The sequence below is a fragment of the Sediminibacterium sp. FW305-C-61 genome, assembly GCF_058231065.1.
In genome coordinates this window covers 923,362-1,038,704 of the sequence record NZ_JBIQXR010000001.1, presented here as the reverse complement: position 1 = coordinate 1,038,704, position 115,343 = coordinate 923,362, and the positions used below count along the sequence as shown (strand labels likewise).

The 115,343-nt window shown below is 40.3% G+C and carries 99 protein-coding genes and 1 tRNA gene; 50 read left to right on the top strand and 50 right to left on the bottom strand.

Going from position 1 to position 115,343, the window contains the following annotated elements; translation table 11 throughout:
* The first annotated feature begins 456 nt into the window (after positions 1-456).
* Together ACH30E_RS04450 and ricT are read left to right on the top strand one after the other, a co-directional pair.
* Positions 457-1,656, top strand: coding sequence for a DNA polymerase III subunit (locus ACH30E_RS04450; protein ID WP_490823830.1), 1,200 nt, complete (start codon positions 457-459; stop codon positions 1,654-1,656).
* Positions 1,657-1,909: 253 nt separating this feature from the next.
* Positions 1,910-3,271, top strand: a complete 1,362-nt coding sequence (gene ricT, locus ACH30E_RS04445) for a regulatory iron-sulfur-containing complex subunit RicT (protein ID WP_490847327.1) — start codon at positions 1,910-1,912, stop codon at positions 3,269-3,271.
* Between the two features lie 58 nt (positions 3,272-3,329).
* On the opposite strand, the gene ACH30E_RS04440 is transcribed toward ricT, so the two are convergent.
* Positions 3,330-5,051: a M3 family oligoendopeptidase gene (locus tag ACH30E_RS04440; protein ID WP_294990985.1), complete on the bottom strand. Its 1,722-nt coding sequence runs from the start codon at positions 5,049-5,051 to the stop codon at positions 3,330-3,332.
* A 58-nt stretch (positions 5,052-5,109) separates the two neighbouring features.
* Here ACH30E_RS04440 and mutL point away from each other — a divergent pair, with 58 nt between their 5' ends.
* Positions 5,110-7,005: a DNA mismatch repair endonuclease MutL gene (mutL, locus tag ACH30E_RS04435; protein WP_490823827.1), complete on the top strand. Its 1,896-nt coding sequence runs from the start codon at positions 5,110-5,112 to the stop codon at positions 7,003-7,005.
* Here mutL and ACH30E_RS04430 read toward each other — a convergent pair whose 3' ends face one another.
* The 10 genes from ACH30E_RS04430 to ACH30E_RS04385 all read right to left on the bottom strand — a co-directional run bounded on the left by ACH30E_RS04430 (position 7,006) and on the right by ACH30E_RS04385 (position 16,978).
* Positions 7,006-8,487: a PH domain-containing protein gene (locus tag ACH30E_RS04430; protein ID WP_490823826.1), complete on the bottom strand. Its 1,482-nt coding sequence runs from the start codon at positions 8,485-8,487 to the stop codon at positions 7,006-7,008.
* Positions 8,468-9,007, bottom strand: coding sequence for a PH domain-containing protein (locus tag ACH30E_RS04425; protein ID WP_490823825.1), 540 nt, complete (start codon positions 9,005-9,007; stop codon positions 8,468-8,470). The genes ACH30E_RS04430 and ACH30E_RS04425 overlap by 20 nt, the downstream gene beginning before the upstream one ends.
* A gap of 77 nt (positions 9,008-9,084) precedes the next feature.
* Entirely contained in the window at positions 9,085-10,431 is a 1,347-nt protein-coding gene (gene dacB / locus ACH30E_RS04420) for a D-alanyl-D-alanine carboxypeptidase/D-alanyl-D-alanine endopeptidase (RefSeq protein WP_490823824.1), read from the bottom strand.
* 51 nt (positions 10,432-10,482) lie between these two features.
* Positions 10,483-11,616: a formimidoylglutamase gene (locus ACH30E_RS04415; protein ID WP_490823823.1), complete on the bottom strand. Its 1,134-nt coding sequence runs from the start codon at positions 11,614-11,616 to the stop codon at positions 10,483-10,485.
* 114 nt (positions 11,617-11,730) lie between these two features.
* Positions 11,731-12,435, bottom strand: coding sequence for a response regulator transcription factor (locus ACH30E_RS04410; protein WP_294990969.1), 705 nt, complete (start codon positions 12,433-12,435; stop codon positions 11,731-11,733).
* On the bottom strand, positions 12,432-13,409 hold the full coding sequence (locus tag ACH30E_RS04405; RefSeq protein WP_490823821.1) for a sensor histidine kinase: 978 nt from the start codon (positions 13,407-13,409) through the stop codon (positions 12,432-12,434). The genes ACH30E_RS04410 and ACH30E_RS04405 overlap by 4 nt, the downstream gene beginning before the upstream one ends.
* A complete protein-coding gene (locus ACH30E_RS04400) occupies positions 13,406-13,873 on the bottom strand; it encodes a gliding motility lipoprotein GldH (protein WP_490823819.1) in 468 nt (155 codons plus the stop codon). Before ACH30E_RS04400 ends, ACH30E_RS04405 begins: the two co-directional genes overlap by 4 nt.
* A gap of 41 nt (positions 13,874-13,914) precedes the next feature.
* Entirely contained in the window at positions 13,915-14,790 is an 876-nt protein-coding gene (locus ACH30E_RS04395; RefSeq protein WP_294990961.1) for a YicC/YloC family endoribonuclease, read from the bottom strand.
* Between the two features lie 80 nt (positions 14,791-14,870).
* Complete coding sequence (locus ACH30E_RS04390; RefSeq protein WP_490823817.1) at positions 14,871-15,968, bottom strand: SusE domain-containing protein; 1,098 nt, start codon at positions 15,966-15,968, stop codon at positions 14,871-14,873.
* Between the two features lie 272 nt (positions 15,969-16,240).
* The gene (locus ACH30E_RS04385; RefSeq protein WP_294990955.1) at positions 16,241-16,978 is read right to left on the bottom strand and encodes an NUDIX hydrolase; all 738 of its coding nucleotides are present in this window, start codon (positions 16,976-16,978) and stop codon (positions 16,241-16,243) included.
* Positions 16,979-17,378: 400 nt separating this feature from the next.
* Between ACH30E_RS04385 and ligA the strand changes: the two genes are divergently transcribed.
* Complete coding sequence (gene ligA, locus ACH30E_RS04380) at positions 17,379-19,487, top strand: NAD-dependent DNA ligase LigA (protein WP_294990951.1); 2,109 nt, start codon at positions 17,379-17,381, stop codon at positions 19,485-19,487.
* 4 nt (positions 19,488-19,491) lie between these two features.
* Positions 19,492-20,163, top strand: coding sequence for a DUF2461 domain-containing protein (locus ACH30E_RS04375; RefSeq protein ID WP_490823815.1), 672 nt, complete (start codon positions 19,492-19,494; stop codon positions 20,161-20,163).
* 59 nt (positions 20,164-20,222) lie between these two features.
* On the opposite strand, the gene ACH30E_RS04370 is transcribed toward ACH30E_RS04375, so the two are convergent.
* On the bottom strand, positions 20,223-21,212 hold the full coding sequence (locus ACH30E_RS04370) for an aspartate-semialdehyde dehydrogenase (protein WP_490823813.1): 990 nt from the start codon (positions 21,210-21,212) through the stop codon (positions 20,223-20,225).
* A 239-nt stretch (positions 21,213-21,451) separates the two neighbouring features.
* Complete coding sequence (locus ACH30E_RS04365) at positions 21,452-22,375, bottom strand: PfkB family carbohydrate kinase (protein ID WP_294990942.1); 924 nt, start codon at positions 22,373-22,375, stop codon at positions 21,452-21,454.
* A gap of 177 nt (positions 22,376-22,552) precedes the next feature.
* Between ACH30E_RS04365 and ACH30E_RS04360 the strand changes: the two genes are divergently transcribed.
* The gene (locus tag ACH30E_RS04360) at positions 22,553-23,143 is read left to right on the top strand and encodes a TetR/AcrR family transcriptional regulator (RefSeq protein ID WP_294990940.1); all 591 of its coding nucleotides are present in this window, start codon (positions 22,553-22,555) and stop codon (positions 23,141-23,143) included.
* Between the two features lie 6 nt (positions 23,144-23,149).
* Complete coding sequence (gene paaE / locus ACH30E_RS04355) at positions 23,150-24,229, top strand: 1,2-phenylacetyl-CoA epoxidase subunit PaaE (RefSeq protein ID WP_490823811.1); 1,080 nt, start codon at positions 23,150-23,152, stop codon at positions 24,227-24,229.
* 57 nt (positions 24,230-24,286) lie between these two features.
* Here the strand turns inward: paaE and ACH30E_RS04350 are convergent, their stop codons facing one another.
* Positions 24,287-24,952, bottom strand: a complete 666-nt coding sequence (locus ACH30E_RS04350) for a GDSL-type esterase/lipase family protein (RefSeq protein WP_490823809.1) — start codon at positions 24,950-24,952, stop codon at positions 24,287-24,289.
* A 154-nt stretch (positions 24,953-25,106) separates the two neighbouring features.
* Between ACH30E_RS04350 and paaA the strand changes: the two genes are divergently transcribed.
* From paaA to paaD, 4 genes are read left to right on the top strand one after another with little or no spacing between them, the layout of a single operon-like run.
* The gene (gene paaA, locus ACH30E_RS04345; RefSeq protein WP_490823808.1) at positions 25,107-26,051 is read left to right on the top strand and encodes a 1,2-phenylacetyl-CoA epoxidase subunit PaaA; all 945 of its coding nucleotides are present in this window, start codon (positions 25,107-25,109) and stop codon (positions 26,049-26,051) included.
* 59 nt (positions 26,052-26,110) lie between these two features.
* Positions 26,111-26,479 carry a 1,2-phenylacetyl-CoA epoxidase subunit PaaB gene (gene paaB / locus ACH30E_RS04340; RefSeq protein ID WP_366517218.1) on the top strand — a complete coding sequence of 123 codons (369 nt, stop codon included), beginning with the start codon at positions 26,111-26,113 and terminating at the stop codon, positions 26,477-26,479.
* Positions 26,480-26,496: 17 nt separating this feature from the next.
* Entirely contained in the window at positions 26,497-27,249 is a 753-nt protein-coding gene (paaC, locus tag ACH30E_RS04335) for a 1,2-phenylacetyl-CoA epoxidase subunit PaaC (protein WP_294990928.1), read from the top strand.
* 6 nt (positions 27,250-27,255) lie between these two features.
* Positions 27,256-27,783 carry a 1,2-phenylacetyl-CoA epoxidase subunit PaaD gene (gene paaD, locus ACH30E_RS04330; RefSeq protein WP_490823805.1) on the top strand — a complete coding sequence of 176 codons (528 nt, stop codon included), beginning with the start codon at positions 27,256-27,258 and terminating at the stop codon, positions 27,781-27,783.
* Here the strand turns inward: paaD and ACH30E_RS04325 are convergent.
* A complete protein-coding gene (locus ACH30E_RS04325; protein WP_490823804.1) occupies positions 27,780-28,787 on the bottom strand; it encodes a DUF4421 family protein in 1,008 nt (335 codons plus the stop codon). The genes paaD and ACH30E_RS04325 overlap by 4 nt on opposite strands.
* 55 nt (positions 28,788-28,842) lie before the next feature.
* Here ACH30E_RS04325 and ACH30E_RS04320 point away from each other — a divergent pair, with 55 nt between their 5' ends.
* The 8 genes from ACH30E_RS04320 to ACH30E_RS04285 all read left to right on the top strand — a co-directional run bounded on the left by ACH30E_RS04320 (position 28,843) and on the right by ACH30E_RS04285 (position 34,074).
* A complete protein-coding gene (locus ACH30E_RS04320) occupies positions 28,843-29,619 on the top strand; it encodes an enoyl-CoA hydratase-related protein (RefSeq protein ID WP_490823802.1) in 777 nt (258 codons plus the stop codon).
* Positions 29,620-30,042: a hydroxyphenylacetyl-CoA thioesterase PaaI gene (paaI, locus tag ACH30E_RS04315; protein WP_490847326.1), complete on the top strand. Its 423-nt coding sequence runs from the start codon at positions 29,620-29,622 to the stop codon at positions 30,040-30,042. It abuts the gene before it with no gap.
* Positions 30,039-30,647: an acyltransferase gene (locus ACH30E_RS04310; RefSeq protein WP_490823800.1), complete on the top strand. Its 609-nt coding sequence runs from the start codon at positions 30,039-30,041 to the stop codon at positions 30,645-30,647. The genes paaI and ACH30E_RS04310 overlap by 4 nt, the downstream gene beginning before the upstream one ends.
* Positions 30,648-31,055: 408 nt before the next feature.
* Entirely contained in the window at positions 31,056-32,075 is a 1,020-nt protein-coding gene (gene obgE, locus ACH30E_RS04305) for a GTPase ObgE (protein WP_490823799.1), read from the top strand.
* 248 nt (positions 32,076-32,323) lie between these two features.
* Entirely contained in the window at positions 32,324-32,734 is a 411-nt protein-coding gene (locus ACH30E_RS04300; RefSeq protein WP_490823797.1) for a hypothetical protein, read from the top strand.
* A 169-nt stretch (positions 32,735-32,903) separates the two neighbouring features.
* Complete coding sequence (locus ACH30E_RS04295) at positions 32,904-33,290, top strand: hypothetical protein (RefSeq protein WP_294990905.1); 387 nt, start codon at positions 32,904-32,906, stop codon at positions 33,288-33,290.
* A gap of 54 nt (positions 33,291-33,344) precedes the next feature.
* Entirely contained in the window at positions 33,345-33,626 is a 282-nt protein-coding gene (locus ACH30E_RS04290; RefSeq protein WP_490847325.1) for a hypothetical protein, read from the top strand.
* Positions 33,619-34,074 (top strand): GNAT family N-acetyltransferase, encoded by a 456-nt coding sequence (locus ACH30E_RS04285; RefSeq protein ID WP_490823795.1) that lies wholly within the window; start codon positions 33,619-33,621, stop codon positions 34,072-34,074. Before ACH30E_RS04290 ends, ACH30E_RS04285 begins: the two co-directional genes overlap by 8 nt.
* 54 nt (positions 34,075-34,128) lie before the next feature.
* On the opposite strand, the gene typA is transcribed toward ACH30E_RS04285, so the two are convergent.
* On the bottom strand, positions 34,129-35,943 hold the full coding sequence (typA, locus tag ACH30E_RS04280) for a translational GTPase TypA (protein WP_490823794.1): 1,815 nt from the start codon (positions 35,941-35,943) through the stop codon (positions 34,129-34,131).
* A 200-nt stretch (positions 35,944-36,143) separates the two neighbouring features.
* Here typA and ACH30E_RS04275 point away from each other — a divergent pair, with 200 nt between their 5' ends.
* The 3 genes from ACH30E_RS04275 (at position 36,144) to ACH30E_RS04265 (ending at position 40,025) form a co-directional block, all read left to right on the top strand.
* Positions 36,144-37,148, top strand: a complete 1,005-nt coding sequence (locus ACH30E_RS04275; protein WP_490823793.1) for an alpha/beta hydrolase — start codon at positions 36,144-36,146, stop codon at positions 37,146-37,148.
* Between the two features lie 827 nt (positions 37,149-37,975).
* On the top strand, positions 37,976-39,025 hold the full coding sequence (locus ACH30E_RS04270; RefSeq protein ID WP_490823792.1) for a 3-oxoacyl-ACP synthase III family protein: 1,050 nt from the start codon (positions 37,976-37,978) through the stop codon (positions 39,023-39,025).
* 94 nt (positions 39,026-39,119) lie between these two features.
* A complete protein-coding gene (locus ACH30E_RS04265) occupies positions 39,120-40,025 on the top strand; it encodes a diacylglycerol/lipid kinase family protein (RefSeq protein WP_294990886.1) in 906 nt (301 codons plus the stop codon).
* Here ACH30E_RS04265 and ACH30E_RS04260 read toward each other — a convergent pair whose 3' ends face one another.
* Positions 40,026-42,257 carry a patatin-like phospholipase family protein gene (locus ACH30E_RS04260; protein WP_490823791.1) on the bottom strand — a complete coding sequence of 744 codons (2,232 nt, stop codon included), beginning with the start codon at positions 42,255-42,257 and terminating at the stop codon, positions 40,026-40,028.
* Positions 42,258-42,312: 55 nt separating this feature from the next.
* A complete protein-coding gene (locus ACH30E_RS04255; protein ID WP_294990879.1) occupies positions 42,313-43,383 on the bottom strand; it encodes a COX15/CtaA family protein in 1,071 nt (356 codons plus the stop codon).
* Positions 43,384-43,601: 218 nt separating this feature from the next.
* On the opposite strand from ACH30E_RS04255, the gene rnhB reads away from it, so the two are divergent.
* Positions 43,602-44,201 (top strand): ribonuclease HII, encoded by a 600-nt coding sequence (rnhB, locus tag ACH30E_RS04250; RefSeq protein WP_490823790.1) that lies wholly within the window; start codon positions 43,602-43,604, stop codon positions 44,199-44,201.
* 389 nt (positions 44,202-44,590) lie between these two features.
* On the opposite strand, the gene ACH30E_RS04245 is transcribed toward rnhB, so the two are convergent.
* Entirely contained in the window at positions 44,591-45,199 is a 609-nt protein-coding gene (locus tag ACH30E_RS04245) for an L-threonylcarbamoyladenylate synthase (RefSeq protein WP_294990873.1), read from the bottom strand.
* A gap of 223 nt (positions 45,200-45,422) precedes the next feature.
* Between ACH30E_RS04245 and ACH30E_RS04240 the strand changes: the two genes are divergently transcribed.
* Both ACH30E_RS04240 and ACH30E_RS04235 read left to right on the top strand, forming a co-directional pair.
* Positions 45,423-46,310, top strand: coding sequence for a cupin-like domain-containing protein (locus ACH30E_RS04240; protein ID WP_294990870.1), 888 nt, complete (start codon positions 45,423-45,425; stop codon positions 46,308-46,310).
* 327 nt (positions 46,311-46,637) lie between these two features.
* Complete coding sequence (locus ACH30E_RS04235; RefSeq protein ID WP_294990867.1) at positions 46,638-47,288, top strand: response regulator transcription factor; 651 nt, start codon at positions 46,638-46,640, stop codon at positions 47,286-47,288.
* A gap of 129 nt (positions 47,289-47,417) precedes the next feature.
* On the opposite strand, the gene ACH30E_RS04230 is transcribed toward ACH30E_RS04235, so the two are convergent.
* Both ACH30E_RS04230 and ACH30E_RS04225 read right to left on the bottom strand, forming a co-directional pair.
* Entirely contained in the window at positions 47,418-48,458 is a 1,041-nt protein-coding gene (locus tag ACH30E_RS04230) for a 2-oxoacid:ferredoxin oxidoreductase subunit beta (protein WP_294990864.1), read from the bottom strand.
* A gap of 64 nt (positions 48,459-48,522) precedes the next feature.
* Positions 48,523-48,873 carry a carboxymuconolactone decarboxylase family protein gene (locus tag ACH30E_RS04225; RefSeq protein ID WP_490823787.1) on the bottom strand — a complete coding sequence of 117 codons (351 nt, stop codon included), beginning with the start codon at positions 48,871-48,873 and terminating at the stop codon, positions 48,523-48,525.
* A gap of 85 nt (positions 48,874-48,958) precedes the next feature.
* Between ACH30E_RS04225 and ACH30E_RS04220 the strand changes: the two genes are divergently transcribed.
* Positions 48,959-51,112, top strand: a complete 2,154-nt coding sequence (locus tag ACH30E_RS04220; RefSeq protein WP_490823786.1) for a S9 family peptidase — start codon at positions 48,959-48,961, stop codon at positions 51,110-51,112.
* 387 nt (positions 51,113-51,499) lie between these two features.
* Here ACH30E_RS04220 and ACH30E_RS04215 read toward each other — a convergent pair whose 3' ends face one another.
* The 3 genes from ACH30E_RS04215 to ACH30E_RS04205 all read right to left on the bottom strand — a co-directional run bounded on the left by ACH30E_RS04215 (position 51,500) and on the right by ACH30E_RS04205 (position 55,170).
* Positions 51,500-52,675: an N-acetylmuramoyl-L-alanine amidase gene (locus ACH30E_RS04215; protein WP_490823784.1), complete on the bottom strand. Its 1,176-nt coding sequence runs from the start codon at positions 52,673-52,675 to the stop codon at positions 51,500-51,502.
* Positions 52,676-52,816: 141 nt separating this feature from the next.
* A complete protein-coding gene (locus ACH30E_RS04210; protein WP_294994513.1) occupies positions 52,817-54,607 on the bottom strand; it encodes an acyl-CoA dehydrogenase FadE in 1,791 nt (596 codons plus the stop codon).
* Between the two features lie 122 nt (positions 54,608-54,729).
* Positions 54,730-55,170 (bottom strand): MarR family winged helix-turn-helix transcriptional regulator, encoded by a 441-nt coding sequence (locus ACH30E_RS04205; RefSeq protein WP_294994516.1) that lies wholly within the window; start codon positions 55,168-55,170, stop codon positions 54,730-54,732.
* A 74-nt stretch (positions 55,171-55,244) separates the two neighbouring features.
* Between ACH30E_RS04205 and ACH30E_RS04200 the strand changes: the two genes are divergently transcribed.
* The 3 genes from ACH30E_RS04200 to ACH30E_RS04190 all read left to right on the top strand — a co-directional run bounded on the left by ACH30E_RS04200 (position 55,245) and on the right by ACH30E_RS04190 (position 58,550).
* Positions 55,245-56,051, top strand: coding sequence for an alpha/beta fold hydrolase (locus tag ACH30E_RS04200; RefSeq protein ID WP_490823783.1), 807 nt, complete (start codon positions 55,245-55,247; stop codon positions 56,049-56,051).
* A gap of 49 nt (positions 56,052-56,100) precedes the next feature.
* A complete protein-coding gene (locus ACH30E_RS04195; RefSeq protein ID WP_490823782.1) occupies positions 56,101-57,249 on the top strand; it encodes a glycosyltransferase in 1,149 nt (382 codons plus the stop codon).
* A gap of 215 nt (positions 57,250-57,464) precedes the next feature.
* Positions 57,465-58,550 carry an ABC transporter permease gene (locus ACH30E_RS04190; protein WP_490823780.1) on the top strand — a complete coding sequence of 362 codons (1,086 nt, stop codon included), beginning with the start codon at positions 57,465-57,467 and terminating at the stop codon, positions 58,548-58,550.
* Positions 58,551-58,709: 159 nt separating this feature from the next.
* On the opposite strand, the gene ACH30E_RS04185 is transcribed toward ACH30E_RS04190, so the two are convergent.
* Genes ACH30E_RS04185 through ACH30E_RS04175 form a run of 3 tightly spaced genes read right to left on the bottom strand, consistent with a single transcriptional unit; the run spans position 58,710 to position 61,525 of the window.
* The gene (locus ACH30E_RS04185) at positions 58,710-60,152 is read right to left on the bottom strand and encodes an O-antigen ligase family protein (protein ID WP_490823779.1); all 1,443 of its coding nucleotides are present in this window, start codon (positions 60,150-60,152) and stop codon (positions 58,710-58,712) included.
* Positions 60,153-60,154: 2 nt separating this feature from the next.
* Entirely contained in the window at positions 60,155-61,015 is an 861-nt protein-coding gene (locus tag ACH30E_RS04180; RefSeq protein ID WP_490847324.1) for a Wzz/FepE/Etk N-terminal domain-containing protein, read from the bottom strand.
* Between the two features lie 33 nt (positions 61,016-61,048).
* Positions 61,049-61,525, bottom strand: coding sequence for an Lrp/AsnC ligand binding domain-containing protein (locus ACH30E_RS04175; RefSeq protein WP_294994533.1), 477 nt, complete (start codon positions 61,523-61,525; stop codon positions 61,049-61,051).
* Positions 61,526-62,190: 665 nt separating this feature from the next.
* Between ACH30E_RS04175 and ACH30E_RS04170 the strand changes: the two genes are divergently transcribed.
* From ACH30E_RS04170 to ACH30E_RS04140, 7 genes are all read left to right on the top strand, one after another.
* The gene (locus ACH30E_RS04170) at positions 62,191-62,676 is read left to right on the top strand and encodes a helix-turn-helix transcriptional regulator (RefSeq protein WP_490823776.1); all 486 of its coding nucleotides are present in this window, start codon (positions 62,191-62,193) and stop codon (positions 62,674-62,676) included.
* On the top strand, positions 62,657-63,331 hold the full coding sequence (locus tag ACH30E_RS04165; RefSeq protein ID WP_490823774.1) for a nucleotidyl transferase AbiEii/AbiGii toxin family protein: 675 nt from the start codon (positions 62,657-62,659) through the stop codon (positions 63,329-63,331). Before ACH30E_RS04170 ends, ACH30E_RS04165 begins: the two co-directional genes overlap by 20 nt.
* A 338-nt stretch (positions 63,332-63,669) precedes the next feature.
* Positions 63,670-64,269: a TetR/AcrR family transcriptional regulator gene (locus ACH30E_RS04160; RefSeq protein WP_294994553.1), complete on the top strand. Its 600-nt coding sequence runs from the start codon at positions 63,670-63,672 to the stop codon at positions 64,267-64,269.
* A gap of 199 nt (positions 64,270-64,468) precedes the next feature.
* The gene (locus ACH30E_RS04155) at positions 64,469-65,614 is read left to right on the top strand and encodes an efflux RND transporter periplasmic adaptor subunit (protein ID WP_490823772.1); all 1,146 of its coding nucleotides are present in this window, start codon (positions 64,469-64,471) and stop codon (positions 65,612-65,614) included.
* Positions 65,615-65,717: 103 nt separating this feature from the next.
* Positions 65,718-68,882, top strand: coding sequence for an efflux RND transporter permease subunit (locus ACH30E_RS04150; RefSeq protein WP_490823770.1), 3,165 nt, complete (start codon positions 65,718-65,720; stop codon positions 68,880-68,882).
* A 10-nt stretch (positions 68,883-68,892) separates the two neighbouring features.
* Entirely contained in the window at positions 68,893-70,311 is a 1,419-nt protein-coding gene (locus ACH30E_RS04145; RefSeq protein WP_490823769.1) for a TolC family protein, read from the top strand.
* A gap of 121 nt (positions 70,312-70,432) precedes the next feature.
* Positions 70,433-71,299, top strand: a complete 867-nt coding sequence (locus ACH30E_RS04140) for a hypothetical protein (protein ID WP_490823767.1) — start codon at positions 70,433-70,435, stop codon at positions 71,297-71,299.
* A 48-nt stretch (positions 71,300-71,347) separates the two neighbouring features.
* Here the strand turns inward: ACH30E_RS04140 and ACH30E_RS04135 are convergent, their stop codons facing one another.
* The 4 genes from ACH30E_RS04135 to ACH30E_RS04120 form a co-directional block, all read right to left on the bottom strand.
* Complete coding sequence (locus ACH30E_RS04135) at positions 71,348-72,568, bottom strand: hypothetical protein (protein ID WP_490823766.1); 1,221 nt, start codon at positions 72,566-72,568, stop codon at positions 71,348-71,350.
* A 110-nt stretch (positions 72,569-72,678) separates the two neighbouring features.
* Positions 72,679-73,008: a DUF6686 family protein gene (locus ACH30E_RS04130; protein ID WP_490823764.1), complete on the bottom strand. Its 330-nt coding sequence runs from the start codon at positions 73,006-73,008 to the stop codon at positions 72,679-72,681.
* 121 nt (positions 73,009-73,129) lie between these two features.
* The gene (locus tag ACH30E_RS04125) at positions 73,130-74,242 is read right to left on the bottom strand and encodes a PepSY-associated TM helix domain-containing protein (protein ID WP_490823762.1); all 1,113 of its coding nucleotides are present in this window, start codon (positions 74,240-74,242) and stop codon (positions 73,130-73,132) included.
* A 15-nt stretch (positions 74,243-74,257) separates the two neighbouring features.
* Positions 74,258-76,654, bottom strand: a complete 2,397-nt coding sequence (locus ACH30E_RS04120) for a TonB-dependent siderophore receptor (protein ID WP_490823760.1) — start codon at positions 76,652-76,654, stop codon at positions 74,258-74,260.
* A 397-nt stretch (positions 76,655-77,051) separates the two neighbouring features.
* Between ACH30E_RS04120 and ACH30E_RS04115 the strand changes: the two genes are divergently transcribed.
* From ACH30E_RS04115 to ACH30E_RS04080, 8 genes are all read left to right on the top strand, one after another.
* Entirely contained in the window at positions 77,052-77,384 is a 333-nt protein-coding gene (locus tag ACH30E_RS04115) for a hypothetical protein (RefSeq protein ID WP_294994585.1), read from the top strand.
* A gap of 675 nt (positions 77,385-78,059) precedes the next feature.
* Entirely contained in the window at positions 78,060-78,776 is a 717-nt protein-coding gene (locus tag ACH30E_RS04110) for a sensor histidine kinase (protein WP_490823759.1), read from the top strand.
* On the top strand, positions 78,769-79,434 hold the full coding sequence (locus ACH30E_RS04105; protein WP_294994591.1) for a response regulator transcription factor: 666 nt from the start codon (positions 78,769-78,771) through the stop codon (positions 79,432-79,434). Before ACH30E_RS04110 ends, ACH30E_RS04105 begins: the two co-directional genes overlap by 8 nt.
* Positions 79,435-79,572: 138 nt before the next feature.
* Positions 79,573-82,041 (top strand): TonB-dependent receptor domain-containing protein, encoded by a 2,469-nt coding sequence (locus ACH30E_RS04100; RefSeq protein WP_490823757.1) that lies wholly within the window; start codon positions 79,573-79,575, stop codon positions 82,039-82,041.
* 346 nt (positions 82,042-82,387) lie between these two features.
* Entirely contained in the window at positions 82,388-82,696 is a 309-nt protein-coding gene (locus tag ACH30E_RS04095) for a putative quinol monooxygenase (protein WP_294994596.1), read from the top strand.
* Positions 82,697-82,802: 106 nt separating this feature from the next.
* On the top strand, positions 82,803-83,507 hold the full coding sequence (trmB, locus tag ACH30E_RS04090) for a tRNA (guanosine(46)-N7)-methyltransferase TrmB (RefSeq protein ID WP_294994600.1): 705 nt from the start codon (positions 82,803-82,805) through the stop codon (positions 83,505-83,507).
* Entirely contained in the window at positions 83,488-83,691 is a 204-nt protein-coding gene (locus ACH30E_RS04085; protein WP_490823755.1) for a C1orf53 family protein, read from the top strand. The genes trmB and ACH30E_RS04085 overlap by 20 nt, the downstream gene beginning before the upstream one ends.
* 24 nt (positions 83,692-83,715) lie before the next feature.
* Complete coding sequence (locus ACH30E_RS04080) at positions 83,716-84,102, top strand: MGMT family protein (RefSeq protein ID WP_490823753.1); 387 nt, start codon at positions 83,716-83,718, stop codon at positions 84,100-84,102.
* Positions 84,103-84,168: 66 nt separating this feature from the next.
* Here ACH30E_RS04080 and ACH30E_RS04075 read toward each other — a convergent pair whose 3' ends face one another.
* From ACH30E_RS04075 to ACH30E_RS04010, 14 genes are all read right to left on the bottom strand, one after another.
* Positions 84,169-84,753, bottom strand: coding sequence for a DUF420 domain-containing protein (locus tag ACH30E_RS04075; RefSeq protein ID WP_490823751.1), 585 nt, complete (start codon positions 84,751-84,753; stop codon positions 84,169-84,171).
* 55 nt (positions 84,754-84,808) lie between these two features.
* On the bottom strand, positions 84,809-85,621 hold the full coding sequence (locus ACH30E_RS04070; protein ID WP_294994617.1) for an SCO family protein: 813 nt from the start codon (positions 85,619-85,621) through the stop codon (positions 84,809-84,811).
* Positions 85,622-85,695: 74 nt separating this feature from the next.
* Positions 85,696-86,166 (bottom strand): cytochrome C oxidase subunit IV family protein, encoded by a 471-nt coding sequence (locus ACH30E_RS04065; RefSeq protein WP_490823749.1) that lies wholly within the window; start codon positions 86,164-86,166, stop codon positions 85,696-85,698.
* Positions 86,167-86,197: 31 nt separating this feature from the next.
* Positions 86,198-86,878 (bottom strand): cytochrome c oxidase subunit 3, encoded by a 681-nt coding sequence (locus tag ACH30E_RS04060; RefSeq protein WP_490823748.1) that lies wholly within the window; start codon positions 86,876-86,878, stop codon positions 86,198-86,200.
* A 77-nt stretch (positions 86,879-86,955) separates the two neighbouring features.
* Positions 86,956-87,531, bottom strand: a complete 576-nt coding sequence (locus ACH30E_RS04055; RefSeq protein ID WP_490823746.1) for a cytochrome c oxidase subunit 3 — start codon at positions 87,529-87,531, stop codon at positions 86,956-86,958.
* 89 nt (positions 87,532-87,620) lie between these two features.
* Positions 87,621-88,523 carry a heme o synthase gene (gene cyoE, locus ACH30E_RS04050; RefSeq protein ID WP_490823744.1) on the bottom strand — a complete coding sequence of 301 codons (903 nt, stop codon included), beginning with the start codon at positions 88,521-88,523 and terminating at the stop codon, positions 87,621-87,623.
* A 168-nt stretch (positions 88,524-88,691) separates the two neighbouring features.
* The gene (locus ACH30E_RS04045) at positions 88,692-90,512 is read right to left on the bottom strand and encodes a cytochrome c oxidase subunit I (protein WP_490823742.1); all 1,821 of its coding nucleotides are present in this window, start codon (positions 90,510-90,512) and stop codon (positions 88,692-88,694) included.
* 62 nt (positions 90,513-90,574) lie between these two features.
* Positions 90,575-91,654 carry a cytochrome c oxidase subunit II gene (locus ACH30E_RS04040; protein ID WP_490823741.1) on the bottom strand — a complete coding sequence of 360 codons (1,080 nt, stop codon included), beginning with the start codon at positions 91,652-91,654 and terminating at the stop codon, positions 90,575-90,577.
* Between the two features lie 137 nt (positions 91,655-91,791).
* Positions 91,792-93,021, bottom strand: coding sequence for a quinol:cytochrome C oxidoreductase (locus ACH30E_RS04035; protein ID WP_490823739.1), 1,230 nt, complete (start codon positions 93,019-93,021; stop codon positions 91,792-91,794).
* Positions 93,022-93,077: 56 nt separating this feature from the next.
* Positions 93,078-93,698, bottom strand: coding sequence for a c-type cytochrome (locus ACH30E_RS04030; RefSeq protein WP_490823737.1), 621 nt, complete (start codon positions 93,696-93,698; stop codon positions 93,078-93,080).
* A gap of 19 nt (positions 93,699-93,717) precedes the next feature.
* On the bottom strand, positions 93,718-94,308 hold the full coding sequence (locus ACH30E_RS04025; protein WP_133474385.1) for a DUF3341 domain-containing protein: 591 nt from the start codon (positions 94,306-94,308) through the stop codon (positions 93,718-93,720).
* Between the two features lie 126 nt (positions 94,309-94,434).
* Complete coding sequence (nrfD, locus tag ACH30E_RS04020; protein ID WP_490823736.1) at positions 94,435-95,877, bottom strand: NrfD/PsrC family molybdoenzyme membrane anchor subunit; 1,443 nt, start codon at positions 95,875-95,877, stop codon at positions 94,435-94,437.
* 129 nt (positions 95,878-96,006) lie between these two features.
* Complete coding sequence (locus ACH30E_RS04015) at positions 96,007-99,117, bottom strand: TAT-variant-translocated molybdopterin oxidoreductase (protein ID WP_490823735.1); 3,111 nt, start codon at positions 99,115-99,117, stop codon at positions 96,007-96,009.
* A 244-nt stretch (positions 99,118-99,361) separates the two neighbouring features.
* Positions 99,362-100,621, bottom strand: coding sequence for a c-type cytochrome (locus tag ACH30E_RS04010; RefSeq protein ID WP_490823734.1), 1,260 nt, complete (start codon positions 100,619-100,621; stop codon positions 99,362-99,364).
* 321 nt (positions 100,622-100,942) lie between these two features.
* Between ACH30E_RS04010 and purN the strand changes: the two genes are divergently transcribed.
* Positions 100,943-101,983, top strand: coding sequence for a phosphoribosylglycinamide formyltransferase (gene purN / locus ACH30E_RS04005; RefSeq protein ID WP_490823733.1), 1,041 nt, complete (start codon positions 100,943-100,945; stop codon positions 101,981-101,983).
* A gap of 214 nt (positions 101,984-102,197) precedes the next feature.
* Entirely contained in the window at positions 102,198-102,635 is a 438-nt protein-coding gene (locus ACH30E_RS04000) for a hypothetical protein (protein ID WP_294994655.1), read from the top strand.
* Positions 102,636-102,712: 77 nt separating this feature from the next.
* Here ACH30E_RS04000 and ACH30E_RS03995 read toward each other — a convergent pair whose 3' ends face one another.
* Together ACH30E_RS03995 and ACH30E_RS03990 are read right to left on the bottom strand one after the other, a co-directional pair.
* Complete coding sequence (locus tag ACH30E_RS03995; RefSeq protein ID WP_490823732.1) at positions 102,713-105,121, bottom strand: TonB-dependent receptor; 2,409 nt, start codon at positions 105,119-105,121, stop codon at positions 102,713-102,715.
* Between the two features lie 216 nt (positions 105,122-105,337).
* The gene (locus ACH30E_RS03990; RefSeq protein WP_294994659.1) at positions 105,338-105,544 is read right to left on the bottom strand and encodes a YgaP family membrane protein; all 207 of its coding nucleotides are present in this window, start codon (positions 105,542-105,544) and stop codon (positions 105,338-105,340) included.
* A gap of 317 nt (positions 105,545-105,861) precedes the next feature.
* Between ACH30E_RS03990 and ACH30E_RS03985 the strand changes: the two genes are divergently transcribed.
* The 3 genes from ACH30E_RS03985 to ACH30E_RS03975 all read left to right on the top strand — a co-directional run bounded on the left by ACH30E_RS03985 (position 105,862) and on the right by ACH30E_RS03975 (position 113,133).
* Entirely contained in the window at positions 105,862-110,424 is a 4,563-nt protein-coding gene (locus ACH30E_RS03985; protein WP_490823731.1) for an FG-GAP-like repeat-containing protein, read from the top strand.
* 21 nt (positions 110,425-110,445) lie between these two features.
* Positions 110,446-111,318, top strand: a complete 873-nt coding sequence (locus tag ACH30E_RS03980) for a hypothetical protein (protein WP_490823730.1) — start codon at positions 110,446-110,448, stop codon at positions 111,316-111,318.
* Positions 111,319-111,576: 258 nt separating this feature from the next.
* The gene (locus tag ACH30E_RS03975; RefSeq protein ID WP_490823729.1) at positions 111,577-113,133 is read left to right on the top strand and encodes a S10 family peptidase; all 1,557 of its coding nucleotides are present in this window, start codon (positions 111,577-111,579) and stop codon (positions 113,131-113,133) included.
* 142 nt (positions 113,134-113,275) lie between these two features.
* Here the strand turns inward: ACH30E_RS03975 and ACH30E_RS03970 are convergent, their stop codons facing one another.
* The 3 genes from ACH30E_RS03970 to ACH30E_RS03960 form a co-directional block, all read right to left on the bottom strand.
* On the bottom strand, positions 113,276-113,764 hold the full coding sequence (locus ACH30E_RS03970; protein WP_490823728.1) for a GNAT family N-acetyltransferase: 489 nt from the start codon (positions 113,762-113,764) through the stop codon (positions 113,276-113,278).
* A 116-nt stretch (positions 113,765-113,880) separates the two neighbouring features.
* Entirely contained in the window at positions 113,881-114,534 is a 654-nt protein-coding gene (locus ACH30E_RS03965) for a tetratricopeptide repeat protein (RefSeq protein WP_294994668.1), read from the bottom strand.
* Positions 114,535-114,642: 108 nt separating this feature from the next.
* Positions 114,643-115,095 carry a VOC family protein gene (locus ACH30E_RS03960; protein WP_490823727.1) on the bottom strand — a complete coding sequence of 151 codons (453 nt, stop codon included), beginning with the start codon at positions 115,093-115,095 and terminating at the stop codon, positions 114,643-114,645.
* 137 nt (positions 115,096-115,232) lie between these two features.
* On the opposite strand from ACH30E_RS03960, the gene ACH30E_RS03955 reads away from it, so the two are divergent.
* Positions 115,233-115,304: transfer RNA gene (locus tag ACH30E_RS03955), tRNA-Arg, on the top strand.
* The last annotated feature ends 39 nt before the right edge of the window (positions 115,305-115,343 follow it).

Here is a 115,343-nt window from a genome sequence, read left to right as displayed (position 1 = left end):
TTTAGGGGAGATAAAAAAGAATAAACACAATCAGTACCTGTGGACAGACCTTCATTGGCATTGGTGTCGAGCGTAGCGAAGACAGACTAAATCATGCGCAGCAGATTTAGTCAGAGGCCAATGTAGTCTGGGAACAGGTACGGGGCCATTCGGCCCAGGAGTAACATTCAATTTCGAACAGCAACCTGATCGGTCTTATTCATTGCTAAAATGTAACAAAGATTGCTTTAACCTTAGTTTCAGCCAATTAAAAAAAGTAAGGGTTCTGTTTCCAACTTATGAAAAAATGATTGCTGTAGAAGCATTTCAAAGTAGTGTGTTATTTTTTACCGGACAGTAATGGCTTGCAGCTTCAAGCTTGAAGCCAATTTTTACCCGAAAAAATTAGCTAAAAGCCCCAACCTACTTACCCACACCCCCTTCCATAATCAGCCACTTAGCTTACTTTCGTTTTTCATGCAATTCAAGGATATTATAGGGCAGGCTTCGGTAAAACAACATCTTACCGAAATGGTACAACAAAACCGGTTGAGCCATGCTTTGCTATTTCTTGGAAAAGAAGGAAGTGGTGCTTTACCCCTCGCACTAGCTTTTGCACAACTGGTGGTTTGTCAGCCTTCCGTTTCTGCACCCGTTGCTGATCTTTTTGGTGGTTTTACACCCATGCAATCAGGCCCCAGTTTTATTGGACCCGAAGCAATTGCCACTGAACCTGCTTTCGGAAGGGCTGAACAATTGATTCATCCTGATCTTCATTTTTCTTACCCTGTAATTCCGAGAAAACCGGGCGATAAACCCATTAGTACCGATTATATAAGTGAGTGGCGCGAATTCATCCAGCAGTACCCTTATGGTAATGTTTACGACTGGTTACAATTTATAGGCGCTGAAAACAAACAGGGTAATATAACTGCGCATGAGTGTAATGATATCATTCATAAACTAAGCCTTAAAAGCTTTGAAAGTGAGTATAAAGTGCTTGTTTTATGGATGCCGGAATACCTGGGAAAAGAAGGGAATAAACTCTTAAAATTAATAGAAGAACCTCCTCCCAATACCCTGTTTATCCTCGTTGCCGAAAACGATGAACAGATACTTCCAACCATATTAAGTCGTTGTCAACTGGTTAAGATTCCTGCCCCTGATGACAAAGAAATAGAACAGGCCCTCATTACCAGGGCAAATGCCCCAGAGGAAACAGCTCGTCAGATCGCCGCTATTGCAGAGGGTAACTACCGGGAAGCATTACAATTATTACAACATGCTGAGGAAGACTGGCAGAGCTTGCTCCGCGACTGGCTGAATGCCACTTTAAGGGGTGGACCTCTGGCCCAGATAAAATTTACGGCTGAAATAAGCGATTTGGGGAGGGAAAAACAAAAACAGTTTCTGCGGTATTTTAATCATTTGCTCGAAACCAGCATCCGGATCCGGGTAATGGGTACTGAAAAAGTGCATACTGGCGATCAGGAGCGTGATTTTGCTGTTAGACTCAATAAAATTGCATCAGTAAGCCAGCAACAGGCCATTATTGAGGAATTAGACCGGGCATCCTACTATATTGAACGGAACGCCAATGCCAAAATGCTGTTCCAGGCCCTTACTTTGAAACTCTACCACATCATTCAGAACAAAACCCTAATTTTGAACGGATAGTTCCGCCAGTGGCGGTCTATCGGTGAGTTAAGATTGTGAAGTAATGGGTTTATCTGTATTTGCTAAGTGTTATTCTTTATAATTATGGTAAAGCGCCTTTCTGTTTACAGGAATACATCATCGTAACAAGCTGATCTTACCAGATCGGAACGTTGAAATGAGTGACACAACCATAGCCACCTAGCAATACTACAGCCCACACACAATATTATCTCCCCTATTCAGTTATTAACCTGATCAATGTATTAATGATATGGGATGTGGATCTTGTGGAACCGGTAAACCGAACGGATGTAAAAGTAATGGAGGCTGCAGCACAGGTGGTTGCAATAGGCTCAATGTGCACGACTGGCTCCTTAACCTGCCTTTCAGCGACCCGGAAAGCTCCTGCAAAGTTGTGGAAGTGAGCTTTAAACAAGGCAGCCGTAAAGAATTCTTCAGGAATACTACCTTACAATTTTTCGAAAAAGGGGAATATGTTACGGTTGAAGGCGTAAGTGGATTCGATGTGGGTGAAGTAAGTCTTACAGGCGAACTAGTACGTATGCAGATGAAGAAAAAAGGGGTGGATGAAGCCAACCCTGAAATGAAGAAAATATTACGCAGAAGTTCCGAAAGAGACATTGAAAGCTACCAGATCAGCAAATCACGTGAAAAAGAAATGCTGGCCCGCAGCCGCGCCATGGCACGTACCCTTAACCTTCAAATGAAACTGAGTGAGGTTGAAGTACAGGCCGATGGTAAAAAAGCTACCTTCTTCTATACAGCCGACGACCGCGTTGACTTTCGCGAACTCATCAAACAATATGCATCAGACTTTAAGGTTAAGGTGGAAATGCGCCAGATCGGCATTCGCCAGGAAGCCGCCAAAGTAGGGGGCATTGGAAGCTGTGGACGTGAACTATGCTGCAGCACCTGGCTTAACGATTTCAAGAGTGTGAATACTACTGCCGCCAGATACCAGAACTTATCGATCAACCAAACTAAATTAAGTGGTCAGTGCGGACGCTTAAAATGTTGTTTGAATTATGAACTCGATACTTACTTAGATGCTTTACAGCATTTCCCTGATTATGCCGACCAACTGGATACGGTAATGGGTACGGCACACCTCATCAAAAAAGATATTTTCAAAAACCTGATGTGGTATGTGCTTCCTAACAATACCAAACATTACCCGCTTACCATTCAAAGGGTAAAAGAAATTAAGCGCTTAAACCAGCAAGGACAAAAGGTTGACGAACTACAACCAGTTGAAGTAACCAGTAGTAAGCCTAAAGAAGTAGAACCTGCTTTTGTTGATGTAGTAGGACAAATCAGCTTGCGCAGCCTCGAACGTAATGATAAGCGTAGAAAAGATCAACAACGCAATGATCGCAGACCTCAGCAAGGACAAAGACCTCAAGGCAATCGCGATCAGCAGCAGCGTCCTCAAGGAAATAGAGAGCAGGGGCCGAGAAACCAGCAAGGAGGACCAAGGCCTCAGGGTAACCGTGATCAGCAACAGCGTCCTCAAGGCAATAGAGAGCAGGGTGGAAGACCACATAATCCCAGAAACCAACAAGGTCCAAGACCTCCACAGGGCAACAGAGACCAGGGTCCAAAACCAGAATAAACCGACATAAAAAAAGGTATCATAAAACATGATACCTTTTTCTTTATCCGAATTTTTATTAAGCAAGCTTTTCCATTTCTGCAGCGGTAAACTCCATCAAAGTTTTAATATGAGCAGGTGAGAGATCAAATTTTAATCCTGCCGCTGCATATAATTCAGGTAATGTTCTTGTACCTCCTAAGGAAAGCGCATGTACATAATTTTCTAATGCTTGTTTTGGGTTTTGCTGGTATTGCATCCACAATCCAATTGCACCTAATTGTGCAATTCCGTATTCGATATAATAGAAAGGAACTTCAAATAAATGCAATTGTCTTTGCCATCCAATTTCACGGAACATTTCAAGGCCTGTATAATCGATCGCGTTGGTTGAAAATTCTTGCAGAATCTCCATCCATTTAGCCGTTCTTTCGTTTACCGTATGGGTAGGATTTTCATATACCCAATGTTGAAACTTATCAATAATGGCAATCCAAGGGAATATCGTGATAGTTCTTTCTAACTGATGCTGTTTGGCCCGTTTAAGATCTTCTTCATTTTGGAAGAATGCCTGCCAATGGTTCATGCTGAATAATTCCATAGCCATGCTTGCTACTTCTGCAATTTCCATCGGATACTCTTTGAAGGCACTTAATTCAAGTTCATGGGCCAAAAAAGAATGTATTGCATGTCCACCTTCATGAACCATGGTAGTAACATCGCTCATTTGTCCGGCTGCATTCATAAAAATAAAGGGGGCACCACTTTCTGTTAGTGGGCAATTATAACCTCCGGGAGCTTTTCCTTTTCTGCTTTCAAGGTCGAAATGGCCAAGCTCATTCATTTTTCGCAGGCAATTACCAAAGAAAGAATTCATTTCATCAAAACAACGAACTGATTTTTCGTAAAGGTCTTTACCATCAGTAAATGGTTTCAGTGGTTCGATACCAGCCGGCTCAGCTTCAGTATCCCATGGACGAAGAGTGTCGAGATTCAGTTTTTGCTTTTTCTGTGCATAAATTTTATCGATCAATGGTAGTACATGCAGCTTTACCGCTTCATGAAACTGATAACAATCGTTCTTGCTGTAATCAAAACGACCGAGTTCTACAAATTTATAATCACGGTAATTTTCAAATCCTGCGTTCTGTGCAACCTGGTGACGTTTTTCAATCAGCTTGCTATATAAATCGTGCATGGCATCTTTATCCTGTAATCTACGTTCCTGTATTTTACGATAAACCTGTTCTCTGAGCGATCTGTCATGGCTTTCCAGGAATTTAGCCGCCTGTTGCAAAGTGTATTCTTGTCCATCAACCTCAACAGTCATTTTACCGGCGATTGCCCCATACTGCTGTTGCATTACACTTAATTCAGCCTGAACAGGAATATTTGCTTCCCTGAATAAATCGATGCTTTTCTTTACCCCACGGATATAAGTGAAATATTTAGTTTGGTCTAGTTCTGCTGTAAATGGACTATTAATCAATTTTCTGTTCAACTGATCGGCATAGGGCTGTAGTTTGGGTTGAATTTCCATGCAGAAATAAGTGAAGGCTTCTTCCAGTTTAGGGTCTGTGGTGTCGCAGGTCATGCGAATCTGTCGCCAGCAGGCATCTTCACTAACCACAGCCTCCATTTCACTCATATCTTTCAGCCATTCTTCCAGTTGGGCTTTGCTTGTAATGGGTCTGTCTAACAGGTCTTTAAAAAAGGGTTCTAATGATTCCCAGGTAGTAACTACAAAATCGCCAGGTACAAATCGGCGTTCCAGTTTCTTAATATCCGCACTTAAAGTCATATACATTGATTTTACAACACAAAAGTACCTGTAAAACTTGCTAAAAGTTCGATCGGCCATGCATTTATCTTATTTTTGCAGACTGAACGAAAGAAGCCTTTTTGTGAGCGATATCATACAATTATTACCCGACAATATTGCCAACCAGATAGCAGCCGGCGAAGTTATTCAACGACCCGCCAGTGCTGTAAAGGAATTACTGGAAAATGCCGTAGATGCAGGAGCAACCGAAATAAAACTCATTATAGCTGATGCAGGCAAAGCCCTGATACAAGTAATTGACAATGGAAAAGGCATGAGTGATACTGATGCCCGTATGTCGTTTGAAAGACATGCTACCAGCAAAATCAGGCAAATTGAAGATTTGTTTCGCATTAAAACCATGGGATTCCGCGGCGAAGCACTTGCTTCAATAGCTGCTGTGGCACAGGTTGAGATGAAAACAAAAAGAAAAGAAGATGAACTCGGCACATTTATAGAAATAGAAAACAGCAAGGTAATTAAACAGGAACCATGTGCTTGTCCAGAAGGCACAAGCATCAGCATGAAAAATCTTTTCTTCAATGTTCCTGCAAGAAGAAATTTCTTAAAAAGTAATGCGGCCGAACTCCGACATATCATGGATGAATTTATCCGTGTATCGATGGCTTTTCCGGACCTGTTTTTTTCACTCACCAGTAATGGACAGGAAGTCTTTCACCTGGAACCTGGCACCATCAAACAACGTATCATTCAAATACTTGGAAATAATTACAATGCCAAGCTGGTACAGGTTACAGAGAAAACAGATTACATGAATATTTATGGTTTTGTAGGCAAACCAGAAACTGCCCGCAAAACCAGGGGTGATCAGTATTTTTTTGTAAACAACCGATTTATCAAAAGTGCTTACCTGAATCACGCAGTGAATACTGCTTTTGATGAAATGATTCCGAAAGACAGTTTTCCTGGTTATGTACTTTTTATTGATCTTGATCCATCACAGGTAGACATCAATGTACACCCTACCAAACAGGAGATCAAGTTTGAAGACGAGAAAATTATTTACGCATTTGTACAAGCTGCTGTAAAACACGCATTGGCTCAATTCAGTATTGCACCTTCACTCGACTTCACCTTAAATGCCGATATACAAGGACTCGATGCTGTTGCAAAACCTTTTACCAGCGATAAGCAAAATGCTGTTGCATCTTCCAATCTTTACCAGGGTTTTACCAAAAAAAACCAGGCCCATTTTATTGAACGGGAGAATAGCAATGAATTAAAGCACTGGAAAAGTTTTTTTGAAAGTCCTGCTGAGGAAAGAACATCAGAAAATAAACAAGCGCCTTATTCCGGTTCTTTATTAAATACCACACCAGCCAGAACACAAGCAATTCAGGTATTACCAGACAGTACACTATTACAACTTCATTTAACCTATATCATAGCTCCTACCAACAGTGGTTTTATACTTGTGCACCAGCAACTGGCTCATGAAAGAATTCTCTACGATAAATACAGCGTAGCTGCACACGGTCAACAAATGGCCACTCAGAAAAGTCTTTTCCCGGTTACACTAGAACTCCCTGCTGCCGACGCAGCCATGCTTGCTGATTTATTACCTGATCTTGCCAGTATCGGATACCAGGTAGAACCCTTTGGCAATAATAGTTTTGTAATACAAGGTATACCAGCAGATATTGTTGCGGGTAATGAGAAACACGCAATTGAATTATTAATTGAACAATTCAAGCATTTTAGTTCAGATATTAAATTCAGTAAAAGAGAAAAACTGGTTCGGTGTATGGCTCGTCAACAAGCCATTAAATCCGGTCAGGCACTTTCTCAAAAAGAAATGCTCATACTTGTAGAAGAATTATTTGCATGCAGCAGCCCGAATGTAACACCTACCGGTTCACCTACTTATCTTGAATTTAAAGAAGATTATCTCGACCGGATGTTTGGAAAATAATTACATCCAGTTTTGCTGGGTAGATTCAGTACAAAACAAGGCATAGTTGCTAATCCTTAAGCCATCTGTATATTGGATGTAAGGAAGGGTAAACTTTCCTCCGGCCGTATGAAGAAATAAAGTCGCCAGACCTTTTCGCTTTTGATAAAGGGTTTGCCTTAATTGCACATATTGAACATGCTTCCAGTTCAGCAGTTCCTGATCCATACCAAAAGTGCTGGCATATCTCTGCACACCAGATTCAGATACCCAGAATCTGAAATTTCTCCAAAACCACCAGTTTCTTAACAAGCTCCACGGCCACCATAATAGCACCCATGTGGCGTCCCAGCCGAATTTAAAAGCGAGCAAGCCGCATAATACAAGTAATACGGGTAATGTTACAAAGAATGCCCTTCTTGTTATATAGGATATATGCATTTTATTACCTTCCGGATTCAAGATGGATGGCAATATGGGCTGGTAGGCATGAATAATAGATGTTACCTGCTCAGGTGAACTGGTGGGTATTTCAATACGCATTTTTGCTTTCTCTTCCTTATCACCTGCTACTTTCAGGTTCAATAATCCTAACCCTATCAATCGCCGGAGAAAATTACTGCGCCATTTTACGATTTGAACTTTTGAAAAAGGAATCATTTTTTGTTTGATCTGCAATAGCCCCCACTGAATATGAAACCCTTTTTTATCCATTCGTACGGTATACCCATAAAATTTAAGAAAGGTTCTTAAAACAGAAATCAGCAGGGTAATTAACAGCACTGTGATAATAAGTGTTGAAATGACCGTCCAGGTAAATTGCAGGGTATCTCCATATTCCTGTAAATGCTTCAGAAATGATACCCTGGTGAAAAGAGGTTTTATATCTTCATATCTGCCAACAATAAAAACACCAATCACACCCATTGTTTCCAGGTGATTGGCGGAGAGACTAAGTTTTAGAAGATCAACAGTTCCCAGTTTACTGATTTGTTTGGCACTAACCTGAGAAACCTGCTGTTCAACTCCTTCTTTTTCAGGCAGGTTGATTGACTCTCGAAGTACAATTTCCCGGAAAGAAATTGCCGCTACATTAGATAATGCATAAATTTTCACTTCTTCCTTTTCTGTCCCTGCTGTATCAATCAAAACCTTATAGGTACGAGTTAAAGTATGTAATATGCTTTGTTCGAGATGAACAGCCTGGATTCGTTCTAATGGAATGGAAATATTCTTCTTCGTAAAAAACCCTTTCCGCACAATCAGTTGGCCTCCTGTTATATGAAAAGTAAAATACAGGTAATCCAATACAGTTCTGATCAATACAAACAAAACAATGCCCCCTCCGATAAGTATCCACATAATGGCATTGTTGTTTTTACCTTTAAAAAGTAATGGAATCAATATCGGCCATACCTGACTGATGACTACCCTAAAAATGCGGAAGAACATAATCACCAGGGCGAATGGCGATTGCCGCTGTTTATGATCCAGTGTTTGCATGTGGATGCAGCGGTTGTATTTGTTGCATAATAAGGTCCTTCAAATGCTCGGCTTCAGGAAGTTTCAAACCATGTATAGTTATATCTTTTCCTTCTGAAGCTGCTGTATAAAGACTAACCGAAGCCAGCCCAAATCGCCTGTCTATGGGCCCCATATTCACCACACAATGTTGTAACCGGTTAAAGGGAACCATATGAAGATTCTGAAAAAGCCAGCCGGTACTATATAAAATATCTCTTTCACGAACCGCATATTTTTTTCTTTTAAAAGATCTGGTTCCAATCATTACAGTGCTCGTTAATAACAATAAATAGCTGCTAATACCTATTGAAACAGCCAGCATTGTTTGAAGTTCATCTACAAGTATAAAAAGGGTTACTGCGCCGGCAAGGATAATAAAGAATATAATCAGCCAGGTAATTCTCAGTGCCTTTAAGTAATCGGGGTGAATTGGTTTAAGAGGCACAGATTGCACCTGGGGTAGCTCATCTTCCTTTATTGGTAAGTTTGTGAAAGGCATACATGAATATACTGTATTATAATATATGTCGCACAGTTAGGCAAAACCTTACAGTAAGAAATATTGATACCTTAGCACTAATACTTATTATAAAGATTTACCAAAAAGCCTTCTACTGCCCTTCGTACAGCTACCGCAGAAGTTTGGTGATTATTCACCAAAACAGAGAATATCAGTTTTCGGTTCTTTTTGGTAATGAGGAAACCGCTTAATGCTACCTGCCCACTAAGTGTCCCTGTTTTTGCGAAAATCTTCTGTTGAAGTGGTTTATAAAAATTGCCAAGTGTTCCGGTGCCTCCCGTAGGTAGAATGGTAGTAATTCTATTCCAGCTAAAATCCTGTTGCATCTTTTGAAGAAGTTGTACAAAATTCATGGGTGTAAAAAGATTATAACGGCTGAGTCCACTACCATCTACCCAATTGGGTTTTTGAACAAGATCGGTAAAGTTCATTTTGAGTAGGGTATCAATTGCTTTTCTTTCATTCATTACCTCCAATAGTTCATCACTAACCATAAGGAGCGATTGTTCTGCAAAGAAATTATCACTTTGGTGCATCATGGGTTTCAACAGAGAATCGATATGTCTGGAGTAAATGATTTTTGCACCCGAAACCGTAGGTAAAGATTTCAATTGGCTGGCATATGAATTCGTCCATTTAAGTCCTTGAATCTCTGTTTTCAAAACATCAGCCACTAATTTACCAGAACTGATAAAAGGAATTTGTTGTTGCCTGAATGCGGTAGCACTATTGCTATAGAGCAAAGTATTTTCATATTGTGCCCTTCTAAAACTATAGAGGGCAGACTGTTTGTTTAATCCTTCTGTATAGTCGCCCTTTGTTCCATCAGCAGCTTTAATAAAAGATGGCTTCCATTGCATGGTTCCATTTTTATAGTTTATCCAGATCAGGTTTCCATATACAGGGAACGCGCTTCGTTCAGACATATAATTCTGCTGGTAATCGCCCCATGACCATCCGCTTCCCAATGCGGTTGTTTGAAAAGGAAGATCTACAGTTGCGTAAACCCGGCTTGTATCTTCTTTCAGAAAGTCGATAACGGGCTGCGAAACAAAATCCGGGTGTAACAAGGTTGGGTCGCCAGTGGGTCGAACCCAAACAGTTTTAGCAGAAGGATCAATATAGTATCGAAGTCCTTTTACGCTGTCGCCAAGGTACTTCATGGCAACATAACAGGTGAATAGTTTGGTATTACTGGCGGGAAGAAAATATTTATCGGCCTGATAGTTATAGAGGTATTGCCTTTTATCCGCATCAAAAATACTGATGCCGATATGGGCAGTGCTAAGATCAGTTTGTTGAAAAATGGCATGATTAGCATGCTTTTGAATCGCTTTTTGAACGGAGCAGGCAGAAAAAGTTGCGAATAAAATAAGCAGTAGCATTAACCGGATCAACGACATAAGGAATTGATTTTAGCAATGCTAATGTACACACTCAAATGGTTAGGCTAATCAGATTCTTTCAGCAGCCCTTAGCCATCTTTCAGGAATATCATTGTGAGAAGCTATCTGGTAATCGCGGTAGCTACAGGCTACATATTTCCCGTCGTGTAATTGCATCCACCAGCGACCCGTCTTTTTACTTTGAAGGAAAACTGTTTCTACCTCTGCAAAAGCCATCGTAAACTCATTGAATGCATTTCTTTCTTCGAGTGATGCTTCCTGTTTTCCTTTCTGAATACCATCCATGATATACCAGATCATGTGAGAAATTTGTTTGGCAGTAAGTGCATGTACATCTTGTTTGGGAATGTATCCATATATGCCAATTGTAGTGCAGGTGTTACTCATGCCGGCATATTGCATTAATGTACAAGCTTCTTCACCATTGAAACCATTGGGCGTAACATGATTTGCTGGTGCATGTGCATGTTGTATGGCGGCAATATCAAAACTGAATAATTCACTATTACGAATGGCAGGTTCCATTTCACTGACATCTTCCTTCACTTTTCCTACCCTATAACAATCGAACCTGAGTTTATCAATTGTTTCCAGCATTTGCGGATGCATGAAATAGCTTTGGAAACCGATATGATTATAATGTCGCAGATGGTTGGGCATACTTGTAAACATATCAACCAGAAAACTATCTGCAGGTAAAACGCTATCCATATCCATATCGATTCTCGCATCAACACAAACAGCGTCAATGATTTTACCATCAATGGTATGGGCCTGGTATTGAGCAGTGGTGATATCATGAGAGCCGCCGAGTATCAATACTTTCTTACCCATTAACAGTAATTCATGTACTACCATTCTCAATGCAGCATAGCTATCCTGCATAGTAGCACCACATTTAATATTACCCAAATCTGCGATGGCAACATCGGTATGCCAATGGTATAATTTATAAAATTCGGCCCTGATGGCATCCGGGCCGTCTGTATGCACAAACTGGATACCAGCCCCACGCATTTCGCCACAACCTACCAATACCAGGTCTGCATGATCAACTTCCGGAAAAGCTTCATCATAAACAGCTATATGCCTGCCCAGTTGGGTATCTTTAAATCCTTCATCGTTGGAAATCTGGGCAATATTAACCGGATCCAAAAAGTCTATAACAGTGTGTAGCGACATGCGTAGTTTTTACAAAGCAATAACGCTGGTTACAGCTAAAAATTGTGTCTTTGCAAGTCCGAAAGTCGGGAAGACGGAAAGTCCGAAGATTTAGAGCCAGCCCTTTCAGGATTATTAGTCAGTGTATTTGTATCCTACCCCTCTTACAGAATGGAAATAGCGTGGATTACGACTATCCTGTTCAAAATATTTTCGGAAACTAAGGATAAAATTATCGATGGTTCTCGTGGTGGGGTATACATTGTATCCCCAAACTACCTGAAGAATTTTTTCGCGTGTTACAACATCGCCCTTATTTTCTATCAATAATTTCAGCAGCATTGCTTCTTTTTTACTGAGTTCAATATGCTGACCATTCCAACTAATGGCATCCTGTGCTTTAAAATCTATTTTATTGTCGCCGAATTCATAATTATCCCCTATTGTTTCTTTTTCCTGCATCTTCTTATTTTTTTCAATCAATTTTTCTACACGCAGTAAAAGTTCTTCCAGGTTAAAAGGTTTGGTGAGGTAATCGTCTGCTCCTTTTTTAAGTCCTAACACACGGTCAGATCCACTATTTTTTGCACTCAATATCAAAATAGGCACTTCATTATTATTTACCCGTATACTTTCTGTAACGGCAATGCCATCTACTTCTGGTAACATGATATCCAAAACGATCAGATCGAAATACTCATTCGACACTTTTTTGAGGGCTTCAGTACCATTAAAAGCCGAGCTTACCTCATACCCTTCCATTTCGAGATTCAATTTCAATGCCTCGTGCAGGTTCTCCTCGTCTTCAACCAATAAAATATTCGCCTTGGAATTTATCATACCTGTTGTAATATGACCACAAAATTACTACCCTTGGGCTGATTATCTGTCACAGAAATGTATCCATTATGACTTTTTACGATTCTGCTGCATAGGAATAGTCCTAAACCAGTGCCTTTGGTAGTGCGGGTATTTTCATTTCCGACCCGATAGAATTTATCAAAAATCTTTAATTTCTCTTCAGTGGCTATCCCTATGCCTTCATCAGACACAGTCATTTGCAATTCATTACCATTAGCTGAGAGGCTTACTTTTATGAGGCTTTCTTTTGGAGAATATTTCATTGCATTCTCCAATAAATTATTGACAAGCATTTGCAATAACAGTGGTTCTCCATTTAAATACAATGATGGTGCTATTTGCTCAATTACTTCTCTCTGGGGAAAGCGGTTCCTGAAATCATCGATACAGCCTTCAACAAGGTCTGAGAAATTAATTTCCTCTTTTGATGCGGTATATGCACCTGCTTCCAACTGTGCTGCCAGCAAAATATTATTACAAAGCATATTCAACCGGTTGGCTTCCTGTAGTGTGTTGGTGATTAATTTTTGCTGTTTTTCCTCATCCAGTCTTCTTTTCTGGAGTGTTTCGAGGTTTAATCTGGTTACAGCAATTGGTGTTTTTAATTCATGTGTAACAGCCATCATAAAATTCTGCTGTTGCTGAGATAAAAGCAGTTGTCTTCTTGTAGCCCTGAATACAAATAGAGCGCCTACAAATATGAGGGCCAGAAAAGTGCTACCCTCTCCTATATACTGTGCTGTTTTACGTTTTTTAGCTGCTTCAATCTGGCTTGCTTTTTCGAAGTATTGGGGATCATCTTTTACCAGTTCCAATAAACGTACATTGGTTATTTCGCGGTTTTGTTTTTCAAGTGCAATAAACCACCAGATCAGTGCCGCAATGATATACGACAATAATATCCAGTATACTACTGTGACTACAGTAAGTCGTTTACTGCTTTTTAAAGTCATTGTTTTACTTTTTCTACCCTTACACCGGCACTCAATATATAAGCCAGCGGATCTTCGCGCATAGCTTGTTTAAGTTTGAATGTATAAATCCCCTTTTTCAACTTTATAGGCTGTTGGGTAACACGGGCCCTTCTGTCGAAAATATCATCCATACCGGTTCCGAGCCACCCTTTGGTATTGTCTGCTAAACTGATATCCAGTAGCTGAGTGCGCGGACTATCTCCGGGCGACTTAGTCTCTATGTTTACCCAAATATTATTATAACGATAAGCGTCTGTGTGTCTGATTACCACATAAATATTATAGAAGGCATTGGTATCAGTTACTTCAAATGCAACCGAAGGTTCACTCTTTGTAGACCATTCCTGATCCGGGAAGCGTTGTGACTTTTCAAAAACACCATTGGTGCCACATGCAAAAAGAAAACAAGTAAAAAAGAAGCCTATATAAAAAACCCGTTTCACTGATCTATAATTATGGGTGAATAATACCGGTTAGCATATTATTATAACACATTCAATATTTGTTCTTTTGCTTTTTCAAGCTCATCTTTCATCAAAATTACCGTTTGCTGAATTTGCGAGTCATAAGCTTTTGAGCCCATAGTATTGATTTCACGGCCAAATTCCTGTAAAATAAAGGAAAGCTTTTTCCCCTTGCCGGCTTCTTTATCTGCCAATATAGCGCGGAAATAATCGCAATGGTTTTTTAGACGAACCTGCTCTTCACTGATATCAATTTTCTCGATATAATAGATTAGTTCCTGCTCCATTCTGTTTGGATCGTAATTCTCTTTGCCTACATTGTCTTCAAGTACTTTTACGATACCTTCTTTTATTTTCGTTCTGCGAAGGGGTTCAAGTTCTGTAATGGTTTTCTGATGTGCTTCAATATTATTCAGACGCAACAGCAAATCTGCTTCTAAAGAAATTCCTTCATCTTTACGATGTGCATTTAATGCGGCTATTGCTTGTTTTAGAACCTGTTCAAATCCTTTCCATTCCTCATCACTTAACATTTCTGTGGAAGGGGTAATTACATCTGGCAATTTCAGGATTGTACTCAGGATATCTCCTTTTTGTAACTGCAATTCGTCTGCAAGTTCTGCTACTGGTTGGTAATAAGCTTTTGCCAGATCCTTGTTAATAGAAACCGGTTTATTGGCTCCGTTTTGTTTGATGGTGATGATACATTCAACACTTCCACGTTGAAGACCTTCATTCAATAAGTTGCGGATATCAAATTCAAATGGTTTTAAAAGTGCGGGCACATTTAAACGTAAATCGAATTGTTTTCCATTGAGTGAACGAACTTCTACCAAATAGGTTTTATCACCAATGGTTTGCTCTGATCGTCCATAACCTGTCATTGAATATAGCATAGCGGTTCTGTTGGGTGGTAAAAGTAGTTGAAATGATTGAAAAACTACGCCAGATAAAGCTGGCACCAACAGGAATGAAGTTATTTAAGGTTTCGATGGACATGAAACATATAATTACCCGGAAATGAGAGGTCTAATTCAATCGTATAATTACCAGCTTTACCGATATGTATGGGATCGCTATTATAGTCTGGGATATGATCTGTTCCCGGCCAAAGATTCCCCATTTTTATATCATTGTTATTATTGGCTCGGAAAAACAAATCACCTTCTGCCAGATTGATATTCAGCGTCCAGATACACCTGTTCGTAGGATCTTGCGTTAGTTCGGGATCCTGTTCCCCATTAGATGGTACAGCAGAGCCATTTAATCCCCATGAATAAACCTTGGTATAAGACCATGTATTGGTATTTCTGCTTGCCCGAATTAAATAGGTTCCTTTACCTCCGAAAATAGACAACGAAGTTCCATTTACACCAAACATATTGTGTCCTATATGACCAAATACAAAATCGGACCATAGGTTTCCGCTTACGAATAAAAACTGGGGGTACTCAATCGGGAAATAAACATATCCTTCAAACTCGTTCATGCCTGGTTTTGAAACAATTTTTGGGGCAAGGAGAGGGTTCCACGATTGATAGTTTCCAGGTAGTGTAAGGAAATTGGGTGAAGCATAAGTTATGATTGGCCGATATGTAGTTACTTTCAATAAGATCTGATCAGAATAAAATATTTCCTCATTACTTGCTACTTTTTGATTGTAGGAAACCTGGCGCATATATTTTATCCGAACGGCAATATCATCTGCATCACCAGGCTCTATCATTCTAAGCAATAGTTCATTCAATTGTTCCACCGCCAATGTAACAGACATACTATTACCAACGGGTAATTCAACAGGAAAAGCAAACTGATCTTGTTTTAGTGAGAATTCCAGCACATAATATACTGCGTCCGTAACATTTTCACCTCGATAACCCCAATCGAACCGAATAGCATTTTGATTGGCATTGGCCTGATAAAGTGCAATGTTAGAACTTGACACATTCAAAGACAATGAAGGGAGATGATTATGCTCAACTAATTTTGCATAATCTACCTGCTTCTTACAGAAAAGAAATGGCGTAACAAACATGCAGGTAATTAACAGTAAATGGTGTGGTAACTTTTTCATAGTCTTCCAATTTCATGGCACAACGAACCCCACACAATGGTTTGGTTACATTGTAAATAGATATTGGAATTAAAAAGTAAAAACGGGGGGAATAACAATTCAGGTATTGAATTATTACCGAGGTAAAAGTAGAAAGCGTGAACTCCCTCTCATATAGAGAATGCTGTAGTTTCAGGTAGTTACAAGAAGGCCAATGATGTCGTAAGAAAACGACACTTATAGAAAGTGTTTAAAAAAAAAGGAATTCTCTATAACAATAAATCGCTAACTAATTAAAAATCAATTCCAACCCATTTGCGTTTGCTCCGGGCATATTTTTCGAAATTGAATTTGTAAAGCTTGCCTGGACGATGGGGAACGTCCTGTTCCATTTCATTGATATCAATTAAGAGATCCATTGAAGCAAATTTCTTTCTGAAATTTCTTCTATCAAGACTAACACCTAAAATGGCTTCATATAAGTTTTGCAGTTCACGTAATGAGAACTTTTCTGGAAGAAGGTTGAATCCGAGCGGGTGCTCCTGGATTCTTTTTTGCAGCCATGTATGACATTCATCCACTATACGTTTATGATCGAAAGCCATTTCTTTAATGGCATCTAAACTATACCAGTCAAGGTCATTATCATGAATGATTAACTCATGATGGTTGATATTTAATAAAGAACAATATGCAATAGTAACTACCCTCCCACCTGGGTGCCTTCCGGGACTTCCAAAAACTTTTACCTGTTCAAGAAAGACATCGCTCATGCCTGTTCTTTGTTTCAGCACACGGTAAGCTGCTTCATCCAGTTCTTCATTATCCTGCACAATATCACCCAATAAAGAATACTGTCCTTTATAGATTTCCAGGTCACTTTTAATAAGTAATACCTTCAGCTTATTTTCTTCAAAACCAAAAATCACACAATCAACCGTAAGCGGTACTTTAGGATAGGTTTCTACCAGCTTAGCAGGATCTTTTACGATATGAGTATTTGAAGCCATTACTGTGCTTGATTTCTTCATTGGGGGTACATCGGTTTTCAGCGAAATAAGGGTGCGGCAAGATACAAAGTTTACAAATAGCCTGTACCGGTTCATAAATCAATCTGGGGGAAATTGGCTTCAAGCCGCAAGCTACAAGCCTTGATGGGTGCTTATTATAGACTTTCTGCTATTAATGGAAAAAATGAGGGGGGAGAAAACTTAAAGTCAGTTGCTTAAAGTAATATTTGGTTGCCGTAAATGCACTATCTGCTATTAATTGAACACAGATATTCATGATTTTCAAGATCTATCATGATAAATCTTGAAAATCATGAATATCTGTGTTCCATCATACGAGACCCTTACAGCTAGCGGTTAAATTTCCACGGACAACAATGGAACCCAATTAGCAATTAACTTTATCCCGAAAATTTAAACCATGTATTCTCCTGATTCTATTAGACAATTACAACTGCAAACGCAAGACTTATTAAAAAATATACAACAGGAAAATGCCTTTGATATTAGTTTATTAAAACAGGTGCTTCAGTTTCATGAATACAGGTATTATGTACTCAATGACCCTCTGATTGCCGATCAGGAATACGATAAACTGTATAAAAGCCTTGTAAAGGCAGAAGAAACAAACCCTGCTCTTATTACCCCCGATTCCCCAACTCAGCGGGTTGGCAATAGTCTGAATAACCAGTTTACAACAGTTAGTCATCTGGTGCCAATGTTGAGCCTTGACAATAGTTACAATGCTGAAGATCTGATAGATTTCGACAGAAAAGCCAGGGAAATTACCGGATTGGAAGAAATAGCATACTGCATAGAACCAAAATTTGATGGTGCAAGTATTTCACTCATTTATGAAAATGATCAACTGATTCGGGCCGCAACCCGTGGCGATGGAGTTGAAGGGGAAGAAATAACAAAGAATATCAAACAAATACGATCAATCCCCTTATCGGCTTCATTCTCATCAGTTGGTATTCAACAGGTTGAAATAAGGGGTGAAGTAATCATGAGCAAAAATGCATTTGAACAATACAATCAGTTGCAGGCCAGCAGAAACCTTCCCCCTCTTGCTAACCCGAGAAACGCAGCATCGGGAAGTCTGAGGATGAAAGATCCCAAAGATGTAGCTGAAAGAGCATTAGATGCTTTTTTATACCATATTAGCTTTTATACAAAAAAGCCGGGAAGTCCGGAAGTCGGGAAGTCCGAAGAATTATTAGAGACACACAGTGGTAATCTTTCTTTATTATGGCAATTGGGCTTTCGTTCGCCAGAGAAAGAAAAAAGAGTCGTTAAAGGTATTAGCGGTGTAATTGAGTATTGCCAGTCGTTTGAAGCAGGAAGAGATAACCTTCCATATGAAATAGATGGTATGGTAGTGAAGGTAAATGACCTGCATTTGCAGGAAGAGATGGGTATGACTTCCCACCACCCGCGATGGGCCATTGCGTATAAATTCAAAGCCAGACAAGCTACCACAAAATTGCGCGGAGTTGAATTTCAGGTTGGAAGAACCGGTGCCGTTACTCCTGTTGCCAAGCTCGATCCGGTATACCTTGGAGGCGTTACCGTTAGTAGCATTTCAATCCATAATGAGGATTATATCAAAGAAAAAGACCTGAAAATCGGTGATACGGTATTGATTGAACGGGCAGGTGATGTAATTCCCCAGATCGTAAAATCACAAGCTGAATTAAGGGATGGATCAGAACAAAATATTCAATTTCCGAAACAATGCCCTGTTTGTAACAGCGAGTTATTCAAAGAAGAAACAGAAGCGGTATGGCGATGCATTAATATTGAATGCGAAGCGCAGGTAGTAGAAAAGATGATCCATTTTGTAAGCAAAGATGCCATGGATATCAAAAGCTTTGGAGAAGCTAATGTGCGCAAGTTTTATGAACTTGGATTACTGAAAGATATTCCCGGCATTTACACACTCGATTTTGAAAAGATTGGTCAGTTAGAAGGCTTTGGAAAGAAAAGCCTTGATAACTTAAAAGCAGCCATTGAGGCATCTAAGCAACAACCTTTACATCGGTTGGTATATGGACTCGGAATTCGTTTTGTTGGAGAAACAACTGCAAAAACACTTGCCAATGCTGTGGAGCACCTGCTCGATTTTAAAACAAAAACTGAAGAAGATCTACAACAACTGGAAGACGTAGGTACAAAAGTTGCTAAAAGTATTCACCAGTTTTTCAGCAATGAGCAAAACATACACATGCTGGAGCAGTTGGAGTCGCTAGGACTTGAACTGAAAAACAAAAAGAAAGAAAAAATTACTGCTGGAAATTTATTGGGGCAAACTTTCCTGTTTACAGGAACCCTTAGTCAGATGAAAAGAAGTGAGGCAGAGGCGCTGGCAGAACAACATGGCGGACAAATTGTTAGTGGGGTTAGTAATAAGCTAAACTACCTGGTTGTTGGAGAAGACGCTGGCAGCAAACTGGAAAAGGCAAAAAAGATCAATACCATCAAAATCATTACAGAAGCAGAATTTCTGGAATTAATTGCAACACAATAAAAGTATGTTACAGAACAGCACCCTTTCTTTTCTAAAGAATCTAAAGAAAAACAACCATAAAGCATGGTTTGATGAAAATAGAAAGCCCTTTGAAGCTGCCAAGGCAGATTATGCTGCATTGGTTACAGAAGTAATTAAGGGCCTGGGTAAAAAAGATCCTTTCATTGCTCCGCTGACCGCCAAAGAATGTGTTTTCCGGATTAACAGAGATGTTCGTTTTAGCAAGAATAAGGACCCATATAAAACCAATATGGGAATGTATTTAAGTCGCGACGGAAAGAAATCACTGTTTTCCGGATATTATTTTCACCTTGAACCAGGCGGCAAAAGCTTTGCAGCTGGCGGATTATGGATGCCAGAAGCAGATGTAATTAAAAAAGTGAGACAGGAAATTGATTATAACTGGGATGAGTTCAACAAGATTATTCACCAGAAGAAATTCCTTTCTCAATACGGTAGTTTACAAAGAGAAACCGGAATGGTGTTGACCAGAGAACCAAAGGGATATGAAAAAGATAATCCTGCAATTGAGTACATCAAACTTAAGAGTTGGGTGGCAACTACTTCTTTTACTGATGCACAACTAACTTCTACTACACTCGCTAAAGACATTATTACTGCTTTTGAAACTTTACAGCCTTTAATAATGTTTTTGAATAGGGCTATTGAGGAATAAATTTTAGCCACAGATTCACAGATTTATTTTTACCAATCTGTGAATCTGTGGCAATAAAATTATAATAGTTCTTTTGAAGATAAATATTCAGCTATCTGCACCGCATTAGTAGCAGCACCTTTACGAAGGTTATCACTTACAATCCACATATTCAGTGTATTCGGCTGTGTATCGTCTCTTCTTAAACGTCCTACAAATACTTCATCTTTTTCGTGTGCCCACAATGGCATTGGGTATTGCTGATTGGCAATATCGTCTTGCACAATTACACCTGGTGCAGCAGCTAGTATTGACCGAACTTCATTCAGGTCAAAATCATTGGCGAATTCAATGTTTACGCTTTCGCTATGTCCACCTACTACAGGTATTCTAACAGTAGTGGCAGTAACACGAATGCTATCATCCTGCATAATTTTTTTGGTCTCGTTCACCATCTTCATTTCTTCTTTGGTATAACCATTATCGAGAAATACATCGATTTGCGGAATGACGTTCAGGTCGATCTGGTATTTATAGGCCATCTCACCTTCTACTCCTTTTCTTTCATTGAATAACTGATCCACAGCTTTTTTACCAGTACCTGTTACACTTTGGTATGTGCTAACCACCACACGTTTAATACCATAACGCTTATGCAAAGGTTGTAATGCTACTACCATTTGAATAGTGGAGCAGTTAGGATTTGCAATGATAAAATCATCTTTGGTAAGCACATCAGCATTTACTTCAGGAACAACCAGTTTTTTGGTTGGATCCATTCTCCAGGCAGAAGAATTATCGATTACACGAATACCGGCTTCTGCAAATTTTGGTGCCCATTCCAGGGAAGTGCTTCCACCTGCAGAAAAAATAGCAACAGCAGGTTTAGCCGCAATACCGTCTGCCATGCTCACGATCTTGTACTGTTTTCCTTTAAAACTTACTTCCTTACCTACTGATCTTTCAGAAGCTACCGGAACAAGTTCCGTAACAGGAAAATTACGCTCTGCGAGTACTTCCAACATTTTGGTACCTACCAAACCCGTGGCACCTACTACTGCTACTTTCATGGTTTTGTTTGTTTTTGTTTAGATTGTTTGTTCAGTTATGGTTGTTAACAAAAAGGCCCTCCGTTTCGGGAAGGCCTCTGAGTATATTCTTGATCATACACAAACGATTAGGCACTTCCCGGTCAGAGAGGTTTCTTAATACGTTTTGTATGTTTCATTGTCATCATTACGCTGCGAAAATAGATGCGTTTTGTTTTGCTTCCAAAATAATTTTGGGTCTATGGTCGATGGACCATATCCTATCCCACCAAATCAATATCGAAGTTCACCAGTTGTACAAACTCATCAATCCGGGTGCTGATATCTTCTTTATTGATTTCTCTTAAACGCTGGGTACCAAATTTTTCAACGCAATAAGAAGCCATGGCACTACCCACAATGATAGCTGTCTTCATATTTTCAAAAGAAATGTCTTTAGTACGGGCAATATGACCAATAAAACCTCCGGCAAATGTGTCGCCAGCACCTGTAGGGTCAAATACTTCTTCTAATGGTAAAGCTGGGGCAAAGAATACTTTATTCTCATGGAAAAGCAATGCGCCGTGTTCGCCCTTTTTGATGATAAGGTATTTAGGGCCCATTTTCATAATGGCTGCGGCGGCTTTTACCAATGAATATTCACCACTCAACTGACGGGCTTCGCTATCGTTTACCATCAGCAAATCCACCATAGCTAGTGTTTTCTTCAGCTCATCCATCATAATTTCCATCCAGAAATTCATGGTATCCATTACGATGAGCTTTGGGCGCTTCTTAAGCTGCTCAATAACACTTCTCTGCACAGCAGGTACAAGGTTACCGAGCATCAGGAACTCACAATCCTGAAAGCTTTCCGGTACCACGGGCTCAAAGTTCTCTAATACGTTTAACTGAGTCTCCAGTGTATCACGAGAATTCATGTCCATATGATAGCGACCACTCCAGAAAAATGTTTTTTCATCCTTCTTAATCTGAACACCAGATAAGTCAACTCCGCGGGCAGTGAGCATATCAAGCTCTTCCTGAGGGAAATCGCCACCAACTACTGAGATTTGCTTAACTGGGGTAAAGTTCGAAGCGCACCAGGCTATATATGTTCCTGCACCGCCAATGATTTTATCACTTTTACCGAAAGGTGTTTCGATGGCATCAAAAGCCATGGAACCGACAACTACTAAAGACATAAATAATTTTTTGTTACCGGGGTGCGAAACTAGGGCATTTGACGGGTATTTACTAGTATCCAATACCCTATTTAATGACTATGGGAAGAATATCAGCCAATTAGCCTAAAAACTAACAAATAATAATAACCGAAATCATTTTTTGGCTAACACGCGTTAGTGGTTTATCTTCGTAACATGGCAAGAATAAAGACAGACAAGAACATTTCACGCAAAGACGTGATTGTAACGAAGGCTGCTTCTCTTTTCAGGGAAAAGGGATTTAAAGCCGCCAGCATGCGCGACCTGGCAGAAGCCGTTGGTGTTGAAGCTGCAAGTCTCTATAACCATATCAAATCAAAAACCGAATTACTACATGAATTATGCTTCAGTGTAGCGAATCGTTTTTTGCAAAAAATTGATGAGGTCGAAGCCGAGAAAATTCCTGCCATTGAAAAAATTGAAAAATTATTGCGCTTTCATATCAATGAAATGATCCATCATTATGAGGAAGTGTATGTAAGCGATCGTGAGTGGAAACACCTTGCAGATCCTTATTTATCAAATTTTCAAAACCAGCGCCGCATTTACCGTAAACGTTTTGCCGCCATCATAGAAGCTGGTATTCGCAATAATGAAGTGAAAAAAATTGATGCTCCAACAGCCGTATTGATTATGTTACATGCTATCAGTGGCATAGAGAGCTGGCACAGATCAACCCAAAAAATCAGTGCCGAAGAACTGGAAGAAAATATGGTCACCATTTTAGTTGGTGGATTAACACAATAAGCAGGCATGTCGATACATTTTGAACAACTTAGTATAAAAGATATACGTAAGGAAACAAGTGATTGCGTTTCTATCGCTTTTGAAATTCCGCTTCACCTGAAAGAGCAGTTTCAATTTACACAAGGACAGTATATCACCCTCCGCACAACCATCGATGGTGAGGAAGTGAGGCGTTCTTATTCTATTTGCAGCAGTCCCTTAGATAATGAGCTCCGCGTTGCCGTAAAAAAAGTACCTAATGGTGTTTTTTCTACTTATGCCAATGAGCAATTAAAAAAAGGTGACGTTATTGATGTAATGCCACCAATGGGGAAATTTTTTGTCCCCCTAAATCCAGGCAACAAAAAACAATATGTTGGTTTTGCAGCAGGCAGTGGTATAACCCCCTTGTTATCTATCATCAAAACAACTTTACTAACTGAGCCTGGTAGTCAGTTTACCTTGATATATGGCAACCAAAACAGGCATTCCATTATTTTCAGGGAAACCCTTGAGGCGCTGAAGAATAAGTACATGGATCGCTTCAGGTTGATACATATTTTATCGAGAGAACAAACAGATACCGATTTGAATACAGGTAGGATTGACGCCGTGAAATGCAATACCCTGTTTGAAAAAATAATAGACATCACCCGTACAGATGATTTCTTTTTATGTGGGCCGGAAGAAATGATTTTTAGTGTAAAAAAGGAATTAGAAAACAAACAGGTTGATAAACAAAAAATTCATTTCGAATTATTCACCTCTCCCGGACAAGAACTGAAAAACAAAACGGTTCAGCAAAATAATACCAGCGACCAACCAAAGAGTAAGATCACTGTTAAGCTGGATGGAATCAGTTTTGATTTTGACCTGGAAAAAAATGGTCCAGCCATATTAGATGCCGCTTTAAGAAAAGGCACAGATTTGCCTTATGCCTGTAAAGGTGGTGTTTGCTGCACCTGCAGGGCTAAACTTATAGAAGGTGAAGTTGATATGGAAGTGAATTATGGCCTTGAACCAGAAGAAATTGAACAAGGTTTCATTCTTACCTGTCAGTCGCACCCAAGAAGTGAAAAGATTGTAGTTGATTTCGATGCAAAATAAATTCTGCCTTTTACTCTTCCTGCCCAAGATTCAATTCCGGAGCAGGATGAATAAGAATTATTTTATTAAAGCAGGTTCAATAATCTTTTGCCAGATAGCATAACCCTTTGCATTCATATGCAGGTTGTCTTTGATGAACAGTTCCGGATTTACCGAACCATCTGTCAATAACATGGCACTATGCACATCGAGGAATGTCGCTTTTCTATCGCGACGTAAATAAGTTTTAATCAACTGGTTAGCCCTTACAAATTCAGTTTCCATTTTCCACCTGCTTGGACTAGGTTTTATTGAAACAAATACCACGGGAATTTTCTTTCCAAGTTGTTTGCGTATGATCGACATCAATATTTTAAAACGAGCAAGAACAGTATCTGCTGTAACTTTTCCCCAGGCATCTGCAATATCATTTTCACCACAATAGATGACCACTTGCTTAGGTGAATAAGGTACGATGATATCGTTAGCGTAACGAATAAGGTCTTTAAGTGAAGACCCGCCAAATCCACGGTTAAGAATCGAGTATGTAGGAAAATAATCTTTTACATCTTTCCAAAAAGTAAATGAAGAGCTACCGACAAACAGAATTTGCTTTTTTGCAGGCATAGCTGTGCTGTCTGCCTTTAAAAAAGCATCAATTTCCTTTCTAAAAGGAGTTGTAGTTTGTGCAAATACTCCTATTGCCAGAAATAAAATTCCAACTAAAAAAACCAATTTTTTCATACAGGAAAGGTAAGCAAGCAAGGGTCAGGATCAATCAGTTAGCGACAAAATCTGCCAGAAAACTAACAAAAGATCAAAAAAATATTAATTTGAATACTAACATTTGTTAGCAGGAGTCTATTCTTTTCGTATTTTTACGATTCAAATAATGGGTATGGAAAAAGACATGTTGCAAATGTTTCAGGAGAAGATCGATAAAGAGATCCGAATTGAGCCGAAAGACTGGATGCCGGAAAAATACCGTCAAACATTGATCAGGCAGATCAGTCAACATGCACACAGTGAAATCATTGGTATGTTACCAGAAGGTAACTGGATTACCCGTGCACCAAACCTTAGAAGAAAAGCCATCTTATTGGCGAAGGTTCAGGATGAAGCAGGTCATGGTTTGTATTTATACTCCGCAGCAGAAACCCTTGGTATTAGTCGCGATGAAATGTATGACCAGCTACATACTGGTAAGGCAAAATATTCTTCCATCTTTAACTATCCTACATTAAGTTGGGCAGATATGGGTGCTATTGGGTGGCTGGTAGACGGCGCTGCTATTATGAACCAGGTTCCTCTTTGCAGAACCAGTTATGGACCTTATGCACGTGCAATGGTGCGTGTTTGTAAAGAAGAAAGTTTTCACCAGCGTCAGGGTTTTGAAATATTACTAACCCTGAGCAGAGGTAACGAAGCTCAACGCAAAATGGCCCAGGATTCAATTAACCGCTGGTGGTGGCCGAGCATTATGATGTTTGGACCAAAAGATGATGAGAGTCCAAATACCATTCAAAGCATGAAATGGAAAATCAAAAGATTTACAAACGACGAATTACGTCAAAAGTTTGTAGACATCTGTGCCGAACAAATTAAAATACTCAACCTAACCATTCCTGACCCTGATTTAAAATGGAATGAAGAAAGGGGCCATTATGATTTTGGTGCTATTAACTGGGATGAATTCTGGCAGGTAATTGCAGGCAATGGACCCTGCAACAAACAAAGACTCGACGCCAGAAAAAAAGCCTGGGAAGAAGGCGCATGGGTAAGAGAAGCAGCATCAGCACATGCAGAAAAGAGGGCACAAAGGCTGGCAGAGAAAAGGGCCTGAGCGTTTAATTTTTGAATTTTGATTTTTGATTTTTGATTTAGAAATTCTATCCAACTAAAATGAAACAATACATCCATAAATATTACTACGGCGATTACGGTGAAGGTAAAAATGGGGCGGCGGATATTTCGACCTCTGGAAAAAACCAACATGAATGGCCTTTGTGGGAAGTTTTTATTCGTAGTAAGCAAGGACTTGATCATAAACATGTAGGCAGTTTACATGCCGTTGATGCTCAGATGGCCATTGAAAATGCCCGCGATGTGTATACTCGTAGAATGGAAGGTATCAGTATCTGGGTGGTTGAAAGCAAATACATTCATGCCAGCAATCCGGATGATGCGGAAGCATTATACGATCCGGCAAATGATAAAGCTTATCGTCACCCAACTTTTTACGATTTACCAGACGAGCTTACACATATCTAAAGGCAGGAAATATTATCATGAACAATTCTCTGATCAACTTTACACTTCACCTTGCAGATAATGCATTAATCATTGGTCACCGTAACAGCGAATGGTGTGGTCATGGACCAGTGCTTGAACAGGACATCGCCGTTACCAATATTGCCCTTGATTTTATTGGACAGGCAAGAAATTTTTATCAATACGCTGCATCACTTACTGGCAATGATGCTACAGAAGATAGTCTTGCCTACCTGCGTGATGTTCCTGAATTTAAGAATGTATTGATTGCAGAATTACCGAATGGAGACTGGGCACAAACAACATTGAGACAGTTTTTTTTCAGTGCGTACCAATATTATTATTACCAACAACTGCAAAAATCCAGCGATACAACATTAGCTGCTATTGCGGAGAAATCGCTTAAAGAAGTAACCTATCATTTACGATGGAGCAGTGAATGGGTTATTCGTTTAGGAGATGGTACAGCAGAAAGCAAAGAGAGATTACTTAATGCCCTGCAAGAATTATGGCCTTATACAGGAGAACTATTTCTACCTGCTTCTTTTGAAACAGACATGCTTCAACAAAACATCGGTGTTGATCTTGTCTTGGTAAAAGAAAACTGGGAGAAAAAAGTAGCCGAGATTTTTGCAGAAGCTACCATTGAAGCTCCGGAGAAATCATGGGCACAACAAGGTGGAAAAACAGGTATTCATACGGAATACCTGGGCTATATACTTGCTGAAATGCAGTTTCTTCAAAGAGCTTATCCCGGAGCAACCTGGTAAATAACTATGACGATCATTCATCAACATAACAGCGATATTAAAAATGAATTGCTACAACTGTTACAAACAGTAAGCGATCCGGAAATTCCGGTCTTGTCTGTTATCGACCTGGGTATTATAAGGGATGTTCAATCTACCATATTACCAGATGGCTCTATTCAACCCATCATTACCATTACCCCGACCTATAGCGGTTGCCCGGCAATGGATGTAATTAGTATGAATATCAGACTTGTATTATTAGAGGCAGGTTATAAAGAAATCACCATAAAACAGCAACTATCTCCTGCATGGACTACAGATTGGATGAGTGAAGATGGAAAGAATAAACTTAAAGCTTATGGAATTGCACCACCGAATCATAATCAATCCGTTTGTACACCAGATGCATTTCAAAAAGAAGTAGCCATTCAATGTCCGCAATGTAATTCCTGGAACACTACCCTTGTAGCACCATTCGGAAGTACTGCATGTAAAGCTTTATATAAATGTGAAGATTGCAAAGAACCTTTTGACTACTTTAAATGTCATTAAAGTATTTTCCTGAGTAATGCCGGTGCAGAGAATCTTTTTCCGATATATAATTCCAATCCATAAAAACGTCTGCGGGTTCTTGACTCATCATCTCCTGAACCATATTGGTATAAATATCCATTAAAGCCTGTATACCAGGTTTCCCTTGTATAAGAAATACCTCCCTGAAGAAAATACCCGGTTGATACCCTGGTATCTTTATTACTGATTTTCATCAATTGGGTATCGTATGAATTGGTATTAATGAAATTTACACCCATAACCGGACCTGCAGCGCCTGCTAATGACCAGTCTTTCCGAATAACAACCGCAAATGCTAAGGGAACACGAAAATTAATATCCAGGTATTTATCATCTGACGAAGCTCCTACTGTGGGAACTATAGTAGGATCTGTTAGTGACATCTGATAAACAGATAGTGCAGGTATCAGGCTGAAGGCTTTTTTAACCTGTTTAGATTTGCCCGAGACCATTGCAACATCAGAAAATTTTTTATTTACGTTATACACTACAGATCCACCAATAATTTTTGTGGTAAGATTATTAAGTTGAAGATATGGATCACCTGGTCGCCAGCCACTTATCAATTCACTGGTATTTTGAATATAATAGCCTTTTGCTTTTTGATAAGTTAGGGTAATATCCAAATCGCCCAATACCATTTCCATATCGAATGTACTACGCTTGTTATCACCTTTTATCTGAGATTTCTCCTGATTTAAGTAAGCGGGTGTAAAAGAATACCTAAAGTTGACCCATCTGTACTGAAACAATAAAAATTGTTGCAGGGTTCTTCTGGGCGTAATCTCAAACCTTAGTTTCGATTGAGGATAAGCAACAACAAACTCCAGATTATTGGTTTGTAACCCTGTAGAAATATTCAGTTTCTCCCGATAACTGATCACATCAATAGAATCGGAATTATTTTTTAGCCGATGCTCCTGTGCAGCTAACCTAAGTATTTGGAAACACAAAAACACCAACAGAAAAAATAGTCGTTGCATGCTTTAAATTAAGAAAAAAGATGAAATAGGTGTAGCTTAGCTTTAAAATAAAACGATGGCTCCTATTGAATTTCATATCGAAGCAGGTGTTGCCTATCTAACACTTAACAGGCCAGACAAACTCAATTCTTTCAATCGGGAAATGGCTTTACTGTTACAATCAAAACTAGATGAATGTGCATCACTCCATGAAGTAAGAGCAGTTTATCTGACAGGAGCAGGCAAAGGATTTTGTGCCGGTCAGGATCTCGCAGAAGTAGTTGATCCTAATGGACCGGGCATGCAACGCATTTTGAGCGAACATTATAATCCTATTATCACACGATTACGAAATATGCCCAAGCCTGTGGTTGCTGCCGTAAATGGTGTAGCTGCTGGAGCCGGTGCTAATATTGCACTTGCCTGCGATATTGTGGTAGCTGCACAATCTGCATCATTTATTCAGGCATTTTCAAAAATTGGGTTAATACCAGATAGTGGGGGTACGTATACTTTACCAAGATTAATCGGATGGCAAAAAGCCAGTGCCATAATGATGCTGGGCGATAAGATTAATGCAAATACTGCTGAAAAAATGGGCATGATCTATCAGGTTTTTGAAGATGAATTATTTATTGAATCATCCAAACAAATTGTTACTAATCTTGCACAAATGCCTACCAAAGCATTGGGATATATCAAACATGCCTTAACCCACTCTGCCAGCAATTCACTGGAAGAACAATTATCACTGGAAGACGACTATCAGCAGAAAGCAGCGGCTACCGCTGATTTTAGAGAAGGAGTTGCTGCATTCCTCGAGAAAAGAGCACCAAAATTCAAAGGACAATAAATGAGTACAATGAATAATCCTTTTAAACAGGTAGTAGATCACATGATGAAGCACGACCAGTTCTCACAATGGCTGGGCATAACTGTAATTGATATTCAGGAAGGATATAGTAAGATTAATATGACAGTTCGTGAAGAAATGATCAATGGATTTGGTATTGTACATGGCGGCATCGCTTTTTCATTAGCAGATAGCGCATTTGCCTTTGCCTGTAATAACCGTAACAACCTTTCTGTTGCTTTAGATACTTCCATCAATTTTACCAAAGCCGTTCAGGTGGGCGATCAGTTAACCGCAGAGGCAAAAGAAATTCATAATGGCAGAAGTACAGGCTTATACCATATCACCATCACTAACCAAAAAAATGAACAGGTGGCACATTTTAAAGGCACTTGCTTTAGAACCGGCAAAACACTGATATGATCTGTCAATTCAAAGAATTTATTCCTGTTGTGGATGAAACCGCTTTCATTCATCCTAATGCCGTAGTTACCGGTAATGTAATCATTGGAAAAAATGTTTATGTAGGACCCGGTGCAGCTATTCGTGGCGACTGGGGACAGATCATCATTGAAGATGGATGCAATGTGCAGGAAAACTGTACCATACACATGTTTCCCGGTGTTACTGTATTGTTGAAAGAAGCGGCGCATATTGGTCATGGCGCCATTATTCATGGTGCAACCATTGGCAAGAATTGCTTAATTGGCATGAACAGCGTTATCATGGATAATGTGGTGCTAGGTGATGAATGCATTGTTGGTGCATTAAGCATGCTAAAAGCAGATGAACAATTTGAATCAAGAAGCCTGATCGTTGGCAACCCGGCCAAAAAAATAAAAGAAGTAACAGATGAAATGATTGCCTGGAAAACTAAAGGCACTGCCTTATATCAACAATTACCCGATGATATGCGTACACATTGGAAAATCTGTGAGCCATTAAGAACAATTCCCGATCATTATCTCCAAAACAGTGAAAGAAACCCCACAAACTACAAAACCTGGAACGAAGAACGCAATACCTGACAGCTTAGGCATAATATGCTTTTCTTTTCAACTAAAAACATCCCCATCTAATAGCGCTTGAAACTTGTGGGCCCTACCCATTGTTGTCCGGTGAAATTTAACCGTGAGCTGTAGGTGTCGCGTATGATGGAACACGGATATTCATGATTTTCAAGATCTATCATGATAAATCCTGAAAATCATGAAGATCTGTGTTCTATTAATAGCAGATAGTGCATTTACGGCAACCAAATATTTCTTTAAGCATCTGACTTTACATTTTCTCCCCTCTTTAATTCCAATAAAAGCAGAAAGTCTATAATAAGCACCCATCAAGGCTTGTAGCTTGTAGCTTGCGGCTTGTAGCCAATTTCCCCCGACAGCTTTGTTTTCGTACCTTTGTATTTCCACCAAAGTCTTGATTGAAAAGTGTCTGAGAAAAATAACTTCATCGATTATATCCGCATCTTCTGCCGCAGTGGACATGGTGGTGCCGGCGCCAAACATTTCATGCGTAATAAATTAACCGCTAAGGGAGGCCCTGATGGAGGCGATGGTGGTAGAGGTGGACATATCATCTTACGCGGTAATTCGCAGATGTGGACACTACTTCACTTGCGTTATTTTAAAAATGTATTGGCTGAACACGGAGAAGGTGGTAGTAAAAACAATTGTACGGGTCGCGACGGACAAGATATTATTATTGAAGTACCGCTGGGAACAGTTGCCCGTGATGAAGAAAGCGGAAAAATAGAAGCAGAGATACTGGAAGATGGACAGGAGATTATTTGGATGAAAGGTGGCCGTGGCGGCTTAGGTAACAGCAATTTCGCCACACCTACCAATCAGGTTCCTGAGCACGCACAGCCGGGTGAGCCGGGTGTAGAAGGCTGGAAAAACCTCGAATTAAAAGTATTGGCTGATGTTGGACTAGTAGGCTTTCCGAATGCAGGAAAATCGACTTTATTATCTGTTATAACTGCCGCTAAACCCAAAATTGCCAATTACGCCTTCACCACTTTAACACCTCAATTAGGCATGGTTGCTTACCGCGATTCAAAATCATTTTGTATCGCCGATTTACCCGGTATAATTGAAGGAGCTGCGGAAGGAAAAGGATTAGGTCATCGCTTCCTTCGACACATTGAAAGAAATGCGGTTTTATTATTCCTGATACCTGCCGATAGCGCTGATCATCGCAAAGAGTTCGAAATCCTCAGAAATGAGCTGGAACAATACAATCCGGAGATGCTGCAAAAAGATTTTATCATTGCCATCAGCAAAAGTGATATGCTGGATGATGAGCTAAAAGAAGCCATTGGTAAAGAACTTCCAAAAGGTATTCCACACTTATTTATTTCTTCTGTAACACAATCAGGATTAACTGAATTGAAGGATAAGTTATGGGAAACTTTAAACAAGCCTGTTGACGAAACTAACATTCGTTAAGATATCCGATTTATTTATATGTTAACACCGCTCACCCAAAAATCTATTTTTGGGCGGGTTACCTTTACTATCTTGCATGTATTAAGGATGTACACCAGCAATTTTAGCCGTACATCCCGGATTTTTTAAAAATCCCAACTTCTTCGCTTCTGCCAGCTCGCTTTTACGAAACTTTTACTTGCACTACGAGAAATCTTCTGAATGCACAGGAGATACGCATTAATTATTTACGCATTAAAAGAAACAACATGAAAAAGCAATCTGTACAAGCCATCGTAAAAGGAATCGTTCTTAGTGGCATTTTAACTGCCGGTACATTTATTCAGGCCAAAGCCAATGATAATACCGGTGAAGCCGTTGCTGCAAAAGCATCTGCTGAATTTAAATTTGCTGGTTCTTCTAAAGACCAGGCATCATTCAATGTAAAATTCAACAACCCAACAGGTGAAAAATTCACTTTGCTGGTACTGGATGCAAATGGCGACCTGTTTTTTAAAGAGAGTTATTCAAAAAAAGACTTCGCTAAAAAACTAGTGTTAGCCAAAGAAGATGCTGAGAAATTAACTTTCCGTATCCAGAGCGGCAACCAAAGTTTTGATGAAAACATCAACCTGTTTGTAAGCGAAACTGAAGCAAGAAAGGCTTCAGCCAAGCAATAATTAAATCATTCCCACTTAGCTAAAAACTATTTGTTTTTAGCTAAGTGTTGACCTCTACACGACGCTCGCTATATTGAACTATCACGCTTTGCTTTACGAAATATTCATTGCGATACGAAAACCTGTTTAACAGGAGCCATTTTATTACTCACGCAAAAAGAATATGAACATGAAAAAAGCAATCATTACCGGTTTATTATCTGTTGTTTTATTTACTGCAGCAGAAGCAAGCAAAAATGAAAAAACCGACGTTAACAAAGGAAAAATTGAAGTAAACTACACCGGTTTCTTCAACAACGATCTTTCCTTTAATGTGAAGTTTCACAACCCAAGTGGTAACAATGTTACACTTACTGTAATTAACGAAGAAGGTGAGAGCCTCTTTAAAAGCAATTTCTCAGACAAAAAATTCGAAAAGAAATTTGTACTGTTGAAAGATGCTAATGTCGACAAACTTACTTTCCTGTTTCAGTCAGGTAAAGATGTGTACAAAGAAAGCTTCGACATCAATGTTGTTACACGCGAAGTATCAGATGTAGTTGTAAAAAGAAACTAAAAAGAACAACCAGGCAGGAAATAGTATTGATCAGCAGTTGATCTATCATTGTGTGTGGCCGGTAACAGTAAACTGTTACCGGCCTTTTTTGCACCACTGTTAACAAAATATCACTTGCAGGTTGCGATTCGGATATTAATTTCAGGTATGCAACCACAACAATGTCTTTTCTGCGGACATATAGTTCAACTGGTACATGTGCATGGGCATTACCAGTGTCCGGTTTGCACCACCAATGCCCTACCCTGCTGCGATGGTGACAACTGTAATACCAATCAATTACTCGCCATTCAAAACGAAGCCATTCACCGCCAGCAAGTAAAATCAGATGAATAAAATCATTCGAACAGATTCCTCCAATCCGACATTCATTTCGTTGGTGCAATTGCTGGATGCAGAATTGGCTGAACGTGATGGTGCAGAACATTCTTTTTATCACCAATACAATGGTATACAGTTATTACAACATGTAGTTGTTTTATTCCATGAAGATATTCCTATCGGATGCGGTGCTTTTAAACAAATTGAAGCTGATACCATAGAAGTAAAACGCATGTATATCATACCAGATCATCGATCTAAAGGCCTTGCCACCATGGTGCTTACTGCATTGGAAGAATGGGCAAAAGAAGAAGGTTTTATTACTGCGGTATTGGAAACTGGCAAAAGACAACCGGAAGCCATTGCACTTTACCAGAAAAATGGATATGTCAATATTCCCAACTACGGTCAATATATCGGTATAGAAAACAGTGTTTGTTTTGAGAAAAGATTAATCCCATAAAAAAAGCCATCCCGTCTGAGACGGGATGGCTTTTTACTATTTAAAGTTCACCTACTATCCAGCCGCTTCAGACTGCATACTTCTGGCTACTTTTTTTCTGTCTTCTTCATTCAGCACGGTTTTACGCATGCGGATGTTTTTTGGTGTTACTTCTATACACTCATCCTGCTGAATATATTCCATACACTCTTCCAGGGTAAACTGCAATTTTGGTGTGATACGAACACTGTCATCACTACCGCTTGCACGGTGGTTGGTAAGTTTTTTCGCTTCCACAGCATTTACGTTCAGGTCTCCTGGTTTAATGTGCTCAGCAATGATCTGACCAACATATACTTCCTCTCCCGGATCAATAAAGAAGCTACCTCTATCCTGTAATTTGTCGATAGAATAAGCAGTAGTTACACCCTGGAATTTGGCAATCAATACTCCGTTATTTCTACCAGGAATTGGTCCTTTCCATGGCTTGTATTCATTAAAGCGGTGGGCCATTACAGCTTCACCAGCAGTGTTGGTAAGCATTTGTGAACGAAGTCCAATCAAACCTCTTGATGGAATATCGAATTCAAGGTGTTGCATTTCACCTTTGCTTTCCATCACCAGCATTTCACCCTTGCGCTGGGTAACCAGGTCGATTACTTTTCCGCTGAACTCGCTAGGTACATCTACTACCAATATCTCATAAGGCTCATGCTTCTTTCCATCAATATGTTTAACCAATACCTGAGGGTTACCTACCGTTAGCTCATATCCTTCACGACGCATGGTTTCAACCAATACGCCCAGGTGAAGAATACCACGACCATAAACCAGGAAGCTATCGGCACTATCGGTATCTTCTACACGCAATGCAAGGTTTTTTTCTGTTTCCTTCATCAAACGATCACGGAGGTGACGAGAAGTAACAAACTTACCATCACGACCAAAGAAAGGTGAGTTATTGATGCTGAAAGTCATGCTCATGGTTGGTTCATCAACACTGATAATTGGTAATGCTTCCGGATTTTCTGCATCAGCGATGGTATCACCAATATTGAAATCTTCTAAACCTACAACCGCACAAAGGTCACCAGATAATACTTCAGAAACCTTACGCTTACCCATTCCTTCAAATACGTACAGTTCTTTAACACGAACTTTCTTAATAGTACCATCAGCCTGCACCAATGCAATCTGCTGGTTTTCTTTAATAGAACCACGGGTTACTTTACCGATGGCGATACGACCAAGGAAAGAAGAGTAATCAAGTGAAGTGATCTGCAATTGCAAAGTACCTTCTGATACTTTCGGTGCTGGTACATATTTAATGATACCATCCATTAACGGAAGAATATCTTCTGTAGGTGTTAAACTATCGTTGAACCAGCCATTCTTACCACTACCATAGAAAGTAGGGAAGTTTAACTGCTCTTCAGTAGCATCGAGGTTGAAGAATAATTCGAATACTGCATCATGCACTTCATCCGGACGGCAATTTGGCTTATCAACTTTATTGATCACCACAATTGGGTGAAGGTTTAGTTGCAAAGCTTTCTGTAACACAAAACGGGTTTGTGGCATAGGTCCTTCAAAAGCATCCACTAACAAAATCACCCCATCGGCCATTTTCAATACACGTTCTACCTCACCACCGAAGTCACTGTGACCCGGTGTATCAATCACATTTATTTTAATACCATTATAGGTAACTGCAGCATTTTTACTGAAGATGGTAATACCTCTTTCTTTTTCAAGGTCATTACTATCCATGATCAATTCACCCGTATCCTGGTTATCCCTGAACACTTTAGTTGCGTGAAGAATCCTGTCTACCAGGGTTGTTTTGCCATGGTCAACGTGTGCGATAATGGCAATATTTCTTATTTCCATGTAAAATTTTAAGGCTGCAAAGGTACGGCATTATCGCCGGAGGGCAAAGGGATTAACTAAACTTAACCCGGATAAGTCGCAACTAGTCAAACTGTATTGTAACTAACTGTTAGTCAGTCGAATACAAAGCAATTATTTAATATAACGCTCCTAAACAGCATTCACAAACAATGCTTATCTTTCTAAAAATATCCGCAGCCATGCGATTGCTTAAGAAATTACTGCTTGTTCTGGGCCTTTTGACCCTGATATATTTACTTGGCCCCAGTCCCAAAAAGCCCCAATATGGAACTGCTCTTCCAGCCATACCCTCGAATTTGGATAGTCTTGGTGGTTATATCACATCATTAGAGTCTGCTCATAAAATTAAGCCGGATAATGAAGCCCGGATTGTATGGGCCAATGATAGTGTACATACTAAAACCCCTTATTCGATTGTTTACCTCCATGGTTTTAGTGCAAGCCAGAAAGAAGGTGATCCTGTGCATAGAAACCTTGCTAAACAGTTTGGTGCTAATCTTTATCTAGCCCGCTTATCCGGACACGGTATCGATACCAGTGATGCCCTTCTTAGTATGACCGCCACCAACTTATGGGAATCTGCCAAAGAAGCTTATGCAATTGGAAAACAATTGGGTGAGAAAGTGATTCTGATGGGCACATCTACCGGAGGAACACTGGCACTGATGCTTGCAGCCAGTTATCCTGAAATAGCCGGACTTGTTTTATTATCACCCAATATAGCCATCAATGATCCGAATGCATGGATCACCAATAATCCATGGGGGCTTCAGATTGCAAGACTGGTTAAAGGTGGAAAAATGAATATCATTCCCAATAAAACAGAAGAATACAAACAATATTGGAATGCTGCTTACCGTCTTGAGGCAGTTACTGAATTGCAGGAGTTATTAGAGACAGCCATGACAAAAGCTACTTTTGAAAAAGTAAAACAACCCATGCTCATCTTGTATTATTATAAAAATGAAAAGGAGCAGGATCCGGTAGTAAAAGTATCCGCCATGAAAGAAATGTTTGACCAGGTGAATACACCGGCAAATATGAAAAAAATGGTACCCATCCCTAATGCAGGAAGCCATGTTTTAGGCTCTCCTATTCAGTCGAAAGATATTGTAACAGTTGAGAAAGAGGCAGCCGATTTTCTACGGAATAGTATGAAAGTGCCTTTAGCTATTAGCCATTAGCTGTTAGCAGCTCTCCGGAAAAATTACGCCACAAGGTTCGAGCTACAAACCATTGCTGTCCGGGGAAAATTTGCTAGCATCTTCTGAGCCACAGGCTACATGCCACAAGCTGCAAGCAATTGGTAAACCAGACATTAAACAGGAGCCAGGTAATTAGGGAAGATAAAAAGAATAAATACAATCAGTACCCGTGGACAGACCTTCATTGGCATTGGTGTCGAGCGAAGCGAAGACAGACTAAATCATGCGCAGCAGATTTAGTCAGAGGCCAATGTAGTCTGGGAACGGGTACGGGGCCATTCGGCCCAGGAGTAACATTCAATTTTGAACAACCGCGTGATCGATTTTACTCATTGTCATAAGGTGATAGATATTGCCTAAGCCATCGTTACGGCTTATTTTAAAAGCAGGGGTTCTGTTTTCAAACTACGACAGAATGATTGCTGTAGAAGAATTTCAGAGAAAAATGATATTTTTTACCGGACAGCAATGGCTACAAACTACAAGTCTTGATGGATGCCTATTTTAGGCCTTCTACAATTATTGAAATAACCTAGATAGGTTGTGCGTATTTGTTTTGTAAAACAAGGGCTTAACAGAAGTGTTTAATTGTAGTAAATATGCTATTTAATGCTTCAAAATCAACTTGAAAACAACCCATCCTGCTTCACGCTAGACTCATAGCAAGTGGCTCGCAGTTTATAACTGATTTTTTACCAGACTTTAATGGCTCCAGGCTTCAATCTACAAGTGAATAATCATTTTGCCAGTAGCTAAAGGCCAACAGCTATTCCCTATATTAGCGTATCTAAATTAAACGATTGCCCATGCCAAGCAGTATAATAGCAGGGATTGGTATGTACGTGCCCAAAAACGTAGTTACCAATCAGGACCTCACCAGATACATGGAAACCAGTGATGAATGGATACAAGAGCGAACAGGTATTCAGGAACGCAGATATGCCCACAGAACCGAAGAAACCACCACTACCATGGGGGTTGAAGCCGCTAAAATTGCCATAGAAAGGGCTGGCATCACTCCAAAAGATATCGACTTTATCATATTCGCTACACTGTCCCCAGATTACTACTTCCCTGGTTGCGGAGTACTATTACAAAGAGCCATGAAAATGGGAGAGATTGGTGCCCTCGATATCAGGAACCAATGTAGTGGTTTTGTTTACGCACTCAGTGTGGCCGACCAATTCATCAAAACTGGTATGTATAAAAACATTCTGGTAGTAGGCAGTGAAAAACATTCCTTCGGCCTCGATTTCTCAACCCGTGGACGCAATGTTTCTGTCATTTTTGGAGATGGTGCAGGTGCCGTAGTATTACAGCCTACCGAAGCAAAAGGTCGTGGTATATTGAGTACCCATTTACACAGTGATGGAGAAGCTGCTGAAATATTAGCCATGTACAACCCAGGTACCCATGCCAACTATTGGGCAGATAAAAACTATGCAGATTTCGATGACGCTGAAATCGGACAAATGTTTATGAGCCATAACATGATCGACAATGCCCAAAACTTTCCCAATATGGATGGTCCATCCGTTTTCAAAAAAGCGGTGGTTAAATTTCCGGAAGTAATTGTGGAAGCATTACAGCAAAACGGTTACCAGCCGACAGACATCAATATGCTCATACCACATCAGGCCAATTTGCGCATCAGTCAGTTTGTGCAGCAAAAACTAGGACTCAAAGACTCGCAGGTTTATAATAATATTATGTCGTACGGCAATACCACCGCGGCTTCTGTACCCATTGCTTTATGTGAAGCATGGGAGAAAGGTTTAGTAAAAGAAGGCGATCTTGTGTGCCTCGCTGCTTTTGGAAGTGGTTTTACATGGGCCAGTGCATTAATGAAATGGTGAGTTTAACAGGATTTTACAGAAAGAAAATGCAATATTGCGGGCTTAGAAACGACTGATCTATTAGTTAGGCTATTTTGTATTTTATAATGAGGAGATGATGGATAGAAAAATTGTGTACCTGGTAAACCCGATCTCGGGTACTTCAAAAAAAGAAGGCATAAAAAAATTAATAGAAAAGGAAACCTCCGCTAAAGGCATTCCTTTTGAAATAATGCATACCAATGCTGGTGGTCATTACCAGTTACTTCATGAAAAAATTCGTGCTGAGCATTTTACTGATGTGGTAATTATTGGTGGCGATGGTACCGTAAACCAGGTAACGCAAGCCTTGCATGACTTGCCCGTGCAATTTGGCGTTATACCTGTTGGTTCCGGAAACGGCTTAGCACTTGCAGCCCGGATACCCACCAAACCGGAACTTGCACTTGCTTTAATTTTCGAAGGTAAATCGAAAATGATCGATGCATTTCTGGTAAACGATCATTACTCATGTATGCTGAGTGGTATTGGCTTCGACGCACAGGTAGCACATGATTTTGCCAGTAAAGCATCGAGGGGATTACTCACTTATACGCAACAAAGCATCATTAATTATTTCCGTGCCACACCTTATCAGTTTGAAATAAAGCTGGAGAATTTTTCCTTTTTTTCCGACGCATTTTTCATCAGCATTGCCAACAGTAATCAGTTTGGTAATAATTTTAAAATTGCTCCACAAGCCAGTCTGAACGATGGTTTATTGGATATCGTTATTGTGCAAAAAATGAATAAGGCAAAATTGCCATTTGCCATACTTCGTCAAATCAGGGGGAACAACAAATTGCAGCAGTTGGTAGAAGATATGACCAAGAAGAATATCCTTTATTTCCAAACACCACAAATAACCATCCGTAACCTGAAGCTTGCACCATTGCATATTGATGGGGAACCCAGGGAAACTGCGGGTGAATTAAATATTCGTATATTAAAAGACCATTTTTCTTTAATACAGCCAGAATAGTTATTTCATAAGCGTTTGAAGTCTTTTGAACTCCCTGAGGTTGGCTTCTGCTGCCAATGCCAGGGTTATATCTCTTTTCTCCGCAGCGGTGATATGAAAACTTAAACTCGCGGGTGCTTCTTTTCTCGAAGGCACATACTGAAAACAGATACGATAAAACCCCGGACCATAGGCTTCATAACTATATTCGAGTTGATCGTGCTGGTAATAATCTTGTAGTTTAAACCAGTTGTTTTGCAGTAACAGAAATGGTTTGGTAAAAGTGCCAAACAAACTACTTCCTTCAAGCGGTCTGTCCCAGTCGGTCAAACCTCTATCGCGCAACTGAAGCAAAACCACTTTGCTGGTATTTTCTTTTAACCAGTCACGGAATACTTCAATAAAACGAAGAGAAGATTCTTGTCCGAAATTATCCCTAAGTCCGGCATCCATTACATCAATAACAGGGTTGGTAGGCAACCAAACATTGGGAAGTACATAAGGGAAGGTTGCATTCATTCTTAAGGCTGATAGAATGCCAATATTATTGCTGTTCTGTGAACCGAAAAAAGTATTGAAATCAATGGCATCAGCATCAAAAGGACGTACATTCGCCGAATTGGTTACAGGCCGCATCATAAACCTGGAAGGGTGTGAGGCAAGGATCATTTTTCTGCCATCGCGGGTAATCACTGAGTTAAAAAACATCAGTGGAATCTCAGCGTTTTGTTCCGCCAGCTTATAATCTCCAATAGTTTTATTTAAGTACCCGTGGGTATTTTCATCCAGCTTCTGTTCAAATGCATACCCTCTGTCTTTGGTGTACCGATACCCGAATTTTTCAAAAGGCTTAGCAGGACCGATCAAATCACGAGTAACAAAAGAAGAAAACAAAGGACTTAATAAATCATTGGAAATATCATCAAGGTATTGTTTGTCTTGCAGGTTAATCTTCTCACCATTCTGCTTGCGATAATACAATTCCCTGAAATAAGTTGCGCCTAACATCCCGCCAGATGCTCCACTAATCAGAAAGGTTTGTTTCATTAGTTTACCTTGAAACATACTATCAAGATGCTGCAATGCATTCATGGTGAATGTAGCACTGCGTATACCACCTCCACTGGTATTAATCAGGTACATAACCGGTTTGGCTGTACCTTGTTTTGCTTTCCATTTTTCCAACATCTCAATATACTTCGCCTTGTCGCTGGCCATATCCTTTTCATTGGCCAACGCCATTATCGATTCCCTTGAGTATACGGGCCTTTCAATATCTGTACTATAATTTAAACCGTATGCTTTATTGCGCAGGTCGATGATATCTTGTTGGTATAAAAAATTTATCAGCAGGTAAACAACTACAACAACAGGTATGCTCCAACTGTGTAAAAAAGTAGATATCGCTCCCGCGCCTGCAATTAGAATGGCAAAAAAGACGGTGATACTAGCCGCAGCAGGTAATTGAAATAAACGTGCATCAGAAATATATCCGGTGCCAATTAAAAAGAAAAAAGCAATAGCAATGGCAATAACAGCAGCAAAATGATGTCGTTTAAAAACGGTATCCAGAAATGCAAGGCTATAATGGCGAACATCCCGTGGTTTACGCAACCCAAGTTTTGCACTCAAAAACCAATCTACGCGCATATCTAATCGCTCTTTAGGAAGCGGGTTATTTTTGGCAGCAATGGCATATTGCATATTGGCAGAGTCAATTACGGTGGCCATGCTGCGATAAATGGTTTTATCGGCCCCAAAAAAATACGCGAAGGCAATCAGGATAGATAAAGTTATTCCTATCAGAAACCCCATTACCATCCATAAAATATCCGATGCGGGAAATAATTCCTGGTAGCGTGCATAGTGAACTGCTTTAAAAAAATAAAATACAAGAAAAATCAGCGGTAATACGGCATTATTAATACAGTATTTCAAAAAGGGTTGTGCAGTAGTGGCGAGAAAACGAAAGTACTTACCGAAAAGAATAAATGTGGTGATATTCCAACTCATGATAAATATACCCAGTGCAAAACCTACTATTGCGGTACTAAGTATATTTATTTCTCCAAAATATTCAGGCGCAAGGAATAAGGAGTCGGCTCCAAAAGTTCGCATGAAACCACCTGCTACAGTTGAAAACAAAATATACCAGAACACCAGAAACACCTGGTATCTTCTAAAATGTAGCAAGCATAACTGAATAGGCAGTGAAAACCAAAAACCCGATAAATACTCTTTCAGTTTGTTCATTTGATTCAGCATTTTAATTGATGGCTTTGCCTTTTCAATTAAGGTGATGCCGGGTTTAGTTGTTTGCGGGAGATTTCCTTAACACAAACAGCGTGGCAACGAGCGACAACAACAAACACATACCGGTTAACTGATGTATTTGTGCCATCCATTCAAATGTACCCCATTTACCCGGTACTATGCCTGTACTGGTTAAGATAGTTAAAATTCCCAGCAACACCTGTAAACAAGTTAAGTATAGTGGAATTCTTTTGATGTTTTCAAAAACAATACCAGCTTTTTGTTTAGCCAGTTGAATAGTCCATATAACTATGACAATTAAAATCAGGTAAGCCAACCCACGGTGAATAAAATGTATCAGGATTTTATTATCAATAAAATTCAAGAGAAAGGGCTGGTGTTTGAATAAGGAGTCTGGCACCCAATCTCCATTAATAGTTGGCCAATCGGTAGCTACTGTTGCAGCTTTATGTCCAGCCATCAATGCCCCATAACACAATTGGATTGTGAGTAAACCAATCAACCATATATTAATTTTCCTGAGTGGTGCATGAACCACCCATTGATTTTTAGGTACCAATAATTTTAAGGCAAACCAGAATGTATAACAGAGTAACCCCAATGCAAAAATAAAATGTAATGCCAGTCTGGTAGGTTTCACATAAACAGCATCACCTGTTAATCCACTAGCTACCATGATCCAACCTACGGCCCCTTGTAATGCACCAAGGATGAATAAAATAATCAATGGACGAATCATTTCCTTCTTAAAATGTTTACGGATGATGAACCAGATGAATCCGCCGGCAAATACCAAACCAATTAACCTAGCCCATAAACGATGGAACCATTCCCAGAAAAAAATGAATTTGAAATCTGACAGGGTAAATTCAAAGTTGAGTAATTGAAATTGGGGCGTTGCCCGATACTTATCGAATTCCTTTAACCAGGCTTGCTCATTTAGTGGGGGTAAAGTACCTGTAATCACATCCCATTCTGTGATAGACAACCCACTGCCTGTTAAACGGGTGATTCCTCCCAGTGCAACCTGTATAATCGTCATTAATACGCCTAATAATAACCATCTTGCTACCAACTTTGAGGATCTGTCATTCACCTGTACCATATATGTGTTCTTGGTTGTGGCAAAGTTATTAGGTTATTAAAAGCATTAATGATTTTGTTTGACTGATTTTCTCATTTCTCTGCGAAACCTCTGCGTTCTTTGTTGCTCTGCGGTGATTATTCGAGTAAATTCACCGCAGAGAACATGAGGCAACAGAGGTTCGCAGAGGATTTTCAGAAAAATAGTCTTATATCATCAAGTTTCTGGAATTTTAGACCATGTTATTACCATTTTACCAGGAAAAATTGATCGAAGCCGGTTGTGATGAAGCCGGACGCGGATGTTATGCTGGGCCAGTTTTTGCAGCGGCGGTAATACTTCCCAGAGATTTTCACCACCCATTGTTGAACGACAGTAAACAGGTAAATGCCAGGCAAAGAGATTTACTTAGAACGGTGATTGAAAAAGAAGCCATCAGCTGGGCAGTTGCTTCGGTGAGCAGTGATGAAATTGACCATATCAATATCCTGAAAGCATCTTATAAAGCCATGCACCTGGCGATTGACCAGCTCTCCAAATCACCCGAACTTTTGCTGATTGATGGCAACAGGTTTATCCCTTATAAAAAAACACCTCATCAATGTATTATCAAAGGTGATGGCAAATACAGTCATATTGCTGCTGCAAGTATACTCGCCAAAACATATCGTGATGAATATATGCTAAAGCTTCACGAAATACACCCCGAATATGGATGGGATCAAAACAAAGGCTATGGTACCGCCACTCACCGAAAAGCCATTGAGCAGTTTGGCCTTTGTGTGCATCATAGAAAGAGTTTTAATATCCTGCCGAAACAGTTGAGGATGGAGCTGTGAGTTCTGAGTCATTGCTGTCCGGGGAAAATTGGCTTCAAGCTGCATGCCGCAAGCTGCAAGCCTTAATGGGTGCTTATTATAGACCTTTTGCTTTTAGTGGAATTAGAGGGGGGGAATATAAAGTCAGTTGCTTAAAGAAATATTTGATTGCCGTAAATGCACTATCTGCTATTAATAGAACACGGATCTTCATGATCTTCAAGATCTATCATGATAAATCCTGAAGATCATGAAGATCTGTGTTCCATCATACTCGACACCTACAGCTCTCGGTCAAATTTCCCCGGACAGCAATGGATTGAATAGGTTGTTTGAAGATTTTATAATATCTGTACATCCCTGTTAAACGGCCACTGCTAGAAACTAGCATCTAGAGGCTAGAAGCTCAATCACTCATTCCAAACACCTGCGCCTTCGCGAATAACTTCATACACATCTTTGGTACAATCAATAACCGTAGATGGCACCATTCCTCCATTGCCCCCATCAACAACAATATCAACCAACTTTTCAAATTTCTCATAAATGATTGCCGGGTCAGTGTATTCTTCAACCATTTCACCGGGCAGGGAAGCAGATAGAATCGGATGCCTGAGTTCATGTACAATTTGCCGTGCGATATTATTATCGGGTACACGAAGGCCGATGGTACTTTTCTTGCTTTGCAATATTTTAGGTACTTCTTTACTGGCTGGTAGAATAAACGTGTAGGGACCAGGCAGGTAGCTCTTCAATAAACGATAAAGTGGTGTAGAAATGCTTTTTGTGTACTGGCTTAAATCACTGAGGTCGTAACACACAAAACTAAGCTGGGCCTTGTTTGGGTCAACCTGTTTTATCCTGGCAATACGCTCAACTGCTTTGTGTTGAAATATATCGCATCCTAAACCATAAATCGTGTCAGTTGGATAGATGATGACCCCCCCGGAAAGCAGGCATTCCGCAATCATTCTAAGATGTCTGGGATTGGGGTTATCGGGGTGTACTTCGAGGAGCATTTATAAATATAATGCCAAAACGGCAAATAAGAAAATGCATAAATCATTCATTTTAAGCGCTGTTGCTCATTTTATAATTACCAAAATAATGCCCAAATGAGCTTTTTTTAGGGCTAAAAGGTCCATGATATGCGTAAAGGATACACTATGTATAAGCCTGCCATTCCTCCGATTATGCTTTTATTAACAATCAGTTCATCTTACTTTTGCAAAAACTTCAACCATGCAGTTACAGGGTGTAGATATTGTGGATCAAATCAGTGCTTCCGATTTCAGGACTAATTATTATCTACCCAAGAAACCCCTGGTAATTCGCAATTTGTCTAAGAGTTGGCCCGCTTATGAAAAATGGAACTGGGATTATTTCAAAACCCTGGTAGGTGATAAAAAAGTGGGCTTATACAATAATATCAAAAGCGATGCCTATACGCCAATCAATACTGCCGATGATTATAAAACCTTTGGGGAATATATTGACATGATCAGAACCGGGCCAGCGGCATGGCGCATTTTTCTGTTTAATATTTTTGAACATGCCCCCCAGTTAACAAACGATTTTAATTGGCCGGATGAATTAATGTCTGGTTTTGTAAAAAGATATCCCATGCTTTTTGTTGGGGGTGCCACCAGCATCACCCACATGCATTTCGATATTGATATGAGTCATATTCTGCACACCCAGTTCTGCGGCAGAAAAAAAGTATTATTATTTCCATTTGAAGAGCAACATAAACTATACAGAAAACCTTTTGAAGTGTTGAGCCTGGCTGATTTCAGTCATTACCACCACCTAAACGGCAGCCCCGATTATAACCAGTTTCCTGCTCTCAAATTGGCCAATGGTTACGATATCACGCTTGAGCATGGCGACACTTTATATATGCCTGCCGGTTACTGGCATCACATGGAATATCTGGATAGTGGATTTGCCATGAGTTTAAGGGCCATGCAATCATCACTTGGCGGAAAATTAAATGGAGTTTGGAACCTTTTTGGCATGCGTAATATTGATACATTGATGAAGAAAACAATGCCTCATCCCTGGTATAACTGGAAAAGAAAAAAGATCTATGCTTTGGCCGAAAAAGAGATAGAAAAAGCAGTTTTATAAACTTGCAAAAACAAATAGAAAAAGGCGGCCTTGTGCCGCCTTTTTCACTTGTAACCCCTAATGAAAACTGAATACGAGAAAAATTACATGCATTTCTGCTGCTTTTTCTCTACCCGGAGTAAATGTAGGATAGTCATTAAAAAAATCCAACGTTGAAAACACCCAAATTATTAGGGTGTTTTCACTGATTTTTTTCGGTGAAATCATCGCAGAGAAATTCTAAATAAAACGGAGATTTGCAATTAAAATTTCTGTAATTTACTTATTCAAATGCCCGTTCCGGAATTCTCACGGTTGGGTACTTATTGTTGCTAATTTGTTTTTGATATGACTCAGATTGCCCTGGTAGATGACCATGTATTGTTAAGAAACGGGCTTGCCTCACTGGTTAACTCTTTTAGTGGATATAAAGTGCTGTTTGAAGCAAACAGCGGTAAACACATGATAGAATTATTGGACCCCAATAATTTACCAGATGTGGTATTACTCGATATTACCATGCCCGATATGAATGGCTACGAAACCGCTTTATGGCTCACCACTCATTATCCGCAGGTGAAAATATTGGCTTTAACCATGTTGAATGATGAAAGATCCATCATCCGAATGTTTAAAAATGGTGCCAAAGGTTATCTCCTGAAAGACAGCAAGCCCCAGGAACTGAAAGCTGCCCTGGATGGCATTGTAACCAAAGGGGTTTACCTTAATAAACTGATGTGCGATAATATCATGCACACCATGAAAACCTCTCCGGAAGAAGATGCTGATATCCAGAAGTTCACAGAACTATCCGAGCAGGAAAAAGAATTTCTTGGATGGGCATGTACCGATAAATCATACAGAGAAATAGCAGAACTCATGGGCACAAGCCTGCGTAATGTAGACGAAACTAGGGATACCCTTTTTCAGAAACTACAAACCCCAACCCGCGTTGGACTAGCACTCTTTGCCATAAAACATGATATAGCGCGGTTGTAATTAAACTGTCTCAGTTCGATCGATTTGTTTTATAAAAAAGTCCCGACCAGCAAGTTGGGACTTTTTAACAGAAGAATATTCAATATCCAACTTCGAAGTTCGACATTGAATATTGGATATTCTTCTGTTCTACACGATTTCCCACACTTCTTTACCACGTAACAACTTGTCCAGGTCGCCTTTCCCTTTGGTGGCGATGATCTCTTCAAGCTGCATGGCCATTACATCTTCATAACAGGCTCTTTCTGTTTCATAGAAAACACCAAAAGGTCTTGGGAAATGCGTTCCCTGTTGGTTGGGGTTATCGAACATGCGGATCAGGGCCTGTGCTTTATAAAAATCATTTTCATCATGGATCCATAAATCGTCGGCACTAACAGAACCGTCTGTCAGGTCGACCACTACGGGTTTCATTCCATCAATTTTAATACCTTTTTGTTGGCTGGTACCATAGATTAATGGTTTGCCATGCTCCAGGAATAATGCCTGCTCTGGCTTGGTGCCCTTTTCTGTGAATATTTCAAAAGCACCGTCATTGAAAATATTACAGTTCTGGTATATCTCCAGCATAGAAGCACCTTTGTGCTGGTGCGATCTGGTAAGCATTGCCTGTAAATGTTTCGGGTCACGATCCATACTTCGGGCAATAAAACTTGCGTCGGCACCCATGGCTAAAGCAAGGGGATTAAATGGATGGTCGATACTACCATAAGGCGTACTCTTGGTAATTTTTTGTTCTTCTGAAGTAGGCGAATACTGCCCTTTTGTTAAGCCATAAATCTGGTTATTAAAGAGCAGGATATTTACATCAAAATTTCTTCTCAACAGGTGAATGGTATGGTTACCGCCAATACTTAAGCTATCACCATCCCCCGTAACGATCCACACGCTTAACTCTGGACGGGAAGCTTTCAACCCACTCGCAATGGCAGTAGCCCTTCCATGAATGGAGTGCATACCAAAAGTATTCATATAATAGGGAAAGCGACTGCTACAACCGATTCCACTGATGATCACAATATTTTCTTTCGGCACACCAATACCCGGCATGATCTTCTGCACCTGTGCCAGAATAGAATAATCCCCACACCCCGGACACCAACGCACTTCCTGGTCTGTGGCGAAATCTTTTGCGGTTAATACCGGCGTTGTTGTAGTTGTTGCTGACATACTTATCAATAATTAATAATGACCTGAGCGGCTCTCAGGTAACAAAGTTCCGAAAAAAGCTTTACTATTCCCCTGCTCCCGATAATTCCTCCCAATATTCTGCTGCCCTGCGTGTATGTGGAATTACGATTGTGCCACCTACGATATTGGCTACAGCAAATATCTCATACATTTCGTCTGTGTTTACACCTAATTCATGGCATTTACCCAGGTGGTATTTAATACAGTCATCGCAACGGAGTACCATACTTGCTACCAGTCCGAGCATTTCTTTGGTTTTTTTGTCGATAGCCCCCTCTTCATAGGTATTGGTATCGAGGTTCCAGAGGCGTTTCATTACCAGGTTATTCTTACTCAATATAACCTCATTCATTTTTTCCCTGTAGGTATTAAATTCTTCCACCAGTTTGCCCATAATTTGCCTTTTTAGCCTGTAAAAGTACAAAAGCCTGTGACTGCGCATGTCATTTATTTGTATTTTAAAAGCTTAAACCAATAACATGAAGCAGTTATTACTTTGGATCAGCCTTCTTTTCTCTGGCCTGCTGATGGCCCAAAATGGTACAGCATTAATTAAAGTTACCGATATGCTCAAAATGAGCCAGGTCGGAAATGTGAGTATATGTCCAGACGGCAGCAAAACCATTTATACCGTAACAAGTATCGAGCCCGATGGTGATACAAAATGGGAATACAGGTATGCGAATAAATTATACCTCATCAATAATAACGACCCCTCCAATGCAAAACAGATTGGAGGTCCGGGTTCACCTATAGCACAAGCTGCCTGGAAGCCAGACGGCAAACAACTCGCTTTTACCCGACCAGTTAATGGCAAGTCGCAGATATTTTTATTGAATATTGAAAATGGTGAAACAACCCAGCTAACCAATTTTAAATATTCCGTAAGTGGTCCACGCTGGAGCCCCGATGGTAAAAGAATCGTTTTCTCCGTAAGCCTCAGACTAGAACAATTATTAACCGATGAAACATTAAATCCGGGCAAGAAAGTACCAGGATGGTCACTCGAGAAACCAGGATTTGCCGCTAATGAACACCTGTTAAACAATGCCAAACCCGATCCTGACGGAAATACAGAAGAAATAAGGGCATACCTAAACCTGAATGCTACTGCACAGAAAGCCAAAGTGATTAATAAACTGAACTTTCAACAGGAATCCACCACATCCGGCGAACTAAGCTTTACCCATTTTTTCATCATGGATGCAGATAGCACAAGTGTTCCCAAAGCGATCACTTCAGGATTCAATCGTTTTGGCAGCATCGATTTCACTCCTGACGGAAATCAACTGATTATCACCGGCAATGCCAATCTTACCATGCACCCAGACAGGGTACTTGAAAATGAAATTTATCTGGCAAATACCGATGGTTCAAACTTGAGAAAAATATTGGGTGAAAAAGGAAAGAGTTATAATAGTCCCACCATTTCACCTACTGGCAAATGGCTGGCATTTCAGGTTGGCACCACTTCTTTCGTAAGTGTTCCAAGTCTTGCAGTAATGCCGTTGAATGGTAAAGCATCAGATGCCGTAAGCATTCCTTTCGACAGAAATAAAAGTGGGCTTACCTGGAGTAAAGATGAATCATCTATTTATTTCACTGCGCAAAGCAATGGCGGTGCCCCGCTCTACAGGGCTGATATCAACAGTAAACAGGTTAAGCAATTATCTGGTTATGATGCAGGCATAGGAAGTTTTGATATCGTAAACGATCTGGTTATATATAGTAAAACGATGGTAACAAATCCATCAGAGTTGTATAGCAACAGCCCCGATATGCAACAGGAAAAAAGGCTCACTTCATTTAATCATAACTGGCTTCAGGAAAAAAAATTGAGTCTCCCGGAAAAAGCTTCTTTTGTAAATGAAAAGGGGTTGAAAGTAGAATACTGGGTAATGAAACCAACCAATTATGAGGCAGGAAAAAAATATCCTACCATCTTGAATATACACGGTGGACCTTCCGCTATGTGGGGTCCGGGTGAATATTCTATGTGGCACGAATTTCAATATTATGCATCGAAAGGATATGCTGTAGTATATGGTAATCCAAGGGGCTCCGGAGGTTATGGGGTGGATTTTTTAAGGGCGAATGTTAATGACTGGGGAGCAGGTCCTACTTCTGATGTACTTACTTATCTAACAAAAGCTGGCGCTGGTGGATTTATTGATACTTCAAAACTGGCTGTAACAGGAGGTTCCTATGCTGGCTACCTTGTAGCATGGATCATTGCACACGATCAGCGTTTTAAAGCTGCCTGTGCACAACGAGGCGTGTATGAATTGGGTACTTTTTTTGGAGAGGGTAATGCGTGGAGACTGGTGCCAAACTATTTCGGTGGTTATCCTTGGGAAGCAAAAGCTAAACCAATTCTTGAAAGGGAATCACCCATTAACTATGTAGATAAAATCAAAACGCCCTTCATCATTTTCCATGGAGAGAATGATTTACGTACGGGGGTTATACAAAGTGAAATGTTGTACAAGAGTTTGAAAGTTTTGGGAAGAACCGTTGAATATGTACGTCATCCAGGCGGCACACATGAACTCACGAGAAGCGGAAATAACAGACAAAGAATTGATCAGATGCTAAGAACACTTGAATTCTTTGATCGGTTTATTAAACATTAATTCTTTTGATCGTGGGGAATATTTAAGCCACAGATTCACAGATTAATTATTCATAATCCATTGCTGTCCCGGGAAAATTGGCTTCAAGCTGCAAGCCGCAAGCTACAAGTCTTGATGGGTGCTTATTATTGACTTTCTGCTTTTAATGGAATTAAAGGGGGGGGGGGGGAGAAAATTTAAAGTCAGTTGCTTAAAGAAATATTCGGTTGCCGTAAATGCATTATCTGCTATTAATAGAACACAGATTTTCATGATTTTGAAGATCTATCATGATAAATCATGAAAATCTGTGTTCTATTATACGCTTGACTTACAACTCGCAGTTAAATTTCACCAGACAGCAATCATTCATAATCTGTGAATCTGTGGCTTATTAATTTCACTTCATCATTTCAAACTCTTCAACCAATCTATCAACCCCAAATGAATTTTGGTAGCCACATCGTTATGAAATTTAGTACTGATAATTTTCTTCTCATCTGCTGCATTACTGAGGAAGGCAATTTCAACTAACACATTTGGAAAATCCGTTGGTGAATTAAGTGCAAAATTGAAGCTGCCTACATTTCCAAATTCGCTCAGCTTCAATTCCAACATACGTTTTAATATAGCAGTGGTAAGGGGCCTGAATCCAATATGTTTATAATAGGTACTGGTACCATTTATTACTTCCTTACTGCTTGAATTCAGGTGCAGACTAATCACCAAATCGGGCTTTTGTTCCTGCAGCCAAAGGATACGGTCTTTATTATCGAAAGTTGTATCGTTGGTACGGGTCATGATGATGTCTTTTACCCCTTTTAATTTGAGTTGCTTTTGTAAGGCTTTTGCAAAACGAAGCGTGTATATTTTTTCAGAAGCTTTTGCTTTAATACCTGTTGCGCCGGAGTTAGTTCCGCCATGTCCTGCATCAATAGCAATACGCAATTTTTTGAGGTCAGCTATTTTAGGTTGCCTGCGTACTTTTACCACCAATGATTTTCCAACATAAGAAATACTGTAACCCCAGTGTTGTTGGTGTTTTAATTCTATGATCAACCGGAAAACATCATCTTCTACCTGCTGGTAGTAAACATTTTTTACCTCTTCCAGGGTTTGTAATTGTGTGATCCAGTTGGTGTTGCTTTGTACGCCGTAAATGTCTACTACAATTTTAGAAGGATTAATTTCCATCCAGCTCTTATAAGGAAGTTTTTCTTCCATGATAACAGCAATATTATCTGTAAAAGTAGTCGTATCACCTTTTGCACTGATTGACCCTGTAAGGTACCAGGGTTTTAGGGAGTTTGCGCTATCAGCTTTTACATATTGCGGTTCAATAAATGCCTGGTGAAATTTCGATAATTGTATGAGATACATGCCCTGGATAGTATCCATTACCCTTAATGCAATATTCGAATCGATATAACCCATTTTAGCACCACCTAACCTGTCTTCCCCCAATCCATAAGCGAGGGCTGGCAGTTTACCGGTTGACCTGCCGATCCAGGGTGTGTAAAAACCAGACTGGGCGCTGGAACTAATTGCTAAGGCTAAAAAGAAACTGAACAGTACCGTTTTCATGCGGTCAATTTACAGTAAATACAAACAAAAAGGCCTCACTGCTTTGAACAGTGAGACCTTTGTTTGAGCAAGCAACCGTAAAACAAAGACCAAATATGTGAAATCTTTGTGAATTCTGGTAATTTTTTTCTGCTTTTTTTCTTACAAGTGATAGCCGTTGTCTGCCACCAGTCTTTCACAGATCCTGCGACGGGCATCTTTTGAATTAAAGGGCTCTACCTTGGTGAAGCGTTTAAGTCCAATATGCATCATACGAAGCTCATCCCCATCAGCAAAGCTATTCAGGGCATCTTTACCCGCTTTATTGATACGATCGGCCGCATCATAGATATAAGTACGCATAATATCAGCCTGTAACTGGGTAGCAGAAGCACCATTTTTTTCGGTTAGTTTCATCACACGCAAGAGTGCGCTTTCTGCATTATAGGTTTCGATGGCCATATCTGCAATATTCATCAACACTTCCTGTTCTTTCTCGAGTTGCATCATCAATTTCTGTACGGCAGCACCGGCTACCATCAGAATTGCTTTCTTGAAATTGGCGATATATTTTAACTCCTTACTGAAAGCAGTTTCTTCTTCTGTACCAAAATCAGGAATACTCATCAGTTCTTTCTGAACAGCCATTGCAGGACCCATCAGGTCAAGCTTGCCTTTCATGGCACGTTTTAATACCATGTCAACAGTTAACAGCCTGTTTATTTCATTGGTGCCTTCATAGATACGGTTGATTCGACTATCACGATAGGCTTTTGAAATCATGTATTCATCGCTAAAGCCATTACCTCCATGAATCTGTACGCCTTCGTCTACCACATAATCAAGCACTTCGCTACCAAATACTTTCAGCATGGCACATTCAATGGCAAATTCTTCGGCAGCGCCAAGTAAGGCTTCTGCAAAGCTTTTACCGCTATCCATCAATTCATGTTCTTTGTTATCGATCCATTTAGATGCACGGTAAAGAGCCGATTCACAAACCCACATACGAATTGCCATCTCAGCCATCTTATGTTTGATGGCGCCAAACTTGGAGATGGAGATTTTAAACTGTTCTCTGGTAATTGCGTATTGTATAGAAGTTGTAGCTGCACGTTTTGATCCACCCAATGCAGCAGCACATAATTTCAGTCGACCGATGTTGAGGATATTAAATGCGATCACATGACCACGACCAATTTCTCCCAACACATTTTCTACCGGCACTTTACAATCCTGGAAATACAGTTGAACGGTAGAAGAACCTTTGATACCCATTTTATGTTCTTCCGGCCCCTGTGTAAATCCTTCAAAACCGCGCTCAACAATGAAGCCCGTAAATTTATCACCGTCAATTTTTGCAAATACCGTATACACGTCAGCAAAACCACCATTGGTAATCCAACATTTTTGTCCATTCAGTATATAATATTTTCCATCATCACTCAGCTTGGCCGTAGTTTTTGCGCCTAATGCATCACTACCACTATTCGGTTCTGTTAAACCATAAGCACCTTTCCATTCACCGCTGGCGAGTTTGGGTATGTATTTTTCTTTTTGTGCCTCGGTACCAAAATATAAGATAGGCAGTGAACCAATACCTGTATGCGCAGCTACTGCAACAGAAAAAGAATGTCCGCCACCCAATCCTTCGTTCACGATGGTAGAGGTAATAAAATCTTTCCCTAAACCGCCATATTGTTCCGGAAAGGAGGTAGACAATAATCCCTGTTCACCCGCTTTCTCAAGTAGAGAAGGCATCAGACCTGTTTCAAGTTTGTCGATACGTTCTACAATCGGTAATACCTCAGCATCCAGGAACTGGGTACACATGTCCATTACCATTTTCTGTTCTTCATCAAAGTCCTCTGGTATAAACGTGTCGAAGGGATTGCTCTCTTTAATGAGCCATTCACCACCTTGTAAGGCTTTCGCTTGTTTTGTTGTTTCCATGGAAGTAGGTATTTAAGATTTTTATACTTTTTGCAGTATTTACTATGGACTATCGACCATGTACCATGGACCATAGTCCATAGCAAATGCTGCGATCAATCAGCTCATCGTACCGTAGTGCACTACGTCAAATTATCATACACCCTTTGAAAAACTGATTTCACCGTTTCAATCTCCTCTTTATTCACTCCTATCAAAGCCTCATTCATGGTTTGGTTAGCAAGGTCAATGGTGAGGTCTTGCAATGATTTTGCGGCTTCTGTAAGACATACCAGGTTTATTCTCCTGTCTTCTTTGGATGCCGTTCTTTTAACCAGTTTCTGTTTCTCGAGGTTATCAATTAAACGCGTAATGCTGGGCTTGTCGCGGAAAGTACGGTTGCAAAGTTCTTGTTGACTCAGACAATCTTCCTTCCACAAATGATACAAAACACTCCATTGCTCAATGGTGATCTCTAATCCTGCATTCCGAAAATTCTTCTGCAATCTTCTGGCAACGGCTGTTGAAGCCATCCCATTGATAACACTATATAATTCTCCGCGCTTAAATTGGTTGTTTGACATATAGTTAGTTATGCAACTATTTTCAAAGTAAATTTGTTTCTTTGATATTGCCAAGAATAAATCCTTAAAATTCTATGCCAGCACCGCTTTTTATTGAAATACATGGTTCAAGGCTTCATTACCAGCAATTTGGGCATGGGAGCCAATGGCTATGCTGTTTTCATGGGTATGGGGAAGAAGGAGGGAAATTTGAGTTTCTGGCAGAAGAACTTTCAGCAACACATACCATAATAGCTTTTGACATGCCATTTCATGGTAAGACTGAATGGAACGGACCTCTTTTACTGGAACCTGCCGATCTGATGGAAATAGTACTTCAAATGGTCCCATCCGGCAAACCAATTCAGTTGATGGGGTATAGTATGGGAGGAAGAATTTGTTTACGTTTACTGGAGCTCTACCCTCAGCATATCAGCAGCATAATTTTAGCTGCACCTGATGGATTACACAATAACCCCTGGCAAAAATTATCTACCCGAACCTGGATCGGGAACCAACTCTTTCGCTTCTCCATGCAATACCCGGGCTTGATGTTTGCTTTGATGGAACTAACGACACAAATTGGACTATTCAATAAAAGTATCAGCAAATTTGCGCATCATTACCTGGATGATGCTGTCGAAAGAGACAGGTTATACAAACGATGGACCAGCATGCGAAGGTTTTCTCCTGCAATAAAAAGATTGAAAAAAGTAATCGCTACCCATCAAGTACCCGTACACCTGTTGTTTGGTAAATATGATCGTATTATCGTGGCGAAACATGGCTATAAACTACAGGCAGGAATTGAATCCCTGGTGCATATACAGGAGTTGGAAGCGGGACATCATTTGCTTCAACATAAATTCAAACCGCATTTCTTAAAAATAATTCAACATTGAGGCTCATCTTCTACTCCGGTATATAAACATAAATAAGTTTCTTTGCTGCATGTATATTGCCGGACTTATCGTAACAACCATTTTAGTATTGGCATATTGTTGGCTCATCCTTCAATACCGAAAATGGTTTAAACAATTAAAAACTTTCCGCGCAAATAATAGCCTGCCACCTAAACATTTTTTTACTGTCATAATACCTGCACGCGATGAGGCTGCGGGAATAGAAGCATGTATCAGAACAATACTGAATGGAAACTATCCTGCCACACTCACCGAACTGATTGTGGTTAACGATTTTTCTACTGATCAGACAGTGGCAATTGTTGAAGCACTTCAAAAAGAATATCCAAATCTCAAACTGATTCACCTCGAAAAATACCTTGATGGGAATCCATTAAACGCCTATAAAAAGAAAGCCATTGAAATAGCCATCAGCGAAAGCAAAGGTGATTGGATTGTAACTACTGATGCTGATTGTGCCGTGTCGCCCGAATGGCTTACCCTATTTGATGCCTATATACAACAATACCAATCCGTGTTTGTTGCGGCTCCGGTTATGTTTACACATGAGAAAGGGGTGTTATCGTTGTTTCAACTACTCGACTTCATGAGTTTGCAGGGTATTACTGCAGCTGCCGTTTCAGCAGGCTATCACACCATGTGTAATGGCGCCAACCTGGCTTATCAAAAAGCTGCGTTTTATGCAGTGGGACAATTCAAGGGCATCGATTCAATTGCAAGTGGTGATGATATGTTGTTGATGTATAAAATACAACAACAGTATCCCAAACAACTGGGCTATCTTTTTCATCCGCAAGCCATTGTTAGAACCGAGCCCATGCATAGCTGGAAGGGCTTTATCAACCAGCGAATCCGTTGGGCGAGTAAAGCAGACCGCTACGACGATAAAAACGTATTTCGCATACTTGCATTGGTATATGCAGTAAACCTTGCATTGCTGGTTTTACTTCCGGTGAACTTATTTGTGAGCGGAGAAATTGCCCATTGGCTAACCCTGATGTTGCTGAAAACCTTGGTGGAACTGATGTTCATGCGGCCGGTAGCAAAATTCTATAATCAAAAAGAGGTGTTACTGTATTTTCCACTTATGCAGCCATTGCACTTATTATATACGGTGATTGCCGGCTGGCTCGGTAAATTTGGATCTTATCAGTGGAAGGGCAGAAGGGTAAAATAATTACTATGGCTTGGCTTCATTTTTTTCCGGCCACCATGAGTAAACGATTGCTAATACTAAACAAATCAGCAAACCAAGATATTTAATGAAATTCCACATATTAAAATACTTACATAAATGATACCAAATCCGTCAAAACGTTTATCCGATTATTGCAGTTATCGGTCAATACTCCCTTCTAATCGGCCATCTTTATAATTGCTTAATTTTCCACTGTGACTTCTACCCATCATACGTCATCACTTATTAAGCGGTTGCTTCGTAACAAAGGAGCTGCTTTTGGATTGATACTCATAACACTAAGTTTGCTGCTTGTAATATTTGGCTATTTTATTGCCCCTGATGGCTCACCCAATGCCAACCGGATGATTCCGGAAATCGGCAGCAAGAAACCAGGGTTTGAAGTAAACCTTCTCCTGATCAAAAGGGAGCAATCTGTTCAATCAACCAGCTTTTTTTCAAAACTGATTAATGGAACACCAGACCAGTGGCAATATATTCCAGTTGGTGTCAATTATAGGGTCACTGGAGATAGTCTGGTCTACGATCGTATCGTAGACGATAACATCACAGAACGTCAGGCAATACTGCGCATTAGAGCCGCAACAGTTCCCGTTATTACAACCCGTTTTTATCTGGGCACCGATAAGTTTGGGAGAGATATACTCAGCAGGCTCATCATTGGTACAAGGGTAAGTTTTGCTGTAGGTATTATTGCGGTATTGATTTCTTTGAGCATCGGTATTATGCTGGGTGCATTAGCAGGTTATTTCAGGGGCAGAACAGATGATATCATCATGTGGTTCCTGAATGTAATCTGGAGTATCCCCACGCTCCTACTTGTTTTTGCCATCACACTTGTGTTGGGCAAAGGATTCTGGCAGGTGTTTGTAGCTGTCGGATTAACCATGTGGGTGAATGTAGCCCGTTTGGTTCGCGGTCAGGTTTTGGCCATTCGTGAACTGGAATATATTGAAGCCACCAGGGTATTAGGATACTCCCATCTGCGCACAATCGTTAAACATATCTTACCAAATATACTCGGACCAGTTATGGTGATAGCTGCGAGCAATTTCGCATCGGCCATTGTAATTGAAGCAGGACTTAGCTTTCTCGGCGTTGGTGTTCAACCCCCGCAACCAAGTTGGGGCTTGATGATTAAAGAGAACTATAATTTCATCATAACCAATAACCCCATGCTCGCCCTAGCCCCGGGCATCGCCATCATGCTGCTGGTACTTTCTTTCAACCTACTAGGTAATGGGCTGCGGGATGCGTTGGAAGTGAGGGGGGAGGGGTGAATTGTGCTGCGTGAATTGTCAATTGTGAATTGTGAAAAAGAGTTGACAGTATGAAAATGAGACGCTATCGCAAAAATACCCGCTAACTGTTGACCATTCACAATTGACAATTTACGCAGCATAATTCCCATTCACAATTCACAATTGACAATTCACCCCTCAAGCAAAGCTTTCCCTCTCTTCCTTAAGCCTCTGTTCCAAAACAAATACCATTCCCATGCAGAGCCAGAAGAGGCTGCCGATTTTGTCGGTTTCAATCATATCGCTGATGAAGTTTATTACACCGATCATTACCAGTATTACTGCTACCGTCATAGTTACCGCCCTATAGAAATAGCTGTGTAATTGGTGATAGATTTTTTGCAGACGCAACAGCATAAAAAAATATAACAGGCAAAAAATGAGTAGTCCAATGATCCCCTGTTCTAAAGCGGTTAACAGGAAATAATTATGTACCGTAGAGTGTTCGGAATTATTGCTCACCCATGTTTCAAAACGTTTTACGGTATATGGTCGGTAGTGAAGGTAAAACGAAGATGGACCAAAACCGGTGAGTGGTTTATCGGCAAGCATTCTTGCACCGGCTACCCAACGATAAAAGCGTTCTGCATTCGATACATCTTTTAGGGCAACGGTTGCAGAAAGGTGTTGGGAGAAATCGGTATGAAAAATGGTTCTGTCATGATCGGGTGCAAACCTGAAATAACGCTTATCTGTTATCAACCAACTCGTAGAAATTAAAACAGCCGTGATGGTGAATACCAATAAAGCGGCCATTTGTTTTTTGCGAATGATCCAGATACTGAAAACACCTGCTGCTGCCGCAAGTAAGGCACCCCTTGAATAAGCGAGTAGAAGTGCCAACATACCAAGCAGTAAAACATACAATATCCGCTTTTTATAACGGGAAGTTTTTGCAGTGAGGTAGTATGCACAAAACATAACGGCCAGCAGACACACCAGCATAGATGCATAGTTCACATGGTTACGAAAGAATGGAAAAAGGTGACGATTGATACTTTCAAAACGCCAGCCGGTACTGGTATGTCTTAGTAAAGTAACCACCACTACAAATCCCATGGTCCATAACAGGCATGCAGCAAGTTGTTCGATGCGTTTGATACTGTTAATCAATATAACGGGTAAAATAACAAAGGGTACGATATACCATATTTTAGCAAGCAGGAATTTAATGGCAGGTAAAGGTTCAACTGCATAAATGGTGGAGATGATGATCCATCCTAAATGAAGCATGAGTATAAAAAACAGTGGGTGTTTCCAAATAGTAATCGGGAATTGTCTGGGTTTATGCCACCAGTATAAAAGGGTAAGTGCTGTAAGTAGCACCATCAAAACCTCATCGGGAAAATCGAGTCCTAAAGAAGGGGTAATATTTAGTTCTGTTGAAAGGGGCAACAGGGCGATCAGTAACCAGAAAAGTTTATCTGTGTGTAAAACAATTTGTTGCCAGCATAATGGTGCGATTATCCATGCGAAGGGCACCAGCATCCAAGGCCATTGTTGGGTGAGTATGGCCACTATGGTTGCAGTTAAAAAGACCAATCGTTCCATTGTTTGGTATGCCCAAATAGCGGAACGCATGCTTATGCTTGTTTGCGATTTGATAATAATGCAAGAAGGAGTGAAAATAGAAATCCCGCAATGGCTGCCGCTAAAATGATGGCGGGTTTATCCGGACGTTCTGCCTTCGCTGCAGGTACAGCAGGCTCAAGCACATACAGTGCTACCGGTGCGGTGGCTCCGATTAATTGAACAGTTGCTGCTGTTTTGCGGTACTGGGTTAATTGATCCAGCAGTGTTTCCATATGTTTTTGAATAAGTGAAGTTTGTGGAGCAGGAGCTTTCGACAAACTATCAAACAGTTGTTTATACGATGCTTCGGTTTGTGTAATGGAAAGATTGAGTTGTTCTTTGGTAGCGCTGTAATTGGATTGCCAGATATCTTCCAGTTTGTTTTCAATGATTTTTACCAATGCATTTACGATACCGGAAGACAAAACAGGGTCTTTTGTCCAGCAACTGATGTTGAGTTGACCTTCTTCTGTTCTTTGCACCAGCAGATCGTCGCGCAGTTTTAAAACTGCCTTACGCTGTAATAACGCTTCGGTATCGTTGCTAAGTTTGTAATAGTTGGTGAGGTTAAAATTTTTCACCAGTTGTTTCAGTGAGGTATCAAGTAATGCAATTCCCATAATACGGTCGAGGTCGTCGCCGGAACCGAAATAAGAATAGAGTGATTGTATATTTTCATTGAACAGGCGCGATTTATCTGCCAGTTGAGGATTAGCGGAGATAAGTTTTGCAGCGGAGCGGTATTGTTTGGGCATAAGGAAAACGGTAGCTGTTGCTACTGCTGCGGTTAATATTGTAAACAGGAGAATGCTTCTCCATTTGTTTTGCAATATGCTGGCTGTTTCTGCCATATTGAAGGAATTGTTGCTCATGCAGGATGAATGTACAATTTATTGACAGATGTTTTAGCTGTTTTCAGAAAGTACCACTACGTTTCTATCAAGACTTTCTTCCAGAGAGATAAAGGTCTCGGTTCTTTCGATGCCTTTAATTTTTTGGAGTTCGTCGTGCAGCACGTATCGAAGTTCCTGGATGTCTTTACAAACTATTTCAGCGAACATGCTATAGTTGCCTGTGGTATAGTTAAGGCGAACGATCTGTGGAATTTTTTTCAGTTCTTTGGCTACGGTATCATAGAGGGAGCTTTTTTCAAGGTAAACGCCGATAAAAGCGATCACATCGTATCCGAGGGCTTTGAGATCAACGGATAGTTTTTTACCTTTCACTACATTTAGTTCTTCAAGTTTTTTGATACGTACGTGTATGGTACCACCGGATACAAATAGTTTTTTGCCAAGGTCGGCATAGGATATCTCGGCATCTTCCATCATTTCCTGGATGATCTGGTAATCCAGTTTGTCAAGATTTAATTTGGCAGACATTTTCAGGTATATTTTTTGATACAATCAAACAATTAAGCAATATTATTGAATATTTTCTATATTTTCAAAATATTTATTGAATTATTTGTAACGAATAGGCCATTTAGCTTAATATTGTGTCATCAAACAAAGAGAAAGTTCTTATATACTGTGGGGTGATGAAATTTTCGGCAGACATGCCCTCTTGTCTCGGGGGTGAGGATAACAGGACAAACGTAGTGTAGAGCCGTTTGGGTAGCAATACCTGAGCGACCAGGGTCGACCACTGAACTTTGCGCTATAGCTAACTGCCTCGTGGAGGTTCGATCCCTCCCCCTACAGCTTTGAAGAAGCCACCTTTAATTGGGTGGCTTTTTTATTTTTATAACGCACTATAGCTAACTGTCCGCCTCAGGCGGATTCGATCCCTACCCCCCACAAGTTTTTACGTAAACCGCCTTGTAATATCCTCATCAGGCGATTTTGTTTTTTATAAATCAAATCCGGCAAGGCAACAAATAGAGATCATCGGCTTGAACTATGCCTTTATATATAAGTATAGCCCTCGAACTTAACTTTTGGAAAGTTCCGGAACTTTCCAAAAGTTAAGATGCACTAAATCAACATGTTATAACAAATCTTTATAATAACCAATATTATTTAAACATTTTTGCTTAGTTTTGAATATGGAAAAAATCGACCTTCTAAAAGGGGTTCATCCTGGTGCATTTCTAGATAGGGAACTGGATAAACGCGCTATTAAACCGGGCCCGTTTGCACTTTCGTTGGGGGAATACCCACAAACGCTAAATGCAATCATGAAAACAAGGCGCGGAATGAATACACCACTTTCTTTAAAAATCGAAAAAGCTTTGGGACTTCCGGAAGGTTTCTTAATGACCTTACAGATATTTTATGAAATAAGGATGGAAAAGAAGAAAAACAATAGCCGCTTCAAGCCCGACCTTGCTAAGTTTCGTAAAGGACTATTTTGGGATACCGATATAAATTCCATTGATTGGATTACCCAAAAAGAAGCCATTCTCAATAGAATTAAAGAACGTGGTAATCAGGACGAAATTAAAGCGATCGAGGAATTTTATACCAGCCTGAACCTTGACGAAGTATTGACAACAGATAAAGAAATACCTAATGACTATACCAGCTTCTAATAACTTATATTGGAACACAGTCTCAGGCGAACTACAGGATCTTTTCAGAAAATGCATGAAGGATCCCTTGTTTGATTCTTTCCGCTTGGTGGGCGGAACAGCACTCAGCCTTCATTACGGACATCGCATGTCAGTAGACATTGATCTGTTTACAGATACTTTATACGAGTCAATAAATTTTGAAGAAATTACAAAATTCCTAACTGCACATTATACTTATGTTTCACAGATAGGTGAAGGACCTGTTGGAATGGGAAGGGCGTTTCTAGTTGGAAAGAATAGTGAAAATGCCATCAAGGTTGATATCTATTACAATGATGATTTTATTCGAAATCCTATAGAAATGGATGGTGTGAGACTAGCATCACCAGATGAAATTGCGGCCATGAAAATAAATGTGGTGCAGAATATTGGAAGAAAAAAAGATTTCTGGGACTTACATGAATTGATGAATCATTATGACATAAAAAAAATGCTGGATCTACACAAGGAGAAATATCCATATAACCATGATCCACAAGCAATTATCAGCAACTTTACAAATTTTGAAAAAGCAGAAAACGATTTTGATCCACATTGCCTAAGAGGTAAATATTGGGAACTAATAAAACTTGATCTTTTTGACTGCATTGAAAATTTTAGGATGGGACATTAAGAGTTTGTTTAATTTAAAATCACGCATCTCCCTTTCGAACTCCTACGTGTTTTAACCATAAACAACCTTAATCAAATGTGCTTATTCATACCAACAAGTGAGCACAATGGTCTGACTATTCAGCTTATCAATTTGTTGTACAACTCATCCAATTTGGGCTTTGGGTTTATATTTAAATGTACCCTTTCGGATTAAAGTTTAGGAAGTTCAACAACTTTTCAAAAGTTAAGACACAGTAAATCAAGGAATTCGATCACTTCCAAAAATAAATTTGGCCGGTTAAAATCTCTGTTGTTAACTTTGCTTAACAGCGTTAGATTTTTTACGTTGATTAACAAGTGGGAAGCAAAGACCGTATACAGAAAATTAAAGAAGATACCAGGCACAATATTTTAAGTGCCAGTCTCGACATCGTGAAAGAAGAAGGTTGGGCTGCTCTTAGTATGCGGAAAATTGCGGAAAAAATTGATTATACCGCCCCTATTATTTATGAGTATTTCAGTAATAAAGATGCCATTTTAAAGGAGTTAACACGTATAGGTTTTGTAAAACTTGCCGCTAAAATGGAGGAAGCCAGGCAACTAAGCACTTCCCCCGAAGGACAGTTAGAAGCAATGTGGCTCTCCTATTGGAATTTCGCCTTTGAATATAAGGAGCTATACCAGGTAATGTATGGAGTGGAAATGAACTGTTGTGCGGCTGAAAACGGTTGTTCCGATTATGCCAAACCAATGAACATGCTTTGGGATAAAATCGAAGAAATAACCCCTCCGGAAAGAAGATCTGAAGAATACATCGACCGCAAGTATTATACATTCTGGAGTGTGGTGCATGGTTTGATTTCCATCAACCTAACCAACCAAATTACCAGACAGGAACTGAATAAAGAAGTATTACGGGATGCAATCACAGGTATTATTACTTCTATTAAAAACTAAATAAAACACAAGCAAGCTAAACAAGTAAACAAAAACAAATCCAGTATTCAAAGAGGATAGTACAGAAGTACTATTTTTTTAAATCGATTACTTAACAACGTTAGATTATTTACCGTTGTTTTTTTAAACAAAATCAAACAGCCTTAAAACTGTTTTTTTAACCACAATTACTTAACACTGTTAGAAAAGTTAACCAATTATGAAGAAACTCACTATTTATTTACTCTATGCTGCAGTATTATATTTTGCCAGTTGTGCAGGTAATGCAGGAAATCAACAAGCGCCACCACCGCCACCTGCACTTCCTGTTGTACAACTCGAAACCGGCTCCAGCACTAGCTGGCAATCTTATCCTGCTACGATAGAAGGAACTGCGAATGTTGATATTCGCCCACAGGTAAGCGGCTTTCTAGAAAAAATTTATGTTGAAGAAGGCGCCTGGGTTAACCAGGGACAACCACTGTTTCGCATTAATGCCAAAGAATACAGTCAATATAGTCAAACAGCCGATGCTAATATTCAAATTACAAAAGCTACTGTTGAAAAAGCCCAGGTAGAAGTAGACAGATTGATTCCACTTGTTGCAGGCAAGGTAATATCAGAAGTACAGTTAAAAACCGCTAAAGCAATTTTAAATGAAGCACGCGCTGCACACACACAAGCTATCAGCGGAAAGAACAGTGCAGAAATTACACTCGGCTATACATTAATAACCGCTCCGGTAAGTGGTTATATCGGACATATCAACTTCAAACAAGGCAGCCTGATCGGACGTGGAGAATCATTACCCCTTACCAGTCTTTCAGCCGTAGAAAACATACACGCATACTTTAGCATGAGTGAAAAAGATTTCTTGCATTTTTTTGCTGATGTGGAAGGCCGCAATATTGAAGATAAAATAGAAAAACTGCCGCCTGTTGAACTTCAACTGGCAGATAATACAATTTATAAAGACAAAGGAAAAGTACAACTGGTGCAAGGTGAATTCGACCGCTCAACGGGCAGTATTTTATTTCGCGCAAAATTTGTCAACAAAGAAAAAATATTGCGTGCAGGTATCAGCGGTAGAATACGCATCCCTTTCCTGCTGAAGGATAAACTACTTGTACCACAAGAAAGCACATTTGAACTTCAAGACAAAGTTTTTGTATTTGCCCTTGGAGACAGCAATAAAGTTGCCGGAAAACTAATAACAGTAGTTGGAAAAAGCGGAAATAACTATATCGTTGAAAAAGGTGTATCGAAAGGCGAAACCATTGTTTACAGCGGCATACAGCGACTAAGAGATGGTGCGGTAATTATCCCGCAAAAAATTTCGCTGGATAGTATACTTGCTGCGCGTTAGGAATAGCCAGTTCAAATATTTATCACAGGTTTTAAGACAATTTTTTACAGCGAAAAACGCTGCAGGATGGCTATTGCCTACCTCAACCACATAACAATATTTTATGTTACAAAAATTCATTAAACGCCCGGTACTTTCCACAGTAATATCCATATTGCTGGTTCTATTGGGCATTGTTTCCCTTTCCAAATTACCAATTACACAGTTTCCTGATATTGCCCCACCGGCAGTACTGGTAACTGCAGCATATCCGGGTGCAAGCGCAGAAGTAGTGGCACGATCAGTAGCCACACCACTGGAAGAAGCCATCAACGGTGTGGAGAACATGACTTACATGACTTCCAATAGCAACAACGACGGTACCATGACACTCAGTGTGTTTTTTACTGCCGGAACAGATCCGGATATCGCTTCCGTTAACGTACAAAACCGTGTTGCTAAAGCCAGTAGCCTGATACCCACTGAAGTTTTACAGGCAGGTATTTCCACCCAAAAACAACAGAATAGCATCATCATGGCTATTGCCATCTATTCAGACGGAACTTATGATGAAACATTTCTACAGAACTATGCTAAAATCAATATTGTTCCGGAAATACAACGTGTACATGGGGTTGGACAGGCTACCATCTTCGGTACAAAAGACTATGCAATGCGTATCTGGCTCAAACCAGACAGGTTAAGCAGCTACGGTCTTTCCGCCCAGGATGTACTCAACGCCATCAGGGAACAGAACCTTGAAGCTGCGCCAGGTAAATTCGGCGAAGGCAGTAAAGAATCTTTCGAATATGTGATTAAATACAAAGGAAAACTCAGCAACAGCGAAGAATATGAGAACATTATCCTGAAATCAAATATCGACGGATCAATGATACGCCTGAAAGATGTTGCGAAGATAGGGCTTGGTTCTTTTAATTATACTACTGAAGCTAAAGTAGACAAAGGCCCCTCAACCGGTGTATTGATTTATCAGACAGCGGGATCTAATGCAAATGAAATCCTGACCGAAGTAAACCGTATAATGGAGCGCATTAAAAAAGATTTACCCAAAGGCGTAAAAACTTTTGTTCCTTATTCTTCCAAAGAATTTTTAGACGCATCTATTGATAAAGTAAAACAAACACTTCTTGAAGCCTTTATACTTGTCTTCATTGTAGTGTTCCTCTTCCTGCAGGATTTACGTTCTACACTCATTCCGGCAATTGCAGTACCCGTAGCCATTTTAGGTACTTTCTTTTTTATGCAACTTTTTGGCTTTACCATCAATCTATTGACACTCTTTGCACTTATACTTGCCATCGGTATCGTAGTAGATGATGCGATAGTAGTAGTGGAAGCGGTACATACTAAAATGGCAACGGAACACCTTCCTGCCAGGGCAGCTACACTTAAAAGTATGGGCGAAATTTCCGGTGCTATCATTTCCATTACACTGGTAATGGCCGCTGTGTTTGTGCCGGTAGGATTTATGCAGGGACCAGCAGGTATATTTTACAAGCAGTTCGCTTTTACACTGGCAATCGCCATCCTTATATCTGCGGTAAATGCACTTACACTTAGCCCGGCATTATCAGCTCTCCTGCTTAAAAACAACCATACCACTCCCGGTAAACAAAAAGGAATCAAAGCCAGGTTTTTTGGTGCTTTCAATGCAGGATTTGAAAACCTGACTAACCGATACAGTAATTCCTTACGCTTCCTTGTAAAAACAAAATGGGTAGCACTTACCGGTCTGGTATTAATTACTGCTGTTACGGTCATATTGGTAAAAAGAACACCTACCGGTTTTATTCCAACTGAAGACCAGAGTATTTTTCTCTATTCACTTAACATGCCCCCGGGTTCTTCACTGGAACGTACCAAAAAAGAAATGATAAAAGTTGACAGCATTATTGCTACCGTTGAAGGTGTTGAAAAATCGTACAGTGTAGCGGGAATGAATATTATTACCAACGCTTCAAGTCCGATTAACGGTCTGGCATTTATTAAACTGAAAAAACCTGGTACAAGAGGGGCTAATGAAGATATTAATGCCATACTTGGTGAAGTAAACCAGAAACTATCTGTTATTTCTGCGGCTGATCTTTTCACTTTCACACTACCAACCGTACAAGGTTTCGGTAATACCAATGGATTTGAGTTGATTCTTCAAGATAGAGCAGGTGGTAAACTTGAAGACTTAAGCGCTACTGCCAATGGTTTCATCGGCGAACTGATGAAAAGGCCCGAGATCATGTATGCCTTTACCACTTTCAATACAGGCAACCCGCAGTACAAACTGACTATTGATGAAGAAAAAACAAAACAGTTTGGCGTATCCATCAGTGACTTGCTCCAAACATTTCAAACATTTTATGGAAGTCTTCAGGCAGGCGATTTCAACAAATTCGGGAAACAGTATAAAGTTATCTTACAATCAGATATCAGTTATCGGCTCGATCCTGCAACATTGGAAAACGTACAGGTAAAAAACAACCTGGGAGAAATGGTTCCTGTAACCACACTCGTTACGCTTGAAAAAGTATACGGTCCTGAAACGGTTACAAGAAATAATCTGTTTAATGCTGTAACAATCAATGGTGTACCAAAACCTGGTTTTAGCTCAGGTCAGGCGTTAAAAGCTATTGAGGAAACAGCAGCAATGTATCTTCCAAGAGGCTATGCATTTGAATGGGGTGGATTAACGCGTGAAGAACAACAATCAGGCTCTCAGACTACTTTGATCTTTTTGATGTCTGTAATTTTTGTGTACTTCTTGCTGGCTGCCCAATATGAAAGTTACCTGCTTCCATTTGCAGTGATATTATCCGTACCAACTGGATTATTGGGAGTATTTGCATTCATCGGTCTCGCAGGAATTGAGAACAATATTTATGTACAGGTTGGACTAATTATGCTTATTGGATTATTAGCAAAGAATGCTATCCTTATTGTAGAATATGCAGTACAAAGAAGAAAAGCAGGACTGTCAATTGCACATGCAGCTATTGAAGCCTCCCGACTGCGTTTGCGTCCGATTCTGATGACATCATTTGCATTTATTGTTGGACTTATCCCACTATTAACGGCAAAAGGAGCTTCAGCTATGGGTAACAGATCCATCGGTACAGGTGCAGTAGGTGGAATGCTTACCGGTGTTATACTTGGCATATTTATTATCCCTGTTCTCTTCTCAGTATTCCAATACTTACAGGAAAAAGTAAGCAGTCAGAAAATCGTTGAACACGATGACTGGATACATGATAAAATAGCATTACAAAACCAATAATCTTTCAACGATGAAAATTACTTCTTTATACAAGCTACTATTAATTATAACTCTCTTTAATGCCTGTAAAGTATCAAAAAATACCACTGTACCAACGAATACAGTTCCCGACAAGTATCGGGACTATTCGGGAAATGATTCGCTGAACATTGCTAATATACCCTGGAAACAGTTATTTGTGAACGAACAACTGCGGGCATTAATCGATAGTACACTTAATAATAATTTTGATGTTCAGGTTACACTAAAAAACAAAGAAGCGGCCCAATTGCTGATCAAACAAAGCAAGCTAGGTTACCTTCCGGAAGTTAGGTTGCAGGGTGCAGGAGGTATTAACAGACCGTCTGACAATAGTTTATCTGGTTTGAGTTTAAGTCAGTTCCTTGGTAAATCTTATGTAGAAGACTATTCTGTTAACGCTTCATTTAGTTGGGAAGCCGATATCTGGGGGAAAATAAAAAACCAGCAAGCTAAATCACTGGCCACATACTTACAGTCGGAAGAAGCAAGAAAAACAATACAAACCGATTTGATTGCATCCGTAGCAAACGGCTACTATCGTTTACTTATGCTTGACGAGCAGGAGGAAATTGCAAAAAAGAATCTTGCATTGGCTGATAGCTCTCTTTCCATCATGAAGTTGCAATACCAGTCTGGCCAGTTAAATTCACTTGCCATACAACAAGCAACGGCCCAACGCCTTCAGGCAGCCGAGTTAATTCCACGTTTAACCCAGCAAATTAGACTTGTAGAAAGCTACCTCAGTATTCTTTCAGGGGTTGCTCCAAAACAAATCATCCGTACGGGAAACATCTATGAAACAGTTGTTTCAGCGGCTCTTTCCCCTGGAATACCTTCCGATCTACTATCCAACAGACCAGATGTTAAATCAATGGAATTGGAACTAATGAAAGCCAATGCCAACACTGGTATAGCAAAAGCTTCATTATATCCAACCTTGAGTATTACTGCAACCGGAGGACTGAATGCGTTTCTGGCAAGTAACTGGTTCAGTATTCCAGCTTCACTCTTTATCTCAGGAATAGCTGGCATTTCACAACCGGTTTTTCAACAGGGGAAATTAAAAACGCAGTATCGTCTTTCTGAAATTGAAAGAGAAAAAACGGTACTCAGATTCAGACAATCTGTATTACTGGCTGTTGGCGAGGTTTCAGATGAGCTTACAAAAATTGAAAAACTAAAAGAACAGGCAATCATTACAAAAGAACGTGTCGTTGTGTTACAAAATGGAATCAGCAATGCCCAAATGTTGTTCAGAAATGGCATGGCCAATTACCTGGAAGTAATTACCGCACAACGCAATGTGCTTGAAAGTGAACTTGCGCTTGCTTTAACTCAGAAAGAACTTTCTGAGGCTGTAATCGGATTATATAAATCATTAGGCGGAGGATGGCAAAGCAACAAATAATCTATTTAAATGCACTAGCTCAAAATGTTACTAATCAGTCTGCTGATTAGTAACATTTTCTTTTCGCTTCATGATTGCTTAAAATCAGATAGCCAGGATTTCAACGATCAATTAAAAAATTATGTCTATAAAATATAATGAGGTTACCATAAAAAAATGGGCAATACTCAGTTTGTTTTTTTTGCTACTTTGTTACAATACTACAAATGCGCAAACCAATGAAAAGAAGCCTTGGTTTTATGGTATGTATTTTCAATGGGGGTACAATCGAGAATCCTATTCGAAAAGTAATATTCACTTTTCCTTGAGTAATGGCGACAGATTTACCCTGCACAGAGCCAAAGCAAATGATTCCCCAGACTTTGGTGCAATTCTGAAAAGTCCGGGAGATATTTCCATTCCTCAATACAGTTATAGAATTGGTTTTTACCTCAACCCAGACAAAACAAGAGCGGTTGAAATAAATTTCGATCATATGAAATATGTAGTTACCGATTATCAGAAAGTACTGGTAACAGGAACGATTGATCACCAGCCTGTACATGGTGACAGCATATTAAATCCAGGCAGTTTTTTACACCTGGAACATACAGATGGTGCTAATCTATTACATATAAACTATGTACAACAGAATACGCTGTTTGGAACAAAAAAAACAGACCGAAAACTTCTTACCTGGCTTTGGAAGGTAGGTGCCGGAATCAATATACCCCGAACAGATTTTACATGGCGGGGTGAAAGGCTAAATAATAAATTTCATATCGCTGGTTATAATACCAGTGCAGAGACGGCCATTCGTCTATACCCTTTTAAAAAAATATTTATTGAAGCATCTGGTAAAGCCGGGTATGTAAATTACCTGAATGCCCTGGCTAATACACCCACTCAAAAAGGGAACAGGGTAAACCATGATTTCTTTTATGTGGAAGCCATTGCCACGATTGGGTTTGATATCAACTTCCATGCATCCGGAAATGCCGGATTTTAAAGGCCTCAGAACTGAATAAAGCGCCTTGTTCTATAAACTACTGCCCTACTATACCTTATTCACGCCGGAAACGCCGGCAATCGCAATCAGGGAAATAAAGGAAGAAGTATAAAAAAGATATTGATAAGGCACATCAATTAAAGCAAATACAATTACAACTGTAAGCTTTAGTGTTGCCAAAGGAATATTGTTCCGGTGCTTCCATTTTATGCTGCCAAATACAAAAATAAGCGGCAATAAAAAAGAGCAGAGAATAAGCAATTGGTGTTGAAGTACAATATTTTCTGGTCCGAAGAATTTGGCCAGCCCCGTGCTTTGCGTAAAGTATGCTGGTGATTCTTTCCAGATTCTTGCAGCATGTTCAATATATAGTTGCGGTTGCTGAAAGGCAATTTGCAATGGTTTGATGCCAAAAGGAAGCACCACTAGCAGAAGCACTACGGAAACAAAAGACAATATAAAGCGAATCGTATCAGGTTTTTGTTTATGAGCCAGTACGAGGTACACCAACATTGCGGGTAACCAGCCGGCAATAGCATAACGGCTAAGGGCACATAAAGCGGCAGCAATACCAATAAGCAGAAAATTTTCAGACAATATGGCCAGTACGAGTAAACTATAATAAAACACCACAATCCCTTCTTCAGAAAGCCGGATAAAATTATGTGAGGGCTCAGTATATAGCCATAAACATAAAATACCAGCAGCCAATAATAAAACTGCCCCGGATATTTTCTGCCAGTGTGCGCGCCACAATAGTATAAAAATGCCAAAGGAAAAAAATACAGCAAGGGAGGTGATCCAACGTGGATCAAATCCAAATTTTACTGCAGCCAAAAATGGCATCCACATGGCAGGCAGATAAATTGGTTGTATACCGTTCCAGATTTCCTGCACAGGTTGGTATACTAATGCCCAATCGCCTTGCATAAACCGCTCAGCCATTACCTGCATAATGGGTATCATATCTGCGTCTTTGTAAGAGAGTGGCGACTGAACAATCCATTGCCTGGTAAACAAATACATAAACAGACCGCCAAATAACAATAATGCACATTGATAAGACCATACTGGTGTTAGCCTGAAAGTAATAATCGGCAAATTTGTCTTCTGCTGAGGCATACGTAATAAAAGAAACGCAATGGCAATACCGCTAACTGTATATATCACGGTTGCCGGTAAAACAAGCGAGGGGAACTTCAGGGCATAACTAACACAAAGTGTTTCGAGTAGCAATAAGCAAAACAAGTAGTTTTTAACGGTACGCATCCCTTTTGGCTAAGTATGAATAAGTAAACTTAATACTTTATCTGAAGAGATGATAAATATGCAAGACTCCAGAGAAATTTATGTTGTTATTTCTATCAACAACTGAACCATTATTGCGTTTTCATAAACAGTCTGATTAACTCCTGGGCCCTCAGTTCTGATTCTGCATGGTCTATCATCCGGCAAAATTGCTCCAGTTCATCAGTGCTCATCATCAATTGTATACCGTCGTAAGGCATAGGAAGTATCCTGTTGCGAATATGCCTGTTTTCGCTAGGCTGCGTACAGCATTCCAACAGGTACCGGTGCAAGGAATAAAACACATCTTCAGTAAGGTTTAATAAAACAAATCCAAAGCCAACTTGTATTTGGTCGCATTCGGTACAGCGAACAACATATCCATGTTGAGCGTGATGATACAATGTCTGGTACTGGCACATAAAAAGAGAACAAAAGATATTAGTATGTCTTCTGTTCTCTCAAATTTAATGGCTGTTCCACCCGCTTACTTACTCATTCGGGAATGTTGTTATCGCGAAAGGGAAAGAAATAGAAAATTATTTATGCAGCCTGTTTGCCTTTTTTCCTTCTACCCCACCAGATAATAAACCCGGTTACCGGCAGGCTTGCGGCTATGAGGCTCGCAAAGAAAGCCAGCAACTTTGTGGGCAACCCACCTATTGCTCCAACGTGTACGTCGTAGTTCATTCGGTAAATTTTATCGGCGGTTGATGTGTTTTCATAACGTCCGAAAGAATGATCCACTTGCATTTCTTCTAATGTATACTGGTTATAATAAGTATAATCTACTTTCCAATAAGTACCTGGTTTGGGATTAATAGCCAAAACAACAGCAGAACTATCTGTCTCCGGGTAGTGCACTTCAATCGATTGTCCGTCTATATAATCCCCGGCTGCCATTTTATATAACTCATCTACCGCTGAAAAAGCAGTATCCCGAAGCGGCTGCTTTTTTGATATTGGTTCATAATATGCCGTTACTGATTTGCCCCCCGATGTAAGCGTATAAAAAGATTTGGCAAACCATTGAAAACCCATCACCAATCCGGTGATTGCTATAAAAATAGCTACCCAACTCATATAAAAACCGAGTACATTATGCAGGTCATAATTTTTTCTTCTCCAGCGTACGTTCCATTTTAATTTAAAACGCTGTTTTCGGGCAGCTTTATTTTTGGGCCACCAGAGTATGAGTCCGGTGATCATCAATACCAGAAATATAAGGGTGGCTGTGGCTACAATTGGCTGCCCGATAGCTACCGGCAACCAAAGCTGGTAATGCCCCATTACCATTATCCGGAAAAAATCCCGGTTCATGTCTTTCGACTTCAACACTTCGCCATTATACGGATCAACATACACCATATTATAGTAATCATCGCCATAAAAGATTACCCTGGCTGCCTTTCCCTTTTCATACAAAACGCTGTGTGGATGTTTACCGGGCACCTGATTCTCTGCTATTGGTTTTATAACAGAGGGTAATAACACAGCTTCGTTTCGTTCTTTTACATATTGATAAGGTTGGGTAATTGATTCTATCTCCTGTTGAAATGCCAGTATACAACCGGTAATACCCAGGAAAAAAACCACAAGCCCGGACGATAGTCCGAGCCATAGGTGTATTTTACCAATCCACTTTTTAAGTCGCATGAAGTATAAACTGTTTTAGAAACGATAAGCAATACTGAAACGAAGATTACGTGGTGCTTCTGTTTGCCAGTTATAGGCAGTAAGCCACTGGTAATAAGAACCGTTGTACAGGTATTTGTTCAGCACATTAAATACGTTCAGGTTAAAACGCAGCATATCTTTTTCATAAGAAATACCTGCATCGAATTTGGTATAGGTTGGTAAGACTTTTGTTGGATCGGGAGAGATATCCCAATAGGTATTTCGCCCTTCAAGTAAGGTAAATCCGCCGGAAAAGCCAAGACCTTTGAGTGCCCCATCCTGCAGGCGATAAGTAAGCCAGATATTAGCTGTATGTTTTGCATATCCCGGCACTACATCTCCTACTTTCATACTTGTTACACCATTTGCTACTTTGGTAATTTTCGAATCCGTTAAGGCATAATTGGCTACAAGGTCTAATCCGGGTGCAATACGTCCTTTTAAATCAAACTCAATTCCTTGTGCACGTTTTTGTCCCATTATAATGCTTAAACCAGAAGCTGGTGGACTAAAAGGATCTGCTGTTAATTCGTTTTCTTTCAGGATACGGTAGACTGTTAATCCCGTATTCCATCTTCCACCTGCCCAATCGCGTTTAAATCCAAATTCGATATTGTTACCTGTAATTGGTTTTACAGAACCACCATTAGCCAGTTTACCGGCCTGTGGAATAAATGACTGATCAAATAATCCGTATACAGTGGTTTGTTTATCAAGAGAAACGCTTAATCCTATTCTTGGGGTAAATCGTTTTGCTGTTTTGGCGGCAGCACCCCATTCAGATTGTGAGATAGTAGTGTAACGACCTGCAAGTGTTAGACGGACGGTATTGTTGAGAAACCCGATCTCATCCTGCAGGTAAACGCCTGTATTACGCATATCCATGGTTCCACCGGCTGCTACTGCTCTTTGTTCGAGCGGTGTGCTGAAGTCGAATTGCGGATAGCCATTAGAAGGTTTTCCCAGGTTTGGATTGTTAGCATCGAATAATGCAGCTCCTGTATCAAGTAAATGGTATTGCGACCAGTCGGCAAAATATTGCCTGTTCGATACGTCAAGTCCACCAAGTATCCTGTGTTGCAGGTTGCCTGTTTTGATATTGCCATTCAGGTAAATCTGCGCAGCAGTGATACTGCTTTTAGCATCCCAACTACTCACTGCACGTTGAATTGTGCCGTTAGGATTTACTGCAGCAGGCCACATTGAACTACCACGTTGCTGATAATTATTGTAATTGGTTTGTGCCGTTAGTTTCCAGTTGGGATGAAACTGATGCTGCAGGTTTAATAAAACAGTATGATCGTTAATGGTAGTAGCCGGTAAACCAGCGGGTAAAAATGTAGCTCCTACAGGTAAAGTTGCAAAACCATCGGTGGAGAATACATAATAAGACCCCACATCGCTCATTCTTGCATTTTGCCAGGTGTATTCTGCCGTTAGTTTTGTTTTATCGTTAAACTGATAGGAGATTACCGGCGCAAATGCATAGCGATCATTGTATTCATTGGCCCTATGCGATTTTTTTTGTTGTCCGGCAAGATTAAGTCGGTACAATAATTTACCATCTTTATTCAGCTTACCGTCGAGGTCTAATGTAGCACGATAGAGGTCGAAGCTACCTATGGTTAATGAGGCTTCACCCTTATTATATCCGCTCGGTTTTTTTGTTACCACATTATATAAACCACTTGGGTCACCACTACCAAGCATAAATCCTGCGGGACCCTTTACAAATTCAATATGATCTACAAAGCTCATGTCTTCGGTTAATGGCCCCCAGAATGAGTTCACCATATTAAATCCATTACGAAATGCCTGTACCTGCGAACCACGTGCAGTTATATTGGTGTACATATCGGCCCAATGTTCCATTCTTATTGCACCACTTACATTACGAATGGCCCCATCGCTCATACTGATTACCTGCTGGTCTGCAAGTGCTTTATTAGTGATGATCTGGATATTCTGAGGGGTCTCTAATAAAGGACTTTGGATACGTAATGAAGAAGAAACAGTACCGGCGCGGTAGGAACGAACACCAGATTTTATGATAACCTCCGTTAATTGTTGCTCACTTAGTTCAAGTGCAATATTTACCGTACTAACCTGGTTATTATTAAGGTTAATTTTTCGGGTTACTTCTTTGTACCCTAGCAGCGATATCTGCAATTCATAAGATGCTGCTGCCAGTCCACGAATGATAAAAAATCCTTTTTCATCTGTAATGGCTCCCTTTGTTAAGCCTATTAGTTGAATACTTACTTCTACTGCGGGTTTACCATCATTGGTGGTGATAGTACCCTTGATGGTACCGTTTCCTTCTGGATAATCATTTGCTATTGCAAAAGAGAAAGTGAATAAAGCGATGAATATGGATATTATTTTCTGCATACAAAAAGTTTTGAGGCCGCAAAACTATCTGTGCAGTAACCCAATGACTATCAAAATCAGGAATTCTATTTACGCAAAAGGAAACAAAAAGCAGATGCGAGATCCCTTAGGTAGGATTTTTGATTTTTTGAATTTTGAATTTTGACTAGGAGTATTCAGGGTAGACGAAAATTCTGTTAAATATTTTACAATGAATCCCAAATCAAAGATCAAAAAATCAAAAATCTGAGATCTGCTGCTTGCTATCTGCTTGATTTATAGGCTGTAATTGATCATACGTTTTTAAGATCTTCTCTAGTTGTTATGATGAATTAGAGTATTTACCACATCAATTAAAGTAATCACCACCTTTTAATTGGTTCGGCGTGGAAATAGCTTGCACAAAAATTAAATTACTATGATACAACATCAAATTTCTTTAGCGCAAGCTATTGATTACACCACTTGTTACCGACAAAATCCTGTTGCTGATTTGTTTTATGCGGAAACTTATCTGGGCAGTTCTGTAAAAGCACTTTTAGCACAAGATGAATGTCATTCATTTCGTATATATTTGGGACGGAAAACAGATAACCGCATCTGTACTGTGCTTGTAGCGGTGGATGAAAATAACCAGGATATTCTTCCAAACCTAAATCCTGTCTTGTTAACAGATGATGAAGGCATCATACTTGAAGATGCTTTTCAGTGCCCCCCTATTTGCCCGCCACCCTCCCCGTTAAATGGATAGGTAATTTATGAGCTATTTTTTATTCACCATGATATCAGCCCTGTCAATTGCAGTCCCATGCATTGCTGGGCTGTTTCGTTTAAAACAAATGTTGTTTAAGAGAAACCTGCCTTTGTTTATCTTATTATTCACAGGACTGGCAAATGAAACAGTAAGTTTTGTTATGATTAAATGTCATAAGCCTAATCTGTTAAACTCCAATTTATTTACTTTTATCGAGTACCTTATCTATGTTTGGCTCTTTATGAACATAAGAGCCAAGCATTTTAAATCAATATGGATTGGTTTGATTATTGGTATAACAACCTGGGTACTTGATAATTTTATATTACATAGTCTCCGTTCAAGTAATTCACTTTTCAGGATAGTTTCCTCCTTAATGATTTGCTGGTTCTGTATCGACAAGCTTTCTGAGTTAACCCTTACAGCAGTATCAGACCGTTTCAAGAAAATAGACCTTCTTTTGTGTTTATCGCTCCTTGCCTATTTCACCTTTCGTGGTTTCATCCTCATTTTTAAACAGTTTGCACCAATATATACTGCCAGTTTTTGTATGGATCTGCTGATCATCATTTCTGCATTAAATATCCTGGTCAATATATCATTTAGCATCATTATTCTATGTTTACCGAAAACCCAACAAACTACCCGATCCTCCTAGCAAGTTTACTGTTTATGTCTATCCTGTTGGCAATGTTCATTTTCTCACTCCTCCGTCAATACAGGTTTCGCCTGAATGAATATGAATGGCAGTTAGCAAGAGAAATAGAACTTATTGACGCGGAAAGAAAAAGAATACATATCGACCTGCACGATGAAATTGGTGCTGGGCTCTCTTCCATCGGAATCATTTTGCAACAATATCCGGTGCAAAATAGAGATATGCATAGAAAGATAGTAGATCAGGTTCAATCTATGCGTAGCGTTATCCGGGAAATCGCCTACGATTTTGTGCCCCCATCGTTAGATACCATAGGCTTGAAAAAATCAATCATTCACTTATTCGATGAAATCGAATTAACCCATCAGATAAAAATGGCCACCAGCTTAAATTTCGTAGATAGCGAATTCAGGCCACAAAAAGCAATTCACCTGTATAGAATTGTAAAAGAAATTACCACTAATACAATCAAGCATGCCTGTTGTACCAATATCCACTGTTCAATTACTGTAAAACAAAAGACACTTCAAGTGGTGATCAGCGACGATGGCATTGGGTTTAGTACTGCCCATAAGAATAGTCTGCAAAAAGGAGCAGGATTGTCACATATTTATTCAAGGTCGAAATTATTAAATGCCCGTATTGATCTTGTTACAAGCATCGGCAATGGAGTAAAATATGAGATCAGGATTCCATTAAAATCACTGCAAACGAATAATGATTATGAATAACCAGATAAGAATCCTGATTGCCGACGATCACGATCTTTACCGCGAAGGCATTAAGGGATTTTTCAAAGATAATGACCTCTATCGCATCATTGGAGAAGCATCCAATGGTGAAGAACTGGTAAGGAAGGCGAAAACATTGGATCCGCACATTATTCTCACCGATCTGCGTATGCCATTACTGGAAGGGTCGCTTGCGATTGAAAGAATCACCAAATGGAACCCCGCTATCAAATGTATTGTGCTTACAAATTATGAAAATGATGTTTCCATTATCGAAGCATTAGAAGCTGGGGCGATGGGATATATCACCAAAAATATGCCCAAGGCAGAACTATTCACGGCACTCGATCAAATTTGTCAAGGATACCCTTATTACTGCCGAACCACCAATACCAGGATGATTCGATTATTAAATCGCAGTTCCTTTAATCCTTATAAAAAAGAACTCTCGGTTGGCTTTTCTGATCTTGAATTGAAGATCATCCAATTTATATGCACAGAAAAAACGAATTTAGAAATTGCAACTACGCTATTCCTGAGCAGACGAACAGTTGAAAATTACCGGGCACAGATCTATAAAAAGATGGAAGTTAAAACATCTGCCGGCGTAGCCATTTATGCACTCAAGCACGATTTGTTCTCCATCGATAAACAATAGGAAATGTAAGAAACTGACATGTAAAATCCTGTCATATAGCCGTTTTCATCCATTGCACCCGTCATTTTAAAGTCTTGTACTTATTAGCATTTTGCTTTCAGCGGTTCAGTAAATCTTTATGCCGCAAAAACTAAACAGATGAGAGCTAAGTTTACACTATTACTTTTTTTACTTGCCATAGGCAGCATTTCCTTCGCCCAATCAGGCAATATCATTTCCGGTATCATCCAGGATGATCAGGGCAAAAAAATAGCTTCAGCGACTGTTTCTTTGCTCCAGCAAAAGGATTCAGTATTGGTTAAACTAGCCGTTAGTAATGAAAACGGTCTTTACGAATTCATCAATATAAAACCAGGTAATTACCTGGTATCGGTTCAACTGGTAGGATATGGCAAAAAAACGTCTGCCCCTTTTTTGGTTACCAATAATCCGTTTACCCTTCCAATCATTTCGCTTGAACCTTCCGCAAAAGCAATGAGCGAAGTTACAGTTACCGCCAAAAAGCCCTTTGTAGAAACAAAAATCGACAGAACAGTCATCAATGTTGAAGCATCCCCTACAAGTGCAGGTTCAAGTGCATTGGAGATATTGGAAAAATCACCAGGGGTTAGCGTAAGCAACGAAGGCAATATTAGTTTAAGAGGAAAAGCAGGCGTTATCGTTATGCTGGATGGTAAACCGACTTATATGTCTGCCACCGACCTCGCTAATTTATTACGCAATATGCCCGCTGCTGAACTTGATGTAGTGGAAATTATGACCAACCCTTCTGCCCGATACGATGCAGCAGGCAACTCAGGCATTATAAATATCAAAACCAAAAAAGGACGCAGTAACGGTTTTAATGGTACGCTTACCTTGGGTGCAACGGCTTCTCTATTTAAACCAGCATCTGCCTTATATGTAATTCCAAAATCACAAAACAGTTTTACGTTTAACTATAAGCATAATAAAATCAATTTCTTTGGTAGCTACCTGCCTAACTTCTTCAGAGGACGTCAAACACTTAGTATTGAGCGTAACTTCTACAATGCTATGGGTAATAAAGATGGCTCTTCAGATCTGGTTACCCGTTTTAAATTTGGCAATTTCAATCAAACCCTTCGTCTTGGTCTTGATTACCAGCCAAACAAAAAAAATATATTCGGCGTAGTTATGAGTGGGTTTGCTTTTGAAGGAAGACCGACACCTACCAGTTCTTCCGTTATAAAAGACAATAATGGGACCGTTCTTTCCACACTTTTATCCAACACGAAAAATATTTCCAGTTTTAAAAACTTTACCGGCAACCTTAACTGGAAACATAGTTTCGATTCTACTGGGAAAGAATTAACCACAGATATTGATTATGTAGTGTACAATAACACTTCCGATTTATTACTTACCACAGATGTTTATAATGGAAGTGGCAACCCAGTAGGTTCAAGTATTTTATTAAATGGTCACCTCCCTTCTTTAATCAATATCTGGTCATTCAAATCAGATTATGTGCAACCCTACAAAGGAGGTCGATTTGAAGCAGGGGTAAAAAGTAGTATCGTTGAAAACGATAATGAAGTAAATTATAACCGCCAACTACCTGATAAAAGCTGGATTCCGGATAATCGTTCCAATCATTTTATTTACAAGGAGAATATTAATGCGGTATATGTAAATGCAAATAAACAATGGGGTAAATGGAGTATACAAACAGGTTTACGATTGGAAAATACCATAGCTAAAGGTCGTCAGGTTTCCAATGATTCAAGCTTTAAAAGAAATTTCACCAATCTTTTTCCAAGCGTATTCATCAGTTATGCATTTAATAAACAAAACCAACTAACCGCATCTTACAGCAGGCGAATAACCAGACCTAATTACCAGGACCTGAATCCTTTTACCTTCTTCCTCGATTCACTTACTTATCGTGTCGGTAACCCATACCTATTACCGCAGTTTACGCATAATGTTGAATTAAGCTACGCATTCAAATCGAAGTTTATTTTTACACTTGCGGCTAACACCACCAATAATGTCATCTCACAAATATTACGGCAGAATTCATCAGAGAAAATCACTTACAATACCTCAGAGAACATCGCAAAATTCGATAACCTGAGTTTGTCGGTTACTGCCCCCGCAAGGTTCAGTTCCTGGTGGAATGCCAATTTCTTTGCTACCGTTTTCAATAACCATTATAAAGGCATCTACAATAACGACCCCATCGATATTTCCTTTACTTCTTTTAATGTAAATATTACCAACAGTTTTGTATTGAGTAAAGCAAAAGGTTTGAATGCAGAACTAAGTGGTTTTTACCGGCATAAAACAGTAGATCAATTGGCCGTATTCAACCCGGTATATATGATGAGTATTGGTTTACAAAAGCAGGTTATGCAAGGCAAGGGAACGCTGAGAATGAATATCCGCGACCCATTTGCCTGGCAGAAATTCAAAGCAACCGTTAAGTATAGCGATGTGGATGTTAGCACAATAGCCATCCCTGATGCCAGACAGATTACGGTAACATTTGCTTATCGTTTTGGAAAGAATACCCCCGGCTCACAACCCCGTCGCAGAACCAGCGGCTCTCAGGAAGAGCAGAGCCGCGTGGGCGGCGGGAACTAGAAGGAGGAATTTTGATTTTTTGATCTTTGATTTTTTGATTTTAGGTGATGTAGAATTGGGGAAGGCGGATAGTATTATTTTATAGTATAATTAGCTACAAGCAGGTACTTTTCGGCCGACTTCGTTATAATATTTAATTCGCATGCCCCTCATTTATTCCAATAATAGCAGAAAACCTAAAACAGGCACAATCAAGGCTTGCGGCTTGCAGCTTGAAGCTAGCAGCAACCAAAACCCCGGCAGATTGCCGGGGTTTTGGTTTTTAGGATTTTAGCCTTTTTTTCACAGGTTGGAGGCTACGTGGCCTTATTCTTGCGTGTCTAACAAACAAGCAAATAAACCCAACATGCATCATTACACATTACAAACCCGTTTTGTTACCCAGCAATCAAAGGGTAATAACCTGTTAAACATCCTTACTAGTCTATACAATAAAATGGCCTATGTACATGGGTGCCATCTATACATCATTAACCAGGATGCCGAAAACGGTGACCAGATTTTTGTAACCGAATTATGGGACTCCCCTGAAAGCCACCAAAAATCTCAATCACTCAAAGACTTTCAGGAAGCCCTCTCCCAAGCCAGCCCTCTCCTGGCCGTTGAACCAGAAAGAAAAGTGCTTAAAGCGGTTGCAGGGAAAGGGCTTTTGTAAATAAGGAACAGAGAAATAAGGAATAAGAAATAAGAAAGGTTTATCCTATTTCCTTATTTCTTATTCCTTATTTCTCTGTTCCACTGTTTCTTATCTTTGCTTTCTCATGGGACAGAAAAAATTGATTCGATTTGAAGCTATTAAGGGCTTCGACAATGTGCTGGAATATCCTGAAAACATGCAGGGCAAATGGAAGGATTTCTTTAAGAATGAAAATCCGATTACCCTTGAGTTGGCCTGCGGTAAGGGGGAATATGCTGTTGGATTGGGGCGCATGTATGCCGAACGCAATTTTATTGGTATTGACATAAAAGGCAACCGTATTTGGAGAGGTGCTAAAACAGCTATAGACGAGGGGCTTTCCAATGTGGCTTTCATACGGTCACATATGGACAAAATCACCAACTATTTTGCCCCGGGTGAGGTATCAGAAATATGGATCACCTTTCCCGACCCTCAACTGAGGATTTCAAGGGCAAAGAAAAGATTGACACACCCTAAGTTTCTCAGGCTCTATCAACAAATATTAACCAGCGATGGATTGGTACATCTTAAGACAGATAGTCCAGACCTCTACCAATTTACCTTACTGGTTATTGAACTGTACGGATTAGAACTGGTTGAGCAATCGGACAATATACATACTCAATCAAACATCAAACCCGAATTACTGATTAAAACACACTACGAAGGGTTAGACATTGCACAAAGCAATCGCATTCATTACCTCTGTTTCAAACTAAACAAGGATTTACCTGTTAGTATTGATGAAACCCTAAAACAAAGTCTGCGTGAACCATCCCTTGATTGAAGGACAAGATTTTTATTATGATGAAAATGGTTATGTAGTATTTACAGAAGCCTATCATATTGCCAAAGGCTATTGCTGCGGACATGGATGCAGGCATTGCCCTTTTGATTATGAATCTGTTCCTGAGCCACGCAGAACAGAATTGTTAGAACAAAAACAAAAAGCTACCATCACTAAATCGTAAATTGTCTGTATAAAATCAATACAGGTGTCCCGGAAAAAAATTACCGAAAAACCCAGATCAGTTTTACCTTCTGGCAATAAAGATTATTCCTTTTTTGAACAGGTTTATGATGTGGTTCGTCTGATACCCAAAGGACGTGTTACTTCTTATGGAGCCATCGCCGCATATCTTGGCACCAGAATGAGCGCCCGCATGGTAGGCTGGGCAATGAATGGTGCCCATAATGTGAAGCCCAAAGTACCAGCACATCGTGTAGTAAACAGAAATGGTATGCTAAGCGGAAAAGCACATTTCGCCACTCCAACAAAAATGGAAGAACTGCTGGCAAAAGAAAAAGTCTATGTAAAAGAAGATGTGATTGTAGACTTTAAAACAAAGTTTTGGGATCCGGGGGGAAATTTGAAAATTTGAAAATGAGTTAATTTGAAAATGAGTTATTCTTTCATTTTCAAATTTTCAAATTAACTCATTTTCAAATTAAAGGTAATACGGTTTGATCATAAAGTAAACCACCGGTCCAGTTACAGCTACGTAGAACCAAAGCGGCCAGGTTATTTTGGCTATTTTCCGGTGTTGAGCATATTCGCCTGTGAGACCTCGATAAGCAGTGAATAAGATAAAAGGAAGAATGATTGCAGCAAGAAAAATATGCGTAATCAGTATAATGAAATAGATCATTCGCATGCCACCCACTGCCAGTTTCTCCGCTTCATTTACTATACCATCATGATCGGCATCGCCGAATTTAGCTTCACCGGCTAATAAATGATGTAGTATATAAGATACCAGAAAAGCAATAGATAAAAGCAAAGCGACCATCATAATTCTTTTATGTGCCGCATATTTTTTTTGTTTTACCATTACCAGTGCTGCTACCAGTAATACTGCAATAATTGCATTGATGAATGCATTGATAGTGGCGAATATATGTACATCGAAATTCAGGTTTACATCAAGTTTTACCTTGCCGAGTACAACAACTGCAGTAAATACTACAACAGAAAAGATGGCGATCAGCCAGCGGGCTTGTTTGTCGTTTTTGGGGAGTGAGGGTTGGAGCATGTTTTTCAATTTATTGCCACTGAGAGAACACTGAATGACACTGAAATGTTTATAGTTACCCGTTTATTTTTCTGCGCTTGCGCATGTATAATACAAAGAAAATTACCAGCATTACAATGATCAGCCATAACCAGCTTAGGTCTATGATCTGCATGAATACCGTGCTTTTCTTTTTGTCATCTTTTTCAAGCATCAACAATCCGATATCCCTTGCCAGTTTCGATAGAGAAGAAGAATCAAGTCCATTGTAATAACCTCTCACATAACGATCCTTATCAAGCAATACAAAACGGGTGGTATGTACGAAATCGGGGCTGATGGGTTCTTCACTGAACTTGTCTACTTTCAATTCCTGAAAAGCAAACTGGTAGATTGAATCTTTGTTGCCGGTTAACATCCACCAGTTATCGTGGTTTACGCCAAAACGATCTGCATAATTTTTCAGTACCGGAACAGAGTCATGTTCCGGATCTACTGTAAACGATACGAATTGTACAATGGATGTATCGATTTTCTTTCTCACATCACCACCCCTCAGGAATGACTGTTGTAGTTTCACCATGTTCCTGGTTAATCCTGGACAGATACTCCTGCAACTGGTGAAGAAGAAATCGACCACCATTATCTTTCCCTGCTTATCGTAAAGACTCACTGAATCTCCCAACTGATTATGCAGACTGATATTGGCTGTCTTATGCCATATACTGTCTGTAATCATTTTACCATTCTCTACACGAGTTACCACGGTATCGAGCAGGTATTTGCGTGGCATATCTACTGCATGCTCACTGGAGTATTTGAGAATGATGTAACAGAATACCGGAATAAAAACCGCCACCATCAAACCCAGTATCGCTTTCTTGTTCATATTCGGAGGGTATAAAAAAACCATCGCCACATAAGCGATGGTTTCCAATTAAATTTTATATCTGAGGAATGATCTTAGTGTTTGTTTTCCACCGCTTCTTTGGTCTCATGTGTTGTATCGGTAGCATGTGTACCTGTTGCAGCATCATGAGAACTGCCATGTTCTTTCTTTTCTACTTTAATGGTACTCTGTTCCTTAAAATAAGGATCATAAGTATTACGCAGGTTTCTGAATGAGTTACCATCTGAAAGGAAGGCGATGATAAACCATACAAATAATGCCAATGGCACTACGATGGTCATGATAAGATTTTTGATCTCATGTTTCAGGTGCATGAAATAACCTACAATGTAAAATGCTTTAGCCAGCATCAGAATAATGATCGCGCCTTTAATGGCCATACGTAATCCTTCATTTTCCATACCAATCATCCAGAAACCGAGTACCAGTTCAATGATGGTTAATACAGAGAGGATGATGGTAACTTTTTTTATTTCTGAAGTACCGCCGCCATGTGTTTCTTCGTGACCTACTGTATGTGACATATCAATATCTTAATTAAATGAATGAATGTGTTTAAACCAGGTAAAAACAGGTGAATACAAATACCCATACCAGGTCTACAAAGTGCCAGTACAGACCAGCTTTTTCGATCATCAGGTAATGGCCACGCTGCTCAAATTTATCCATAAGGGTCATTACCAGCATTACGATATTGATGATTACCCCTGAGAATACGTGGAAACCATGGAAACCGGTGATGGTAAAGAAATAGTTGGTAAAGTTGGTTGAAGAAGCTGTTCCATCAGCATTCAGGAAGGGATTGCTACCCCACCATGCACCTTCGTGGTATAAGTGTGTCCACTCCCATGCCTGGCAACCTAAGAAAGCAAGACCACCGATGATGGTCCATACCAGATTTTTAACCACCCCTTTCTTATCCATGTTATGACCCGCATGCACTGCAAGCACCATGGTAACAGAGCTGATGATCAGGATGAATGTCATGATACTAACGAACACCAACGGAGCATGTACTCCTTCCGGAGCAAAAGGGAAGCTCCTGAACACTTCATTGGGGTCAGGCCATCCATTGGTTGAGAAACGGATGGTACCGTATGAGATCAGGAATGCACCAAATGTGAAGGCATCACTCATAAGGAAGTACCACATCATCAATTTGCCATACTCTACATTGAAGGGACTCTTTCCGCCACCCCACAATTTGGTTGTTGTTGCAGTTGTTGTCGTTGCCATGATCGTTCTAAAAATTTCGTTACAAAAATATTGGCTGTTGTTCAAAAAAGGTGCATAAACCTTAACTTTTTCTTCAACTATCCGATCCAGTTATAAAAGATAAAAAGATATATCCAAAGCACATCTACAAAGTGCCAGTAGGTGCCTGCTACTTCAACAGGTACGCTGCTGTAAGACTTTGTTTTGCTGCTGTATGCCCTTGCAAACATCACCAGTAAAGCAATTACCCCTCCCAGCACGTGTACCATGTGCAACCCTGTAATAACCAACAGGAAGGACGCGGCAGAATTGCTTTTAGGTCCAACAAGGGCTATATTATTTGCCTCCAGGCTTAAAAAGCCCATGTATTGCAAAACAATGAACAAAACACCCAATGCGGCCGTAACAGTGATTAGGCTTCGATAACGGCTCATTATTCTTGCCTTAAAAGCTTTTGTTGCCAGGTGCATGGTTAAACTGCTCAGTAAGATTACTACTGTAGAATACCAAAATACCGTTGGCAGGTCAAATTCCAGCCAGCTACTCTGGTTCTTTTTTACAATATAGGCACTAGTTAAACCAGCAAATGCCATCACTATACTACCAATCGCCACCCACATGGTAAATTTATGTGGATGGATACGTTTGGGTTCATTCGTCTGCACGGTTGTCATCACGTTCACGTTGTTTTTTTGTGAATTGTGAATGGTCAATGGTCAATGGCTAATAGTGAATATATATTTGACAATTCACCATTGACAATTCACATCCTGATTTTATCTGCCAGTAAAGCCAGTAACACTATCGGTAAATAGATATAGCTACTGAACATTACTCTTCTTGCTGCTTTTACACTCATTTCTTTGTATAAACGAACACTTTGCACTACCATAAATAAGTTGGCGGCAATCAGTATCCACATACTTGTTTCTCCGGTTAGCCCAAAATAGTAAGGCAGTATACCTACCGGTATCATCAGCACTGAGTACATCACTGCTTGTAAGGCGGTGAATTTTGTTGGTCCCAGGTCAGAAGGAAGTAGTTTAAACCCTGCTTTACTATAATCATTATGCGCTACCCAGGCAATGGCCCAGAAATGTGGGAACTGCCAGAGAAACTGTATACCGAAAAGTATCCATCCTCCCGCACTGAAATCATCGTTACCAGCTACCCATCCTATTAAACAGGGTAATGCTCCGGGAAACGCACCTACCAATACAGCGATTGAATTTATTTTTTTCAATGGTGTATAGATATATGCATAGAGAAATAAACTGAAAGCCGATAACAATGCCGATGACAGGTTGAAGAAATACCACATCATGCCCACTCCTAATAACCCGGCGATAAAAGCAAAGAGATAAGCTTCCTCCTGTTTCATCCTGCCATTAGCTACCGGTCTTTTACCGGTACGTTTCATCATGGCATCTGTATCTTTCTCTACAGCCTGGTTAATGGCATTGGCACTACCTGTTACCAACATACCCGCGATAAAAAGAACTACAATCATTGCCAGATCGTATTCAACTACTTTCGGTGCCAGCAGATAACATACGACACAAGAAAAAACTACGGTAAAACTCAGTGTGAATTTTATTAACTGAAAGTAGTCTTTTACTTTAGCCGCCACTGAAAATGACACGGTTTCTTTTGCATCTGCTGTCATGTAATACGATTGGTCTTCACAATGGTGACCAGCATTTTACTGACACCTTTTCCTTTACTACTTCCTGCCTAACAATTTTATCCGAACTAAAAACAATGCTCCCGTTTATTCGGGAGCATTGACATTATTGATTACCTGCTACTGCTTCCAGTTATGCAGGTGAATGTATTAATGGTTTTCACTTTCATCTGCTCCCACTGGTGTGGTTTGTGGAATAAATTCCTTACCGTCTTTACCATAATCATACGCCCAACGGTGAACTTCAGGAATTTCGCCTACCCAGTTACCATGACCAGGATGAATAGGGGTTGTCCACTCAAGTGTTGTTGCGCCCCATGGATTAAGGGTTGTTACTTTTCTACCTTTGAAAATTGAGTAGAAGAAGTTAAACAGGAACAATAGCTGAATAGCAAATACAATCATCGCAACGGTACTGATAAAGCGGTTCAGTTCTACGAACTGTTTGAAGCTTTCCCAGATGCTGTAATCGTAATAACGACGTGGCATACCTGCTAAACCTTCATAGTGCATTGGCCAGAAAATCAGGTAAGCACCAGCCAGGGTTACCCAGAAGTGGATATATCCCATCGTATTATTCAGGTAGCGTCCGTACATTTTAGGGAACCAATGGTAGATACCAGCGAACATACCGAACATAGATGCCACACCCATTACAATATGGAAGTGAGCGATTACGAAATAAGTATCGTGCAGGTGAATATCCAGTGCTGAGTTACCCAGCCAGATACCTGTTAATCCACCAGAAATAAATAAGCTTACAAAACCAATTGCGAACAGCATACCCGGTGTAAAGCGAATATTACCTCTCCATAAAGTGGTTAACCAGTTAAATACTTTGATGGCAGATGGTACAGCGATCAACAAAGTAAGTAGTACGAAGATCGATCCCAGGAATGGATTCAAACCAGTTACAAACATGTGGTGCGCCCATACAAGGAATGCGAGGATAGCGATAGCGAATAACGACCCAATCATCGCCATGTAACCGAAGATCGGTTTACGTGAGTTTACGGATAATATCTCTGATACCATACCCATGGCAGGTAACAGGATGATATATACTTCAGGGTGACCTAAGAACCAGAATAAGTGTTGGTATAGAATAGCGCTACCACCTTCATTTGGTAATGCACCTACGCCATTGATAAAGATATCAGACAGGTAGAAGCTGGTACCGAAGTTTCTGTCGAATATTAACAGGATGAAACCTGAGAATAATACAGGGAAAGAAAGTACACCAAGTACCGCAGTAAAGAACAGCGCCCAAATGGTTAATGGCAAACGTGTCATGCTCATACCTTTAGTACGCATATTTAATACGGTTGCGATATAGTTCAAGCCACCTAATAAAGAAGATACTACGAAGAGTGCCATTGAAACAAGCCATAAATCCATTCCCGTTTTAGAACCTGGCGACGCATCACCCAGTGCACTTAAAGGAGGATATGCGGTCCAACCACCACTGAAAGGACCCGTTTCAACAAACATAGAAGACAGCATCACGATACTGGCTGCAAAGAAGAACCAGTAACTAAGCATATTCATAAACGGAGATGCCATATCACGTGCACCTACCTGTAAAGGAATCAGGAAGTTGGCGAAAGTACCACTCAAACCAGCAGTCAATACAAAGAATACAAGTACTGTACCGTGTGTAGTTACCAATGCATAATAAGCCTCAGGTGTAATACGACCACCTTTTGCCCATTTACCCAGGATATCTTCTAACCATGGGAATGTTGCATCCGGATAACCCAGTTGCAAACGGAAGAGTACGCTCATCAAACCACCCAAAACAGCCCATACCATACCAGTGATAAGGAACTGTTTGGCAATCATTTTATGATCCTGGCTAAACACATACTTTGTGATAAAAGTCTCATGATGGTGATGCTCATGATGATGATCGCCATGACCCTCGTGTGTGGCCACTGCTCCATGTGCATGCACTACTGCTTCGTTACTCATAATCTTCTTTTATAAATTTCTATCAATGATAACAACCACTTCGTATTTGGTTGAACAATGTTTTACATTTTAGCCACTGCTTTCTTTGCTGCTTCAACAGGTTTTACCGAAGCTGTTTTAGCAGCAGTATCTGCAACTGCTTTTGGTGCAGCAGCATCCTTGTCTGGGAACTGCTGAGCATAATAAGGTTTCTGTTTTACCATCCATGCATCAAACTCTTCCTGCTCTACTACTTCAATTACACCTTTCATAGAGTAGTGACCATTACCGCACATCTGATCGCAACTGATTTCATATTGGAAATCCGGATTCTTGGTCATTTCTTTCATTTCCTTTGTAGTGTACTTAGGCGTAAACCACATCGTAGTAGGAATACCCGGAACGGCATCCATTTTCATACGGAAATGAGAAAGACCCACATCATGAATTACATCTCTTGAACCAATAATCAGCTTAACAGGTCTGCCCTTAACGAGGTACATAGTTTGCTCCATAACAAGATCATCATGACCCAATTTATCTTCCCAAATCAAACCAAGACTGTTACTTGCATTATCAATGTTCTTATAGTATTTCTTGCCGAATGAACCATCTTTACCTGGATAACGATATATCCAGCCAAACTGCTTTCCTGTTACTTCTACCACCATAGCATTTTTTGGAGGTTCGCCGGTAAACAGGAACCAGTTACGCAAACCAATTACAACCAGCACAGTTAAGGCGATGGCAGGAATAACGGTCCAGATAACTTCAAGCTTGGTACTATGCGGGAAATAAAAAACTTTATTGTTTTCTTTTTCCTGGTATTTGTAGGCAAACCAGAACAGTACAATTTGTGTGAGTATAAATACAATACCAGTTACGGCAAGTGTAACCCATAGCATTGAATCTACACGTGCACCTTCTACACTGGCTGCATCCTGAACCAGCAGTGTTTTACCATAATAAAGCTTATTACAGTACCATACACCGATTAAACCTAAAACAAGGAATCCTATCATCAGGAATCCGTTGATTTTATTGTTTTGCTTACGGCTAACTTCTTCTCCTTTCAGTACCGATACATATTCACTTGCTTTAGCGATCTGGAAGATCACTATAAAGATCAGTACGATTACAGCTATGGTTAAAAACATTGTCATAATGCTATCAGTATTTAATCAATCTGAAAATTTGAGAATTTGGAAATTTGAAAATGATAAAACACCGTGAATCATTTTCTAATTTCAAAGACTACCCATTTTCAAATTTCCAAATTTTCAAATTTTCAAATTAACAACTACACCTGGTGTATCACGCTCTCTTTCAGGAAAGGATGATATTTAGGAACCAGTGATTTTTTAGTTAATGCCCTTCCTACACCCAAAATCATCATACCTACAAACAAGCTCAGGATACCAAAGTCTAACCAACCCAGGGTTACATGCTCTTTAGAGAGGCTTCCCATTACCATCTGGTAGAAATCGATCCAGTGACCAAAAATGATCAATACAGCCATGAAGGTTATGAGCGTATAATTTCTCTTTGCCGAACGCTTCATTAATATTAACAACGGACAAAGGAAATTGATGATCAAATTCAAAAAGAAAATTCCTTTGTAAGGTCCCTGAACCCTGTGTTTGAAGTATACGGTTTCTTCCGGAATGTTTGCATACCAGATCAGCATATACTGTGAGAACCAGAGGTAGGTCCAGAAGATTGAGAAGGCAAACATAAACTTACCGATATCATGCAGGTGTTCCTGTGAAGTAAGTTCCAGATAGCCTTTATTTTTCAGGTAGATTACCCATAATGCAACGAGTGACATACCAGATACAAATGAACTTGCGAATGTATACCAGCTATACATGGTAGAATACCAGTGTGCATCGATGCTCATCATCCATAACCAAGGAATAGTTGATCCTACAGTCAATGCAAACCAAACTACAAATAAGGCTGCACGGATGGTATTTCTCCAGATAAAACTTGCACCTTTTTCTGCATCCATTGGAGCTTCATCAGCCTCACTGCTCAGTTGACGCATTCTCCAGCCCAATAAACTCCACAAACCAATGGTAAGGGTAGTCCAGATAATAAAGAAAACAGGATTCAGGAAGCCGGCTTTACCTTTCAATATCGGGTCGTTTGCTACAGCTTCTGTATCTAACCAATGATAAATATGATGTTTGTGACCTACTACCACATAAATTAAAACGGCAAAAGTAATGGCACCAAAAATGGGTACCATGGTAGAGATCGCTTCCGGAATACGACGGAACGACTGCTGCCAGCCACCCATAGCCAAAGTTGTTACGCAAATAAAGAACATGCTGGCATTACAAACCAGGGTCCAGAAAATGGTATTATACATCAGTGTACCCCAGAACTGAGTCTGCTCATGTTCATCGGCGCTAAAACCCTTGATCACAAGACCTGCAACAAGGGCAACCAGACCTACACCAATCAGGGCATAGGACCATGTCTTCATTTTACCGGGTATCTCAAATTGCGTTTTGATAGATGCCATTTTTATTCTTTTAATCTTTTCCAGACAAATGTCCGGAGCTGGGATTTAATACTATATTATTTTGCCGCAGGTGCTGAAGTAGCAGCCGCTTTTGCTTCTTTTTGTTTGTTCTTGATATACTTAATCACCATCCAACGTTGCTTACGGGTTAACTGAGAAGCATAAGAGCCCATCATATTTTTTCCGTATGCAACTGAATAGAACATCTGACCATCTGGCATTGATTCATATTTAGCATCACCAACCAATGTAGCGGGTTTTGCTGCATAAGGACCTTCCCCTCCTTTGTATAAAGGACCATTACCATCAAGCTTGCTTCCATGACAAATACCACAGTTTATGAGGTATAAACGTTCGGCTTCTGAAGCATCTGTAGCGCTTAATGAATCGATTGGATTAGCCACTTGACGTGATGCATAATAATTGGTTGTATCACCGGGAGCATCTTTGGCTATATGAAAAGGTAATTCTGAACCCCTTGCGATTGTTCCTTCCACAGGCATTGCGGTATAATGAACACCTTTTTCTGTGAGATTGCTATGATCCGCATAGGTTTCATAGGCGCGACTGTATGCCATATCAGGCATATAAACTGTACCAGGAGTGCGCTTTACATCGCTACAAGCTACAATCGTAGTAGCAGTGGCGGCAACAGCTATGATCAGTAATTTCTTCATCTTCTTTGTATTCAAAATATTAAGCAGCAACGATTTCTTTGTTTTCAAACATCATTTCATCTTTGTCGTAACGACCTAACCACCAACCTTCTTCTGCTACCTGAACATCCGTTTCAACGGCACCATTGCTGCTGAGGAATGCTTTAAGGTCATCTACATTGGTTTTATCGGTACACTCAATTACCATTACAAACAAATCGTCTGTAGCGCGTGCATGGAAGTGATGCTTTTTCACAAACGGAGCCAACTGGCAGAGATAGCAAAACGTAAGTACCATACCTACCGCAGCAAACAATACTGTTAACTCAAACATGATTGGCACCCATGCTGGTAAAGCAAAATGGGGTTTACCACCAATGTTCAAAGGCCAGTCGCGGGTAAATATCCAGCTGATACAGCTGAGTGCTGTAGTGGTACCTGTGATACCATAGATAAAACCGGCAGTATGCAAACTGGTTTCTCTTAAACCAAGTGCATGATCAAGTCCATGTACCGCAAATGGCGTATACACATCATGAATCTTGTAGCCCGAGGTGCGAACTTTCTTCACCGCAGGAAACAATACTGCTTCATCATCAAAACAGCCTACTACGAATTTCTTTTTTGCCATGTCGTATTTAATTAGACAATTTGAAAATTTGAAAATTTGAAAATGAAAGCAACTGCTTTCTTGTTTTCAAACTTCAACCTTATCAAATCATCATTTTCAAATTTTCAAATTGCCCCATTAAAAAAATTAATGGTGTGCTTGGTCGTGAACGAAGTCTTCCAACTTCTGCTCTTCGATATGACCCATTTTGTTTTTATATCCTTCACCGGTTGTTTTCAATACATACTTGATCTCTGCAATCGCAATTACCGGGAAGTATTTTGCGAAGAGGAAGAAGCAGGTAAAGAATAAACCGAATGTTCCTGCATAGAAACCGATCTCCCAAATAGTAGGGCTGTAGTATACAGACCAGCTAGATGGAAGGTAATCGCGGTACAATGATGTAACGATGATTACAAAACGCTCGAACCACATACCGATATTCACGATAATACTCATGAAGAAGGTTACGAACAGGTTTCTTCTCATTTTGCGGAACCAGAAAATCTGCGGGCTCAATACGTTACAAGCCATCATACCCCAATAGCTCCAGCCATAAGGACTGAACAGGTAAGCACGGCTGTACCAGAATGTGTAACCCTCGTATTTGTTCTGGCTATACCATCCCATGAATAACTCTGTGAGATAAGCAACACCTACTATAGAACCGGTTAATACAATTACTTTATTCATCGCCTCAATGTGACCCATCGTGATATAGTCTTCCATTCCGAAAACTTTACGAACGATCACCATCAGGGTTTGTACCATCGCAAATCCAGAGAAGATCGCACCCGCAACGAAATATGGCGGGAAGATTGTCGTATGCCAACCAGGAATTACTGACGTAGCGAAGTCGAAAGATACGATAGTGTGTACAGAAAGTACCAGTGGTGTACTCAGACCGGCAAGAACCAGAGAAAGACTCTCATGACGCTGCCAGTGTTTGGTAGAACCTGTCCAACCAAAAGATGCAATACCATATAAACGCTTACGCAGTTTGGTGAATGCACGGTCACGAACCGTTGCAAAGTCAGGAATCAAACCAGAGTACCAGAATAAAAGAGATACGGTAAAATAAGTTGAGATCGCAAATACGTCCCACAACAATGGTGAGTTAAAGTTTACCCATAATGGACCACGTGTGTTAGGATAAGGAAGTACGAAGAAAGCCATCCATACACGACCCATGTGGAAGATCGGGAACTGACCCGCACACATTACGGCGAAGATGGTCATCGCTTCAGCCGCACGGTTTACACCTGTTCTCCATCCCTGACGGAACAGCAAAAGGATTGCTGAGATCAGTGTACCTGCGTGACCGATACCTACCCACCATACGAAGTTGGTGATATCCCAACCCCATCCGATGGTTTTGTTCAGGTTCCACTGGCCGATACCGTAAGTTACCTCACGATAAACGCTATACACACCAAACAACAATAGGGCAACAGAAATATAGAAGCCGACATACCACAATTTAGTTGGCTTGGCTTCGATAGGTCTTACGATGTCTTCGGTTACCTGATGGTAATTCTTATCACCGTACACCAACGGTTCCCTGAGCTGTGATTCGTACTTTAAATGCATCTGGTCTTATTTTGGTCCATGGGCCATGATTAGTGGCTCATGCGTTTATTGTAACTTTTGTCAAGGTGAATGGTCAATGGTGAATAGTGAATCTATTGACCATTCACCGTTCACTATTCACTACTCACTTTAAGCGTGTTCTGCTTCTTTTTTCGCCTCATGCTTTCCTTCCTCGCCATGTGCCGATTCTGTGTTACGCACTTTTGCTAAGTAAGTAACACCAGGTAATACGTGCAGTTGTTCCAGTACATAGAACTGACGGTTTGGATTCTCTGTTCTCACCATGGTAATAGCACTATGTTTATCATTTGCATTACCGAAAGTGATTGCGTTTGTAGGACAAGCCTGCTGACATGCTACTTTAATGTCGCTGTCAACAATTGGTCTGCTTTCTTTTTTCGCTTTCAACTTACTTTCCTGTAAACGCTGTACACAGAATGAACATTTTTCAATCACACCACGTGAACGAACTGTTACATCCGGATTCAGTACCATACGTGTGAGGTCGTCATTCATATCCAATACCACATCATTTACATGACCTTCCTGGTTATTTCCGAAGCTGTCTGCACCGGTATAATCAGCCCAGTTGAAACGACGTACTTTATAAGGACAGTTGTTCGCACAATACCTTGTACCGATACAACGGTTATAAGTCATCTGGTTAATACCTTCAGAACTGTGGTTGGTAGCTGCAACCGGACAAACGTTTTCACAAGGTGCATTATCACAGTGCTGACACATCAGGGGTTGGAACACCACATTCGGGTTATCCATATCACCACTGAAATATTTATCAATACGCAACCAGTGCATTTCATGACCACGTAATACTTCCGGCTTACCTACAACAGAAACGTTGTTTTCTGCGTTACAAGCAACTACGCAGGCACCGCAACCGGTACAGGTATTCAGGTCTACGCTCATTCCCCATTTAATACCTGGTCTGTCGTATACTGGATAAATGGTACCCTGACTTTCAAACTTCTCCAGACCACCCCATGGTTTTAATTCATGTTCACGCTCATCACGTATTTCAGTCGGATGTTTTTTATAGTCAGCCAGAGTAAGTTCTTTCATTACTTCGGTACGGTTACCTTGTGTGGTATCGTAACGATTATGTGTTTGCGTTAAGGCAACCGGGTATTTTTCACCTGTTACGGCAATCTCAACACTGCTATTGCTAAAGCTTACAGCACCATTGCTGAGTGTAGCCATTGGGAAGGCATTTTTACCTACACCATCAGCAGCTTTACCAATTTTATTACTACGGCCATATCCTACAGCGATACCGATGGTATCAGGATGTGTACCTGGAATAATCAATACAGGCAGTGAAATTTCTTTACCGTTGGCGGTAACTTTCACAACTTTCTTCGGAGGATTTACTTCATAAGCATCCGCCTGACCACCGTTGTTCAGGTCGATATCTAAAATGGTTCTTGCAAGTGCAGGAGATACGATAACATAGTTATCCCATGTTGCACGTGTAACCGGATCTGGTAATTCCTGTAACCATGGGTTAGCAGCACCCTGACCAGCACCGATACCTACTTTTTCATACAGTACCAGTTCGTATTTGCCGCCTTTTTTACCTGAAGTCGCAGCAGCAACTGCAGCACCTACCGCAGCACCGTTAAAGGTTCCTGGCTTAGTTGCAGATTCTCCAATGCTTATCACACCATCCTGAAGTGCTTTATCCCAACCAGACTGTCCGCCCAGTTTTGCACTCCAGAAATTTTTCAGGTAAGCGAGGTAATCATTTGTATTACCACTCCATTTCAGCAGGCTATCTTGCCACTGACGGGTTTTAAATAATGGATAAATAGTAGGCTGGATGAAAGAGAAATGTCCAGTTTTTGCTTCAGCATCACCCCAGCTTTCAAGGTAATGATGATCAGGAATAACTACTTTACAGAGTTCAGCAGTTTCATCTACTACTGTAGCAAAAGAAACAGTTGTTTTAACTTTTTTAAGTCCTGCTTTGAATTTCTCTGCATCGTACCATGAGTAAGCAGGGTTGGCACCATAAATCAACAATGTGCTCACTGCGCCTGCATTCATATCTTCAACCAGTTTCGCAAAATCTGCGTCTACACCTGCACGCTGATGATCAAGTACACCCCAGTTAATAGTAGATCCACCTGCTCCGATAGCATTATTGATGGCATTAACAATGATTTGAACATTTACATCGTTGCTACCGGCTACTACTAATGCTGCACCTTTATGCTCATTCAATGCTTTGGCAGCTTTTTCAATACCAGTTTTCAGTTTTGCATCGCTGATACCAGTAACACCTTGTCCGTTTACAGCGCTTAATAAAGCAGCAGCTATAGCAGACGTTTCAGAAGGGCGGTGTAAATATTTTTCATCGGCATTAGAACCAGTAAGAGAAGCTACAGATTCGAAATGAATATGCTTGCTCATTGATGGGTTCTTCTCGTCGATTCTCTTTCCTGTAGCATATTGCTTTGCAAATTCAACCGGGCTCAACCATGTTCCAAGGAAATCGGCACCAAGGCTAACGATTGCTTTTGCATTATCAAAACGGTAAGATGGAATAGCGCGTACACCATAAGTAGCTTCATTGGCCAGTAACATTGCACTGTAAGAAACGGCATCATACGTTACGTGACGGCTACCAGGATATTTGGCAAGAAACTCAGCAATTACCGCTTTGGTTGATGGAGAAGTAACTGTGCTTGTTAATAACACAACATTTCCGCCAAGACCATCTGCTACTACTTTATCAATGGTTGCAAATGGAACTTCTTTACCATCTAAGGTTGGAAAACGTAAACGGGCTGTATTGTATAAATCAAGAACCGAAGCCTGAACACGTGCAGATGTACCACCTGCAGTGATTGGACTAAGGTCATTACCTTCTATTTTAATTGGACGACCATCACGAACTTTCGCCAGTACACTAACTACATCACCATCCTGTACATAGGTAGTTGCATAGTAATTAGATACACCCGGAACAATATCTTCAGGTTTATTGGCAAAAGGGATGGCTTTTTTAACCGGCATTTCGCAACTTGCAGCTACTGCAGCAGCCGCGGTGCTGAAGCCCAGGTATTTCAGGAAATCTCTCCTTGGAGCAGCCGTTTCCATGAAGCTTTTACTTTCATCAGCTACAAAAGGCAGTTCTTCCTTAAACTCGTCTTTAACCTCTTTATTGTAAGCCTCAGACTGATTCAGCTCTCCAAAACTTTGCCAGTACTTTTTTTCCATCTTGTTAATTTGAAAATTTGAAAATTTGAAAATTTGGAAATGGATTTTTCCGCTTAAACAGATTTTCTTTCGTTACAATTTCAATATTTCAATTTGAAAATTTGAGAATTTGAAAATTTGAAAATTTTCAACCCACAATCTTCATTTTTCACTGCTTATTTAATGATTATTATTTTAAAAACCGAAGGTTTTGAAAATCTGAATTGCTTTCATTTTCAAATTTTCAAATGCTCAAATTTTCAAATTAATAATGGCATTTCTGACACTCTGTTCCTCCAATCGCTTCTACGGTAACACCCTTGGTGCTATCCATTTTTCCGCTCTTCAGGTCCTGGTGGTATTTCTCGTAAATGCTGTAGAAACCATTGTCTTTAAACTGTACCTGTGTTTCGCGGTGACAGTTGATACACCAGCCCATGCTCAGGTCGGTAAATTGTTTTACCTCTCCCATTTTCTGGATCTCACCATGACAGGTCTGACATTCTACTTTACCTGCTTTCACGTGTTGTGAGTGGTTAAAGTAAACGTGGTCGGGCAGGTTGTGAATACGAACCCACTCAATTGGTTTGGCTTTTGAAGGATCCCAGGGTTTACCGGGTTCAAAGCCTGCGTATTTGTATAATTTCTGGATCTCAGCAGTACCGTTTACTTCTTCGCCGCTTTCATTGTAAATCTTTTCGCCAGCATATTCATTGATAGACATATGACAGTTCATACAAACATTCACAGATGGAATGGTTGCCTGTTTGCCCTGGTAAACACCGGTATGACAGTACTGACAGTTGATCTGGTTGATTCCTGCGTGTACTTTGTGAGAATAGTAGATTGGCTGTTCTGGCTGGTAGTCTTTACTACGACCCAATGCCATCGCACCTTTAGAAGTAAGATAACCACCAACTACGAATAGCACTACAGTAATCATGGCGATATAGCTCTTATTTCTCCAGAAAGGAACAGGCTCAATTGCTGCATGACCTTCACGCTCGTCTGCCAGTTTTTTCAGGTTGGCATTTACTTGCAATAAGATCAGGGCAACAACTGCGAGGATCAGGGTGAGGATACCAAACAACAAAGTATTGTCGCTTTCAGCAGCAGCTTCAGCGCCTGGGGCAGCAGCACCAGCAGCGCCAGCCGCACCTGGAGCAGGAACTGATCCGATATACTTTAGTATTGCACCAATTTCATCGTCTGTCAGACTAGGAAACTGGTTCATCGCTACTTTATTGTATTGATTATACAGGTCATTTGCATACTTGTCTCCTGTTTTCAGGAAAGCGGCACTATTCCTGATCCAGGAATAGAGATTGGCTTTATTGGGCCAACGATCCTCCACACCCGCAAGTGCCGGACCAGTAGAAGCTTTATGTACCTGGTGACAGGATGCACAGTTAGTAGTAAAGAGGGCTTTACCATCTTGCGCGGAAACTGTATTCACTGTTGAAAAACCCAAGAAAAGGAGTGCACTGAGCAGACAGGTCTTGGTTATGCGTCTAAAAGATATCATATTCACAAACGTGGTTCTTGGTGTGGAAAAATATCCGTGAACGGCTGCAAAAATATGACACGATGCTGACAAAAACCAAACCTTGTAGAATTTTTTTTATCCTTATCTGGCTTGGGTTTCAGCGGATTGGTGAAAATAAGACATGACGAATGTCATACTTTTTAAACGAATTATAGAAATATGCAGATGCAATAGGAAAATGCCACTGAAAGCACAGAATTGCACTGAAAACGAAAATCATTTCTGTGATCTTCTGTGCAATCAGTGGCAAAAAAACGACAAGATGAAATTTTCCTGCTCTTTTTATCGCATTTTTGGGGCATGTTTCGTCGCCTGAAAGAAAAATGGGGTTTAAGCTGGCCCCGATTCGCACTCGTTTTCTCCACTTTTGCCCTCGGAGGCAGTCTTTGTGGCTATGCAGGCAAACGATTGATGGTATTTACCCAAATAGATAAGGGTTTATTATACTATGTTATTTATATACTGCTGGTTACCTTAATTTGGCCCATCTCAGTACTAATTGTAAGTATTCCTATGGGACAATTCCCTTTTTTCCAGAATTACCTGGCAAAAATATGGCGTAGGATTGCAGGGATGAGAAAAGTTAATGGTGAATTGTTAATGGTGAATAGTCAGGGTAATAAGGAATATGAAATAGGAAATAGGGAACAGGAAATGGGAAATCTGGGGGGAGTTGGGACTAAAGTATCAGAAATAAACCCAAATCCGACATCCGACATCCGACATCCTCAAATCAAAATTGCGCTGTTTGCTTCCGGGGCGGGAACAAATGCCGCCAAAATCATCGCCCATTTAAAGAATCATCCTAAAATAGCCGTTGCACTCGTGGTTTGTAATAAACCAGGGGCTGGAGTTATTCAGATTGCTGCCCATAACCAGGTTCCGGTATTAATGATTGAAAAAGAGCGCTTCTTCCGTGGAAACGCTTATGTAGATGAAATAAAACACCGGGGTGGTATCGACTTTATAGTACTGGCCGGCTTTCTATGGAAAGTACCTCATGCGCTGATAGAAGCATTTCCCGACCGGATTATTAATATACATCCCGCCCTGCTTCCTAAATATGGGGGTAAAGGCATGTACGGCATGCATGTACATGAAGCTGTTATTGCTGCAGGTGAAAAAGAAAGCGGCATTACCATACATTATGTAAATGAGCACTTCGATGAAGGTGAACACATTTTCCAGGCCCGTTGCGAAATAACCGCCAATGATACCCCCGAAACCCTCGCCCAAAAAATTCATGCCCTCGAACACCAGTATTTTCCGGAGGTGGTGGAGCAGGTGGTTTTGAGGGGGGAGTCCGGAAGTCCGGAAGTCGGAAAGTCTGGAGTGAGTTAGATAATAATATTTATACTTCAATAATAAATCAGATCAGCTTATTAGGACTAAGCAGTCTTTCGGTCTCTCCGACTTCCGGACCCCGGACTCTCACCCTATTGCATACCTCAAAAAAATTGCTTAAATTTATAGACACTCAGGTCTTATTATCGTCAGGCTTTTTCCCGATCGCATCAGGTATCGTGTTATTCATTAACCTTAAAACCTTATCGAGATGGAAACCGGAACTTCCCCCTATCACTACAGTTTAGCTACCCGCGGTATTTTAGGTGGCTTATTTGTAGGCATTGGCACCACCGTTATCAACCTGGCATTCGATCTTATTTACCGAAAGGTTACGGGATATGAATTTGCAGAATGGGTAAACATTAATTCCATCATCTACTTTACCATTCCAACGCTGGTGGCAGCAGGTATTGTATATGCGGCTATGGTAGAATACCTGAAGAAAGGAGCTGTGCTTTATACCCTGCTTTGTATTTGCCTCGTTGCCATCGTTGCGTTTATTCCCCTCGGTCCTAATATGATGCCCACCGGCGATCCATTGCCCGCAAGCGCAAGAGGACTAACCCTCGGCATCGAAATCATCACCGGCATTTCCGGCTGCTTTCTGCTACCCTACTTTGCAAAGCACCCGGATGTTTGGGGGTGATTATAAATAAGGAATAAGAAATATGAAATGAGAAAGTAAAGGAGTATTCCACTTCCTTATTTCTTATTTCTTATTTCCTACAGTTCCACCCTGCGCATTTCTTCTGTGGCTGTTTTTTGGCGGGCGGCTTTGCCTGTTTTACCAAAACGATAGGAGAATGAAAGGGTGAATACACGGCTGTCGCGGCGTACGATGAAGTATTCTTCCGCATCTTTAAAATCGGTCAGCCCTTCCATCCAGTTTGTTTTAAAAATATCACGGGCAGAAAAACGCAGCGTTCCACTGTTTTTCATCACCGGCATCGAAAAGCCCAGGTGTAATTGCCCGAATGGATACAAGAGTTCCTGCAAATCATTCCTTGATCTTCCGGTATATGATCCCGATATTTCTCCATTGATTTTTTTACTGATGCGGAACTGGCTGTTCATATTCAGCGTAAGCTGTGAAATATCGGAACGATAGTTGTTCCACACATAACCAATCAGTTTTTTATAAGTATAAATAGCTTCTGTATTCAACGACCACCATTTGGCTGGCTTAGTAGTTAACATGGTAGAAAAAGTATAATTGTGCATACGGCCAACATTACCCTGAGTATATACCAGAATACCATCGGGATCAGTCAGGAATAACTGAGAGAAATAATCTTTGATGAGTGAATAAGAGAATGTCGTATGCAGCAATTGCTTATACTGGTGCGACAGTTCAAAGTTCCAGGTAAACTGCGGCCTGAAAAAAGGATTGCCTCTTTCGAGTGTGTATTTATTGATAATGTTTACAAATGGGTTTAGCCTTTGAAAATTAGGACGATCGATACGGCGACCTATCGATAAAGAAAAAGTGTGTATTGAATCTGCCTCCCAGGTAACAAAACCCGATGGAAAGAACCCATCGTAATTACGACTGAATGAAGAATCTTTCACCACCACATTTCCTAACTGATGTGCGTCGTAATGCGTGTATTCATAACGCAAACCAGCCTGCACTGTCAGCTTTTTAAACTTCTGCTCGTACATACCATAAGCCGCATGTATTTTTTCACCATACACAAAATGGTTACTCTTGGCATAGTCCGGGCGCCATAAGCCGTTGTTGATGCTAATGGCATAACCCGCATCGTTATCGGTATCGATCTTCGAAGTTTTAACGCCTGCTTCCAGTTTTCCATCTCTGCCAATTTCCTGTGTATAGTTGCTGTTTGCAGAAAATATTTTGATGAAGGAAGGAATATTACCAAGTGTACCAATGGTATAACCCTGCGCACCCGGCCTTTCGCTCTGAAAATATTGTTCGTTGTTTAAATCGTATCGAGCTGCATCGGCATCAATGGTCAACTGTTGTGTTTTGGAAAGTTTATGTCTCGACCCGATACTGATGGCACCTGTTGTAAACCTGTTCTCTGAATTAGATGCTGTGTAGATAGATGAGTCTATTGTTCTGGAAGGTGATAACCAATCGGCCGTAGCAGTATTCCTTGACTTCCGATTGATGAGTGAACCAGAGAAAGAGAAAATAAAAGTGAGTTTATCTGTTGCAGCAAATTCGGTACCGTATTTAATGGTATTGTTGAGGTTGGTATTGTTGAAAAAAGTGGGTTGTTCAAGAATGGCGATGGGCGTTCTTGCTGCATCAAAATAGGTACGTAGTGCATAGATCGGCATTCTTGTTTTGGCATAGTTGATACCGTATGAGAAATAATGACTCCACTTATTCTTTCTGTAGTTAAGTAAAAGTGAGTTATTGGTACGCGGACGCATACCCATTGCCGCAGCCATAGTAAGGGTTCCGTTAAACCCAATCTGTTTAATCTTTTTGGTTTTGATATTGATGATACCCGAATTACCTGCTGCATCGTATTTGGCAGAGGGACTAGTAATGAGTTCTATTTTTTCTACCTGAGATGTGTTCATGGAAGACAGCAGGCTGATTAAATCGGCACCTTGTAAATAGGTAGGTTTATCATCAATCAACACCAGCACTCCCGATTTGTTACGCAGGCTAATACCGTTGTTACGGTCGATCATAACACCTGGTGATTTCTCCAACAGTTCAACAACAGTTGTACCATTATTGGTAGGCGATGCTTCCGGATTAACTACCAGCTTACCTTGCTCACGCTGAATAAATGGCTTGGAAGATTGTACCGTTACCTGTGCCAGTTCAGATACACTGGATTTTAGTGTGAGGTCAATGTATACATCTGATCCGCTTAGTTTAACCTGCCTGGACAATTGTGATTCAAAACCAGTGAATGATGCTGAAATTTCATAAGTACCTGCGGCAGTTTGATCGAATAAAGCTTCTCCGTTTTTTTTACTGATAACGGCGCGTATTTTTTTACCCTGTTCCAATAGCTCAACCACCGCCCCTTCAATGGGTAGTTGTTTTTCGTCTGACACTTTTACAATAATACTGGCTTTCTGTGCAGCAACACCAGCCGTGCTTAGCAGCACAACTAAACATAAAACTAATTTGCCTGGGTTCATGAATTACGATTGCTTATTCGATCCTTGATATAGAAAAATAAAGCAAATATCGCTTCAGCCCAAGCCAGGATAGCAGAAACCTATACCATTGTGGTATATTAATGATATAAGGAAAGCAGAGTAGAAACCCTTTGTCGTATTATTACATAAACGAAGGAAATATGGGTACGAAGCAAAACCCCACTTTCTTATTCCTTATTTCTTATTCCTTATTTCCTATTTCTTATTCCCACAAGTATTTAATCCAAAAATGGCGTACAGCGGACAAAAGCCGATGGCTGATACAGCCAGAAACACGCCGCCTAATACCAGCAATACCATACCCCAGGTACCAGTTACGGTTCCGGTGAAATACAAAACAGCGGCTACAATAGCAAGTAGTACGCGAATGATCCGGTCGACATTTCCCATGTTTGTTTTCATATAGTTGGTTTGAGTTAACGGTTTTTTATCCAGTTTACGACTAGCCATATAAGGGTTATACATACCGCACAAGCTAATATAAGTCGTAGCCACTGGGTTTTCATATTACAAGGTATAAAGCTTTGGGGATGATTTTTATGACTTTTGTCACACAGCTTCCCCATTTCATATTTTTTTTTGATACATGGAATTTTAATCTCATTTATCTCCTATTTTCGTGTCCGTCATGCCGCAATTTGCTCGGCATACGCCTACCCCCTAGGAAAATAAAGTCTCCGTTAGTGCGACTAGTAATACTATGCTAACGAATTTTCAGAATGGTTTACGACTTAGCTGAAACGGAGCAACAAGATTTTACCAATATCGGATTTCCAATAACCCATGAGTTAAACCTATATATGCGCAAACATTATACACTACTCTTATTATTACTGGTTACCAGTCTATTTGTTGTTGCACAACCCAGTATCAACTCTTTCTCACCCTTATCGGGAAAAGCAGGATCTACATTAACCATTAGAGGATCGGGATTTACAGCTGCAGATTCCAACAGGTTTGTGTATATCGGCCCTGTTAAAGCAGCTATTATAAACGCCAATGATACAGTACTCACCGTAACCATCCCTAAAGCTGCAACCGTCAGTAAAATAAGTGTTGCAGTAAACAAACTGACAGCTTACAGTTCCCGTTCTTTCGTGCCTTATTATGATAAAAAAGATTCTACAAACGCTTCTCTGTTTAGTACGAGAACAAATATATCGACCACTTTAATTCCGGAGAACCTTGCCATTGCCGACTTCAATAACGATGGATATGTTGACATAGTTGCAACAGATCCACAGTCAGGATTATACAAAATTCTAAAAAACAATAAAGTCGATACGGGTGCTTCTACACCAAGTTTTAATCATAAAGACCTCAACACAAATACCAACAGACGTATCCTTGCAACTGCATACGGCGATTTAAATGGGGACGGCAAACTTGATCTGGTGTTCGCAACTTCGTGGCTAGACTCCTTACATATTATTTTGCTGAAAAATACTTCCACAGCAGACTCAATCAGTTTCCAGCAATTTACTGAAATCATTATTGGCAATGCAGCTTCTACAGACTATAAACAAATAGGGTTTCAGGTTTTTATTAATGATCTCGATAAAGACGGTAAGCAGGATATCATCACACAGATGACCGTATTAACAATTAATAATATAACAGCAAAAATTATCGCGTTTAAAAACACTTCATCAAATGGTATACTGGATAACAACAGTTTTAGTACACGCATTCCTATCAGTAGCCCAGTTCCACTAAAATCATTTACTGTTGCCGATTTGAATGGAGACAATAAAGGCGATCTATTAGGACTTGGTTCAGATTCTTCTATCTACATTTTCGCAAATTCAGCTGCTACCGGTCAACTGAATTCAAGTTCATTTGCCAATATTGTGTCTTTCAAATCCGGCTTTTCGCCAACATCAAAAATTTATGCTGAGGATCTTGATGCTGATGGCAAACCGGAAATACTTGTACTAAACTTCAGCACCAACCAATTACTAATTTCACGTAACAAAATTGACCAGGGACTATTAAATGCATCTTCATTCGATTCACAAGTTAGCATTGATGTTAGTACGGGTCCTTCTTCGCTCGCCCTCTTTGATCTTACAGGTAATGGCAAGCCAGACATCGCCGTTTCGCTGAGTGGCAGTAACCTCATTTCAATCTTAGAAAACAAAAGCAGCACAGGAACAATTTCCGCCGGATCATTTGTTCCAAAAGGAAATCTAACTACACATGTAAATCCCGCTGCCCTTGGCATTACCGATTTTAACAACGATGGTGGTGCAGATATAGTTGTTGGCAGCAGCGGACTCGGATACGAACTCAGCTTCTACCGTTCTGCTGCATCCACCAATAATGACACTACTACAACTTCAACTGGGAACAAGATTCCTGTCATCAGTTCCTTCTCACCAAAAGCAGGACCTGCAGGTTCTTCTGTAACCATTCTGGGCAAAAATTTCAATGACACCACTACCAAAAACATTGTGTACTTCGGGGCGGTAAGGGCATCCGTTGTTACTGCAAGCAGTACACAGCTTGTTGTAACCGTTCCGGCATCTGCCAGCTACGAACCTATTACAGTAATTACCGGTGGCTTAAGCGCCAGTTCTAATACTCCATTCATTGTAACTGCTATATCTGCCGATACGAAAATTATTAACGCCAGTTCATTTGCTGATGCTAAGTATTTCACTACTGGTGGTGGTGGCCCTAGGTCGGTTATTACAGAAGACCTGGATAATGATGGCAAACCCGAAATCATTGTAACCAACCAGGCAAGTAATCAGGTTTCTATATTCCGTAATAAATCAGCAAGTACCTACGACTCTTTTCCTGCACCAACTTTACTGGCAGGCGGACCAGGTACGTTCGGACTTGCAACAGGCGATTTGAATGGCGACGGTAAAAAAGAAATCATCATCACCAACATGAACGGTGGCAACAGCAGTACCATCTCGATATTTCCAAATACCAGCACAGACAGTGCTATTACATTTGGTGCCAAATTCGATTCTACTGTAGGCAATGGAGTGCTCAGTGTATTTGTAAGGGATATTAATAACGATGGCAAAGCAGATCTGCTTGCTATTTCAGGTAACAGTTCACTGATCCATTATTTCTTAAACACTGGTGCCAACGGCAACTTTGGATTTGCTGCTGCGAAAACCATTAACCTCATTCCTTTCCGTGCAGACTATATCAGCATGGCTGATATGAATGGCGATGGTAAAGCAGATATTGTTACTACTTTTTCAAACGGTGGCAATACTGGTATCCGTATTCTGCAAAACACATCAGACAGCATCAATGTATCGTTCGGCATATCCAAGAACTTCCAGATTGGTTCAGCCCTGCCACTCAAAACCATTACGGCAGATATCGATGTAGATGGAAAACCTGACCTTGCATTCGGTTTCACAGGCTCAGCCAATATCTACCTATATAAAAATAGCAGTACGCTTGATTCCATAAAACTCGACAGCTTACTGATGCTGCCAACAACAGCCAATCCGGGAAGTTTCAGCTTTGCAGATATTGATGGTGATGGGAAACCAGACCTGTTTGTTCCTAACAGAGACTCAAATTCAGTTGCTGTTTATCCCAATAAAAGCACATCTAACGGATTTGCTTTTGGGAATAAAACAACTTTTAATGTATCAATTGATCCGGCATCAGTATACGGTTCCGATATCAATGGCGATGGTATGCCAGAAATAATTACTGCAAATAACCAGTCTGGTAATATTGCGGTATTACGCAATAAAGTCAGGGTGCCGAAAATTGTCTCTTTCCTTCCTGTAATTGCCAAAAGACTGGATACGGTTGTAGTAAAAGGTAGCAATTTCACAAGGGTGAGCTCTGTAAAGGCAGGGGGTGTTGAAATGAACTTTACAGAAGTTTCCGATACACTGCTTCGTTTTGTGATACAAAAAGCTGTTCCGTCCGGCCTTGTCAGCGTAAGCAATCCATATGGAACCGATACCCTGGGCGGATTCACTTACCTGCCTGTTCCAAAAATATTGTCGTTTACTCCAGCCAATGGTGGTTATGGCGATACCATCAACATCAACGGATACCATTTTAACAATGCCATTGCTGTAAGCTTTGGCGACTCTGCTGCGCTTAGCTTCCAGGTTGTGACCGACTCATTAATCCGCGCAGTGGTGGGTAAAGGAAAATCAGGCTTTATTACGGTACGTCATGCAAACGGTAATGATTCTATTGCAGGTTTTACTTTCAATCAACCGATCATCACACTCAACAATATTAACCAGCCGCTTAGTTTTAATGCGATTAAAACAATAACCACTGCTTCACAGAGTTATAAAGTAAGTGGCAGGTATCTACAAGGCGATATTCAGGTAATAGCGCCTGCTAAATACCAGGTTTCGCTTAGTTCGGGCTCAGGTTATGGCCAACAACTATCATTGAGTCCCATTAAAAACAGGATCGACAGTACTACTATTTATGTGCGTTATAAAAACGATTCAACACTGGGCGTGTTTAATGATACACTGAAACACAGCACAATAAATGGCAATACAGTTAATCTGGCATTAACAGCCAGTGTTTGCGATTCGGCTGTTTATTTCAAACCTGTTATCAATAACATTACCATTGACAGTAGCTTGTTCTGCTATAAAGATTCACTTACACTTTCTACCACCAATGGAAACAATTATGCTTTGTTCCGCTGGAGTAATGGAGATACCAGTAAAACAATCCGTATTGGCAGTACACAGAAAATAAGTGTGCGTGTTGGTAATATTGCCAGCTGTTTATCGATTGTTTCTAATACAACCAACTTTGTAAGAAATACCAATACTACGCCTTCACTCGGACTCACCAGCGACTCTATCCTGGTTAGTACCAGTGCACCACATTACAGGTGGTACTACAATAACCTGCGTACCAACAATACGGATACCAGCAACACACTGATTGCACGCAAGGTTGGCTTCTACCGGGTAGAAACCAGTAACGACAAATTATGTTGGGATGCTTCTGTTGATTTTCCGATTGTGCTTTTACCAAGAATCAGCACAACAGACACTTCAACTGTACGCATATTTCCAAACCCTGTAACCGGCGGTTTCTTTAATGTGGTTGTAAGCCTGCCAAGAACAACGAATGTTGTTGCACGCGTAACAGTTACCGATGCAGGCGGGGTAGTATTGGTACAAACCAATAAGTTTATATTCTTTGGAAGGGAAATAAAAATACCAGTTACCATCAGCACTTATAAAGGGTCTGCGTTTGTGCGTGTAGAAATAAACGGAGAAGTTAAAACCCAACCCATTGTATTACAGTAACTGATAAACCAAGCACAAACCATGAAAGTATCAACATTATATACGTTGTTTATCGCATCATCCTTATTATTTGTAGCATGTAAAAAAGGTGATGCCCCAACACCCAATCCGCCAACACCAAACCCGCCGCCTACACCTACACCCAAAACCTGTTACTTGTCTGGTATTACGCAGGCTAATACCGGTAGTAAACCAGATTTCGCTTTGTCACTTACACTTAATGCAAGTAATGAAGTAACTGCTTTTGTGCTTTTCGACAGTTTGGGTAATAAGAAACTATCGGAAGCCAATTTTGTGTATGCAAGTACCGATTCAATTCGTTTAGATCAGTACCAATACATTAAACTGGATGCCAATAAAAGGGTTAAAACATTTGTTACCCTTGCAGACGTCAGCAACCCAGCGCAATCAGATGTTTATCGCTACGAGTATGTGTACAACAACAATGGTTACCTGAGTACTAAAAACCAATACATCAACAACTCAGCCACTTCTTATTATACCACTACCTACACATACACAGACAACCTGCTTACCAAATGCCTTGTAACAGTTACAGGTAACAGCAACCAGAAAATACTGGAATCTGATTTATCTTACGATGCTACCGCTACAGCAAAAAACTGGGTATATGCTTTCCCCGATGCGTTTGAAAGCTATCTCTATTCCTCGGCTTTAAACTTTGGTAATAAACCGGCGCGTCCTATGACACAGGTTGTAACTAAAATTTACAACCCTATCAACAATAATGTACTTGATACCTGGACCACCAATTTCAGTGCTTATAGTTTTAATACAGATGGCTATATACAAAGTGTAACTGCCAGTGGCGATTTACAACAAGGCATGGCTATTTTCTATGGCAAAACGCAGTTCGCGTATTCATGTAAATAAACAGCGGAGAATAATGAATATTGAATTTCAAATGATGAATTTCGAAATTTTTTAAGGGGATTTAGAACGATAGGAGATAAAATATGTAGGGTGATTTGTGTTTAGGATAATTGAATACGTAATTTTTACACAAACAATAAAAGAGGGATGCACCTAACCGGGTTCATCCCACTTTTTATCCGAATAACCGATTTTACATGGATGTTTTAGCAGTTAAAACTATATTCGGCTTTATTCATTACCCAATCTTCTGCTATTATGAAAAAACTAACGCTTGCGATTGTTGCCTTATGTATTACTGCCGGACTAACCGCACAAAGACCAACTGGTGGTAATCAGAGTGGTGCACCAGGTGCAGCACCTTCGTTGGGATCTACTGACCCCAAATTAGCGCAATTCAACATTCCATTCAATCCTGATGCCACGGTAACATCAGAACATGAGGCCACCATTAAAGGTGCACGTGTGCCTTATAAAACAACTGTTGGTACCATGCCTGTTTGGGATAAGGACGGAAAAATTGAAGCTGGTGTGTTCTTCACCTATTATGAACGTACCGATGTAAAAGATAAAGCTACACGTCCACTGGTGATATCATTCAATGGTGGTCCGGGTACAGCAGCTTTATGGATGCAGATTGGTTATACCGGTCCACGTATCCTGAATGTAGATGATGAAGGATATCCAGTTCAGCCTTATGGCATGAAAGACAATCCACATTCTATATTAGACGTTGCAGATATAGTTTATGTAGACCCTGTAAACACCGGCTTCTCACGCCCCATCAGCAAAGAAATTCCTACTACCCGTTTCTTCGGTGTACGTGCCGATGTACAATACCTTGCTGAATGGATCAACACTTTTGTTACCCGCATGAACCGCTGGGCTTCACCTAAGTTTTTAATTGGTGAAAGCTATGGTACCACACGTGTATCTGGTCTTGCACTGGAACTGCAGAATGCACACTGGATGTTTTTGAATGGTGTAATCCTCGTATCACCTACCACATTAGGAATTGAGCGTAGTCCGAGAGAAGCAGCAGCTTTACGCCTGCCTTATTATGCAGCCACCGCGTGGTACCACAAAAAATTACCTGCCGATTTACAGAAGAAAGACCTCACCGCCATGCTACCAGAAGTTGAGCAGTTTACCATGAATGAACTGATACCTGCCATCAACAAAGGTTTTTTACTAGGCGATCAGGAACGCAAAACCATTGCCGCTAAGATGGCCCGCTTTTCTGGCATCAATGAAAAAGTGATCCTGCAAAACAACCTCGATGTATCTACTAATTTATTCTGGAAAGAATTATTACGTGAAGAAGGTTTTACCGTTGGACGACTCGATTCTCGTTATAAAGGCATCGATAAAAAAGATGCAGGTGAATCGCCCGACTACAATTCAGAATTATTGTCTTGGGAACATTCTTTTGCGCCAGCCATCAATATGTATTTAAGAGAAGAACTGAAATACAAAACCGATCTGCGTTACTATGTATTCGGACCCGTTAACCCATGGGATCGTACCAACGACCGTACAGGTGACAACCTACGTACCGCTATGGCTGAAAATCCATTCCTTCATGTATTGGTACAGTCTGGCTATTATGATGGTGCCTGTGATTATTTCAATGCGCAGTACAATTTATGGCAGATGGACCCCAGCGGCCGTTTAAAAGACCGTATGAGCTGGGAAGGTTACCGGAGCGGACACATGATGTACCTCCGCAAAGAAGACCTTGCCACGAGTAATGAGAACCTGAGGAAGTTTATTAAAAATAGTATTGCTAAGCCAGGAACACCGGCGAAGTATTAGGAGATTTTTTGATATCAGATGGCAGATCGCAGATTTGTGAATTGTCAATAGTGAATTGTGAATTTAGGAAGGAGTGAGTAGTGGGAAACAAAATTCTTATTTTTTTAAGCCCACTACTCACTATTTGCCAACGACCACAACCCTATTCACAATTGACAATTGACAATTCACACTCCATGTAAACCACCCCAGGCAGTGGATTTTCATAGTACGCATTGATTACTTTAAACCCGTATTGTTCGTAGAGTTTTATGGCGGGTTGAAGGCGGTCGAGGGTGTCGAGACGCATTTTTGTGTAGCCGATTGTTTTAGCAGCATCGAGCAGTTGCTCAACGAGGGCGCGACCAATACCATATTTTCTGAATGCCGGTTTTACATACAACCTTTTCATCTCACAAACACCTTCGACATCCAATGGTTGTAGTGCAATACAACCTACTGCTTCTTCATTCCAGTAAGCAAGAAAAATAGCGCCTTTCGGCGGACCATATTTTTTCAACGGATCTTTTACTTCTGCGTCAAAGCTCTGAAAGCACAGGTTTTCCTGCAGTTCCTCTGCATACTCCAAAAAAAGCTGCCGCACGGTTTCCAATGCGGCATCTCCTGACTGTATTTTTATGATACGAAGCATTTAATCTTTGATTTTTTGATCTTTGATTTTTGAATTTTGGTTTTTGAATTTTGAATTATTCCTATGAATAAATCAAAAAATCAAATCCGACATCAGAGATCAGACATCAGCCATTTCTACCCCGGTACCCTCGAAATATATTTCTCCACTTCCTTAATCTGATCTACCACTTGTTTGGTGGTTGGTTTGCAGGCTTTGGCTTTGCGGAAGAAATCTTTGGCGGCGCGGAATTCTCTTTTGTTCATGAATATCTGGCACATGGTGAGATAGGCAACGGCTTCACTTTCTTTATCGGGAATACCGGCACGGATAGCGGCACGGATATAGCTTTCACCTTGTTTCAGATCGCCTTTTTGCATGGCCATCATACCTAGTTGCAATTTATTGGCACCTTCTGCCTCGGGCATAGGCGAGCCCAGGTCGGTACTTTTCTTCAGGTGTTTTTCGGCTGAGTCGAAATCCTGTTTCATCATGGCCAGGTTACCCTTGATAGTATAGTAGGTAGAGCGTACAGGTTTATAAAGCAGTCCCGGAAACCAGATACCATTTAATATTTTTTCTACCTCTTCTACATTACCCGATTCCATCGGTTCCTGAATCAGGCGCAATGGACCAATAAAAAAATGACTTAGTAAACCAATCAGTGCAACGAAATAGATAGGAAATGTAGGCCAAAACCCGGTTCCTGTCATATTCAAAGCAACCCCACCCGCAATCAGCACCAAACTGAGCCAGAAACGGTATTTAATAATAATATTATAAAATTTCATAGACTGTTTTGAGAGGGGCAAAGATAGAAAGAAATGGCGGATGTCTGATCGCTGATGTCGGATTTGAATGGAAACCTAAATCAGACATCCGACATCCGACATCAGCCATTACTCCTTCGCGTCATTAACCTCAATCCAATACCCATCCGGATCGCGGAACCAGATCTGGTGTACGCCGTCTACACGGTTGGTGATGGCGCCGGGAGTGCCGGCGGAGTCTTCATGTATAATACCGTACTGTTTGAGCCGGATAATAAACTGGTTGATATTGCCTACACTGAAACAGATATGGTTGCTTTTATAGTATTCTTTCTTTTCTGGTGCGCCGACAATAATATGCAGCGACATTGCTGGACCTATTTTAAACCAGGCATGTTTACCAATTTTAAAGGGTTCGGGAATGCTATCGAGACCTATTACATCACGGTAAAAGCTGGCTGCCTTTTGTAAATCGGTCACATAAAGGGCTATATGATTCAGTTGAATTGCTGGTTTATCAGTTTGTGCCATAGTCTGTAAAGTTCCGCACAAAATTAGCAGGCATAACAGTGCTTTTTGCATAAGGCTGGGCTTGTTTTACTAAAATACCCTTTTTCCTGCTTTCCAAAATGCCGAATCCCCTATTTTTGCCCTCCGAGAAATCAGACATTGGATTTTGGACATTTCTTATTCCTTATTCCTCTGTTCCTCATTTCACCGGTCCCGTAGTTCAATGGATAGAATAGAAGTTTCCTAAACTTTAGATACAGGTTCGATTCCTGTCGGGACTACCCGCCCGCCGAAGCTGAAAAGCGAAGGCGGGCTTTTTT

What these genes read in the sequence shown, in the direction of transcription:
- paaD (WP_490823805.1), top strand. Translation starts at nt 27,256, where the DNA reads ATGACGATCATTCATCAACATAACAGCGATATTAAAAATGAATTGCTA.
- ACH30E_RS04010 (WP_490823734.1), bottom strand. Translation starts at nt 100,621, where the DNA reads ATGATATCTTTTAGACGCATAACCAAGACCTGTCTGCTCAGTGCACTC.
- ACH30E_RS03995 (WP_490823732.1), bottom strand. Translation starts at nt 105,121, where the DNA reads ATGAACCCAGGCAAATTAGTTTTATGTTTAGTTGTGCTGCTAAGCACG.
- ACH30E_RS04165 (WP_490823774.1), top strand. Translation starts at nt 62,657, where the DNA reads ATGACTATACCAGCTTCTAATAACTTATATTGGAACACAGTCTCAGGC.
- ACH30E_RS04175 (WP_294994533.1), bottom strand. Translation starts at nt 61,525, where the DNA reads ATGTCTGCCAAATTAAATCTTGACAAACTGGATTACCAGATCATCCAG.
- ACH30E_RS04030 (WP_490823737.1), bottom strand. Translation starts at nt 93,698, where the DNA reads ATGAAGAAATTACTGATCATAGCTGTTGCCGCCACTGCTACTACGATT.
- ACH30E_RS04070 (WP_294994617.1), bottom strand. Translation starts at nt 85,621, where the DNA reads ATGAACAAGAAAGCGATACTGGGTTTGATGGTGGCGGTTTTTATTCCG.
- paaE (WP_490823811.1), top strand. Translation starts at nt 23,150, where the DNA reads ATGTCGATACATTTTGAACAACTTAGTATAAAAGATATACGTAAGGAA.
- nrfD (WP_490823736.1), bottom strand. Translation starts at nt 95,877, where the DNA reads ATGCATTTAAAGTACGAATCACAGCTCAGGGAACCGTTGGTGTACGGT.
- paaB (WP_366517218.1), top strand. Translation starts at nt 26,111, where the DNA reads ATGAAACAATACATCCATAAATATTACTACGGCGATTACGGTGAAGGT.
- ACH30E_RS04155 (WP_490823772.1), top strand. Translation starts at nt 64,469, where the DNA reads ATGAAGAAACTCACTATTTATTTACTCTATGCTGCAGTATTATATTTT.
- ACH30E_RS04060 (WP_490823748.1), bottom strand. Translation starts at nt 86,878, where the DNA reads ATGGCAACGACAACAACTGCAACAACAACCAAATTGTGGGGTGGCGGA.
- ACH30E_RS04395 (WP_294990961.1), bottom strand. Translation starts at nt 14,790, where the DNA reads ATGCTATATTCAATGACAGGTTATGGACGATCAGAGCAAACCATTGGT.
- ACH30E_RS04130 (WP_490823764.1), bottom strand. Translation starts at nt 73,008, where the DNA reads ATGTGCCAGTACCAGACATTGTATCATCACGCTCAACATGGATATGTT.
- mutL (WP_490823827.1), top strand. Translation starts at nt 5,110, where the DNA reads ATGCATTTATCTTATTTTTGCAGACTGAACGAAAGAAGCCTTTTTGTG.
- ACH30E_RS04425 (WP_490823825.1), bottom strand. Translation starts at nt 9,007, where the DNA reads ATGCCTTTCACAAACTTACCAATAAAGGAAGATGAGCTACCCCAGGTG.
- ACH30E_RS04440 (WP_294990985.1), bottom strand. Translation starts at nt 5,051, where the DNA reads ATGACTTTAAGTGCGGATATTAAGAAACTGGAACGCCGATTTGTACCT.
- ACH30E_RS04240 (WP_294990870.1), top strand. Translation starts at nt 45,423, where the DNA reads ATGCAGTTACAGGGTGTAGATATTGTGGATCAAATCAGTGCTTCCGAT.
- cyoE (WP_490823744.1), bottom strand. Translation starts at nt 88,523, where the DNA reads ATGACAGCAGATGCAAAAGAAACCGTGTCATTTTCAGTGGCGGCTAAA.
- paaA (WP_490823808.1), top strand. Translation starts at nt 25,107, where the DNA reads ATGGAAAAAGACATGTTGCAAATGTTTCAGGAGAAGATCGATAAAGAG.
- dacB (WP_490823824.1), bottom strand. Translation starts at nt 10,431, where the DNA reads ATGTCGTTGATCCGGTTAATGCTACTGCTTATTTTATTCGCAACTTTT.
- ACH30E_RS04035 (WP_490823739.1), bottom strand. Translation starts at nt 93,021, where the DNA reads ATGGCATCTATCAAAACGCAATTTGAGATACCCGGTAAAATGAAGACA.
- ACH30E_RS04140 (WP_490823767.1), top strand. Translation starts at nt 70,433, where the DNA reads ATGTCTATAAAATATAATGAGGTTACCATAAAAAAATGGGCAATACTC.
- ACH30E_RS04115 (WP_294994585.1), top strand. Translation starts at nt 77,052, where the DNA reads ATGATACAACATCAAATTTCTTTAGCGCAAGCTATTGATTACACCACT.
- ACH30E_RS04135 (WP_490823766.1), bottom strand. Translation starts at nt 72,568, where the DNA reads ATGCGTACCGTTAAAAACTACTTGTTTTGCTTATTGCTACTCGAAACA.
- ACH30E_RS04145 (WP_490823769.1), top strand. Translation starts at nt 68,893, where the DNA reads ATGAAAATTACTTCTTTATACAAGCTACTATTAATTATAACTCTCTTT.
- ACH30E_RS04230 (WP_294990864.1), bottom strand. Translation starts at nt 48,458, where the DNA reads ATGTCAGCAACAACTACAACAACGCCGGTATTAACCGCAAAAGATTTC.
- ACH30E_RS04040 (WP_490823741.1), bottom strand. Translation starts at nt 91,654, where the DNA reads ATGACAATGTTTTTAACCATAGCTGTAATCGTACTGATCTTTATAGTG.
- ACH30E_RS04350 (WP_490823809.1), bottom strand. Translation starts at nt 24,952, where the DNA reads ATGAAAAAATTGGTTTTTTTAGTTGGAATTTTATTTCTGGCAATAGGA.
- rnhB (WP_490823790.1), top strand. Translation starts at nt 43,602, where the DNA reads ATGTTATTACCATTTTACCAGGAAAAATTGATCGAAGCCGGTTGTGAT.
- ACH30E_RS04025 (WP_133474385.1), bottom strand. Translation starts at nt 94,308, where the DNA reads ATGGCAAAAAAGAAATTCGTAGTAGGCTGTTTTGATGATGAAGCAGTA.
- ACH30E_RS04415 (WP_490823823.1), bottom strand. Translation starts at nt 11,616, where the DNA reads ATGTCGCTACACACTGTTATAGACTTTTTGGATCCGGTTAATATTGCC.
- ACH30E_RS04325 (WP_490823804.1), bottom strand. Translation starts at nt 28,787, where the DNA reads ATGCAACGACTATTTTTTCTGTTGGTGTTTTTGTGTTTCCAAATACTT.
- ACH30E_RS03965 (WP_294994668.1), bottom strand. Translation starts at nt 114,534, where the DNA reads ATGAAATTTTATAATATTATTATTAAATACCGTTTCTGGCTCAGTTTG.
- ACH30E_RS04405 (WP_490823821.1), bottom strand. Translation starts at nt 13,409, where the DNA reads ATGACTTTAAAAAGCAGTAAACGACTTACTGTAGTCACAGTAGTATAC.
- ACH30E_RS03975 (WP_490823729.1), top strand. Translation starts at nt 111,577, where the DNA reads ATGAAAAAACTAACGCTTGCGATTGTTGCCTTATGTATTACTGCCGGA.
- ACH30E_RS04225 (WP_490823787.1), bottom strand. Translation starts at nt 48,873, where the DNA reads ATGGGCAAACTGGTGGAAGAATTTAATACCTACAGGGAAAAAATGAAT.
- ACH30E_RS04055 (WP_490823746.1), bottom strand. Translation starts at nt 87,531, where the DNA reads ATGACAACCGTGCAGACGAATGAACCCAAACGTATCCATCCACATAAA.
- ACH30E_RS04310 (WP_490823800.1), top strand. Translation starts at nt 30,039, where the DNA reads ATGATCTGTCAATTCAAAGAATTTATTCCTGTTGTGGATGAAACCGCT.
- ACH30E_RS04180 (WP_490847324.1), bottom strand. Translation starts at nt 61,015, where the DNA reads ATGAGCAACAATTCCTTCAATATGGCAGAAACAGCCAGCATATTGCAA.
- ACH30E_RS04410 (WP_294990969.1), bottom strand. Translation starts at nt 12,435, where the DNA reads ATGATAAATTCCAAGGCGAATATTTTATTGGTTGAAGACGAGGAGAAC.
- ACH30E_RS04300 (WP_490823797.1), top strand. Translation starts at nt 32,324, where the DNA reads ATGAAAAAGCAATCTGTACAAGCCATCGTAAAAGGAATCGTTCTTAGT.
- ACH30E_RS04150 (WP_490823770.1), top strand. Translation starts at nt 65,718, where the DNA reads ATGTTACAAAAATTCATTAAACGCCCGGTACTTTCCACAGTAATATCC.
- ACH30E_RS04390 (WP_490823817.1), bottom strand. Translation starts at nt 15,968, where the DNA reads ATGAAAAAGTTACCACACCATTTACTGTTAATTACCTGCATGTTTGTT.
- ACH30E_RS03970 (WP_490823728.1), bottom strand. Translation starts at nt 113,764, where the DNA reads ATGCTTCGTATCATAAAAATACAGTCAGGAGATGCCGCATTGGAAACC.
- ACH30E_RS04285 (WP_490823795.1), top strand. Translation starts at nt 33,619, where the DNA reads ATGAATAAAATCATTCGAACAGATTCCTCCAATCCGACATTCATTTCG.
- ACH30E_RS04370 (WP_490823813.1), bottom strand. Translation starts at nt 21,212, where the DNA reads ATGAAAGTAGCAGTAGTAGGTGCCACGGGTTTGGTAGGTACCAAAATG.
- ACH30E_RS03960 (WP_490823727.1), bottom strand. Translation starts at nt 115,095, where the DNA reads ATGCAAAAAGCACTGTTATGCCTGCTAATTTTGTGCGGAACTTTACAG.
- trmB (WP_294994600.1), top strand. Translation starts at nt 82,803, where the DNA reads ATGGGACAGAAAAAATTGATTCGATTTGAAGCTATTAAGGGCTTCGAC.
- ACH30E_RS04200 (WP_490823783.1), top strand. Translation starts at nt 55,245, where the DNA reads ATGCCAGCACCGCTTTTTATTGAAATACATGGTTCAAGGCTTCATTAC.
- ACH30E_RS04045 (WP_490823742.1), bottom strand. Translation starts at nt 90,512, where the DNA reads ATGAGTAACGAAGCAGTAGTGCATGCACATGGAGCAGTGGCCACACAC.
- ACH30E_RS04295 (WP_294990905.1), top strand. Translation starts at nt 32,904, where the DNA reads ATGAAAAAAGCAATCATTACCGGTTTATTATCTGTTGTTTTATTTACT.
- purN (WP_490823733.1), top strand. Translation starts at nt 100,943, where the DNA reads ATGTTTCGTCGCCTGAAAGAAAAATGGGGTTTAAGCTGGCCCCGATTC.
- ACH30E_RS04270 (WP_490823792.1), top strand. Translation starts at nt 37,976, where the DNA reads ATGCCAAGCAGTATAATAGCAGGGATTGGTATGTACGTGCCCAAAAAC.
- ACH30E_RS04065 (WP_490823749.1), bottom strand. Translation starts at nt 86,166, where the DNA reads ATGTCACATACAGTAGGTCACGAAGAAACACATGGCGGCGGTACTTCA.
- ACH30E_RS04255 (WP_294990879.1), bottom strand. Translation starts at nt 43,383, where the DNA reads ATGGTACAGGTGAATGACAGATCCTCAAAGTTGGTAGCAAGATGGTTA.
- ACH30E_RS04100 (WP_490823757.1), top strand. Translation starts at nt 79,573, where the DNA reads ATGAGAGCTAAGTTTACACTATTACTTTTTTTACTTGCCATAGGCAGC.
- ACH30E_RS04015 (WP_490823735.1), bottom strand. Translation starts at nt 99,117, where the DNA reads ATGGAAAAAAAGTACTGGCAAAGTTTTGGAGAGCTGAATCAGTCTGAG.
- ACH30E_RS04105 (WP_294994591.1), top strand. Translation starts at nt 78,769, where the DNA reads ATGAATAACCAGATAAGAATCCTGATTGCCGACGATCACGATCTTTAC.
- ACH30E_RS04430 (WP_490823826.1), bottom strand. Translation starts at nt 8,487, where the DNA reads ATGCAAACACTGGATCATAAACAGCGGCAATCGCCATTCGCCCTGGTG.
- ACH30E_RS04450 (WP_490823830.1), top strand. Translation starts at nt 457, where the DNA reads ATGCAATTCAAGGATATTATAGGGCAGGCTTCGGTAAAACAACATCTT.
- ACH30E_RS04125 (WP_490823762.1), bottom strand. Translation starts at nt 74,242, where the DNA reads ATGCGACTTAAAAAGTGGATTGGTAAAATACACCTATGGCTCGGACTA.
- paaI (WP_490847326.1), top strand. Translation starts at nt 29,620, where the DNA reads ATGAGTACAATGAATAATCCTTTTAAACAGGTAGTAGATCACATGATG.
- ricT (WP_490847327.1), top strand. Translation starts at nt 1,910, where the DNA reads ATGGGATGTGGATCTTGTGGAACCGGTAAACCGAACGGATGTAAAAGT.
- ACH30E_RS04095 (WP_294994596.1), top strand. Translation starts at nt 82,388, where the DNA reads ATGCATCATTACACATTACAAACCCGTTTTGTTACCCAGCAATCAAAG.
- ACH30E_RS04000 (WP_294994655.1), top strand. Translation starts at nt 102,198, where the DNA reads ATGGAAACCGGAACTTCCCCCTATCACTACAGTTTAGCTACCCGCGGT.
- ACH30E_RS04235 (WP_294990867.1), top strand. Translation starts at nt 46,638, where the DNA reads ATGACTCAGATTGCCCTGGTAGATGACCATGTATTGTTAAGAAACGGG.
- ligA (WP_294990951.1), top strand. Translation starts at nt 17,379, where the DNA reads ATGTATTCTCCTGATTCTATTAGACAATTACAACTGCAAACGCAAGAC.
- ACH30E_RS04365 (WP_294990942.1), bottom strand. Translation starts at nt 22,375, where the DNA reads ATGTCTTTAGTAGTTGTCGGTTCCATGGCTTTTGATGCCATCGAAACA.
- ACH30E_RS03985 (WP_490823731.1), top strand. Translation starts at nt 105,862, where the DNA reads ATGGTTTACGACTTAGCTGAAACGGAGCAACAAGATTTTACCAATATC.
- ACH30E_RS04375 (WP_490823815.1), top strand. Translation starts at nt 19,492, where the DNA reads ATGTTACAGAACAGCACCCTTTCTTTTCTAAAGAATCTAAAGAAAAAC.
- ACH30E_RS04220 (WP_490823786.1), top strand. Translation starts at nt 48,959, where the DNA reads ATGAAGCAGTTATTACTTTGGATCAGCCTTCTTTTCTCTGGCCTGCTG.
- ACH30E_RS03980 (WP_490823730.1), top strand. Translation starts at nt 110,446, where the DNA reads ATGAAAGTATCAACATTATATACGTTGTTTATCGCATCATCCTTATTA.
- ACH30E_RS04215 (WP_490823784.1), bottom strand. Translation starts at nt 52,675, where the DNA reads ATGAAAACGGTACTGTTCAGTTTCTTTTTAGCCTTAGCAATTAGTTCC.
- ACH30E_RS04320 (WP_490823802.1), top strand. Translation starts at nt 28,843, where the DNA reads ATGGCTCCTATTGAATTTCATATCGAAGCAGGTGTTGCCTATCTAACA.
- ACH30E_RS04205 (WP_294994516.1), bottom strand. Translation starts at nt 55,170, where the DNA reads ATGTCAAACAACCAATTTAAGCGCGGAGAATTATATAGTGTTATCAAT.
- ACH30E_RS04265 (WP_294990886.1), top strand. Translation starts at nt 39,120, where the DNA reads ATGATGGATAGAAAAATTGTGTACCTGGTAAACCCGATCTCGGGTACT.
- ACH30E_RS04075 (WP_490823751.1), bottom strand. Translation starts at nt 84,753, where the DNA reads ATGCTCCAACCCTCACTCCCCAAAAACGACAAACAAGCCCGCTGGCTG.
- paaC (WP_294990928.1), top strand. Translation starts at nt 26,497, where the DNA reads ATGAACAATTCTCTGATCAACTTTACACTTCACCTTGCAGATAATGCA.
- ACH30E_RS04110 (WP_490823759.1), top strand. Translation starts at nt 78,060, where the DNA reads ATGTCTATCCTGTTGGCAATGTTCATTTTCTCACTCCTCCGTCAATAC.
- ACH30E_RS04210 (WP_294994513.1), bottom strand. Translation starts at nt 54,607, where the DNA reads ATGGAAACAACAAAACAAGCGAAAGCCTTACAAGGTGGTGAATGGCTC.
- ACH30E_RS03990 (WP_294994659.1), bottom strand. Translation starts at nt 105,544, where the DNA reads ATGAAAACAAACATGGGAAATGTCGACCGGATCATTCGCGTACTACTT.
- ACH30E_RS04245 (WP_294990873.1), bottom strand. Translation starts at nt 45,199, where the DNA reads ATGCTCCTCGAAGTACACCCCGATAACCCCAATCCCAGACATCTTAGA.
- ACH30E_RS04385 (WP_294990955.1), bottom strand. Translation starts at nt 16,978, where the DNA reads ATGAAGAAATCAAGCACAGTAATGGCTTCAAATACTCATATCGTAAAA.
- typA (WP_490823794.1), bottom strand. Translation starts at nt 35,943, where the DNA reads ATGGAAATAAGAAATATTGCCATTATCGCACACGTTGACCATGGCAAA.
- ACH30E_RS04275 (WP_490823793.1), top strand. Translation starts at nt 36,144, where the DNA reads ATGCGATTGCTTAAGAAATTACTGCTTGTTCTGGGCCTTTTGACCCTG.
- ACH30E_RS04195 (WP_490823782.1), top strand. Translation starts at nt 56,101, where the DNA reads ATGTATATTGCCGGACTTATCGTAACAACCATTTTAGTATTGGCATAT.
- ACH30E_RS04360 (WP_294990940.1), top strand. Translation starts at nt 22,553, where the DNA reads ATGGCAAGAATAAAGACAGACAAGAACATTTCACGCAAAGACGTGATT.
- ACH30E_RS04185 (WP_490823779.1), bottom strand. Translation starts at nt 60,152, where the DNA reads ATGCGTTCCGCTATTTGGGCATACCAAACAATGGAACGATTGGTCTTT.
- ACH30E_RS04120 (WP_490823760.1), bottom strand. Translation starts at nt 76,654, where the DNA reads ATGCAGAAAATAATATCCATATTCATCGCTTTATTCACTTTCTCTTTT.
- ACH30E_RS04260 (WP_490823791.1), bottom strand. Translation starts at nt 42,257, where the DNA reads ATGAACAAACTGAAAGAGTATTTATCGGGTTTTTGGTTTTCACTGCCT.
- ACH30E_RS04170 (WP_490823776.1), top strand. Translation starts at nt 62,191, where the DNA reads ATGGAAAAAATCGACCTTCTAAAAGGGGTTCATCCTGGTGCATTTCTA.